The organism is Chitinibacter tainanensis DSM 15459 (assembly GCF_000429785.1).
GTDB classification, from domain to species: Bacteria; Pseudomonadota; Gammaproteobacteria; order Burkholderiales; family Chitinibacteraceae; genus Chitinibacter; species Chitinibacter tainanensis.
Genome location: NZ_AUCN01000009.1, coordinates 570815 through 686157, shown reverse-complemented (window position 1 = coordinate 686157; position 115343 = coordinate 570815). Strand labels below are relative to the sequence as shown.

The window sequence follows — 115343 nt, the reverse complement described above, 5'->3', positions numbered from 1 at the left end:
CACCCTGGAAGCCCAAGGCTTTAACACCCCAACCCCAATTCAGGCGGCCGCCATTCCTGAAATCATGGCCGGCCACGACATCATGGCTTCAGCGCAAACCGGTACCGGTAAAACTGCTGCTTTCTTGTTGCCTGCCCTGCATAAACTGACCAAAGAGCCAAAACACAATGGCCGCGGCCCGCGTATTTTGGTGCTGACGCCAACCCGCGAATTGGCCGAGCAGGTGTCTAAAGTGGCGACCGAATTCTGCCGCAAGATTCCGCGCTGCAAAGTGGTGACCGTCGTGGGTGGCGTACCCTATCCAGTGCAAAACAAAATGCTGGCGCAGCCGTATGAAGTGCTGGTGGCGACCCCAGGCCGTTTGACCGACCTGATGCGCAATGGCCGCATTGATTTCCGCCGCATGGAACTCTTGGTGCTGGACGAAGCCGACCGCATGCTGGACATGGGCTTTATTGATGAAGTGGAATCGATTGTTGAGCAACTACCCAAAGAGCGCCAAACCGCCCTCTTCTCGGCCACGCTGAGCGAATCGGTACAAAGCTTTGCCGAGCCAATGCTGCGCTCGCCAAAACTGGTGGAAATGGCGCCACAAGAGGTATCTAAGCCACAAATCGAACAGCGTGTGCACTATGCCGATGGCTATGAGCACAAACAAAAGCTGGTTGCCGCACTGCTGCGTGACAACGACGGCCAGCAAACCATTATCTTTACCGCCACTAAATTGTCGGCCGATGAACTGGCTGAATGGCTGAAGCTGGAAGGCTTTAAAGCTGCCGCCATGCACGGCGACCTGGCTCAGCGCGATCGTCGCCGTACTCTGGATCGTCTGCGTCGCGGCGATATCGACACACTGGTGGCCACCGACGTGGCAGCCCGCGGGATCGACGTGGCCGGCATTAGCTTGGTTATCAACTTTGATCTGCCACGCTTTGCGGAAGACTACATCCACCGGATCGGTCGTACCGGCCGGGCGGGTCGCTCTGGCGTGGCGGTATCACTGGTCACGAAAAGCGACTTCTCGCTGCTGACTAAAATTCGCCGTCAATTCCAAATCGAATTTGGCGTACAAGAAATCGAAGGCTTGGAAGCACGCTTCCAGCCAGGCCGTGGCCACCAAGGTGGCGATCGTCGTGGCGCGGGCGGCCCAGGCCGTGGCCGTGGTCGCGATGGCGGCTACAACAAGAGCTTTGGTGGCTACAAAGGCCAGCGCCAACGCGAAGACGGCCAACGTCACACCGAAGGTCATCGCAGCGAAGCGTCACGCGGCAGCTACGGCGAGCGCGAACGTCAACCACGCGGTGAAGGCTTTGGCGGCCAACGCGAGCGTCAATTTGATAATCGCGAATCACGCGGCGGCTACGGCAATCGCACCCCTCGCGGCGGCGAATTCGCCGGTGACCGTGCGCCACGTGGCGATTTCGATCGCGCTCCACGCGGTGATTTCGGTGGCGAGCGAGCTCCACGCGGCAACTATGGTGGTGATCGCGGCGATCGTGGTGGTCGTGATTTCGACCGCGCACCGCGCGGCGATTTTGGCAGCGAACGTGCGCCACGCAGTAACTTTGATCGCGCTCCGCGCGGTGACTTTGGCGGCGAGCGCGCCCCACGTGGCAACTACGGTGGCCAGCGTGAGCAACGTGAAGGCGGTCAGCGCGAAGTACGCGCTCCACGTGGCGATTTTGGCGGCAAGCCAGATGGCAAACGTGGCGGCGGTCGCTTTAGCTAAGCATCGCGCCTTACCCAATAAAAAAGCAGCCTGCGGGCTGCTTTTTTATTGCCCGGCAGGGCTGCGCTTTGGGCTTGCTCAGTTGCGTGGCGATCGCTGAGCCCAACAGAATCGAACCAGCGCTTAATCGCCCGCAATCTCCAGCGGCGGCAGACCGTGTCGCGCGCGGGCGCGATTACAGGCCGCGCTATACACCCCGATTTCGGCCAGCGCGCCAAACTCGCGACAGGGCGATGGACGCTCGAGATAGATGCCACAGTACACCCGCTCACCGACCTTGCCCACCAGCGCCAAGCACCGCGGCTGCGCATAATCGGTGCCGCGCATACGGGCGGTGTAGGCCGTTTCGTCATCCGCCAAGCTATCGGGCACCGTGCCGCCTTCGCTACTAAGCTCCGAGCGATCAAATGACACCCGGAACGCCGCACAGCAGGCGCCACAGCTCAAGCACACATTTTCCATATTCAGCCACCCGATCCAGCGATTACAATCAGGGCCGCATTCAATCCAATTCCCCGCCTGGGGTCAAGTTTTACCATGCTGATTCGCCCACTCACCGCTGCCGATTTGCCGGCAGTTGCCGCCATTCAAGCCAGCTGCTACCCACCGGAACTCTTAGAGCAAGCCGAATGCTTTGCCGCCAAAATTGCCTTTTCGCCAGCCAGCCACTGGCTGGCCGAGCGCGATGGCGAAGCGCTAGGGTATTTGTTTTGCCACCCCTGGCAAGGCTGGCATCCACCCGATCTCGACAGCCGACAGCTTTGCTGGCCACAGCCACATGCCGCTGCGGACTGCTTTTATCTGCACGATCTGGCCGTCGCGCCCAGCGCGCGCGGGCTTGGGGTGGCCGAGCAATTGATTGATACGGCACTAAGCTGGGCGCGGGCGCAGCAACTGCCACGGGCGATGCTGATCGCGGTGGGGCGCGCACCGGCATTCTGGCTAAGGCATGGCTTTGTGGCCGAGCGCAACGGCGCTGATCTGCGCAAATACGGCGCCGCCGAGTTAATGAGCCGCACACTTTAGCCAGCCACATGGGTATTGCCAGCTAATTCAGATAATAAAAGGTCTACAAATAGATACCCAACAGGGTATAAAGCTGCCACAGCGCCATCGCCACAATCAACCCGCCGCACAGTGGCCGCACCCAGGGTTTTTGCAGGCCTTGCTGTAGCTGGCGGGCAAACAAGCCCATCAATAACAGATTGGGCAAAGTTCCCAGCCCAAAGGCCAGCATCACCCCCGCCCCGTGGCTCGCACTGCCGCTCGCCAGCGCCGATAAAGAGGCGGTGTACACCAGCCCGCAGGGTATCCAGCCCCATAAGAGACCAATTAGCGGCGTGTGCCACACCGAGCGCACCGGCAACAAGCGCCGCATCAGCGGCTGCACCCGCCGCCACAGCGGCTGCCCCAAGGCTTCGACGCGAGTGAGCCAACGATTAACACCGGCGATATACAGCCCCAGCAAGAGCAGCAGTAGATTAGCGAGGACAAACAGCGAGAGTTTGAGCGCCTGCAATTGCAAAAGCAGCGCAAAGCTTGCCAAACCACCCAGCAAGGCGCCGATCAGTGCATAGCCGGCCAGTCGGCCCAGATTAAAGCCCAGCAAATACGGCCAACGCGCCGTGGCCGGCAATTGCAAACTAAAGGCCGTGACGATGCCGCTGCACATGCCCACACAATGCCCGCCACCGAGCAAACCAGCCAAAAACAAGGCCAGCAAATCTACTTCCAGCACGCTATCCCGCCCACCGTTAAATCAGGCGAGAATACCGCGCTTGCGTCACCGTTGTCCGCAAATATCGATCAAACACCATGGCAATCGAACGGATCAGCAGCCGGCCTTTGCCGGTTACAAACAGACCATCGGCCTCAATCTGCAGCAAACCGTCTTCGACCAGCGGCGCGAGCAATTGCAGCTCGTCAGCAAAATACTCGGCAAAATCGATCATATAGCTGACTTCAATCGCCTGAAAGTACAGTTCAAATTGGCACATCAGCGCCTGAATCACCGCCCGGCGAATCACATCATCGCGATTCATCGTCAGGCCGCGCTGCACCGGCAACTGCTGCACATCCACCGCCTGATAGTACTCTTCCAGCGTTTTTACATTTTGGTAGTACTGGCCGCCCACCTTGCCAATCGACGACACGCCAAAGGCCAGCAAATCACAGTCGGCATGGGTAGAGTAACCCTGAAAATTGCGCTGTAGGCGCCCACGGCGCTGCGCCACGGCCAGGTCATCATTCGGCAAGGCAAAGTGATCCATGCCGATCAGCACATAACCCGCCGCCAAGAGATCGCGAATGGCGTTTTGCAGCATATCCAGCTTATCGCTAGCGGAGGGCAATTCGGCCTCATTAATCCGCCGCTGCGGCATAAAGCGCTCGGGCAAGTGGGCATAGTTGTAGAGTGCGATGCGATCCGGGCGCAAAGTCAGCACTTGCGTAATCGTTTCAGCGACGCTGGCCACGGTTTGCTTGGGTAGGCCATAAATCAGATCGACACTCACCGATTTAAAACCATGCATGCGGGCGGCTTCAATCACAGTGCGGGTTTCTTCTTGCGATTGCACCCGATTCACGGCTTCTTGCACTGCGGGGTTGAAATCTTGAATACCCACACTCATCCGGTTAAAACCCAGCTTCGCCAAGGTACGGATCATCGATTCGCCCACTTTGCGCGGATCAATCTCGATGGAGTATTCGCCAGTCGGCAAGAGCTCAAAATGGCTACGCACCATCCCCAGCAAGCGCTCAAGCTGCGCTTCATTTAAAAAGGTGGGCGTACCGCCGCCTAAATGCAGCTGACTGACCCGCGAGCGCTGCGGCAAGGCCTGCGCATACTGGGCCAGCTCGCGCCCGAGATAATCCAGATACACATCCGCTTTGCTGGTGTCTTTCGTAATAATCTTGTTACAGCCGCAGTAATAACATACGGTATTGCAGAAAGGGATGTGAAAATACAACGATAGCGGATTGGCTAGCGCGCCGGGTAAGCGTTGTTGTAATATCTGCTCCAGCTGAGGGCTGGTCATGGCTTGCGTAAAGCGATCCGCAGTCGGGTAAGACGTATAGCGCGGCCCTTTGCCGTCGTAACGCACGATCAGCTCGCGATCAAATTCGATTTGGCCGCTCGGGTGCGGATGCTGGCTTGTTACAAATGTCATCGTGACTCTACTCCGATTCTACCCCTGCAGAATAAGAGCTGGCCTAATCCTCTGGTTTGATTAAAATCAATTCATCGTGACGGCGCATGCGGTAATTAGCACGCGCTAGCGGTACAATGTTTCCCTGTTTTTGTTTTCTGGTGAGAAGTTGATGATTTCCCCCATCCAAGTACGCGACATGACCCCACGCCATCTGCGCAATTCATGTGTTAACTGCAGTTTGCGTGAGCTGTGTCTGCCCATCGGCCTCTCCCAGGATGAAATGTCTGAACTGGATAAACTGATTACCCAGGCCCGCCCGATCAAACGTGGCGAGGCGCTGTACCGTGCCGGTGAACCATTCCGCTCGCTGTATGCGGTGCGTCTGGGCTTCTTCAAAGCCAGCGTGATTTCTGAAGACGGCCGCGAGCAAGTCACCGGCTTTCACATGTCGGGCGAATTGCTGGGCATGGACGCCATCAGCACCGATGTACACACTTGCGACGCCATCGCCCTGGAAGACAGCGAAGTGTGCGAGCTGCCCTTTAGCGACATCGAAGACCTCTCACGCGATGTGCCACTACTGCAACGCCATCTACACAAAGTCATGAGCCGCGAAATCGTGCGCGATCATGGCGTGATGCTATTGTTGGGCAATATGAAGGCCGAAGAGCGCCTCGCCGCATTCCTGCTGAATCTGTCACAGCGTTTCGCCGTGCGCGGCTATTCATCCAGCAGCTTCCATCTGCGTATGACGCGGGAAGAAATCGGTAGCTATCTGGGCCTGAAACTGGAAACCGTAAGCCGTACACTCTCCAAATTCCAGGACCAAGGTTTGATTAAAGTGCAAAACCGCTTAATCGAGCTAGAAAACATCGACAGCCTGAAAAAACTTTTGAACACCTGTCACGACGAATAAAGCACCCACCGGGGGTATCATGCGCCAAGCCCATTTGATTGCCCCCTCTAGCCTTATACCCCTGATAGCCAGCCGGTTGCACTGGCAAGCCCCGCGCCAAACAGCCTACTGCCTGCACCCGCTCAGCCAACAGCTGCCTAGCATCGCTAGTGATGAAGCAATTTTGCTGTTTCATCCTGGCTCTCCTTATTTGCAGCAACACTATCCTGAGCATCCGCTGTGCGAGGTCATCATTCTACCCAGCCCTCTGGCCGGCCTGCACGGCTTTATGCTGGCGGCCAGCGGCGAGCATGCCGCGCTTGAGCAATCTGCCGAAATACTGGATCTGCTCGCCCCCGTGGCCAATGGCTGGCTGCACCTCGGCCCGCGCGGCTGCGGCGGGTTTATTCAGCAAATCTGGCAGACGCTATTGCCGTCCTCGCAAAGCGCCGAACAGCAAGACTGGCAAGCCATCCTCAGCACTTTGCAACAGCCCAATCCGTTTCAGCAGCAAGGACCACTACTAACAGCACTGAGCCATCAGCTCTTGCAACAACAGCTACAGCTCTCTACCCTGCGCGGCCTCGCCCATCGCTTTTTGCAGGATTTTCCACCTGCAGCATTTCAGGCACACCACCCACAGCTTGAGCAGGCCTTTGCGCCATTAATTAGCAACGAATACAGCCCCACTCACCAGCTGGCGCAACTACTCAGCCAGCAATAAGGCGAGCAGTCTCGCTCACGCACCTAAAGGCGTAAGCAAATAAAAAAGCCACCCGAAGGTGGCTTTTTTGATTACTCAACTACTTATTTGCTTTTGATGGTGTAGAGCGGGGTTTGACCTGCAACCACTGCGCCGCTAGCCAGATTGGCCAATGGGGCAAATTGATCAGCATTGGTCAATACCACCGGGCTGATCACCGATTTAGCATTGTTGCGCAAGTATTCCAGATCCAGCTCCAGCACCGGCTGGCCGGCTTTCACTTGGCTACCTTGCTCAACCAGACGGGTAAAACCTTGCCCGCCCAGCTTCACGGTTTCAATCCCGATGTGCACGATCAGCTCAACACCGGCATCATTGATCAGTGCGAAAGCATGGTTGGTGTTGAAGATCTTCACCAATTGGCCATCACACGGCGCAACAACTTGATTACCGGTAGGCAGAATCGCCACACCTTCACCTACAGCTCGGGTCGCAAATGCCGCATCGGGCACATCTTCCAGAGCCACCACCTCACCCGTTACCGGGGACAGCAGTACGATTTCGCCGGGGTTAGAGGCTACAACCGCCACAGCCGCAGGCTGTGGCGCAGCCTCTGTTACTTTTTTCCGGCCAGAACACCACGCAGCGCGTCAGCGATCAGTTCGGCTTTAGGCCCAACGATGATTTGTACGCTTTGTTTGTTCAGCTTGATTACACCACTAGCACCAAGACGTTTGGCAGCAGCCTCATTCACCAGATCAGCATCATTTACCGACAGACGCAGACGGGTAATGCATGAGTCAACGTTGGTCACGTTAGCAGCACCACCAACTACATCAGCGTAGCCTTGAGCCAGTGACAGGGTGTCGCTAGCAGCTGGGGCAGCTACTGGAGCGGCAGCAGCAACGGCTTCTTCATCTTCACGACCTGGCGTTTTCAGGTTCAGAGCTGCGATCACAGCGCGGAATACAAAGTAGTAAATCGCGAAGAACACCACACCTTGAACAATCAGCATGATCATGTTCTGGGCCAGCGGGTTGCGGCTGGACAGAACAAAGTCAACCAGACCGGCCGAGAAGCCAAAGCCTGCAATCCACTGCATTTGCGCAGCGATAAATACAGACACACCAGTCAGGAAGGCGTGAACCACATACAGCAGTGGTGCCACGAACATGAAGGAGAATTCCAGCGGCTCGGTTACACCAGTGAAGAATGAAGTTACCGCAGCAGCCAGCATGATTGAACCTACGCGAGCGCGGTTTTCAGGCTTAGCAGCTTGGTAGATCGCCAATGCAGCACCTGGCAGACCAAACATCATGATTGGGAAGAAACCAGCTTGGTACATACCGGTAACACCTTGAACAGCCTTACCTTCGGCCAGTGATTTCGCACCACCCAAGAAGTTAGGTATGTCGTTGATGCCGGCTACGTCAAACCAGAACACAGAGTTCAGGGCGTGATGCAGACCTACTGGGATCAGCAAGCGGTTGAAGAAGGCATAGATACCAGCACCAACAGCTTTCAGGCCAACGATCGATTCACCGAAGTGCACCAGACCACCGTAGATGTGTGGCCATACTGCCATCAGGATGAACGATACAACGATCATCACGACAGAAGTCACGATTGGCACCAGACGGCGGCCGGAGAAGAACGCCAGTGCTTTGTGCAACTCAACACCGCTGAAACGGTTATAGAGTTCTGCAGCAATCACACCGCACAAGATACCAACAAACTGGTTGTTGATTTTCTTGAACGCGGCTGGCACTTGATCCAGAGGGATACCCTGAATTTGCGATACCACGTTAGGTTTGAGCAGGGTGGTTACCACAAGGAAACCCACCAGACCCGCCAGCGCAGCAGCGCCATCTTTGTCTTTCGACATACCGTATGCCACACCAACCGCAAACAGGATTGGCATCTGGTCAATGATGGCGGCACCAGCTTGAATCAAGAAAGCTGCCAGTGCATTACTTGCACCCCAACCATCCGGATCAATCCAGTAACCAATACCCATCAAAATCGCAGCGGCTGGCAATACAGCTACCGGCACCATCAGTGACCGGCCGATTTTTTGCAAATAGCCCAAAATATTCATGCTTATTTCACCTTTTAAGTAGTACTTCGACCCTATTAGATTGAAGAACCAGCTAGAGCTGATAACACTACAACTTCATCCCCAGAACATCGTTTGCTGCGCAGACGAGAGGTTCAAAATGGCCACTTGATTATCTGCCCGCCGTCACAATCTGTGCAATGTTTCCATTGCAAGCTGTGCAAGAAAGCAAAAATCTTCAAACAACCATTTGAAAGCTCGCACGAAACAACGAAGATCCGTGCGGCAAAGATTGTCATTGTGTGAGGCGCATCATGTTGAGATTGCTCAATGATTACAACCAATGAGTCTGCTTCTTAATACTTTGCAAGATTTCTTTACATTAGCCAGCCGATACACCACCGGGGTATCGCCATCGCAAGCAAAATGGTGAAAAGTCGGCAATCGATTGGTTACACCGCCGCACAGCTTCGGTTAGAATAGTTTTTTTATCTGTCACTGGTTTATCCACACATGCTTACAGGTAGCCTTGTTGCACTCGTCACGCCGATGGACGTGAACGGTGAAATCGATTTCCCCACCCTGCGTAAACTCGTTGACTGGCATATTGAACAAGGCACCAATGGCATCGTCGCCGTTGGCACCACAGGTGAATCCCCCACACTGGATGTGCATGAGCACATCGCAGTAGTAAAAGCAGTGGTCGAACAAGCGGCCGGCCGCGTGCCGGTCATTGCCGGCACGGGCGCCAACTCCACCCGCGAAGCCATTCACCTTTCGAATGAAGCGCTGCGCGTCGGTGCTAACTACGGCCTTAGCGTCGTACCGTATTACAACAAACCCACGCAAGCCGGCCTTCATCAGCACTTCAAAAGCATTGCCGAAAATACGGCACTACCCACGCTGCTGTATAACGTACCCGGCCGCACTGGCTGCGATCTGAGCAACGATACTGCACTGCAGTTGGCTGAATTGCCCAATATCGTGGGCATCAAAGATGCCACAGGCAATATGGAGCGAGCCGCCGAGCTAGCTAAGCGCGCCCCGGCTGACTTTGGCCTTTACAGCGGTGACGACGCCACCACCCTGCCCTTCATTTTGCTGGGTGGCCATGGCACGATTTCGGTAACTGCAAACGTAGCCCCCAAAGCCATGAGTGAAATGTGCGCTGCGGCGGCACAAGGCAACATCGCTCGTGCACGCGAATTGAATGACCCGCTGCAAGGACTGCATCGGCATCTGTTTATTGAAGCCAACCCCATCCCGGTAAAATGGGCGCTGGAAACCATGGGCAAAATCCCTGCTGGCCTGCGCCTGCCGCTAACTCGCTTGAGTGAGAGCGCCCAAAGCACGCTCAAACAAGCCATGCAAGCGGCTCAGATTATCTAATTTTGTTGGTAGACCCGCCTTTCGGAATCTCGATTCATGCAAATCAAAACTCTTTCCAAACTGCTGCTCTCTACCGCACTGCTGACAACACTCAGCGCCTGCGCAACAGGAGATCTTCTTTCTAGCAAAGTAGACTATCGCAAAGGAAGCGATAATTTGAATAGAAATCAGCTGGAAATACCACCTAACCTTACTTCCCCTTCGTCAAGTACTTATTCGACCTGGAGCGACCACTTTCAACGTCCAAGTCCAACCGATAAATCACTATCCATATTGCCTGACAATATTAACGCGCGCTTAAAGAATATAGATGGTGTTCGCTATATTGAGATTAACTCATCACCAGAATCCGTTTGGCACAAAATTTATGAGTTCTGGATTTCGAATGGATTCCAAATCCAGGTTGAAAAGCCAGAAATAGGCATCATGGAAACAGATTGGCTAGAGAATAATGCTACGTTACCAGCCAATTTTCTTGGTGGAATTTTTAAAAACCTTACAGAGCAACTCCTATCTACCGGTTCAAAAGACAGGTTTAGAACAAGAATCGAGAAATCTGAGACTCCGAACGTAGTAAACGTATACATCACGCATCAAGGGGTCCAACAACAACTAAAAGCAGGCGAACTTGGAATGGGAGATTCATGGAGGGGAACGATATGGACCCAAACCCCAGCAAATACTGAGCTCGAAATTGAAATGATGACTCAGCTGGTTCAAGCTTTAGGCACTCCCGCCGAAACGGCAAAAACGCAAGCTGAGGAAGCTTTAATTTCCAGCAAACCTAAAGCCAATCTCAACGGCAATGAGTTGGTGCTGGATGATCAAGCTGATCGAGCTTGGCGTCGCGCAGGCTTAGCCTTTGACCGCATTGGTTACAACGTACTGGATCGCAATCGCAGCACTGGCGTGTACTCAGTGCAGCGCGCGGCCACAGACATTGGCAAAGAAAGCGAAACCAGCTACTTCAGCTCGTTAGCCTTCTGGAAAAAAGCAGACGCGGACAACAGCAAAAACACCAGTCAGGTTTTTGATGTTCAACTCAAGCCCGCTGGCGACAAGACCGTACTAACCATCACCAGCAAAGATCCAATCGATCCGGCGGTGCAGAAAAAAATGCTGAACGATCTGCTCAATCAATTGAAATAGCAGGGCATACCTCCGCAAGCAAATCAGAACAAGGCCTTTCGACTTATACGCCAACCAAAGAAACGCCAGCGACACTGCTGGCGTTTTTTATTCCTACAGCAAACAAACCACTGATCTAGCACCAAGCTATCTCATTGGCGCACCTCACTCGATAGGCAAAAAAAAGCCAGTCCGTAGACTGGCATTTTGTGAGGCTTGAGCCTTAGTTGCTTTCCACCTTGCTCATCCGACGGCGATCATGCTCTTGCAGATAGCGCTTACGAATACGGATGTTTTGCGGGGTGATTTCCACCAATTCATCATCATCGATAAACTCAACTGCGGATTCCAGCGTCAGTTTCACTGGCGTGGTCAGACGAACCGCTTCGTCAGTACCTGAAGCGCGCACGTTAGTCAGTTTTTTACCCTTGATCGGGTTTACCACCAGATCGTTGTCACGGCTGTGAATACCGATGATCATGCCTTCGTACAGTTTCTCGCCCGGGCTCACAAACATCCGGCCGCGATCTTCCAAGTTCCACAGCGCATAGGCAACCGCCTCGCCATGCTCTTGCGAAATCAGCACGCCGTTGTGACGACCTGGCATATCAGCCTTGGCTGGTGCATAGTCATCAAAAACGTGACTCATCAAGCCAGTACCGCGAGTCATGGTCATGAAGTCACCTTGGAAACCGATCAGACCACGCGCTGGAATATGGTATTCCACGCGCGTACGGCCTTGACCATCACTTTCCATATTGGTCAGCTCACCACGGCGACGACCCAGCTCTTCCATCACCGCACCCTGGTGGCCATCTTCAACGTCGATGGTCAGGTTTTCATACGGCTCGCAACGCTCGCCATTGATTTCTTTGTACACCACGCGTGGTTTACCAACGGCCAGCTCATAGCCTTCACGACGCATGTTTTCCAGCAGAATAGTCAGGTGCAGTTCGCCACGACCAGAAACGCGAAACACGTCGGTGTCATCGGTGTCTTCAACCCGCAGCGCCACGTTGGTCAGCAGCTCTTTGGTCAGACGATCACGAATCTGACGGCTGGTCACGAATTTACCTTCAGTACCGGCCAATGGCGAGGTGTTCACCATAAAGTCCATGGTCAGCGTTGGCTCATCCACGGTTAGCATCGGCAGACCCATCGGTTGCTCTTTATCACAGATGGTGACGCCGATACCGATGTCTTCCAGACCAGAGATAATAATAATGTCACCAGCTTCAGCTTCAGGCACTTCAACGCGCTCCAGGCCTTTGAAGCCAAGCACCTGGTTGATACGGCCTGCAGCTACTTGGTCGTCGTGGTTCATCACCACCACCTGCTGACCAGGCTTGATGCGGCCATTCAGCACGCGACCAACGCCAAGGCGACCGGTATAGGTTGAGTAATCCAGCGCGGCGATTTGCAGCTGCAATGGCGCATTGGCATCGCCCGGTGGGGTTGGCACGTGTGAGAGGATAGTCTCAAACAGTGGACGCATATCGGCTGATTCAGCATCCAGCGACAGCTTGGCAAAGCCGTTCAGACCTGAAGCGTAAACAATTGGGAAGTCCAGCTGCTCGTCAGTGGCGCCCAGCTTGTCAAACAGATCGAAAGTTTGATCCACCACCCAATCAGGACGTGCGCCCGGACGGTCGATTTTGTTGATCACCACGATCGGGCGCAGGCCTTGGGCCAGCGCTTTTTTGGTCACAAAACGGGTTTGTGGCATCGGGCCTTCAACGGCATCTACCAGCAGCACCACGCCATCCACCATGCCCAATACGCGCTCAACTTCGCCACCGAAGTCCGCGTGCCCTGGGGTATCCACGATGTTGATGTGAGTGCCTTCGTAATTAATAGCGGTATTTTTCGCCAGAATGGTAATGCCGCGCTCTTTTTCGAGATCGTTGCTATCCATTACGCGTTCAGCAACTTGCTGATTTTCGCGGAAAGTACCGGCTTGTTGTAGAAGCTGGTCTACCAGCGTGGTTTTGCCGTGGTCAACGTGGGCAATAATGGCGACATTTCGAAGTGCGCGGGTCATGGGTCTCAAATTCAGGATTTGCGAAAACGGCGGATTGTATCATGGCTTAATGACAATCACCGTACTTTGGCAAGTACCGACTGGCGGTTAATAAGTACAAAGGCTGTACATCAAGACGAAATGAGGGGAGCGAAGCCCCGGAATGGGTCAAGCGCAAGATCCTGCAGACACCTGCCGCACGGGTATGTCGCCCAAAACCTTATGGGGAAATAGCTTTCAGCACATACCCAGACAGGTATCTAGCTACATTCAGCTGATCGAGCTTTCCAAGCCGAGCGCAAACCCACTACAAACAAAAACATGCCCACCAGCGCTGGCGGCAACCATGGCAAAGGATTGCGCCAAGCACCGCGATCCAGCATGGCCAGCGTAGGCTCGGTCGGGTCGTAAATCACAGTCGGTTGCTCGGCCACCCCACCGCGAGCGCGCAGTAAATTCCAATCGGCAAATTGATACCGCCGCCCATTATGAATGAAGGAAACATGAACACGATAGCGTTCAGCCTGCGTTTGATCGGGCGGCAGCCGCTCATAACGGAGCAACTGCCCCTGCACAAGCTCGCCACGCAATACCAAAGGATAGCGTTCGGCGCCCAGCTCGTAACTTAAACCTAGCAATGCCAAGCCCACCACCAGCTGCAAACACCAAACCCAGCGTATCCATGCCTGACCTACGCGCTGCGCTGATTGTTCCAGCGCTGAAGGATCGATCTGCATACTGCCTCCCTTGCTGCCTGACTAGCTTTTGCCAAGCAGACAAGCTGACGAATTGACGCACCGCTACGTGTGGCCTAGGCAATCACAAACACTTCGCCCGAGCGAGCATCCATGGGTATACCTGGCAAACCCAAGGCAGATGAAAGCTGCAGCAACATACCCGCAGTAGCGCCCCAGATCAATCTATCCTGCCAGCTTAAAAATAGCGCCTCACCCTGCTGCGTACCGCGCTGCACCCGCCGGCGGGCATAGCGTGCTGGATCAAGTGCAATCGCAAGGGGAATCTCAAATACATCGGCCACTTCATTGTGATCGGGTTGCGCCTGATACGCCGGATCAATCCCCGCCAGTACTGGCGTTACGCAATAGCCGCTAATGGTGTGATAGTGGCCCAATTGGCACCAGGGGGAGATATGCTGCGGATCAATACCCACTTCTTCAACAGTTTCGCGTAGCGCGGTGGCGATGCGGTCGTCATCTTGTGCTTCTACCCCGCCACCGGGAAAGCTAATCTGGCCAGCATGCGCGGCTAAATGGGCGGCCCGTTGCGTAAGCAACAAGCTTAATTCCTCACGCAGCACCACTCCCACTAACACCGCCGCTGGCCGCTGCCCTTGTCGCGCCCCATCACCCGCCGCTGGCCACGTCACCCCTTGCAGGCGCTGCACAGCCCAAGCTTGAAAAGCCGCAGCCTCAGCGGGCCACATCATCCATCACCTTAGGGAGTTTCAACTCACGCCAATGCGCAAATAGCCGCAGGGCTAGGCCAGCCGCGAAGAGAAGCCATACCCAGCCCGCCGCAGTAAAGCCAGCCGATTGGGAAAAGTAAAACGCCAGTGCCACCAGTATCGACACCGTGCCATAAAAATCTTCATGCAGAATAAATGGCACATCATTCACCAGCATATCGCGCACCAAACCACCGCCCACCGCAGTGACAAAGGCCAATACACAGACGCCAAACAGATTCACGCCCATCGACATCGCCACCTGCGCCCCCGCAATACTAAAGGCCACCAGCCCGATCGAATCGGCCACGATAAAGATCTTATTCAGTAGCCCCACATTCAGCCGATGCAGGCGCACCAGCCAAGCCAGACCCAGCGTGAGAAAGATCGTCAGGAATGGGCCATTATCCAGAAACACCCGCGGCAATTGCGCCACCAGCACATCACGAATCATGCCGCCGCCAATCGCGGTGAGCAGCGCCAGGATCACCACCCCAAGCAAATCAAACTGCTTTTTTGCGCCAATCAAATAGCCAGAAATCGTGAACGACGCGGTACCAATCAAAAACAACCAAGTAAATTCAGGCAACTGCAAAATACACCTTTCCACACGGCCGACGGCCAAAACAACTTATTTATGATTAAACGCTGAGCAGTTTAGCTTTGACCGCCGCACACAAGGTTTGCAGCACATCAAACGCCGGCGCGATGTCGCTTAGCTCGCTGCGCTTGGCCTGCATTTCGATGTCTTTACTTTGCTGAGCAATCCGCGTCGCCCCTAGCTGGCCAGCCGCGCCTTTGAGCTTGTGGGCAAAGCTAATAATTTGCCCGGCATCTTGGGCCGGAATAGCCTGCTGCAAGCCCTGCAAACACTCATCCAGCGTAGGGTAAAACAAGGCCAGCAATTCTTCGCGCATATCCATACCCACCGCTTGCTCTAGGGATTGGAACATGGTCTCGATATCACGCAGCTCGTGGTCAACTTCATTTAACAAGGCAGTACTCATGATGTTCTCCGCACAGTCATGGCTGGTGGGTGATTTAATTTCATTATTCTGACAGCCAGATGATCATCTTAGCTGGCTTTGCCGCACTGCGCCAAGACGGGGAAAACCACACTAGTGAGCAGGGGCGCCCGTCTGCCCACGCACTCGGCCTGCTGCGGTATAATCGATCTATTTTTCGCAACAATTCTGGCCTGCCATGACTCGTAAAATCCTTGTCACTTCCGCTCTGCCTTACGCCAATGGGGCGATTCACATCGGCCATCTGGTGGAATATATCCAGACCGACATCTGGGTACGCTTTCAAAAATCTCGCGGCCACACCTGCCACTATGTCTGTGCAGATGACACCCATGGCACGCCTATCATGTTGCGCGCAGAGAAAGAAGGCATCAGCCCAGAAGCGCTGATTGCGCGGGTGCATGGCGAACATTCACGGGACTTTGCCGGCTTTCACGTTGGTTTTGACAACTACTACAGCACCAATAGCGAAGAAAACCGCCACTTTGCCGGCACGATTTATCGCCAACTGAAAGACAATGGCAAGATCGTTAGCCGCACGATCAATCAGCTGTACGACCCAGTCAAAAACATGTTCCTGCCTGATCGCTTCGTAAAAGGCGAGTGTCCGAAGTGTCATGCTAAAGATCAATACGGCGACAACTGTGAGGTCTGTGGCGCAACCTACAGCCCTACCGAGCTGATCAACCCATTCTCAGCCGTCTCTGGCGCGACGCCCGAGCTACGCGAATCAGAGCACTACTTCTTCAAATTGGGCGATTGCGAATCCTTCCTCAAAGGCTGGACCACCACCCCGGGCAAACTGCAGGCCGAAGCCGCTAACAAAATGCAGGAATGGTTTGAATCTGGCCTGTCGGACTGGGATATCTCGCGCGACGCGCCGTATTTCGGCTTTGAAATCCCTGATGCGCCAGGCAAATATTTCTATGTATGGCTTGATGCGCCGGTGGGCTATATGGCTAGCCACAAAAACCTGTGCGATCGCCTCGGGCTGGATTTTGATGAGTACTGGAAAAAAGACTCAAGCACCGAGCTGTACCACTTCATCGGTAAAGACATTCTGTATTTCCACGCTTTATTCTGGCCGGCGATGCTGGAGTTTTCCGGCTACCGCACGCCGACAGCGATCAACACCCACGGCTTTTTGACCGTGGATGGCGCCAAGATGAGTAAATCGCGCGGCACCTTTATTACCGCCGAATCGTACCTCAACCACCTGAACCCAGAATGGCTGCGCTACTACTTCGCGGCGAAGCTCTCAAACACCTTTGAAGACATCGATCTGAACTTTGAAGATTTCACCGCGCGAGTGAATAGCGATTTGATCGGTAAATATGTCAACATCGCCAGCCGGGCCGCCGGCTTTATCAGCAAGCGTTTTGCCGGCCAACTGGCTAGCCAATTGGGCCAGGTTGAGCTCTTAAGCCGCTTACAAGCGGCTAGCGAATCGATTGCCCAGCATTTCGAGGCGCGCGAATATAGCCGCGCGATTCGCGAAATCATGGCGCTCACCGATGAAGTGAACCAGTTTGTCGATCAGCACAAACCTTGGGAAATGGCCAAACAGGAAGGCCGCGAGCAAGATCTGCAGCAGGTATGCAGCATTTTGATTAATGCCTTCCGCATCCTGACCATTTACCTGAAACCGGTATTGCCAAAACTGGCTAGCGATGTTGAAGCCTTCCTGAATGTGGCGCCGCTGCAATGGCAAGACGCTCAAACGTTGCTCACCAGCCACACCATCAATACCTACAACCATCTGATGACGCGGATTGACCCAAAACAGATCGAAGCCATGATCGAAGAAAACAAACAAGCCCTGCCCGCGCCAGCCGAAGCCCCAGCTGCGGCGCCAAGCTATGAGATCCCGGCCATCAGTGAAACCATCAGCATTGATGATTTCATGAAAGTGGATCTGCGCATTGCTCGCATTGCCAATGCCCAACACGTGGAAGGCGCAGAAAAACTGCTGCAGCTGACGCTCGATCTGGGTAATGAAACCCGCAATGTCTTTGCCGGCATCAAATCGGCCTACAAACCGGAAGATCTGATCGGCAAACACACGGTGATGGTGGCCAATCTGGCCCCGCGCAAGATGAAATTCGGCCTGTCTGAAGGCATGGTGCTGGCCGCCGGCGGCGATGGTGGCCTGTATATCCTCGAGCCTCACGATGGCGCCAAACCAGGTATGCGCGTGAAATAAGCACATGCCCTGAACAAAAACGGCAAGGTCTCACCCTTGCCGTTTTTTTATGCCTACAATGCAATACAAATTCGCGGTAGGAATCACCATGAGCCACGCCATTCATTGCTTTGTTAGCGGCCACGTGCAGGGCGTTGGCTTTCGCTGGGCCACCTGCGTTGAGGCTGAACGTCTGCACCTCACTGGCTGGGTCCGCAATCGGCATGATGGCCGCGTTGAAGTCTGGGCCGAGGGCGACCCACATGATCTAGATGAACTCGCCGAATGGCTAGAAACCGGCCCGGAAGACGCACGGGTTGATGACGTTAAGCGCCACCGGGTAAAAGCCAAAGGCTATTCTGCCTTTCACGAAATGATGACAGCCTAGGTATTGTCTGCAAAGCCAATTCTATCAAGCGATACAGTCAGATACCCCAGCCAGCCAATCACGCAAACTGCGCCCGCATCCACGCCAAATAAGCCTCACACTCGGCCGTACCAGCCGGCGGCGCCCAAGTCGCCAGCTCTGCTGGTGCCACCGGCACATAGGGCCCGGCTTTAGCCTCAAAGAAAACACAGGGCGTTAAGGCCACCACTGCATGAAATGTGCCCGCCTCGATATTAATGCCGAAATGCTCACCTCCGGCGCGCAAATGATGCTTGGCTACCACCTGCCCATCCGGCGCAAAAATCAGTACGCCCAGCTCCCCAGCCAGCATTAGCATAGATTCAGCCTTGGCAGGGTTCAGATGCCGGTGGGGCTGCACATAGGTGCCCGGCTGCAACGCATTGGCCAGCCGATGACAGGCCGCATCATCCCCGGCATGAAAATTCCGGTTTTTGCGTAAGCGCGGGCTAGCCGCAGCCTCTGCGAGCAAATCGGTCAGCAAGGTTTGATCAAGTAAGCTGTAGTGCGGCATCTATCGGCTCTGGGCAGGTGAAATGCCGCAATTAAACCACGATGCGCCCACGCTTTCAGCGGTGGCGACAAGCACGCCTTGGCGCAGCTATAATCGCAGCCTTGAATATTGCTACCGATTGCTGATCATGACGCTGCCAGATCCACGCCTATATCCCCGAGTTAACCCGCAAAATCCGGTTATTCGCCAACTGATGTCGCTGCTCACCGAGCGTGAAGCTAGCCAAGTGGCGAGCAAACGCCAGGGGCTGCGCCAGCTGATCGCCGAATTGCTGGCCGCGCGTGATCACTATGGCTTGAATGGCGCGATTACTCAGGTGCCATCGCAAGAGGCGTGGTTTGAATTGTGGCAATGCATCCGCGATGAGGTCGAGCAATCCACCGCACCGCGTTACGCGATTCCGTTTGCGATTCCGGTGGTGCTGGTGGCCGGCTTAAAAGGCGAAACCACCTTGCCAAGCGAAATCGATGGCGACAAAGCCTTGGCCATTTTGCGCGAGCATGGCGTTGTCGCCGCGGATGCCGATGTGTGGCTTTCGGGCGCTTTGCTGGATGCCAGCCTTTTGGCCGCCATCAACCCGGCGCAAGTGGCCGAATGGAAAACCAATCTAAGCAGCGCCCGCGATTTTCCATTGGATTCGGCCGGCGCACCGATTGTGGTGAAAGACGAAATCGTTGCGCTGCGCTATCTGGTGGGCGTCGCGATGCAAAGCCAGGATGCCGCCCCAGCGATTAAGCTCGGTGGCAGTGTTGGCGCGTGGGGCATGCCATTTGCCCAATTGATTGGCGACGCACTCAAAGCCGATGGCGTGACGCTATTCCCCATTCCGCGCACGCCACTGAGCTGGCTGGCGGCACAAGATGCCGGCCGGGTCACCCAGCTGGAAACACGCCTGCAAGTAATGACCAGCAACGCGCTGCGCTCCATTCGCAGCAAAGGCCGCACGCCGGTAGTGACGGTGGCCGCGCACGAAAACGCCGAAATCCGGATTACATTCAGTAGCCAAGAAGACCCCGAGCGCTGGGAAGGTTATGTCTGGCCGCTAGCGGCCAATGACCAGGTCGCCTACATCGAGCAATATGTGACTGAACTGATGCGCGAATGCCGTGTTGAGCAAGTCAAAATCATCGGCAATGTTCAGCCCGTGCTCGACACCGATGGTCTGCCACTGTTCATTACCGCCCATAATCTGGGCTCGGCCATCGCCAGCATTCAATAATTGTCAGTGATTACCGTGGGCGGCTTGCCTTGTGCTGTCGCCCTGTTCCGCCCCGCCAAGGAGCCTGCGCATGAGCTACTACCAACATCACGTGTTTTTCTGTCAAAACCAGCGCGAGCCGGGCGAGCGCCAAAGCTGTAATAGCTGTGGCGCCAGCGAGCTGGCCGCCTACGCCAAAGACCGGGTCAAAAGTCTGGGCCTGAGTGGCGCGGGCAAAGTGCGCATCAATAAAGCCGGCTGTCTGGATCGCTGCGAAGAAGGCCCGGTCATGGTGATCTACCCGGAGGAAACCTGGTACACCTATCTGGATAAATCCGACATCGACGAAATCATCGAGCAGCATCTGGTGCAAGGCCAAGTGGTTGAGCGCCTGAAGATTTAAGCCATACCCACACCCAGTATTAACAGCAAAGCATTTATATTCATGACCCAGAGCAGTATACCCCGCAAGGCCGCCACATTTGAACTAATCCAAATTGCCGGCCCGGTCGGCACACTGGAATGCCTGAAGCTCGAATCCGCGTGGTCCAGCACCGTGGGCATCGCCTTGGTAGCCCACCCCAACCCGCTGGAAGGCGGCACTTTTAATAATAAAGTGGTGCATACGCTGGCCAAGACTTTGGCGCGCTTGGGTTATGTGGTGTATTGCCCGAATCTGCGCGGCGTTGGTCACTCGGCCGGCACGCACAGCCGGGGCGAGCATGAGCCCGACGACATGGCCGCAGTGCTGGCACACGCCCGCGCCGAAAACCCTGGCGTCACACGCCTCACGCTGGCCGGCTTCTCATTTGGCACCCTGGTGCAATCGCGCTTACGCCAACTGCTGGCCGAGCATGAAGTCGAAGGCATGATTCTGATCGGCCCCGCCGTGAGCCGCTATGAATTCCCAACCGTACCCAAAGGCACTTTGGTCATTCACGGCGAAGAAGACGAAGTCATCAGCTTGGCCGCGGTGCTGGATTGGGCGCGGCCACAGCAATTGCCCGTGCTGGTCGTACCTGGCGTCGGACATTTCTTTCATGGCCGGCTCACCCAATTGGCCGAGCTGGTTGATAAAAACTGGCGTTTTTAAGCGATGGAAACCCCACTCTATGCGGATTCGTGGCTCACTCTGGGCTGGTTTTGCTTAGCGTGGGGCTGTGTGGTGGCGCTGCGGCGCGAAGCCTGGCGCGCCATCCCGCAAGGCCAGCTCACCGGCTGGCTCGCGGCCTGCGTGCTGATTTTGCTCAGTTGGCAGCTAAAAGCCGAAATCCAGTCCGGCATTGCTTTTCATATCTTGGGCAGCGCCGCACTAATGCTGATTGCCGGCCCTTGGCGTGCCCTGCTGGGTATGGCCGTACTCTTCAGTCTGCAAGGGCTGTATGGGCATATACCCCTCGAGCGGATTGGCATTATCTGGACGCTGAAGGCACTTATTCCCATTAGCCTCACCGCGCTCTTGTTGCACTGGACGCAACTTAAATTACCGCTCAATTACTTTGTCTACATTTTTATCAATTGCTTTGCCGCCGCGGCGCTGAGCATGTGGGCCTTTGGCATCAGCCATACCTTGGTGCTGGCCACCTCTGGCAGTTATGCCGCAAGTTTCCTCCTCGAAGAAATCCTGCCGTATTACTTTTTAATGGGCTGGCCTGAGGGTTTTATCACTGGGCTGAATCTCACGCTCTTGGTAGTGTGGCAACCGCAGCTGATTAGCACCTTTGATGACAGAAAATATCTGCAAAAGCGGGATTAACTGCTAGATTTGAAGTAATTTTCCCGCTTGTCGATGTCATGCGCCGAATCCGCACCCACCTCAATCTGATTTTTGTGGTCATCCTGACGATGGCGCTCTCAATTTCCGGCGCCATTTCCTATTTGCGCACCGAGCAGCGCCTGGAAGAAGAGCTAAAAAGCTACGAACAACGCATGCGCCTGCGCATGGAAACCGTAGTGCCAGGCGTGCTGTGGAATTTCGATGATATTCAGCTTGCCCGGGTGCTGGATGCCGAGATGAGCTACGAAGCCATCACGACGCTGGAAGTCTATAACGGCGACTCTTTTCTCGATGGTCGCCAGCGCGGCCCTGATGGGCAAATCAATAAACTCGATCATGCCGTGCTCGAGAAAAATAGCCCAAGCTTTGCGCTTAATTTCAGCGGCGCCGAAAGCCAGAAAGTGCTGGGCCATGTGCGCTTTGAATCCAATCGTAAATTAATTCAGCAACAACTGCGCGAGCAGGTATTAGAAAAAATCATTGAGATTATTATTCTCGATTTGCTGGTGGTATTAGCCCTTTCGCGCTCGCTGCAGCAAATTGTGATTCGCCCACTGGCCTTGCTGCGGGATCGGATCAACCAGATCGCCGAGCGCGATATCAACTACAACAATATCGATCTGCCGCGTAATCCCTACCAGGAAATCGACGAAGTATCGATTGGCTACAACCGTATTGCCCATCGCTTGCAAGATGATGTGGCCAATCTCTCGCGCACCGAAGCCCAAATGCGCCAAGCCAAGGAAGAAGCTGAGCTGGCCTTGCGGCAACTGCAAGAGGCACAAAAAAGCCTGGTGCAATCCGAGAAAATGGCGTCGCTGGGTAGTTTGGTGGCCGGCATTGCGCATGAAATCAATACCCCGGTCGGCGTGATTCTGACCAGCGCCTCGGTCTTGCGCGATGAATCGGTGAAATTTCGCCAGATGATCGAAGACGGCCAAGTGAAAAAATCAGACGTACTCAGCTACGGCGAAACCGCCGAACAATCCTCTAGCCTGATTCTGAGCAATGCCACCCGCGCCGCCGACCTAATCCAAAGTTTTAAACGCGTGGCGGTTGATCAGACTTCCGAAGTTAAACGCGATTTTGAGCTCAAAGCCTATTTGAACGAGATTTTGCTAAGTCTGCGCCCACTGACTAAACATGCGGCAGTGCAAATTGTGATTGATTGCCCCGATGAAATCAAAATCGATAGCTACCCCGGCGCGTTCTCGCAGATTTTGACCAATTTGCTGCAAAATGCGCTGCTGCATGCTTTTGGCCCGAATAACGAAACCGGCCGGCAAAATACAATTACGATTGCCGCGCATGAAGAAGCCGGCGAAACCGTGCTGAATTTCAGCGATAACGGCCAAGGGATCGCCGCCAATATCATTGATAAAGTATTCGACCCCTTCTTCACCACTAAACGCGCCAACGGCGGTAGCGGCCTGGGCCTTAATATCGTCTTTAACCTGGTGACCCAAACCTTGGGCGGCACGATCAAAGTCTTTTCGGATTTAGGCCTAGGAACGCGCTTTGAAATGCGCATTCCGACCCATGGCCATAAATAATCCCGCCCATCGGGCATGGTCAGGCTAGGAATTCTTGGGTATCCTTGCCGCCTTTCGCACCGCTTTTTTGATTCAGGCCCGCCATGACTGCTATTGCCGCCCAACCCTTTGCCCTCTTGGCGTATTGCCGCGCGGGTTTTGAACCCGATTGCGCTGAAGAGCTACAGGATGTGGCCAGCTGCGACGGGCAGATTGAAAAAGGGGCCGGCTGGGTACTTTTTACCCCCAAGAAAGCCAATCCTCGGGCGCTCAATAGCCTCATCCAGGCCAAGCTGATTTTTGCCCGCCAGAGCGTGCTGGTGCACGCGCGGCTCGAGCTTGGCAGCCGCGATCGGCTAACCCCCATCGTGGCGGCGCTCAATGAACTGCAACAAGAGTTCTGCGATATCTGGCTGGAATACCCTGATACCAACGAAGGTAAATCGCTCTCCAGCTTCTGCCGCAAATTTGGCGATTATGTGCTCAAAGCCACCAGCGAGCATGGCTGGATCGACAATCTGGGCGAGCAACGTCTACATTTATTCTTCCCGCAACAAAACGAAGTCTTTATCGCCAGCCGCCCGGCTAAAGAGATGGATTGGTTGTGCGGTATTCCGCGCCTGCGCATGCCGGTAGATGCCCCAAGCCGCTCAACGCTGAAATTGCACGAAGCGATTTTGATGCTGGTGGATGAGCCCGAACGCAAATTCCGCGAAGGCATGACCGGTGTCGATTTGGGTGCGGCCCCCGGGGGCTGGACCTATCAGCTGGTAATGCGCGGCCTGAAAGTATTTGCCGTGGATAATGGCCCGATGAAAGGCAGTATGGAGCGCCATCATCAGGTCAAGCACATTCGCGATGATGGTTTTAAATTCCGCCCGAAAAATCCGGTGGAATGGCTGGTGTGCGATATGGTGGAGCAGCCTATTCGCGTGGCCGAGCTCATTGCCAAATGGTTAGCCAGCGGCATGGCCCGGCGCACCATTTTCAACTTGAAGCTGCCAATGAAAAAACGCTATCTCGAAGTAAGTAAATGCTTGGCCCTGATTGAAGCCAAGCTGGAACAGGCCGGCATGCAATGTCACTGGCGCGCCAAGCAGCTTTATCACGATCGGGAAGAAATCACCGTTTACTTGACGACAGCCCGCGATTAACCAAAAATCACGCCACCCTTTCAACTTACTGAATTGAGAAAAGCCATGTTTAAAGAGTTTCGTGAATTTGCCATGCGTGGCAATGTAATTGATCTGGCAGTCGGCGTGGTAATCGGCGCAGCCTTTGGCAAGATCGTTGATTCGCTGGTAAAAGACATTATCATGCCGCCAATTGGTTATCTGGTTGGCAAAGTCGATTTCAGCAATATGTTTGTGACTTTGGTGAACGGCAGCAAAGTGGCTGGCCCATACGAAACATTGAAAGCCGCGCAAGATGCTGGCGCGGTGACGCTTAATTTTGGTCTGTTTATCAATAGCCTGATCAGCTTTGTAATTGTGGCGTTTGCAATTTTCCTGGTAGTGAAAGCCATGAATAAACTGCGCCGCGAAACTCCACCAGCGCCACCGGCGCCAGAAGTAACGCCTGAAGACATCGTGCTGCTGCGCGAGATTCGGGATGCGCTGAAAAACAAATAAGCCGTAGCGAGCCATTAACCGCGGCCATACAAATAAAAAACCCGCTAAACGCGGGTTTTTTATTTGTGGCCAGCTTAGATACCCAGCTGGGTATCTATCGCTATTAGCGCTCCAGACACATTGCTACGCCCATACCCCCACCGATACACAGGGTGGCCAGGCCTTTTTTGGCATCACGCCGTACCATTTCATGCACCAGAGTGACCAACACGCGGCAGCCTGAGGCGCCAATCGGATGGCCCAGTGCGATCGCGCCACCGTTGACATTCACTTTGTCCAGATCCCATTGCAGTTCGCGTGCCACGCCCAGTGCTTGTGCAGCAAAGGCTTCGTTGGCTTCGATCAGATCCAGATCAGCGATGCTCCAGCCGGCTTTAGCCAAGGCTTTTTGCGTGGCCGATACGGGGCCCATGCCCATAATGCTTGGGTCCAGACCGGTGCTAGCGGCCGCTTTAATGCTGGCCAGCACGGGCAGATTCAGCTCAGCCGCTTTAGCACGGCTCATCAGCAAGACGGCAGCGGCACCATCATTAATGCCCGAGGCATTACCGGCCGTTACCGTGCCTTCTTTATCAAAGGCGGCGCGCAATTTGGCCAGCGATTCAGCCGTGGTGCCAGGTTTTACAAATTCATCGCTCGCAAATACGACCGGGTCGCCTTTCTTTTGCGGGATGACTACGGGCACGATTTCCGCGGCAAATTTGCCGGCAGCTTGCGCAGCCGCAGCTTTTTGCTGCGAGGCCAAGGCCAGCGCATCTTGCTCTTCACGGCTGATGCCATATTTTTTGGCGATATTTTCCGCGGTGACGCCCATGTGATAGCCCTGATACACGTCAGTCAGGCCATCGTACACCATGCTATCGACGAGGCTGGCGTTGCCCATGCGGAAACCATCGCGGCTGCCATTGAGCAGATGCGGGCTGGCCGACATATTTTCTTGGCCGCCAGCAATCACGATCTCGGCATCGCCCGCCAAAATCGCTTGCACACCCAGCGCCACGGCTTTCAGCCCCGAGCCGCAAACCTGATTGATGGTCAAGCCTGGTACCGCATCTGGCAAGCCAGCTTTGCGCACAGCTTGGCGGGCCGGATTTTGGCCCAGACCGGCGGTCAGCACATTACCCAGAATAACTTCTGACACCTGCTCACCTGTCACGCCAGTTTTTTCCAGCAAGGCACGGATAACAGTCGCGCCCAATTCTGGCGCTGACACTTTGGCCAAAGAGCCGGCAAAATTGCCCAGCGCTGTCCGAGCGGCCGCAACGATAACAACTTCGGTCATGGTATCTTCCTTCATCTTTGTTTGGATCTAAATTATGCCGTAAGCATTGAGTTGCAAAAAAGGCAAGACACCACGTCTTGCCTTGAATTTCAATTAGGCCAAGCGCGCTTTAACATAACGCCCCGGCGCAGCCTCGATGGCCTTGTATTTGGTATTACCGGCTTTCTTGGGTGCGGCTTGCTGCGCACCGGAGTGCGGCACCAGCCATTGCGTCCAATCTTGCCACCAGCTGCCCGGACGTGATTCAGCGCTGTTAAACCAGTCATTAGCGCTGAGCGCCACATTATCGTTCACCCAATAATTGCGCTTATTCGTTGAAACCGGATTAATCGCCCCGGCAATATGCCCCGAAGCCCCTAACACAAAGCGCAAGGGGCCTTTGAATAGCTTGGTGGTGGCAAAAGCCGATTTCCAAGGCACGATATGGTCTTCGCGGGCAGCAAAAATATACGTGGGTACATTAATCGTACTCAAATCGATTGGCACACCGCACAGGCTAAATGAATTGGGCTTGATCAGGTTGTTTTCCAGATACATATTGCGCAGGAAGAAGGTATGCATCGGCAAAGCCAGATTGGCCGAATCGCTATTCCAGTACAACAGATCAAATGGTGGTGGCGTTTTCCCTTTCAGGTAGTTATTCACCACATAATTCCAGATCAGATCATTGGCACGCAGAGCCGAGAAAGTGCGGGCTAATTCTTTGCCATCCACCACACCACTCGCCTGGCTTTCACGCTGGCGAACCAAATTCCAGTCGATGAAATGTTTAATCTCGCCCGGGTCGGTGTGATCCAGCATGACGGTCATCAGGGTAATCGATTCAAACCAATCCAAACCACGCGCTTTCATCACCGGAATCGCCGTCGAAACCAATTCGCCGCCAATGCAGAATGACAGCACATTGATTTTCTCGGCTTTGCTAATTTCACGCACGACTTCGGTCGCTTTGATAACGCCGCTGTCGATGTAATCATCCCATTGCAGGTGACCCTGATCGGCTTCGATCGATTTCCAGGAAACCAAGAAAGTCGTAAAGCCCTGGCTCACGATGTAGCCCATCATCGAATTCGCTGGCTGCAAATCCATAATGTAGTATTTGTTTACACACGGCGGAACAACTAGCACTGGACGGCTATACACCTGGGGGGTACTTGGGCTGTATTGAATCAGCTGGAATAAGTCATTTTCAAAAATCACTTCACCTGGGGTAACCGCCAGATTTTTACCCACTTCAAATTGCGCCTCGTCGGTCATGGTGATGGCGCCTTTTTGCATATCGGCCATCAATTGCTTCATGCCCTCTTGCAAACTTTCACCCTTGGTATCCAGCGCCAACTTCATGACTTCGGGATTAGTAAAGGCAAAATTGCTCGGGCTAATCGCATCGATATATTGGCGGGTGAAAAAAGACATTTTTTCCCGCGTGGCTTCGTCAAATTGCGGCGAATTGACCTGATCGAGCAGCCAGCGCGCGGTCAGCAAATAGTTTTGGCGAATGTAGTCAAAAATCGGGCTATCCCATTCTGGCGCGGTAAAGCGGCGGTCGGTTTTATCCATTTCAACCACTTTGCCAGCAGGCTTAGCACCAATCAGCCCCAGCCATAAATCCATTTGCTGCTGATAAAATTGACTTTGGCTTTGTAGCCACTCCGGCTGCGAGTGTTGCATTTTATGCAACACTTCGTGCATCACGTTCATCGGCTGGTTAGGCTCGGCAACCGGAAAAAACTTACCCCATTGCTCAGTCCACTGACGGTTTACTTCGGTAACTTGCTCAAAAAAAGCTTGCAGCGCCTCTTGATTCAACACAATTTGCTCCGAAAGATTAGGGTAATCGCTGACATTGTGACCATAGCCATTTTGCAGTGCAACACCCAAATTGGCTAACGTGGCGCGCAAGCCTCAAGAATTTTAATGTCATAGTTTAGAAAAAAGGCACTACTATTTGATTAGCAATGACTTTTTACGCTGCTTTCGTTAAAATCAGCGTCAACTAACATAGCAACACTTGCTTTACCCCCGAGGGCCCATTTCCATGCCTACCCTACTCCGAGCCCTGTGCGTCATCGTTTCCAGCGCCATTCTGGCTGCCACTCCTGCCTTCGCGGCGAGTAAATCTGTTGAAAAAACAACTGCTAGCAGCAAAAAGGCCACTTCCAGCGCCAGCAAAAAGAAAACTGCTAGTAGCAAAAAAGCCACTACTAAATCGGCGAAGCGCAGTAATCGTTCCGATGTAAAACGCGAGGCCATCGCCCGCGCCCGCCGCGATGTGCAAGTCACCCGCGTGAATGCCAATCCGGTCAATCTGTACAGCCCTGGCGTTCAATCGCAGGCGGCGGTGGTGGTAAACCAACAAACCGGCGAAGTGATGTACGAGCGCAACGCCGATCAGGTGGTGCCGATTGCTTCGATCACCAAACTGATGACGGCCATGGTGGTGCTGGATGCACGCCTACCCCTGAATGAACTGATCAGCATTACCCAAGACGATGTCGATACGCTGAAAAACACCGGCTCACGCTTAGCGGTGGGCACCACCCTCACCCGCGGTGAAATGCTGCTTTTGGCGCTGATGTCTTCTGAAAACCGCGCCGCGTCTTCCTTGAGCCATGCTTATCCGGGCGGTCGTGAAGCTTTCGTGCGCAAGATGAATGAGAAAGCCCAGCAATTGGGCATGACGCGTAGCCAGTTTTACGATCCCACCGGGCTCACGCCACGCAATGTTGCTACTTCACGCGATCTGGCACTGATGGTGAAAGCAGCCATGCGCTACCCAGAAATCCATCAGTTTTCGACTTCCAGCGAATACACCTTTGTGTCGAACTTAACCGGCCACAGCATGGCGTATCGCAATACCAACCCGCTGGTGAAAGACCCGGATTGGGAAATCGGCGTATCAAAAACTGGCTTTATCAATGAAGCGGGCCGCTGCATTGTGATGCAAGCCAAAATCAATAATATGCCGGTGGTAATGGTGTTGATGGATTCAGCCGGCAAGCAAACTCGGATCGGTGATGTACAGCGCGTACGCCGCTGGATCGAAGAAACTCGCCAAGCTGGTAATTTGCGCGCGGGTTAACCGTATTGATTGCACAGCAAAAAGCCCAAGTTAACACTTGGGCTTTTTTATTAGCGGTGCAGAGCTACTGCCGGCACGCGGACTATTTGCTGAAGACGATAGTTGCGCAACTAAGTAGTACGTTTGAGGTTAATCATCCGCCTTAGGTTTGAGCGGACAGCTATTCAGCCCCAGCAAGGGGTATACCGGGCAAAAGCGCATCAAGCCAGTCGCCAAGGGCATTACCCCCAACCAACCCCAAACCCCGATCACACCCAGCGCGGCTAAAATAACCAAGCCAGCGCCAACGCCGATCCGCAACACGCGGTCAATACCACCCACATTGACTTGCATACCGCCTCCTCACCGCGCCTGCGGCTTACAAAAATTGCTGCAGCCAGGCTTTAAACTGACCGGCCGACAAAGCACCCGACATGCGCTCCAGCTCCATACCGTTTTCCAGCACCACCAGCGTTGGGATACTGCGCACGCGGAATTGATTGCCCAATTCTGGCTGTGCCTCGGTGTCGACCTTAACAAACAGCATCTTGCCGGCCAGATCTTTAGCGGCGGCCGCGAAAGTCGGACCAAACATCTGGCAAGGCCCGCACCAAGGCGCCCAGAAATCAATCACCACTGGCAGCGTGCTGTGTTTGATCAGGTCGGCCAGATTATCACTGGTAGCCACCAGCGGCGCACCGCTCAGCAGCGGCTGGTGGCAGGCACCGCAGTTAGGCGCGTCTTTCAGGCGCTCGGCATCCAGCCGATTGGTGGCATGGCAATGGGGGCAGCTTAAATGCAAGCTCATGGTGGTCTCCTTTTATCCCAGTGTATTGAGTGGGAGTTTTAAATACTGGCGCCCGTCGGCTTCGGCCGGTGGCAATTCACCGGCCCGGATATTGACCTGAATTGAAGGCATGATCAACACCGGCATGGCCAGGCCCGCATCACGCGCGTCCCGCATGGCCACAAACTCGGCCGCCGGAGTATCCGCCCGCAGATGAATATTGCTGCGTTTTTGCTCAGCGATCGTGCTTTCCCAGCGTGGCGTAGTGCGCTCAGGCGGTGGGTAATCATGACAGGCAAAGGCGCGGGTTTCGTCCGGCAGCTGATACAGCCGTTGTACCGATTGATACAGCGCCAGCGCATCGCCCCCTGGGAAATCACAGCGCGCGGTACCCACATCCGGCATAAACAGCGTATCGCCCAGAAAGAGCGCATCGCCAATCAAATACGCCAAATCAGCCGGCGTATGCCCGGGCACAAATAGCGCCTGAACGGTCAAATCACCGGCCTGTAATTCATCATCGGCGCCCAGCAAGCGATCAAATTGCCGGCCATCGGTGGCAAACTCGGCCTCCATCCCAAAAATGGGTTTAAAGATTTTTTGCACCGCCGTAATACCCGCGCCAATCGCGATCTGCCCGCCCAGCTGAGTTTTGAGCCAGGCAGCCGCCGAAAGATGATCGGCATGCGCGTGGGTTTCTAAGATCCAGTCAATTTCGAGCTGCAGCTCAGCAACCCGCTTAACGATCAGACCGGCATTTTCAGTACTGGTTCGCACCGCACGCGGCTCGTAATCGAGCACCGGATCAATAATCACCCCATGGCCACCGGGCCGATCAAATACCAGATAGCTAACCGTAAATGTGGCCGGATCATAAAACGCCTCCACCGTGGGCTTGAACATGGCAAAACTCCTGTATCGATCTGACTTTACTTTACGATATATTTTTTTATATAATATGTCAACGCTAAGTATTCGAGGAGCATAGCCATGGATCCCACCCAGATGAGCCGCATGCGCGCCGCGGCCGGCGATGCGGCGCAATTACTGAAAAATCTCGGCAACGAAGACCGCCTACTGTTGTTATGCCAAATGGTCGATGGCGAAAAATGTGTTTCCGATTTTGAAGCCTTGCTCGACATTCGCCAGCCCACGCTCTCACAACAACTGGGCGTGTTACGCAATGCCGGGCTCGTGAATACCCGCCGCGATGGCAAACGGATTTTTTATTCGTTGGCCAGTGCCGAAGTGCAAAGCCTGCTGGGGCTGTTGTACCAGCTGTATTGCCCGATTGATGCACAAGTACCGGAGCCTGAACATGCAGATTGATCTCATCCACTTCACTCCCTGGGCCTCGCTGGCTGGCGGGGCCTTAATCGGCCTCTCGGCCGGCTTATTGATTTTGCTCGGCGCCCGTATCGCCGGCATTGCCGGCATCATTGGCGGACTGGTACAGGGGGCGGCCGATCGGCAGTGGCGCTACTTATTTGTGCTGGGCATTCTGCTTAGCCCGCTGGTGTGGCAATTATTTGCCCCGCTGCCAGCGCTGCAGATGGTGAGCAATCCGCTGGGGTTAGTGATCGCGGGCTTGCTGGTGGGTATCGGCACCCGCTACGCCAATGGCTGCACCAGCGGCCATGGTATTTGTGGCTTGTCACGATTTTCTGTGCGCTCACTGGCTGCGGTGCTGAGCTTTATGAGTGCCGGCTTTGCCACCGTGTTTGTGATCAAGCATGTGTTATAAGGACACCACCATGCGCTTAAATCTATTGGGTTTGCTCACCGGTCTCTTGTTTGGCCTGGGTTTATTACTGGCAGGCATGGCCAATCCGGCCAAGGTACAGGGCTTTTTGGATCTGGCTGGGCTGTGGGACCCGAGCCTTGCGCTGGTGATGGCGGGGGGGATTGGCGTGGCCTTGCCGTTTTTTCTGCTGGCTAAACGCAGCCCCACCGCCCGCCTTACCGGCGAGCCGATGCAATTACCGAGCAGCAGCGTGATCGATAAACGCTTGCTACTGGGCTCGGCGGCCTTTGGCGTGGGCTGGGGTATCGGGGGTATTTGCCCCGGGCCAGCCTTAGTATTAGTCGGCAGCGGCATACTGGATGGGGTATTGTTCGTTGCGGCCATGCTGGCCGGCATGGCGCTGTTTAGCTGGCTGGAGCGCCGCTAAGCATGCGCGCACTTCCGGGCTGGGCACGGCACTATCAGCGCCAATGGCTGGCGGGCGACGCCAGCGCCAGCCTGATTGTGGCGCTGCTACTGATTCCGCAGGGCTTGGCCTATGCGCAGCTGGCCGGCTTACCGCCGCTGGCTGGGCTGTATGCCAGCCTTGGGCCCTTGCTGCTGTATGGCCTCTTTGGCACCAGCATGACGCAGTCGGTTGGCCCGATGGCGATCACCTCCGCCATGACCGCCGCAGCACTCAGCCCCTTGGCCCCCGCCGGCAGTGCCCACTATGTGGCGCTGGCCGCCACGCTCACGTGGTTGTCGGCCCTCTTTTTACTCGGGCTGGGCGCAGCCCGGCTTGGGCAACTCACCCGGCTGCTGGCGCTGCCGGTGGTGCAGGCGTTTAGCGCCGCCACTGCTTTGCTGATCGCGCTGGGGCAGCTCGGTGTGTTACTGGGCAGCCCATGGCGCGGCGATACGCTGCCGCAACTGCTGCAGCAATTACCGCATAGCTGGCAAGGCTTGCGCGCGCTGGATATGGGCTATGGGCTTGCCAGTCTTGCCCTGCTGGCCGCGGCGCAGTTTGGCCTGCCACCACTATTGCGCCGCTGGGGCTTAGCGAGCCGTCATGCCGATTTAGCCGGCAAACTGGCCCCCATCGCGCTTTTACTGTTGCTTGCCGTACTGGCCCTGCCCTGGACGCTACCACGTTTACAGCTCAGCGCCGGCCAAAACAGCGCGTGGCTTAGCCCAGCGCTCGATTGGGCCAGCATCCAGAGCCTGTTGCTGCCGGCCTTGCTGATCAGTCTGGCGGGTTTTTTGCAAAGCATCACCATCGCGCAAACGCTGGCGGCCGAGCGCGGACAAACCATCAGCGCCAACCGCGAGCTATTAGCCCTCGGTAGCTGTAATCTGGCGGCCGCGAGCCTAGGTGGCCTACCGGTGAGTGGCGGGTTTTCACGCACCATGGTCAACACCCAAGCCGGCGCACATACACCCCTAGCGGGTATCTTCACGGCCGGCTTGCTAGGGCTAGCACTGTGGGCATTACTCCCCTATTTTGCCCATCTGCCGCTGGCCTTGCTGGGTGCCACGATTATTCTGGCGACGAGCCGCATGCTGAGCTGGCATACGGGCTGGCAGGCCTGGCGCTATGATCGGCGCGATGGCATCGCGTGGCTGCTGACCTATCTGGGCGTACTCTGGGTGGGGCCAATGCAGGGGATTGCGCTGGGGGTGCTGGTCACGCTGCTGCTTTACCTCTGGCGCAGCCAGCGCCCGCATGTGGCGATTGTTGGTCGCCTGCCGGGCAGCGAGCATTTTCGCAATGTCGATCGCTTTGCGGTGGAAACCCACCCCGAGCAATTACTGGTGCGGATTGATGAAAATCTGTACTTTGCCAATGTGGCTACGGTGCTGGAGCAATTAGAAAATGCACTACAGCGCCAGAGCAGCTGCCGGCAGCTGCTGCTGATTTTTTCGGCTGTAAATTCAGTGGACTATACCGCTGTGCAAGCGCTGCAAAACTGGCTACCCAGCTTGCGACAGCGCGGCATTGAGCTGTATCTGGCCGAGTTAAAAGGCCCAGTGCGCGATACGCTGGCCCATGCCGATCTGCTCACTGCGCTGGCCGCGCCGCCTTTTATTTCAACGCATGCGGCGGTGTGTGCGCTACACAGCTCAGCGCAAGAGGAAGATTTCGCGATCTAAGCCTGGGTATCTACCAGAAAGCCTTAAATAGAAAGGCTTAGCTAGCGATACCCCCGCCAGAGCGTGTAACCTTGGCTTACTTGCGGAACACAATCAAGTGCTCGACTTCCAGCTCAATACCAATCAGCTCGCCCAGCGCATGATTATGGTGGCTAGGTACCAGGCTTAACACCTGTTGGCCTGAGGGCAGCGCCAGCGTGTATAAAAACTGCGCCCCTCGGAAAGCCTTGGCCACCACTTTGGCTTGTAGTGGGCTGCGATCGTTGTGCTGGATATCATCGGGGCGAATCAGGATTTCCAGCTCCGCACCAATGCCGCACTCCACTGGCGCAGTGCGGCAGAGCTCGCCCAGCTCAAATTCAATACATTGCGGCCCAGTCAGGCGCGCCGGCAACAGCACGCCTTCGCCGATAAAGTTGGCCACGAAGCGATCGACAGGCTGATGGTACAGATCATACGGCGTCCCCCACTGGCGGATGCGGCCTTCGCTCATCACGCCAATCTGATCCGCCATGGCAAAGGCTTCGCGCTGATCGTGCGTCACCAAAATCGCCGTGGTGCCGGTGGCTTTCAAAATCTGCCGCACTTCCTGCCCCAGCCGCTCACGCAGCTCGACATCCAGATTGGAAAACGGCTCGTCCAGCAGCAAGAGCCGTGGTTGCGGCGCCAGCGCCCGAGCCAGCGCCACCCGCTGCTGCTGGCCGCCCGACAGCTCATGGATATAGCGGCCACCTAGTTCACCGAGGCCCACCAAATCCAGCATCTCGGCCACCCGGCGCGCTTGCTCAGGCTTAGTGAGCGAGCGCAGGCCAAAGCCCACGTTTTGTGCCACGGTCAGGTGTGGAAACAGTGCGTAATCCTGAAACACCATGCCGATGCCCCGCTGCTGCGGTGGCAGCTGCACGCCTGGCACGCTCAAGAGCTGGGTCTGCAGATGAATCTCGCCCGCCTGCAGCGCTTCAAAACCGGCAATACTGCGCAGCACCGTGGTTTTGCCGCAACCCGAGGCGCCGAGCAAACAGGCAATTTCACCAGCTTCCAAAGCAAACGACAGGCCATCCACCACCCGACGTGCGCCGGCAAATTCGATAGCAATTTGGTTAACGATAAGTAATGGCATCGCTTATTCCGCTTTTCGTACCAGCAGGATGACCGGGAGCAGCCCAGTCAACACAATCATCAAACTGGGCAGTGCAGCATTGGCCCACATGCCTTCCGAAGTCATTTCAAACACGCGCACCGCCAAGGTTTCCCAGCCAAAAGGGCGGGTCATTAGCGTGATGGGCATTTCTTTCATTACATCCACAAAGCACATCAACACCGCGGTGAGCGCCCCGCCACGCAGCATCGGCAAATGCAGCCGCCAGGTGAGCTGGCGATTGGATAAACCGAGCGAGCGAGCCGCATCTTCCTGATTGCGGCTTACCCGCTGCATCGCGCTCTCCAGCGGCTGAAAAGCCACAGCCATAAAACGCGCGCCCAGCGCCAGCAGCATCACCGCCACCGAGCCTTTGAGTATTTGAAATCCCTCATAACCCAAGGCATGGGCATAAGGCAGCAGCAGATTATCCAGCCAAGCGATCGGTACAAACACGCCCACCGCCAACACCGTGCCCGGCACGGCATAGCCTAATGTCGCCAACTGCACGGTCAAGCGTGTGGCGCGGCTCGCATAATGGCGCTGCAGCAGCACCAACACCAGCGCCAGCACACTCACCACCAGCGCCGCCGCCAAGGAAATCAACATCGAGCGCAGCGTAAAACCCCAGTACCGCGCATCCAGATCGGTGGCGAGTACGCTGTAGGCCCAGACCAAGAGTTGCAAGAGCGGAATCACAAACGCCATTGCCAGGACTGCGAGGCAAAATAGTGTGGCCGCCGGGCGCGCCCAACCGGTGAGCACAATACGCTCGGCCGCCACAATACGCCCATGATAGGCTCGCGCGCCGCGTGCACGTTGCTCCACCAACACCAGCACCAACACAAATAACACCAAGAGTGACGCTAGCTGCGAAGCCGCAGTAAGGTTAAACAAGGAAAACCAGGATTTGTAAATCGCGGTCGTGAAGGTATCAAAATTAAATACCGACACCGTGCCGAAATCGGCCAGGGTTTCCATTAGCGCCAGCGTGAGCCCGCCAATCAGCCATGGCCGCGCCATCGGTAGCGCCACTTTCCAAAACCCTGCCGGGCGGGAATAGCCCAGCATTTGCGCAGCTTCAAGCGCGCGCTTGCCTTGAGTAAGAAAGGCATTGCGCGCCAGCAGGTACACATAAGGATAAAACGCCAGCGTCAGCACCAGCACTACACCACCAGTGGAGCGAATGCGCGGAAACCAGCTGCTGTCACCGGTTAGCTCGCGCAATAGCGTCTGCACTGGCCCGGTGAAATCCAGCAAGCCCACCTGTACAAAGGCCAACACATAAGCAGGCATCGCCAGCGGCAACATCAGCGCCCAACTGAGCCAGCGGCGGCCGGGAAACTCGCATACGGCCGTGAGCCAGGCCAGCGGCACGCCCAGCAGCAACACCCCAAAGCCCACGCCAAATAGCAAGATCGCGGTATTGCGCAGCACATCAGGCAACACATATTGGCCCAGATGGGCCCAGATTTCTGGTTGCGGATGCAGAAAAGACGCCAACACCACCAATAGTGGAATCAAGGTGAGCAAAGCAATCGGCAAGGCCAGCACGGCGCCGCGCCAGGAGTGTTTGGACATAAGCGTGATCAGAGATGAAAAAACGAAGGGCAGACCCGACTTTCGCCGGCTGCCCCTGTGGCATTCAATGGGCGCACCTCGGTGCACCACACTGATTCTAGCTTATTTGTAGCCTGCGCGATCCATCAGCTGCACGGCTTTGCCTTGCAGCTCGCCCGCTTTGGCCATATTGATCAGGTTTTGCTTGAATGGGCCCCAGCTGCTTACGATCACATCGGCTTTGATTTTCGGGTTAGCCGGAAATTCCAGATCTTTGTCGGCATACAGGTTTTGCGCTTTATCCGACGACAACCACTCGATCAATTTAAGCGCGCCCGCTTCGTTTTTGGCAAAGCGGGTAATACCCGCACCCGAGATATTCACGTGCACGCCGTTGGTTTTCTGGTTCGCCCAGAAGAGTTTAGCTGGATACGCTTCGCGTTTATCCGCCGGCAATTTATCCAGAATCCGGCCCAGATAGTAAGTATTAACAATACCCACCGCGCATTGGCCTGCGGCCACCGCTTCGATCAGCTTGGTGTCATCCGCAAAGACATCCGTTGCCAGATTCGCCACCCAGCCACGCACCACTTGTTCGGTTTTGGCTTCGCCATGCTGGGCGATCATCATGCCCACCAACGATTGGTTGTAGACCTTTTTGCTGGTACGCAGGCACAACTTGCCTTTGAATTTTGGATCGGCCAGATCTTCGTAGGTCGAGAGTTGCTCGGCTTTGATCAGGCTTGGGTTGTAAACCATGGTGCGTGCACGCACCGAAAGGCCTGTCCACTGGCCGCGCGGATCACGCAAATGCGCAGGAATATTCTCGTTCACGACCTTGGAATTAAAGGTTTTCAGCAAGCCCATATTGCTGGCCTGCCACAGATTGCCGGCATCCACGGTGATCAGCATGTCGGCTGGGGTGTTGCTGCCTTCGGCTTGCAGGCGGGCCAGCAATGGGCCTTCCTTGTCGGTCAGCACTTTGACTTCTACGCCGGTTTCTTTGGTGTAGGCATCAAACAGCGGCTTGATCAGCTGTTCATTGCGCGATGAGTAGACAGTCACAGTTTCCGCGTGGGCCCAACCGGCCAACAGCGACATTGCTAAGACAGACAAGGTGAGACGTTTCATTGCGTGAGTCCTTAACAAGAAGTATTCGCATTATACAATTAAAGCAGAATCATTCTCAAATACATAAAAGAGTTTTGCCGCTCCGCCCCCGGCGGTACAATCAGCGACCCCTTATTGAGAGTGAACGCATGCTTTGGTTCCGTAACCTGCAAATTTATCGTCTGGCCACCGAACACGCGCTGCAAGCAGACAGCATTCAGCAAGAACTAGCCAAGCGCCCTTTTGTTCCCTGCGCCAGCATGGACATGGAATCGCATGGCTGGGTGCCACCGGCACGCCACGAGCCTGAAAACTACGCCCTCGCGCGGCAAGATGCCGTGCTGGTCGCGCTAAAAAGCGAAGAAAAAGTTCTGCCCGCAGCCGTAATCAAAGACGAGCTGGATTATCGTGTGCAGCAAATCGAAGCCAGTGAAAACCGCAAAGTCGGCCGCAAAGAGCAGCGCGAACTGAAAGACCGCATTGTGGAAGAGCTGACCCCACGCGCCTTTACCCGCTCGCGCGTGCAACGGGCCTTGATAGATCTAGAGCAAGGGCTGGTTTTGGTGGATGCTGCGAGTGCCGCTAAAGCCGAGTTTTTACTGAGCACCCTGCGCGAAACCTTGGGTAGCCTGCCCACGCGGCTGATTGATACCGAAATCAGCCCCGCCGCCGCCATGACCGATTGGCTAACCACCACGCCACCCGATGCCCTGAGCCTAGGCCAAGATGCTGAGCTTAAAGCCCCGGGGGACGAAGGCTCGATTGCCCGCTTTAAACGGCAAGTGATGGATTGCCCCGAAGTGCGCCAGCATCTGGACACCGGCAAAATCGCCACCCGCTTGAGCCTGGCTTTTGGCGAACGGCTGACCTTCACCCTGACCGAAGCGCTGGAAATCAAATCGCTGGCGATGCTGGATGTGCTGAAAGACGAGCTCAAAGACATGGATGCCGAAACGCAAGACGCGCTGTTTGAATCGCAATTTGCGCTGCTGGTGGGTGAGCTGCGTGGCTTTATCCCTGAGCTCTTGGCAGCCCTAGGTGGCGAGCGCGAATAAACCAGGGGTATAGCCCTAGAAGCAGCATAAGAAAAAGCCCTGCTACATATACCCATACAGGTATTGGCAGGGCTTTTTATTTAGCGCAGGGCCACTTGCAAACTAGTCTGGCGCAGATTGCCACTGAGCAGCGAACGCGCTGCATCTACCTCTTTACGGCAATAGTCTTCATTGATCGGGCCCAAATCCTTGCGCGGCTTAAGTAAAGGTTCAAGCTGCGAATTCACCTTGCGCCGCAGCTGCAAATCATAGTGACCTGTGGCCATCTCGGCTTTGACTGCTTGCACTTGTTCGGTGCAGCTATTGGCGCCAGCCACGGCGGGACTAAGCATGGCCGCCAGTAAGCCAAAAGCAAATAGGGTTTTCATCGTGAGACTCCATATGCGAAAAACATACGGCCACGATAGAAACACGCCTGCTCGCTGAGCAAGATCACCGCTAAACGGTCACACCACGCTAGCAGGCCTTACGTAAGCCAGCCTAACACCAGTTGCCGTTGGCATAAAACCTGCTCGGTCACTCACCGAGTCCTGCTAAACCCTAGCTATACCGCGCTGCAACAAAGGTACGCGGTTTGCGGCGTTGTGCGTGCAAGCCATTAACCCTGCAGACCATTTATGACGAAACCCGTCAGCTTTGGCGCGTGCGGCAAATTTCACCGCTCGTCAGCCTGCCATCAGTCGGGAAAGCTGACGCACCGTTTAAAACGCCCAAGCCAGCTCAAACCCCTGCCGAATGGCGCGCTTGGCGTCCAGCTCGCCGGCCTTTTCTGCCCCGCCAATCAAGTGCACGCGCAAGCCGGCTGCATGCAGCACAGAATACAGGTCATTCACCGATTCTTGCCCGGCACACACCACCACTTGCTGGCAGGGGATCAGCTGGCGCTCGCCCTTCACTTCAATGTGCAGGCCCGCATCATCAATCTGCAGATAACGCACATTACCCAGCAAATGCACCCCATGCCGCTGCAGATTCAGCCGGTGAATCCAGCCGGTGGTCTTGCCCGGCCCTGCACCGGGTTTGCCAGCTTTGCGCTGCAAGAGCCAGATTTCGCGCTGGGCCGGCGCCGCCGCAGGCGGCACCAAGCCACCCGCAGCCTGTAAACTGGCATCAATGCCCCAGGCCTGCAAATAATCTGTTGCCGAACCGTGCAGCAGCAAATCAGCGACATCCACGCCAATCCCGCCCGCGCCAATAATCGCGACCCGCGCGGCGGGTGCGACTTTGCCGGCCAGCAAATCGGCGTAACTCACCACCATCGGATGCTCAGCGCCCGGCAAATCCAGCGCGCGTGGGTGTACACCGGTGGCGAGCACCACCTCATCAAAGCCAGCCAGCTCGGCCGCGGACTGAATGCGGGTATTGAGGCGAATGTCTACGCTATTCAGCGCCAACTGCTGCTGGTAATAGCGCAGAGTTTCGGCAAATTCATACTTGGCCGGCACACGCTGCGCCAAGGCAAACTGCCCGCCTAAATGATCACTGGCCTCGAATAAAGTCACGGCATGCCCGCGCTGCGCGGCGGTCAACGCGCACGACAGCCCCGCCGGGCCCGCGCCAATCACCGCCACTCGCCGCTGCTGGGCTGCACGCTGGGCGGGAAACTCAATCTCGCGACAGGCGCGCGGATTAACCAAACAGGATGCTGGCTGACCTTCAAATACATGATCAAGGCAAGCCTGATTACAGGCTATGCAGGTATTGATCTCTAAGGCACGCCCAGTCTGGGCTTTGAGCACATACTCCCCATCCGCCAACAAGGGGCGCGCCAGCGACACCAAATCTGCGTCGCCAGTGGCAAGGATTTGCTCGGCAATTTCCGGGGTATTAATGCGATTCACGGCAATCAGCGGCACCCGCAGATGCGGCTTGATGGCGCGCGACACCCAGCTAAACCCGCCACGCGGCACCACCGCGGCAATGGTGGGTACCCGCGCTTCATGCCAGCCGATCCCTGTATTCAAGATCGTAACGCCTGCGTCTTCCAGTGCTTGCGCCAGCGTAATCGCCTCTTCCAGTGTGCCGCCGTCTTCCACCAGATCCAGCAGCGAAATGCGGAAAATAATAATGAATTCAGCCCCGACCGCCGCGCGCACCGCGCGTACAATCTCAAGCGCCAGCCGCTGCCGATTGGCGAGGCTGCCACCCCAATCGTCGCTACGCTGATTGGTACGCCGCACCAGAAACTGATTGATCAAATAGCCTTCACTGCCCATGATCTCCACCCCGTCATAGCCCGCTTGCTGGGCCAGCTGCGCGGCGCGGGCGAAATCGGCGATGGTTTGCGTAATTTCGTCCTCGCTGAGTGCATGCGGGGTAAACGGGGTAATCGGCGAGCAGATGGCTGAAGCGCTGACCGATTCGCTGTGATAGGCATAGCGGCCAGTATGCAAGAGCTGCAAAGCAATCTTGCCGCCAGCGGCGTGGACGGCAGCAGTAACAGGCGTATGGCGCGGTAGCTGCGCCACCTCAGTGAGCATGGCCGCGCCTTCGTACCCACAGCCAGCGCGATTAGGAGACACCCCGCCCGTCACGATCAGCCCTACTCCGGCCGCAGCGCGCTCACCATAAAAGGCCGCCAGTCGTTCAGGCGCATCGGGCCATTCTTCCAGCCCGGTATGCATCGACCCCATCACGGTGCGGTTACGCAGCTGGGTGAAGCCCAAATCAAGTGGGGCGAATAAATGCGGATACGGCGTGGCCGCGGGCGACGATGGCGACGAAAAGCTAGTCATGCGAGCCTCACTTTCAAACGATCGTTTAAGTAATACGCTGCAATCTGCCGCATTTTGCGCCATCCGGCAAGACGGTAAGACCCGCAAGATGGCCAATGTGCTTGAAATGAGTGTAGTTAGCCTGACATGACTACGCCGAAGTTGTGGCGGATTAGCTGCACCTGTCACGGTGAGCGCTTAGTCCAGACGCTGACGTTTACTCCAGATATTTACGCCCGCCATAGCCAGTTACCCCCAATAGTAGGCGCACCAGGGCAAATGCGCCCCACACCAAGGTGCGCAAGCCGAATCCGGCGCGCTGAATATGTTGCGGCAAAATCGCCTGTGCATCGCGCACCAGATGCCGCTGGATGTCATGCCGGAGGGTTTGTGCAAAGTGCGCATCGTGGATAAACACATTGGCTTCGCGCGCCAGCATCAGACTAAACGGGTCAATATTGCTTGAGCCCACCGTGGCCCACTCGCCATCAATGACCGCCACCTTGGCATGCATAAAACCGGCCTTGTAGTGGTAAATCTCAACCCCCGCAGCCACCAGCGGGCGGTAAAACGCCCAGCTGGCATACTGCAGCAGCGCATGATCACGCTCATCTTGCAGCAGCAAAATTACCGCCACCTCCCGTCGCGCCGCCTGCAACAGCGCTTGGCGAATCCGCCGGCCAGGCAAAAAATAGGCATTGGCAATCACGATTTCCTGCCGCGCGGCTTCGATGCGGTGCAGATAGGCTTGCTCGATGGCATTACGATTGCGGGTATTGTCACGCGTAACAAACTGAATGGGCGTTGCGCCCACATACTCAACCGGGGTATCTAGCGTCAGGCGATTGGCCCATTTGCGTTTGAGTTGCGCCCACGCACTGTGCTGCCACTCATGTTGCAAGGCTGCGCGCACATCGTTTACCACCGGGCCAATCAGCTGCACGGCGTAATCGTAGCGCGGCGCCAGATGAGGCTCATCAAAGTCGCTAATGATGTTAATGCCCCCCACCAGCGCAATGCGGCCATCAAAGCAGGATAATTTGCGATGCATACGTCGCAAACGGGCGCGATTAAGCGCAAAGCGCTTCACCTCCGGGCGGAAAAATAGCAGCTGCACGCCAGCAGTTTTGAGTTCGGCCCGCCAATGGGCGGGTAAATCCCGCGCGCCAAACCCATCCAGCAAGACCCGCACGAGTACGCCACGCTGTGCGGCGGCGCATAAAGCTTCCAGCACGCTGCGGCCAATTTCGTCGCTGGCAAAGATATAGCTTTCCAGCAGCACCTCACGCTCGGCGGCGGCAATCTGCCGCAGCAACAGCGGAAAAAACTCACCGCCATTGCGTAATAATTTGACCTGATTATTCTCGCGTAGCGGTGGGCGTTTCATGGCGTTAGCCCCTGCAAAATGGTGTATAGCGGCGCATGATCAGACAGCTGCCGCCACGGCGCACCGGACAATACCTCGGCCCGCTGCACCTGAAAGCCGCGCAGATAAATCCGATCCAGCGTCAGCAAAGGCCAGCGCACCGGAAAACTGCGCGCCGGCGCGCCATGCAGTGCCTCAAAGGCTTCATGTACGCCCAGCTCAGCCGCCAGCATGCTGCTGAGCTCGCCGCGCCAGTCGTTAAAGTCTCCGGCCAGCAGCAAAGGTTCATTCGCGGGGATCGCGCTACGGGCGTAGCCCGCCAATAGTTGCACTTGCTTGCGTCGGTCGGTGGCGCGCAAATTCAGATGCACACACAGCGCATGCAAAGGGGTATCCCAGTGCGGAATGCTGAGCTGACAATGCAGCACACCGCGCTGCTCAAAACGATGCAGGGTGAGGCTGACATTTTCAGCCGCCGCAATCGGAAAACGCGATAACAGCGCATTGCCATGATGGCCTAAGCGGTAATGGGCATTTCCCCCATAGGCGCTATGCAGGCTATCGCCGGCAAGGTATTCGTGCTGGGCATTTTGCCAGGTGGCAAAGCGCTGTGAATGCCTTACATGCTGGCCCTGCACTTCCTGCAAAAACACCAGATCTGGCGCCAGCTGATTCAGTGCATGGCGCACATCATGCAGTACCAGCCGGGCATTGAGCGGTGAAAAGCCTTTATGGATGTTGTAACTGGCCACGACGAGCTGACGCGGAGCGCTGGGCGCGGCTGTGGCCAGCATCTTAGGCGCCTACCCGGCTCGGTAATTCACGCAGCGCTTCGGCATTGGAAGGCGAAAATACCATCTCGGCCGCTTGTTCCCAGCCCACCCAGCGAAAGCGCCGATGCTCGCCCGGCGCCATGGCCACGTCGCAGATGGCGGGTAGCTCAACACTGAATACATGCTCGGTATTGTGCGTTACGCCCGGGGCGTAACGATGGCGCCAAACTTCGAAAATCTCGAAATCATGCTGTTGTTGCCAATCCACAATCTGGCTTGGGTCAACACGAATACCGGTTTCTTCCCACAATTCGCGGCAGGCCGTATCGCGCAAGGCTTCGTCGCCTTCGCGACTACCGGTGACCGATTGCCAGGCATCGGGAAAATCATTGCGTTCGAGCAAGAGCACCTGCAAGTCAGGCGTATGGATGATCAACAGGATGGATACCGGCTGTTTATAAGGCATGGGGCTTTTATTCGGCAGATCAGGAGCTGGCATTATACAATCGCTACTTAATCCCTCTAGCCTTTCTTGCCTATGTTTGACGTTGCCGCCTTCAAGCAGCAATTCCCCCTGTTGGGCCACTACCCGGAATTGATCTACCTCGATAACGCCGCCACCACGCAAAAGCCCCGCTGCGTGCTGGATGCCGAGCGTGCGTATTACGAAACCAGCAATGCCAATGTGCATCGCGGCGCGCATCGTTTGGCGGTGGCCGCCACCGAGGCTTACGAGGGCGCACGCGATACTGTGGCGCGATTTTTAAATGCCGCCAGCAGCGACGAAATTATTTTCACCCGTGGCGCCACCGAGGCGCTGAATTTACTCGCCAACACGGTCGGCATGTTGCTCTCGCCCGGCGATGAAATCATTGTCAGCACCTTGGAACATCATGCCAATCTGGTGCCCTGGCAAATGCTGGCCGAGCGCCGTCAGCTGAGCATCTTGCCACTGGGCATCACCGCCAGCGGCGAGATTGATCTGGCGGAGCTGGCCACATTTCTGGCTCGCCCACGCGCCCGGCTACTGGCGATCAGCCATGCCTCCAACGCGATTGGCAGTATTCAGGATATTCAAGCCATCTGTGACATGTCACGCCAGCATAATTGCCTGACTGCGGTCGATGGCGCGCAGGCGGTCGCCCATTTGCCGGTCGATGTGCAGGCTTTGGGCTGCGATATGTATGTGTTTTCCGGGCATAAAGTGTATGCCCCCACGGGTATTGGCGTGGCATATATCCACAATAAGCTTTTGCAGCGCATACCCCCGTGGCAAGGCGGTGGTGAGATGATTGAGACGGTTGCATTTAGCGGTACCCGCTATGCCACACCACCGGGGCATCTGGAAGCCGGCACCCCACCAATCGCCCAGGCGGTAGGGCTGGCCGCGGCGCTAACGTGGCTCGCGCAGCAAGATCGCGCCGCCTTGCTGGCGCATGAAACCGCCCTGCATCAACAGCTGGAAGATGGCTTGCGCGCAATACCCGGGGTGGTGATCCATGGGCAGGCGGCGCATAAACTGAGCCTGTCGGCGCTGACCTTTGGCCACGTTCACCCTTATGACGTCGCACAGTTTTTAGATGCGCAGCAGATTGCGGTGCGGGTCGGCCATCATTGCGCCCAGCCTTTGCAACAGGCCTTGGGCATTACTAGTAGCCTGCGGATCTCGCTGGCCGCCTACAACACTGCCGACGACGTGGCTCGCTGCTTGGCGGTGTTGGCCGACACTTTAGACATGCTTAATTAAGGCGCCATGATGATCCCTACTGAGCTATTGGCCCACCCATTTGGCCAAACCATCACCCTGACGCAGCTGGCCGCGACCCTCGATGCGGCTGCCAGCTGGGAAGCGAAAAACCGCCTTTTGGTGCAACTATCGCGCCAACTCCCCGATTGGCCGGCGGAATATAAAACTGCCGACTGCAAGGTGAGCGGCTGCGAAAGTCAGGTTTGGCTACGCCAAGACCGCAGCGCCGACGGGCACTGGCAAGTTGCCGCCGATAGTGATTCACGCATCGTCAAAGGCCTGCTGGCACTGGTGCTCACGGCCTATCACCACCAGCCCACCAATGCCGTACAAACCTTTGATTTTGAAGGCTGGCTGCAAGCACGGGGCATGCAGCGCTTTCTGACGGCGAGCCGTGGCAATGGGCTGCGCGCGATTGTGCAAACCATCGAAAAGCAACGCCAGTAAGTTTTTTCCAGCATGGGCATTTAATTTCGGCCAGCGGACTGCTAAATTGAAGACAATCTGTTGGAAGGCACACCCATGCTACGTGAATTGCCGAATGTTGAATCTGAGCAACTGCTGCGCAATCTGGTGATTCCGCCGCGGCCCGCCATTCTGGATGCCCTGCAGGCGGCCCAGCAGAGTAGCGACCCAGATTTTGTCGAGATCGGCCGCCTGATCAACCACGACCTCACCCTATCGCTGGCCATGCTCAAGGCCGTGAATTCTCCGTTTTACCAGCTCAGCCAGAAAATCACCTCAGTCGATCAAGCCTTGCAGTTGTTAGGTTTGCGCAATATCTGCACGATTTTGGAAGGCCTAGTTCTCAAACAAACTCTCGATCCCAAGCAAAGTGAACGCATGGCCCTGTTTTGGGATCAGGCCACGCAAACTGCGATGATCGCCAGCCAGCTAGCCAGCCGGGTGCATGGCATTCAGGCCGAAGAGGCCTACACCTTTGGCTTATTTCGTGGTTGCGGCAAAGCCGTAATGGCGGCGCGCTATTCAAATTATGTGCGCACCCTACAGCGCGGCGAGCGTATGAGCCGGGCCGAGTTTATTGCGCACGAAGATAAAATCTACCAAACCAATCACAATGTGGTCGGCTATCTACTTAGCCGCGCTTGGTATCTGCCCGAAGACATGCAACTGGCGATTTTGAATCATCATGATTTCGAAGTCTTTGCGCATCGCCATAGCCCGCAGTGGCATCACATCTGTACCCTGATCGCGCTGACCGGCTTGGCCGAGCATATTCTCAAAATGAATATCGAACAGTTCGAGCATGTCGAGTGGCGCACCATCGAGCCTGTGCTGCTCGATCACCTTGCGCTTAAGCTGGAAGAATACGAAGACATCGTAGACGAAGTCTCTATCCTATTACATACCCACGTATAGCCTGCAAAGGCTCATCACGCTTAAGCTACAGCCTGATACCCCAGCACCCGCCCTTCGCCGGCTATTTCGCAGTACAATAGCGCGCCATGACCGACACGACTTCCTGCTTTCACTGCGGCGAGCCTTGCCCCAGCCCAAGCCCTTTCCAGATTCGCTATCGCGAACAGCAGCATCCAGCTTGCTGTGCCGGCTGTCAGGCTGTGGCCGAAACCATTATCAGCAGTGGGCTGGAAAGTTACTACAGTCAGCGCACCGAAGCCGCCAGCCGCAACGAGCCCTTGCCGGCCGAAATCCGCGCGCAACTGCGCTTGTATGATGATGATCAGCTGCAGCAGGATTTCGTTGAACAGCTGGGCAGCGATGAGCGCGAAGCCGCATTAATTTTGGAAGGCATCAGCTGCGCCGCCTGTATTTGGCTGAATGAACAACACTTAGCCCGCTTGCCCGGTGTGTTATCGGTATCGATCAACTACAGCACGCACCGTGCGCGGGTCCGCTGGAACAACACCCAAGTTCAGCTCTCGAGTATCCTTGAGCACATCACAGCGATTGGCTACCACGCCCACCCCTACAACCATCAGCGAGCCGATCAGCAGTGGCAACAAGAGCGCAAAAGCGCGCTGCTGCGTCTGTGGGTGGCCGGCTTGTCGATGATGCAGGTGATGATGTTTGTAGTGCCGATCTACACCTCCGCCGCAGGTGAGATTGACGCCCAGTGGCTGCATTTATTGCATTGGGGTAGTCTGCTGCTGACTTTACCGGTGGTGCTGTATTCCTGCTGGCCGTTTTATCAGAACAGCTGGCGAGAACTGCGACATGGCCGTGCGGGCATGGATTTACCGGTCAGCATTGGCGTGCTGGTGGCTTTTTTTGCCAGCCTGTATGCGCTAATCACCGGCCACGGCGATATTTACTTCGATTCGGTGTCGATGTTTGTGTTTTTGCTGCTGGGTGGGCGTTATCTGGAATTCAAAGCCCGCCGCAAAGCCGGCGCTGCGGCGGAAATGCTGGTCAAGCTCGTCCCTGCTTTCGCGCATCGGCTCACCGCCACAGGTCAGCTTGAAGAGGTAGCGGTATACCAATTGCAAGCGGGTGAGCAGATTGTGGTGAAAGCTGGGGAAACGATCCCGGTGGATGGCATGGTGCTTCACGGCGAGAGCGAATGCAATGAAGCCATGCTCAGCGGCGAAAGCCGACCAGTGGCTAAAACGGCTGGCGCCAATGTCATTGCCGGCAGCCAAAATCTACATTCGGCCCTCACCGTGGCCGTCAGCCAAGTAGGTAGCCAAACGCGCCTAGGGCATATGGTGCGCCTGCTCGATCAGGCTACCCAGCAAAAGCCCCGCCTAGCCCAGCTAGCCGACCGGATTGCCGGGTATTTTATTGTGATCTTGCTGCTGATCGCGGCCGGCTGCTATCTGTATTGGCATATTCACGACCCGCAACATGCCCTACCCTATACAGTGGCAGTGCTGGTGATTTCCTGCCCCTGCGCTTTATCGCTCGCCACGCCGGCCGCGCTCACCGCTGCCACCGGGCACCTGGCCCAGCTGGGCTTATTGACTACCCGCGGCAATAGCCTTGAACAGCTCGCCAGTATCACCGACATTGTGTTCGACAAAACGGGCACGCTCACCCATGGCACACCACGGCTAATCCACACCCAAGTGCGCCACGGCTGCGAGACCGCAGCACTGGCAATTGCTGCAGCACTAGAAAGCCATTCCGAGCATCCGATTGCCAGCGCTTTTGCTTTGCCCGCGCAAGAGCCAGCCTTGCCGGTGCATGAATTTCACAACCATCCAGGCGGAGGCTTAAGTGGACAAGTGCAAGGCCAGCATTACTGGATCGGCTCGCCCCGCTTTATTGCCGCACAAACTGGCCTGTCGACCGCAGATTTAAGCGACTCAGCCACGACGCAGATTGTACTGGCCACCCCCAATACCATCGTGGCGGTGTTTGAGCTGGCCGACCAACTGCGAGACACTTCAGCCCAGACGATCAAGGCGCTGCAAACTGCGGGTTATCGCGTGCATTTATTATCTGGCGATGCACCTGCCATCGTGCAGCAAGTGGCGCAGCAACTGGGTATTGCGCAGCAGCAAGGCGGCGCGCAGCCGGCGGATAAACTGCGCTACATCCAAGCATTACAAGCTAAGGAGCACCGAGTCTTGATGCTGGGTGATGGTGTGAATGATGCGCCGGTGTTAGCGCTGGCCAATGTATCAGTCGCCATGGGTGCCGGCGTCGACATTGCCCAAGCGGCCGGGGATATGGTGCTGTTAAATAATGAGCTCGCCATTTTGCCACCCGCACTGCAATTGGCACGCAAAACCCGGCAGATCATTCGCCAAAATCTAGCCTGGGCTCTGCTTTACAATTTAGCCGCACTGCCTTTGGCGGTGGCCGGCTACGTGACGCCATGGCTAGCCAGTCTTGGCATGGCGCTCAGCTCACTCCTGGTGGTGAGCAATGCCCTGCGCCTGGTGCGGCCAAACTCTGCGAAAAAAATCGAGTAAATTCAAATGGAAAGCTTGTATTTGCTAATTCCACTCTCGCTATTAATTGCACTCGGAATTGGCGTGATTTTCTGGTGGTTTATTAAAAGCGGGCAATCTGATGATCTGGAAGGCCCAGGTTGGCGCATCGTGCAGGACGACGATCAGATCCACCCGAGCGCGCCGCAAAGCCAAGCTGGCGGCGAAAAAAACCCTGACTGACCTGAAACAACAAGGTAAAATAAACATTGATTGTCGATGGGTGCGCTTGATGTAAATCAAGTGGCGCGGCGCAGGCGCTGCGTATAGTCCAGTAGGCACTTTTTGTACCTCATCTGGAAGCGCTCTCTTCCAGGTGGAATAAGCCTTATCAACGTTTACCCAAACAGAGATGAGGTTTAGCTTTTAATTTTCAAGCCTTTATTTTAATTTTAATTCCAAGCAGTTGGAGATCAATCGGAGCGCTGTAATGGAAAACCAAGCCACATACAATTACACAGTGGTGCGGCAATTTGCCATCATGACGGTCGTCTGGGGCATTGTCGGCATGCTGGTCGGGGTGATTTGTGCGGCCCAGATGTTCTGGCCGGAACTGAACATCGGACCTTATCTACACTTCGGTCGCCTGCGTCCACTTCACACCAATGCAGTGATTTTTGCATTTGGTGGTTGTGCACTGTTCGCAACCTCATACTATGTCGTACAGCGCACCTGTAATGTCCGACTGATCAGCGATAAGCTGGCGGCCTTCACCTTCTGGGGTTGGCAACTGGTAATCGTGCTGGCCGCTATCACTTTGCCACTGGGCTACACCAGCGGTAAAGAATACGCCGAGCTGGAATGGCCGATCGATATTCTGATCACTGTGGTTTGGGTCGCTTATGCCATCGTATTCTTTGGCACGATCGCCATCCGCAAGATCAAGCACATCTACGTTGCCAACTGGTTCTATGGCGCCTTCATCTTGGCTGTAGCCTTGCTGCACCTGGTAAACAGTGCCGCGATGCCAGTAACCGCCATGAAGTCATACTCAGCCTACTCTGGCGCCGTTGATGCCATGGTGCAATGGTGGTATGGCCATAATGCCGTAGGCTTCTTCCTGACTGCCGCCTTCCTCGGCATGATGTACTACTTCGTACCAAAACAAGCGGGTCGTCCGGTTTACTCATACCGCTTGTCTGTCGTGCACTTCTGGGCGCTGATCTTCACTTATATGTGGGCCGGTCCGCACCACCTGCACTACACCGCACTGCCTGATTGGACTCAATCTCTGGGCATGGTGTTCTCGCTGATTCTGCTGGCACCAAGCTGGGGCGGCATGATCAACGGCATCATGACGCTGTCTGGCGCATGGCACAAACTGCGCACCGACCCGATCCTGAAGTTCATGGTGACTGCGCTGTCGTTCTACGGCATGTCTACCTTTGAAGGCCCGATGATGGCCATCAAATCAGTGAATGCGCTGAGCCACTACACCGACTGGACTGTAGGTCACGTACACTCTGGCGCTCTGGGCTGGGTTGCGATGATTTCGATTGGTTCGATCTACTATCTGATCCCACGCCTGTTTGGGCGTGAGCAAATGTGGTCGGTAAAACTGATCGAGACCCACTTCTGGATGGCAACTTTGGGTGTTGTACTCTACATCGCTTCAATGTGGATTTCGGGTGTGACTCAAGGCCTGATGTGGCGCGCCATCAATAGCGACGGCACGCTGACTTACGCCTTCATCGATGCGGTTAAAGCGTCTTACCCATACTACTTCATCCGTTTCCTGGGTGGCCTGCTGTACCTGTCTGGCATGATCTTGATGCTGTACAACGTACTGCGCACCGTGTTTGAAGGCAAAGCGGTTGACGCAAAAATTCCAGCCGTGTCTGCACACGCCTGATTGGGTAAGGAACAATAACGATGAATAAAATCCAAAAACTGATCGAGGAAAACGTAGCTGCCTTGATCATCCTGACCTTCATCACCATCAGTATCGCGATGCTGGTCGAGATCTTGCCGCTGATGTTCAGTAAATCAGTAACCCAGCCGATTGCCGGTGTTAAACCTTATAGTGCACTGCGCCTTGAAGGTCGTGACATCTACATCCGTGAAGGTTGCTACAACTGTCACTCACAAATGATCCGCCCTTTCCGCTCTGAAACTGAGCGTTACGGCCATTATTCGGTTGCGGGTGAATCTGTCTACGACCATCCATTCCAATGGGGTTCAAAACGCACAGGCCCTGATCTGGCCCGTGTGGGTGGTCGTTACTCAGATGAATGGCATCGCGTGCACTTGATGAACCCACGTGATGTCGTACCTGAATCGAACATGCCTGCCTTCCCATGGCTCGCGGCCAATACCATTGATTCGACTGTTACGCCGAAGAAAATGGAAGCGCTGCGCAAGCTGGGCGTACCTTATACCGATGCTGACATCGCCAATGCCAGCAAAGAGGTTGAAGGTAAAACCGAAATGGAAGCGGTAATCGCCTATCTGCAAGGCCTGGGTCTTGCACTGAAAAATAAAAGGTAAGCACGATGGATCTGCAGAACGACGTGCGCATTCTCGTGACCGTGCTGGGGTTTATTCTGTTTGTTGCTATTTGCCTCTGGGCTTACAGCAAAAATAGCAAGCAGCACTTTGATAATGCCGCTCAACAACCGTTCCTCGACGATGATCTGCCATCGTCGGGCAAGCAGTCCTCATCGGCTAACGGAGAATAAAGAATGACAGACTTTACAAGCGGATTCTGGGGCTATTTCATTGCAACCGTAGCCATTCTGGGGGTGGTTTTCTGTGCCTACCTCCTGCTGAGCCAAATGAAGGTGAAGCTTCAGAAAGGTGAAAAAGCCCAAGTAACCGGCCACAAATGGGATGGTGATTTGGAAGAGTACAACAACCCCCTGCCAGGCTGGTGGGTCGGTATGTTCGTGCTGACGCTGGTCTTTGCCGTGGGCTACTTCTGGCTCTACCCAGGCCTGGTGGTGATGGGTAACGCCAAAGGCTGGTCGCAAGAAGGACAGCATAAGGAAGAAGTTGCCAAAGCGGATGCCAAGTACCAAGCGCTGTATGACAAGTACGCCAAGCTGGACATCCCTGCGGTGGCGCAGGACAAAGAAGCCAATGCCATGGGTAAACGCCTGTTTATGACTTACTGCGTGCAGTGTCATGGTGCAGACGCTCGCGGCGCTAAAGGCTTCCCAAACCTGACTGACGGCGATTGGCTGTATGGCGGCAAACCGGAGAATATTCTGGAAACGCTGAACAAAGGTCGTCATGGCCAGATGCCAGCGTTTGGTGCGGCTTTTGGTGAAGAGAAAGTGCGCGATGCCGCGAACTACGTTCTGAAAATCTCTGGCAGCCCGGCTTTCAACGATGTGCGTGCTGAGCGCGGCGCAGAAACTTTCAAACAAGTGTGCGCGGCTTGTCATGGCGCCGATGGTAAAGGCAACCAGAGCATCGGTGCACCTAACCTGACCGACAAAACTTGGTTATACGGTGGCTCAGAAGCCACGATTGTTGAGACCATCACCAATGGTCGCGATAACGTGATGCCAGCGTGGAAAGAATTCCTAGGCGACGGCAAAGTACATTTGCTGGCAGCCTATGTTTACAGCCTGCGCGATAGCAATAAGTAATTAAACTGCAGCAATACCAGAACGGGCAGGCATCACCTGCCCGTTTTTTCTCACCGGCGAATTGCCATACTCGTCACCCACTGACGAGCTCAAGGCAGGGAGCGTTCACATGAGCCAAAAGCTAAAAGATATTCCAGTCAATGTCGTTAATGTAAAGGACGATGGCGAAGTTGAAGAAGTCATGTTGTATGCCGCGCATAAAAAAATCTATCCGCGCTGGATCAATGGCTTCTGGAATAAATGGCGGATTTTCTTCGTTATCGCTACACAGTTATTCTTCTACTGTGTACCTTGGCTACAAATCAATGAACGGCAAGCGCTGTTATTCGACTTAGTTCAACGCAAATTCTACATCTTCGGCTTTGTGTTTCTGCCGCAAGATTTTATCTACCTCACCGCCCTACTACTGCTATCGGCGTTCGGCCTCTTCGCCTGGACCACGATCGGCGGCCGACTCTGGTGTGGTTATGCCTGTCCGCAAACGGTATACACCGAAATTTTCCTCTGGATTGAAAAGTGGGTTGAGGGTGATCGCGCGCAGCGCATTAAACTCGATAATGCCCCGCTCAGCGCCCGCAAAATCCGCCTCAAAGCCAGCAAACATGGCCTGTGGCTGCTGCTGGCGGCGTGGACAGGTTTCACTTTCGTCGGTTACTTCACGCCAATTCGCGAGCTATGGACTGAATTCAGCACGCTGAGCATGAGCAGTACCGAGCTATTCTGGGTGGGGCTGTATGGCTTTGCCACCTACGGCAATGCCGGCTGGATGCGAGAACAAGTGTGCAAATACATGTGCCCGTATGCACGCTTTCAAAGCGCCATGTTTGATGCCGACACGCTGATTATCAGCTACGACCAGGAACGCGGCGAACAGCGTGGCACACGGAAAAAAGGCTCCGATTACAAAGCGCAAGGTTTAGGCGACTGTATCGATTGCTCGATCTGTGTACAGGTTTGCCCCGTTGGGATTGATATTCGCAACGGTTTGCAATATGAGTGCATTGGCTGTGCCGCCTGTATTGATGCCTGTGATGAAGTAATGGATAAAATGAATTATCCGCGTGGCTTGATTCGCTACACCACCGAAAACGCACTTGAGCACAAATACCCAGAAAATGAGATCATCTCGCGCCTGAAACGCCCACGGGTGATCGTTTATGCGGTAATTTTGAGTGTGATTATGAGCATTACCGTCTACTCACTGGCAACGCGGCAACCAATCAAAGTCAATATCGAGCGTGATCGTGTGGCTTTGGTGCGCGAGGTGGAAGACGGCTGGTTGGAAAACACCTATCGGGTGCAGATTCAAAATGCCAGCGAAAAAGCCCATACCTACCAGATCAGCGCTAGCGGGCTAGAGGGCATTAAAGTGCTTGCCGAGCAGCACAATCGCTATACATTGGAACCAACCGGCACCACTGAAGTCTCTGTACGAATACAAGTTGCACCACAGCACGCTAAAGCGGGCAGCCATCCAATTCAACTGATTATTCAGTCGATCGATGAGCCCGCGATTAAAACCACGGAAAAGGCCACCTTCATCGGACGAGATTAATGGAAGAAGACGTAAAACCTTGGTACAACTACGGCCATGTCTGGCTACTGATTCTGTTTCCAGTCCTGGCTATTCTGGGCGGCATATTGATGATTTATCTCGTCAATACCAATCAAGATAGCCTGGTCAGTGACAGCTATTACAAAGAAGGCCAGCAAATCAACCAAAAGCTCGCGCTTGACCAACAAGCCGGGCAACTGGGGCTGGGCGCGCAGGTCTTGCTCAGTGACAATCTACAGCAAGTGCGGGTGATCATGAATCAAGCGGTGGCCGGTGATCTGGTGTTACAAGTCAGCCACCCGACCCGCACCGGGCTAGATCAGCAGATCACACTCAAGCCTCAAGGCGGCAATCTATTTGCCGGCAGCCTCCCGCGGGCCTTACTGGCAGAGCGCTGGGTGTTTGAACTATCTGATCAGCAAAAACACTGGCGACTTGAAAAACAGTGGCAGGTATTACCCGGTGAGCCTTTAGAATTAAAGGCCAGCAAGTAATACCCCCTTAGATAAAATCCAACGCCCCGTTCATACGGGGCTTTTTTATGATTAAGCAATCGGGGCACGACATCATTCTGCAACACCAACTTCATGCCAAACACATAAACCTTTCATCTTCGCCCCTTACATTGCTCGGCTGGCATTTCGCCATCACAAGAATGAGAAACAGGGATGAAACACACTACACCACACTGCAAAACGCTAGTGGCAGCAATTGCTTTAGCTATGGCAGGCCCGAGCTTAGCTGCCAGTTCAGTAGTCATTAGCCAGATTTATGGCGGCGGTGGCAATAATGGCGCCACTTATCGTAATGATTTTATCGAGCTTCTGAACACCAGCAACCAGCCGGTCGAATTAAACAACTGGTCAGTACAATACGCCTCGGCAACAGGTGGTAGCTGGCAGGTCACCCCATTAAGTGGCACGCTCGCAGCCGGGCAATATTTGCTAATCTCGCAAGCAACAGGCCAGGGTGGCAGCCAAGCATTACCGACACCAGACTTCAGCGGCAATATCGCGATGAGTGCCAGCGCAGGGAAAGTGGCCTTGGTGCGCAATCAAATCGCACTCGCCTGTGGCAGCAACTGCGCTGGCGCGGCTGAGGTTGCTGATTTTGTTGGCTTTGGTAGCGCGAACGCTAGTGAAGATAAACCGGCACCCGCTCCTTCCAATAGCCAATCGATTAGCCGCAAACTCAATGGCTGCCAAGACAGCCAAAGTAATAGCTCCGATTTTGCCGTGGGTAGCGTCAATCCGCGCAACAGCGCCAGCCAATCGGTCACTTGCAGCAACAATCCAACTGACCCCAGCAAACCCACTGATCCCAGCGAGCCAAGCCAGCCACCTTCGGCAATCCGGATTCACGACATCCAAGGGCAGCGACATCTTTCGAGCTTGAATGGGCAAAGCGTTAGCCGCATTCCTGGGGTAGTCACCCAAGTGACAGCAGGCGGTTTCTTCATGCAAGACACTCTGCCAGATAATAATCCGCTCACATCGGAAGGCATTTATGTTTTCACCAAAACCGCCCCCACGGTCGCGATTGGCGATGCCGTTGAAGTGAGCGGCAAGGTTAAAGAATACCGCCCAGGCGGTGTAGACAGCGCCCAACTCACTGTCACCGAGCTAGAAAGCAGCATGGCGCAGATTAAGATCACGGCCCAAAAACAAGCACTGCCAGCGCCGATCGAGATCACGGGCAAAATTCCCGCGCGCTACTGGCAAGGTGCGGCCGTCGATGTAGAAACTAGCCCGCAACTCGATCTTAAAAATGCGCTCGATTTCCTAGAGTCACTCGAAGGCATGCGAGTTAGCGTCACCGGCGCCCAAGTCGTTGGCCCTACTCAAAGCTACGCTGCCCACGATACGGCAATCGTTGCGAACTATCGCCAGCAAACCACACTACCCAATCAACGAGGCGGCATTACCATCACGGAAGATGAGCGAAACTCGGGCCGTCTGATTCTGGTGAGTGGCAACGCGGTGGTGCCTGCAGCCAATGTTGGCGATAGCTTCCAGTATGCAGTCGGCGTGCTGGACTATAACTTTGCGAATTTCCGCCTCATTGCCAGCGATCTGGCCCCGCTTAGCCGTGGCAATTTGCAGGCTGAAATCACACGTGCAGCCGCTGCCGATGAGCTGACACTGGCTTCATTCAATGTGGAAAACCTCGACCCGAAAGACGATCCGGCCAAAATCAATCGCCTAGCGAGCCAGATTGTCACCAATCTACGCAGCCCGGATGTGGTTGGCCTGATGGAAGTGCAAGATGGTAACGGCGCCACCGATACTGAATTGGTAAGTGCAGCCGCCACCATGGAGGTGTTGCTGAATGCTATTCGCCAAGCTGGTGGACCAAATTACAGCTATCGGCAAATTGATCCCGACCGCAATCAGGATGGCGGCGAGCCAGGCGGCAATATCCGCCAAGTGCTGATGTTTAATCCAGCGCGAGTGAGTTTCATCGATCGCCCAGGTGCGACGGCCAATACCGCAGTTAACAGCGTGACTTGTGCAGAGATTGCCTGCCTGACCCACAGCCCGGGTCGCATCCAGCCGGCCAGCAACGCCTTCAATAACAGCCGCAAGCCTTTGGTGGGCGAGTTTATGTTCAACGGGCATAAACTGTTTGTGATCGCCAATCACTTCAACTCTAAAGGTGGTGATCAGCCGGTAGCAGGCCGCTTCCAGCCACCGACCTTGAGCAGCGAGGTGCAGCGCAATCAGCAAGCGCAAATCGTGGCCGATTTTGTTCGTGACCTAAAAACCCTTAATCCAAATGCCAAGGTCGCCGTCATGGGTGATTTGAACGACTATCAGTTCTCAGCGCCGCTGGCCAAACTTAAGGCGGCCGGCATGGTGGATATGGTAGAGCAATTGCCGGAAAGCGAACGCTATAGCTATGTGTTTGAAGGTAATAGCCAAGTGCTCGATCATATCCTGCTGTCTGACAATCTCGCGCGGTTCGCTGAATATGATGTCGTGCATACCAATGCCGAATTTGCCGATCAAGTGAGCGACCACGATCCTGAAGTAGCTCGCATTCGACTTCCGCAAAGCATCCAAGACGTCACGGCACAATTTAGCCTCAGCAAATCTGGCCTCGTGCTCGATCTGAAAACCAAACAATACCGCAGCCAAGTGATCACCCGGGCGGTGACGGCTGCTGCTGGCAATTATCGCTTGGTGGTTAAAGGTTTGCCTGCCGGGGTATCTCTCGCAAATGCAACAGCACCAAGCGCTAGCGGCCCATACATCAGCTTTACTGCTGGAAACACCGTACAACTACAGTTCAGCAACCCAAGCAAACAAGCTTTTGGCTACGAGCTAGCCGTTGAACAAGCGGTATTTAATTACTGATTCAGAGAGAAAGATCATGCGTTTAACTATTCACCAGTTCGCCAGTGCCATGGCGCTCATTTTGGCCACACAGGCGGCCCAAGCCCAACTTTTTTCGGTAAAAATTGATACCCAAGCCTTGCAAGGCATGGATGGCATTTTATCGTTTCAACTCGGTGGCGATGCCAATCGTCCTAGCGTTTTAGCCACCATCAGCCGCTTTACCGGTGCTCAACTGGGCGATGTGCTGGATCAAAGTCAGCAGCAAGGCCAGCTTAGCCAGCAATTGCAACTCAACAGCCAAGGTGCCCAAGCCTTAGCTAGCTGGACCCAATCCATCATCTATGGTCATCAATTGCACTTTGTGCTCGACTTCGCCGGCGACTGGCTGAATCAGCCTAGCACAGACGGCATGAGCTTTAGCTTGCAGCTACTCGATAAAGACTTCAATCTGCTCAAAACCAATCAGGCCGGATTAGCCGCGCTGCAGTTCAATGCCTTGCCCGGCCAGCTGCAACAAGACCTTGCCACGGGTGTGCAAGTCGCCCCAGTGCCCGAGCCAGAAAGCTATGCATTGCTGGGACTGGGGCTCGCCGCACTGTACGCCCGCAGCCGTCGCCGCCAACGATAAACCCGTTGGTTTAATAAAAAACCGCCCCACGGGGCGGTTTTTTGTTGCCGGATTGCAAACCGTTCAGGCACGTACATCCACATTCTGCCCCAGATGGGCTGGGTTCACCGTGGCTGGCGCCGGTAATGCCGCCAGCAGGCTGAGTGTGGTGTTGGCTTGCAGATCCATGGCTTTTTTAAGCACCATTAACGGTGCCACATCACTAGGCGCCGCATTACTAGCGGCATTAACCAAGCCTGCGTCCATAGGACCTCCCGTACATTGACTTCACCCGCCCAAGGCGGCGGAATCGGCGCAGTAAAACAGCGCTGATGTTACACTATCGGCATGAAAGCGCCTCCCTTTATCCATTTACGCCTCCATTCCGAATTTTCTGTGACCGACGGTATCGTCCGCCTGGACGACGCGGTTAAACGCGCCAAGACCGAGCAAATGCCGGCCTTAGGCGTTTCGGATTTAATGAACTTGTTTGGCATGGTCAAGCATTACAAAGCTTGTCGCAATGCCGGCCTGAAACCGATTGTTGGCGTTGATGCCTGGGTCGAAAATGAAGACGACCGAGATAAGCCTTACCGCATTTTACTAATTTGTAAAAACCGTGCCGGCTATGGCCGCCTTTGTGAGCTTCTCACCGAAGCCTACAAGCACAATCAATACCGTGGCCGTGCCGAGCTGAAAAAGGCCTGGCTGGCCGCCGGTGATAACAGTAGCCTGATTTGCCTCTCAGGGGCGGAGCTCGGCGAAGTTGGGCAATACATCCTTGCCAATAACGATGCAGCGGCGCTAGCGGCGGCGCAATGGTGGCAGGCGCAGTTCGCCGGTAACTACTATTTGGAAATTCAGCGCACTGGCAATCCGAGTAGCGAAAATAGTCTGCAAGGGCATCTCGATTTAGCCGCCCAACTGGATTTACCGGTGGTGGCCACCCATCCGATTCAATTTATGGATCGGGATGACTTTAAAGCCCACGAAGCACGCACCTGCATTGCCGAAGGCTATGTCATGGCCGACAAGCGCCGACCCAAACGCTTTACCGAAGAGCAATATTTCAAATCGGTCAGCGAAATGCAAACCCTGTTTGCGGATCTACCCGAAGCTTTAGCCAATACCACGGTGATTGCGCAGAGCTGCAATCTGAATGTCGTACTGGGCAAAAACTACCTGCCGCTCTTCCCGACACCCGATGGCATGACGCTGGATGATTTTCTGGTGTATGAGGCCAAACGCGGTTTGGAAATGCGCCTTGCGCAGCTATACCCCGATGAGGCTAAACGCGAAGCCGAGCGCCCACGCTATTACGAACGGCTGAAGTTTGAAACCGACACCATTATTCAGATGGGGTTTCCGGGTTACTTCCTGATCGTGGCGGACTTCATTGCCTGGGGTAAGGTCAACGGCTGCCCGGTTGGTCCGGGCCGTGGCTCAGGTGCAGGCTCGCTAGTGGCCTATAGCCTCGGTATTACCGACATCGACCCAACCGCCTACGCCCTGCTGTTCGAGCGTTTCCTGAACCCTGAGCGGGTATCGATGCCCGACTTCGATATCGACTTTTGTCAGGAAAACCGCTGGCGTGTGATTGAATACGTGCGGGAAAAATACGGCGCCGAAGCGGTCAGCCAGATTGCCACTTTCGGTACGATGGCAGCCAAAGCCGTGGTGCGCGATGTGGGCCGGGTGCTGGATTTGCCGTATATGTTTTGCGATGGTGTCTCAAAACTCATCCCCGCCGCCCCGGGCAAGCAATATAGCCTTGATGATGCCGTGGAGATGGTGCCTGAGCTTGCCGAGCGGATCGAGCGCGAGGAAGAACTCAAAGAGCTGTGGGAGCTGGCGAAAAAACTTGAGGGCCTCACCCGTAATATCGGCATGCACGCGGGTGGCGTGTTGATTGCCCCTGGGCAAATTACCGATTTCTGCCCGGTGTATCAGGCTGCGGGCGAAGACGCCTCTCCCGTGTCGATGCTGGATAAAGACGACGTTGAGCAAGTGGGTTTGGTGAAGTTTGACTTCTTGGGCCTGCGCAACTTAACGATTATCGAGTTAGCGCTGCAATACATCAAAGAGCAAACCGGCGAATACCTCGATTTAATGAGCTTGGGCTTTGAAGATCAGGCCGCCTATCAGGTGTTCCGCGATGCCAATACCACCGGCGTATTCCAGGTCGAGTCGGACGGGATGAAACGCCTGCTGGAAAAGCTCGCCCCTGACCGTTTCGAGGACATTATTGCGGTATTGGCACTTTATCGTCCGGGCCCACTGGGCTCGGGGATGGTGGACACCTTTATCAACCGGAAAAAAGGCATCGAGCAACCCGACTATTTCCACCCGGATCTTGAGAAATGCCTTGAGCCGACCTACGGCGTGATCGTGTATCAAGAGCAGGTGATGCAGATTTCACAGATTATTGGTGGCTATACCCTCGGTGGCGCCGATATGCTACGTCGCGCGATGGGTAAGAAAAAGCCGGAAGAAATGGCCAAGCACCGGGCGACCATTGCCGAAGGTGCCGCCAAGAAAGGCTACGATCCGGCACTGGCTGAGCAGCTGTTCGATCTGATGACTAAGTTTGCCGAGTATGGTTTTAATAAATCGCACACGGCCGCCTATGCAGTGGTGTCGTACCACACTGCTTGGCTAAAAGCCCATCACACCGCCGCCTTTATGGCCGCCACGATGTCATCCGAGCTGGATAACACCGATCAGCTGAAAGTTTTTTACGATGACTGCCTCGAAAAAAACAGACTCGAACTCCTACCGCCGGATGTCAATCAAAGCTTCTATCGCTTCGTGCCGGTCGGCAAACGGCAAATTCGTTACGCGCTGGGCGCCATCAAAGGGGTGGGCGAGAGCGCCGTGAATATGATCGTGGCCGAGCGCGTGAAAAACGGCCCGTTCACCGATCTGTACGATCTGTGCCGCCGCACCGATAAAAAAGAGGTGAATAAACGGGTACTCGAAGCGCTAATCCGTGGTGGCGCTTTTGATGCCATCGACGACCATCGCGCCCGCTTGATGGCCAATGTGGAACAAGCCATGGCCGTGGCAGATGCCGAAGCGGCCAACGCCAATCAGATTAGCTTGTTCGATATGCTCGAGCCAGCGGCGGCGCCGCAAATCGAAATGATTGAAGCGCCGCGCTGGGATGATAAGGTCAAGCTCGCCGAAGAAAAAACCGCGATTGGGTTTTATCTGTCGGGCCATCCGTTTGACGCCCACGCCAAGGCCATCAAAGGCCTGATCAAAACCCGGCTCGATCGGCTGCAAAACCAGCGCGAACCGCAATTTATTGCCGGGATTGTGGCTGGGATGCGCGTCAAAAATGGTGAACGCGGCCGCATGGGCTTTGTGCAGCTGGATGACGGCAATGGCAAAGTTGAAGTGGCGCTGTTTTCTGAGGTATTTGAAGCCAATCGCACCAAGGTCAAAGATGATGCTTTGATCGTGGTGGAAGCCAAAGTGTCGGAAGACCGCTTCTCCGGCGGGCAACGGATCGTGGCCGAGCGGGTATTCGATATCGCCGAAACCCGCAGCCATTTTGCCCGCGTATTGCGACTCAACCTGGGCACGCAGGCTGATGAAGCCCGGCTACGGCAAGTACTGTCAGCGCATTGCGCCGATGAAGGCTGCGCGGTCGAGGTGGATTATCAAAACAGTTCGGCGCGTTGTACCGTGCGGCTGGGGCAGCACTGGCGCGCGGTGCTGCGCGATGAATTGCTGCTCGAACTCAAAGAATGGCTGGGGCCGCAGGCGGTGGAAGTGAAGTTCTAGCCCTGAGCAAGCTCTTCTCGGCAAATTCAAGCAAAGACTTGCCCAATTAAAACCCCCGCTTTGGCGGGGGTTTTGTAATTTAAACATACCCTAGGCAGTATGCAGTGATGGCGCAAGCTGTGCGGGCTTTCCAAAGAAATACCCCTGCGCAAAATCCACCCCAATGGCGGCCAGCTCTTGCAGGATAGCCTCGTTTTCCACAAATTCGGCGATCGTTTTACAGCCCAAGCTGTGGGCAATGTCGTTCACGGCAATCACCATTTGCCGGCTGACTTTATCATGCGCAATATCCGTCACCAGTGAGCCATCAATCTTCAGGTAATCCACCGGTAGCGATTTCAGATAATTAAACGAAGAGAAGCCGCTGCCGAAATCATCAAGTGCAAATTTGCAACCACGAGTGCGCAAGGTTTCGATAAAGATCGACGACTCTTTGAGATTGGCAATCGCTGCCGTCTCGGTAATCTCAAAACAGATCAGATACGGCGGCACCTGTGCCTGATCCAATTGCGCCAGAATAAAGGCCAGCGTTTGCTTGGTGAGCGATTTGCCCGAAAGATTAATCGCAATATGCGGCAAATCTTCATTGCGACTTTGGCAATCGGCTAGATAGCGGATGCTGTTTTCTACCACCCAACGATCCACCTGCGCCATCATGTCATAACGCTCGGCGGCCGGAATAAATGCCCCAGGCGCAATCACCCGCCCCTGCTGATCAATCATCCGCAACAATACTTCCAGATGATGTGCTGATTGATCGAGCTGATTCATCGGCATGATGGCCTGATAGTAAAGCAGGAAGCGATTTTGCTCGAAGGCCTCTTTGAGGGTAGCCAAGAGCTGGATTTCATTGTGCCGCTCTTGCAGGCTACCATCTTCGTGGCTATACCAACTGAGCTGATTTCGTCCGGCATCTTTCGCGGCAAAACAGGCCACATCGGCCTGGCTCATAGCCTCTTGCGGGCTGGCGCATTCTTCATCCAACTGCACCAAGCCAATACTTACCGTGACGCCATGCGGGCGATCCTGCCAGACAAAGCGAAACTGCATCAGCGCATGCAGAATGCGCTCGGCCAACAGTTCAGCCTCTTCGCGCGTTGCCGAATTTAAAAGTACGCCAAATTCATCGCCACCCAAACGCCCCAGTAACGAGCGCCCCGGCAGCATCAAGCCCTGCAATAGCGCGGTGACATTTTTCAGCAGCTCATCTCCAGCCAGATGGCCGCAGGTGTCGTTAACTACTTTGAATTGATCCAGATCCAGCAGCATCAAGTATTGCTGGGTTTGCCCCTTCAGCGCCGCCTCATGCGCACGCGCCAATGCCGATTCAAACCCGCGCCGATTGGTTAGGCCTGTCAGGTAATCATGCTCGGCCTGATAGGCTAGTTTCTCGGTTAGGGCTTGCGATTCGGTCACATCGTGCAACACCAGTACCAGCCCAACCACCTGACCGTCTTGATCGGAAATTGGCGCTACGGCGTATTCCACATGCAACTGATGACCATCGCGATTAAGTAGCGTCGCTTTCAGGCCATTTTGCGGCTTGAGCTTGTCGCGCGCCGCTAGGAGCACGCGATACAAATCGTCGGGAGTAAGGTCGCCCCCTAAACAGAGAATATCGGCAACATAACGTTCACGGGCATCATGGCTGGACCAGCCGCATAGTGATTCTGCAGCAGGGTTAATCAGCTTTATTCTAAATTCGCTATCGGTGGTGATGATGGCGTCAGTGATTGAAATCAGCGTTACTTCGGCCAACTCTTTCTCAACATACAGCGCCCGCTGCGCCAATTCGCGCTCTTCGTGCCCATCACGGATATTTCGCCGCATTTCGTTGATCGCATCCACCAAGGTTTGCATCTCATCGGGCTTGGTGTGATTTCGTTGAATGCGCAGCGGTTCGGAGAGCTGCTGATAATTAAAATGCCGAGTGTAATCCGCAATTTGGCTCAGATGGCGCGCGATGAGCTGATGGTAGAGAAACAAAAAGAAAATCGCGGCAGTGGTCATCCCGAGCCCTTGCAGCAGTAGCAGGCGGATAAACTGACTGTAGAGACGCGATTCAAGCTCAGTAAGGGTGCTGCTAAGCTGCAGTTCCCCAAGTACCACTTCACGATTATTCAGTGGGTGCTGGTAAACCACCGGGAATTTAGCGGTAACGAGATTATATTGCCCGTAAACATCGCCGGCACTGTATTGCTGACCGTCACTTTCCACCAACAAGGCGTGTTTAACCACGCGCGTTTGTAGCAAAGAATTGAGTTGGCCGCGAATCGCCTCTGTATTCACCAACCATAAGTTACTGGCGAGCTGAGGCGTGGCACTTTGCCCCAGCGTCTGCAAGTCTGACTGGGTTTGCGCAAGGCTGCGATCATACTCCTGCTTCAATAGAAACAGTGTCATCGCTACCGTCACCACCAGCCCCGAGGCGAACACCGCAATAATCAGGTGCCAGGCTAAACGGTTTGCGGTGTAAAAACGGCCGATGCGGTGGAAAAATTGAGAAAACACCTAAGTGGACACCTGATTAATTCATTTGAAACATCGTGCTGGATTCAGAATAAACGCAGCCTTGTAAGGAAACAAGTCTGATCGTCAGCGCAACCGCGATTAAGCGACATCTCACCAACATTGCAAGTCTTTACAATACCAAGCGACAGCAAACCCGAGCGCAGAGAAAGTTATGCACTGTACAGCCAGCAATCGCGACCAATCGGTAATTGTACCGCAGCAGCGAGAAAAAAGTGTTGTAAATCAATGGTGCACATTCTATATACCCCTTGCGGGTATCAGGTATAGCCACTAAGATACCCCTATGGGTACTTCCTCGCACACATCAGCCAGCAATCATTCCCTGCAGATACCTATCGAGGGGATGACTTGTGCTGCCTGTGCGCAGCGTTTGGAAAAACAACTCAATCGGCTGGACGGCGTCGCCGCGCAAGTGAATTTCGCAACCGAGACCGCTAGCATCAGCACCAATCCCGCGCAATGGCCTGCCGTGCTGGCACAAATCAGCGCCAGTGGCTTTCAGGCCCGCATGCAGACAATTCAGTTCAAGATCGGCGGCATGAGCTGCGCAGCCTGCGCGACGCGGCTGGAAAAAGTGCTGAATAAAAAGCTACTTTTGAGCGCCACTGTCAATTTCGCGAGCGAAACCGCCACCCTCACTGCGCCGCATGGGTTGTATAGCATTAACCAGCTGCAAAACTGGATTAGTGCAGCAGGGTTTACTGCCAACACGGAAGAAACCGAACCTGCGCGAAGCCGCACCTCAGTTCGCGCCCCACTGCCACTGATCTTGGCTTTGCTCTGTGCGCTGCCGTTCTGGCTGGATATGCTGCTGATGCTCGCCGGTCTGCATACGCTGGCCTTGCCAGCTTGGTCACAGCTGATTTTAGCAACATTGGTTCAAACCATCGCCGGTTGGCGTTTTTATCGTGGTGCCTGGCTGGCGTTACGTGGCGGCGCTGCGAATATGGATGTGCTGGTGGCACTCGGCACCACGGCAGCTTGGGGGCTGAGTGTTTGGCATCTTTTTGCGCAAAATCCAGCCTTGTATTTTGAAGCTAGCGTCACGGTAATTGCGCTGGTCTGGCTGGGCAAATGGCTGGAAGAGCGGGCCAAGCGCCAAACCGGGGCCGCCATCCGTGCTTTGCTCACGCTACAACCGACTACCGCCCGCGTACTACGCGCTGAACAATGGCAAGAGTTACCGATCGCCACATTGCAGCTCAACGATATCGTGCAAGTGCGGGCCGGTGAAACCATCCCGATTGATGGCGAACTGCTGCTTGGCGGGCTCAGCGTGGAAGAAGCCATGCTCACTGGCGAAGCGCAGCTGCAAGACAAAACCATTGGCGACAGCGTGTATGCCGGCACGCGCAATCAGCTCGGTAGCGCGCAAATCCGTGTCACCGCGCTCGGGGCCGACACACAGCTCAATCAGATTATCCAACTGGTGCAAGCCGCCCAAGGCAGCAAAGCGCCGATTCAGCAGCTGGCTGATCGCATCTCGGCTTGGTTTGTGCCGGCAATTTTGCTGATTGCTGCGCTCACTTTGCTTGGCAATCTATATTTCCTGCACGCAGCCGACGCCGCCATCTTGCGCGCGGTCGCCGTACTGGTGATTGCCTGCCCTTGCGCGCTTGGCTTAGCGACGCCCGCTGCGGTGATGGTCGGGCTGGGGCTGGGGGCGCAGCGCGGTATTCTTTTTCGCAACGCCGGCGCTCTCGAAACCGCCAGCCAGCTCAATACCCTGTTGGTGGATAAAACCGGCACCTTGACCACCGGTGAGCCCAGCCTGCAAGAGCTGATCGTACTGGATAACAACTACAGCACCACCGAACTCCAGCGTCTGGCCGCCAGCCTGGAGCAACACAGCCAGCACCCGCTGGCGCGTGCCATTTTGGCGGATCTGCCCGCCACAGCGCTGTGGCCAGCGAGCGACTTGCAGCAGGAAGCTGGCGCGGGTTTAAGCGGCACAGTGAATGGGCAGCAGATTCAAGTGGGCAAGCCCGAGTGGGCGTTTGCTGGCCAGCATACAGATACATACCAGACGTATCTTTCCAGCGGCTATACGCTAGTGGGCATTGCGATCAATACCCACCCTGCGGGCCTGATTTTGTTGCAAGACACTTTACGCGCCAGCACCCCCGAAGCTGTGCAGACGCTGCGCGAGCATGGGGTGGACTTGGAAATCTGGAGTGGCGATCAACCCGCCGCAGTGGCGGCCATCGCGCAGCAGCTCAATATCACGGCCGCGCATGGGCATAGTACTCCAGCCGACAAACACGCCGCCGTCACCCGCCTGCAAGCCAGCGGGCTGCGCGTGGGTATGGTCGGCGATGGAATTAATGATGCGCCCGCCCTCGCCGCTGCCGACGTCAGCTTTGCCATGCAGGCCGGGGCCAGCGTGGCATTGGAAACCGCCGATATCACGCTGATGCACAATGATTTACGTCAGATCAGTAGCGCCATCGTGCTCTCGCAAGTCACCTTGCGCAAGATCCGGCAAAACCTGTTTTTTGCTTTTATTTACAACATTCTGGGCATTCCGCTGGCGGCCTTAGGTTGGCTCAACCCGATGCTGGCCGGCGCAGCAATGGCGCTGTCATCTCTATCGGTGATTGGCAACGCCTTGCTGCTGAAACGAATGCGCTGGTAAGGAATCAAGATGAGTACGCACAGCAGTATTGAAATCAACATTGCGGGCATGAGTTGCGGCGGCTGTAGCGCAGCGGTCACGCGTGCATTGGAAGCCGTTGCGGGGGTGATTTCGACCACCGTGACCTTAAACCCCGGCAAGGCACACATCGTGTTCGATGCCACGCAAACCAGCCGCGCGGCGCTGGAAACCACCATAGAGGAAGCTGGATATGACATCATCCCTGAAGCAAGAGCGTGAAAACAAAGATCAACTGATCAAACGCCTGAACCGCATTGTCGGTCAGGTGTCTGGCATTACCCGCATGATCGAAGAAGATCGCACCAGCAGCGAAGTGCTGAATCAAGTGGCTGCCGCACGCTCTGCGCTGGATGCCCTGGCTTTGATTCTGCTTGAGCAACAAACTCAAGACTGCATCGCCCAAGCGCTGAAAGCCGGCAAGGCCGACGCTGCAGTGGCGGATCTCTTGCAAGTAATTAAGAAAGTACGTGGCTAAGCCTTGATGCCGCATCCAGCAAAAAACCACGCCGCGGCGTGGTTTTTTCTGGCTATGACTAGCGCCAAAACAACAGGTATATTGCACTAAGCCAATATTAATAATATCTAGAGCAACATACCCAGACAGGTATTGCAGCAGGGATTACAGCGGCTGCAGATTCAGTTTCTTAAACAGCGCCTTATCACCTTCCACATCCGGGTTACCGGTGGTCAGCAGTTTATCGCCGTAGAAAATCGAATTCGCTCCCGCCAAGAAACACAGCGCCTGCATTTGCTCAGGCATTTGCTGACGGCCGGCCGAGAGGCGAACATAGGTTCTTGGCATGATAATCCGCGCCACGGCAATCGTGCGCACGAACTCGGTCCAATCTACTTTTTCCGAGCCATCAAGCGGCGTGCCATCAATCTGCACCAGATTATTGATCGGCACCGAATCCGGTTGCGGATCAAGATTGGCCAGCTGGGTGAGCAGCCCCACCCGATCCAGCCGCGTTTCACCCAAGCCTACAATCCCGCCGGTGCAGACATTCAGCCCGGCCTGGCGCGCTTTACCAAGGGTATCGAGCCGATCGGCGTAGCTATGGGTGCTGACGATATCGCTGTATTTTTCTTCCGAGGTATCGAGATTGTGGTTGTAGTAATCCAGCCCCGCGTCTTTAAGCTGCTCGGCCTGCCCTTCTTTGAGCATACCGAAAGTGGCACAGGTTTCTAGCCCCAGCGCCTTTACACCGGCGATCATTTTCTTTACTTCATCCAGATCGCGGTTTTTCGGGCCGCGCCATGCCGCGCCCATACAGAAGCGTGAGGCGCCGTTTTCTTTGGCCACCGCCGCTACGGCAATAACTTCGTCGGCGTCCATCAGTTTTTGCGCTTCCAGACCGGTGTCATAGCGCTTGGATTGCGAGCAATAGCCACAGTCTTCCGAACAGCCGCCGGTTTTAACCGACAAGAGCGTCGAGAGCTGCACTTTATTGGCATCAAAATTGGCGCGATGCACTTGCTGCGCTTGAAACAGCAAATCATTAAACGGCAGGGCAAACAGCTCGGCCACCGCTTCCCGGCTCCACAAAGCTTGTTCTGGATGCGGGGTATGGCGCTTGAATTCGATGGTTTGACATTGGCTCATGCGGTGGCAATTCCTGTTTGGTTCTAAGCTTGAAGCTGGATTGTCCGAATGAGCGCCGGCATTGTCAAATTTATTCACGCATTTTTTGAACAACTTTATCCCGCAACAATGTTTGCTCTGCCGCAGCCTGCATCTGGGGCCCGCGCACGCCTGTTGCCCAGCTTGCCAGGCGCAGCTGACGCGCTGGGAGCAAACCCGCAGCTGCCCGCGCTGCGCCCGCCCTGCGACGGCGGGCGAATTATGCGGCCAGTGCCAGCGCCATCCGCCCGCCTTTACGCGCAGCTATGCCTTGTATCTCTATACCTCACCGCTAAAAGAGTTGATTCAGGCCGCGAAATTTGCCGGGCAGTGGCAACATCTGCGGAGCCTACTGCCACTCAGCATCCCCGCGTGGCAGCATGAGCTAAGCGGCATGGAAGCCCTTATCCCGCTACCGCTACACCCGCAGCGTTTGCGCGAACGCGGCTTTAATCAGGCTATGGAGCTGGCCCTCGGGCTGGCCAGCCAGCTGCACCTCCCCATTCACGCACACGCTCTCAGCCGCCAGCGCGACACCGAACATCAAGCCCGTTTGAGCGCCCGCGCACGCTGGAAAAACGTCCGCCGTGCTTTTACGACACATGGTGATCTCACCGGGCAACGCGTGCTGCTCATTGATGATGTGATGACCAGCGGCGCCAGCCTGCATGAGGCCAGCCGTACGCTGCTGGCTGCGGGGGCCAGCGAGGTGTGGACCTTGGTGCTGGCGCGCACACCTGAGGGCTTATCGCGCAAGCCATAAAACTCAATCACGCATGCCTAATCAAAACTCAGCGTGTATTTCACATCCACCGAGCTTTCATCCACGCCAACCCGTGAAACGATCGACCAATTGCGCGAGAGCTGCAGGGTAAAATTCACCGCATCGCTCAGGCCATTAAAGCTTTTTTCCAGCCCGACTTTCAGATTGCGGGTAAGGCGCTTGCTCACCGTTACAATCTGCGTGGTCGTGCCATCGCTTTCTTCTTTGGATTTGTAACCCACTTCATCAATCCCAAAGTTCCCCAGCAGGTCATCGGTGAGCGAAGAGCCAGCGCCGCCATTGCTGGCCATGGCGTTCAGCAATTGCAAGACCAGCGCGCCATCGGATTTCTCCATACTTTCAGTACCATGCCCGAACAGCAGCCAGGCGATTTTTTCCGCATCGGGTACATTGGGCTCGGAATACAGCGATACGCGCGGCGAATTGGCCGTGCCGCGCACTTCCACCCCGGCTTCTACGGCCTGATCACGGCGAATGGCTAAGATATCCAAAGTTGGGTTATCCAAAGGCCCATTAAAGGACAGAATACCGCGCTCAATCGCCAGCTTTTGCCCGTAGGCTTTGTACTCACCACCTTCGGTGTTAATGGTACCGACGGCTTTGAGGGTTTGTTTGGCGTCGGCCCGCACCCTGATCTTACCTTGCAGGCGGGAATCGAGCCCGGCGCCACGGAACATAAACTGCTCGCCCAGATCGAAGTCCACCAGCAGCGAAAACGGCGTCACTTCGGCGCGCTGGCGCTCGGCTTTGCGCCCTTTGATCACCACATCCGCGCCCAATTTTGGCGCATCCCCCGCCATTTGCGGCAGGCCTACATCGGCTTCATCGGCACGGAACTGGCCGGTAATATCCATGATGTTGTCTTTGAAATTGAGCGCGCCATTGCCGGATAAAACCAAGAACAAATCACTTCGGCTCATGGCCGTAAAGCGACTCGCAGTCAGCTTAAGCCCGCCATTGGCTTTACCACCCCGAAAATCCACTGCGCCGCTACCGGTGAGGCTGCCTTTGCCGCCCTTAAAATTAAAGGCGTTCACTTTTACCTGCTGGCCCACGAGGCCTAATTCAATCACCCCATCACTGAGTTTGGCGCCGCTGGCCGGGTCGTCAAAAGCCAGGCCATCTGCCCGCGCTACTCCGTCGAGCACCGGCAGAGTCAGCGTACCTCTACGATGCACATCCAGCCGCGCCTTACCCTGCAGCTTGGCCCCAGCAAGGAAGGGGTTAAACACACTCAGATCAGGTAGCTGGCCATTCAAGCGCACATCCAAAGGCGCGTGCTGGGCTAGGCGGCCGGCTTCCAGATCCAGCTGGGCCTGCGTGCTGGCGCTGATGCTGCCAAAGCGCTGGGTCTGGATTTGCAGCTGGCCATTCAGGCGATTCATCTGCAGATTGCCATTCAGTTGCAGATTTTGCAGCGTCAGCGGCAGGCGCTGGCCATTTTCTTCCAGCCAGGCCAAATCACCGGCTTGCCGGGCCAGATTGAATTGCCCATTTATGACCCCGCTGTAGTGCAGCTGCCATTGGCCAGCCAAAATGAGATCCGTGCGCGGGTTATTGAGCCTGGCCAGCTGCAACCATTCGGCCAACACCCCTTTTTGCAGCTGCCCACTGCTCTCCAATGCGCCGTTTTGCCATTGGGTTTGCTGCAGGCTAAGCAGACTTTGCCCCACTTGCAGATTCGCGGCCCCCAGATTCACCCGCTGCGCGCTTAGCTGCAAACTCGGGCTATTGCCTAGCTTAAAAGGTAAGCCGAATTGCCCACTAAGGCGATCGAGAACGCCCTGCCATTGCTGATTTTGCAGCCCGCCATGAGCGGCCAGCTGCAGATTGATGGCTTGCGCGCCTTGTTGGCCGCTGGCACTGAGATTGAGCTGATGCTGCTGCAGCATACCTTGCAGCGTCAGCGCCGCCTGCTGAATGCGCGTTTCGCCCATCTGCAAACCGCTTAGATTCAGCTGCCCATTTACGGGAGTATTGTTTTGCACACTGGTACTCAGTTGCAGCCGCGCTTGCTCTAGCTGCAGCCCTGCTACTTGCACGCCTTGCGCCTGCAAATTAGCCTCTAACTGCGGCTGGGCAAAGCGCCCGCGCAGCTGGCCTTGCCCGCTGGCTTTGCCGGCGAGGCCAAAGCCAACTTGCGCCAGATTGGGTAGCTCCAGCCGCCAATCAAGTTCATCTCCCGCCGCGCCCAATGCGCCTTGGGCGCTAAGGCGATTACTGCCGAGGCTGAGCCAGAAATCACTTTGCGTGAGGCGCTCGGGCGTGAGTTTAAGCACGCCGTTGCCCGCCAAAGCCTGGCCATTAAACACACTCTCGGCTAATTGATATTGCAAATCCAGCTGGGGTTTAGGCTGCAAAGCGCCTTTTAATTTAGCCTGCAGGCCAATACGCCCCGCGGGTATACCTTGCAGCCATTCGGCGGGATTCCAGCTGCGGGCTGCGAGCTCCAGTTGAAAATCATTCGGGGCATTGAGGTTGAATTCGCCTTTGGCCGCCAGCTGGCTGGTGCCGTGGCGCACTTCAGCCTGCCGGATCGCCAGCCGCCGCTGGGTTTCGGGCTTGATCCAGCCTAAATCAAGCTGCAGCGCCACTTGGCGGCTACTGTCTTCAATCTGCCCCTGCACACCGGGGCTGAGCCATGGCCCCAGCAATTTGAGCTGCCCTTGTAGCGCAGTTTTGGGTTGGGTGCTCCACAGTGCCTGGGCATCCAGCTGTTTCACCTGCAGCTTGAGCGCCATTTTGCCCTGCTCAACTTCACCCTGCGCCAGGAGCTGGCCTTTGCCCGGCACATTCAGCGCCAACTCTTGCACCCGCAAGCGCTCGCCTTGCACCTGCAGTTGGGCCAGCAGACGCTCGAGCGGCAAGCGCTGCTGATCCAGCGCGCCGGGTTGGCGATTATGCACTTCAATTTTCGCCTCAACGCCAGTGGGCGTAGGCTTAAAATACGCTTGTAACAGTAAATCAGCCTGTGGTGCTGCCGGCACCCAGGCAGCCGGATTAAACCCCGCCAGCTGCACATCACCATGGCGCACCATTTGATAGGCATAGGGCGCAAAGGCATCGATTTGCACATTGCCCTGTGCACTGACTTTGGCGTGTTTGAGCTGCAACTTAAGTTGCAAATCGCGCAGCGGCCCGCTCAGCTGGCCTTGGGCGCTAAATGCCTGCTCTTCCACCACCCCGGCAAATTGCACACTACCGCCGCTATAAAACGGCGCTTTGCCTTCGATATTCAGCTTCGCGTTCACTTGGCCTTGCGGCAATTGCAACTGGCTCAAGGTCAGCCGGTGAAAGCGGCCATTACTGGACACACTGGCAGCCAGATCGCGCAGTACCACGCCATCGACATCCAGTTTGACAATCCGCAGCTGATCCAGATGAATACCCAATGGCAGGGTTAAATCAGTGGGCGGTGGCGACGGTGGTGCTTGCGGCGGTTTGGGGGCGGTCTGAATCGTGAGCTGCCCGAGCGATACCCTGGGTAGGCTTAGGTCGCGCACGAGCAATAGATATGGCTCCCAGGCCAATACCCCGTAATCCAGCTCCAGTTTTAAATCGGCCGTCTTCACTTTGAGCTGTTTGATGGTGATTTCTGACCAGAATGAGCCTTCGATACTCTGCACCTGCGCCACATCGCTGTGGTTGATCAGATCCACTAGCCAGTAACGGCCACGCGCCGAATCCACCCAGCTTAAGGCCAGCACTGCCAGCAAGCTTAAGAGCCCGAAGGACAGCAGCGTGCTCCACACTAGCGCCCGCAATACGCGGCGCACTAAGCCATAGCGAGGCTTAGGCGCAGGCTGCGGCGGTGTTGCTGCATCGGCCCCTGATGGCTCAGGATGATTTAACTGCGGCTCAGGCGTGCTCAAAACACCAACCCCATGGCAAAGTGAAAGCGGATTTGCTGGAGGTCAACGCCATACGCCAAATCAAAACCAATTTGCCCAACCGGGCTATTCCAGCGCCCACCGACGCCGACCCCGGTCACCGTCTCAAGGTTATGCCAGGCCTCGCCGGCCCCGCCATGATCGACAAACAGCGCGGCTTTCCAGTTTTTGACAATCGGGTACTGATATTCGACCGAGGCCGTGGCCAGGACCCGGCCGCCAATCACCGAGCCATTACTTTTCACCCCCAGCGATTGATAGTCATAGCCGCGGACACTGCCCGAGCCGCCGGCGCGAAATAGCCAATCCGAGGTAATGCCTTCGGGCGATTTGGTAAAAGTCTCGCCCAGCGCGCCTTGCAAAATCACTTGCCCATCCTGGCCTATCCGGTGGTAATACGCCCCGCGGCCGTACAGCCGTAAAAAGGTCGCATCACTGAGTAAATACGCCGACGCACCGCCAATCTCGAGCTGAGCCAGATAACCATTGCGCGGGTTGCGGCGGTTATCCAGTTTGCGTTGCGTCCAGATGTGATTGAGGGTCAGGGTTTGCGGGCGCTCTTCGCTGCCATCGTTAAAGCGGCGATTTTCAATCTGATATTGCAGATCAAAAGTGCGCTCGATTTCATCGCCCTTTTTCAGCCGGGAAACGCCGGTTTTATACAGTTGGGAATCCAGCCCCTGTAAATCCTGATGCAGATAGCTCAGCCACACCCGATGTTCCCAATCACTGCGGCTTTGCGGCAAGGTGACCGATTGCTCAAACGCTTGCTCGCGCTGCTCTAGCCGAATGCGGCTATCGGCTACCCAGCCGCGATTGAATAAATTCAAATAGCGGTAGGCCAGCTCCGATTTCAGCAAGGTATTGGTGCTGTAACCCACACTGCCATTCACTCGATGCAGCGGTACTTCTTGCACATCAATGCGAATCGGCGCGGTATAGGGCTCTTCACCGCTGAGCTCGACATCGACCAAGGCGGTGGCAAATTGCGGCAGATTTTGTAGCTCGGTTTGTAGCTCCAGCAGCTCGCTGCGGCTATAGGGGGTACCTGCCGGGATCTTCACCCGATCGTGGATCAAAAATTCAGGATAACGCGACAGGCCATGGATGGTGTATGGGCCAAAAACATAGGCCGGACCACTATCGAGCACCAATTGATAGCTGGCCTCAGCGGTGACAGGGTCGATGCTGGCTTCACTGCTCAGCAGGCTGGCGGCGGGGAAATCGCGATTTTGCAAAATCTGCAGGCTGCGCTTTTTGTATTCATCCCAGCTGCTTTGGCTGAAGGGCTGGTTTTCCAGATTTTGCCCACGGCGGCCAAGGCGCTCGTTCACGCGGGCCAGCTTTTCCGGATCATGGTTAATCTCACCCTGTAGATCAACAGAGGTATGCTTCACCAGCGTTTGCGGGCCGGGCGTTACTCGCAGATACACTACCGGGGTATTTTGCTCTTGGCGTAATTCGCTCTCGATGGTCGGGGCAAAGTAGCCGGCAGTGGCTAGCAATTCGGTCGCGGCAGCCGGCAAGCCACTGACTTCACGCGCCAGCAGCTCGGGAGTCAGGCGGTTTTTCTTTTGCCACTGAAATAAATTCAGATATTGCAGTAAATCACTGACTTCACCGGGGGCTTCCAGCTGGATTTTGTAGTGCAATGAGCTTTCCTGCGCACACACCGGGGCGCACAGTAACACGGCAGTCCAGGGAACGATCCAGCGCAAATCAGCCACTCCTTTGCAAAAGGGCAACTCTACCAAAATCCCCGCCCGGCGGCAGCCAACACGGAAAAAATGGGCAAAAAAAACCCGATTCGTGCGGGGGCACGGAATCGGGCACAGGAGGATGGAGTCGATTGCGCAACCTAAGTCACGCGGGTACTACTTACTGCTACAACACACACACTACAAAACACTCGGCCAAAGCGGCGAGTCGGGCTCTTAGCGAGGCAGGGTCAGCTGCCAACCGTAAGATTTAACCAGCAGTTGCTGGAAAGACTCGACAGCTTTGGAAAATTTAATCAGCGAACGCATGATACTTCTCCTTGTCTAGTGGCCCTTCACCGCGAAGAACCGCTTGCTCATTCGATGAGTGAACTTTATCAAAACTACGAAATTAGCGCAAGCATTTTTGTAGCTTTACTACGTACAGATTTGTAACAACAACCAACAAAAACTACAAACAACCCCACTCAGCCACTGTTTTTTCAGCACTATTTTGTAATAATGACAAATAAGTGAAAATTCACAACGTAGCTAAACTACGTAAAAACCCTGATTAGCGCGCTAACAATTTCTGCTTCAGGCTCTCTTGCACGGGTTTATTGCCCAACCAGATCGTGAGTAAATCGCGTGCAAACTCATCCCCGGCAATCATCCCCAGTAATTTGCCGCGAAACTGCACCCGTACGCCTTCGCCTGGCAGCAGATCAAGCTGAATCACATCCCCGATTTTGGCTTCTTTGGCCGAGAGCAGTAGTTTTTCTAGCTCAGCAATCCGCGCCGCATGGGCGGTGTATTGCACGGCGCTCAGATTGTCTTTCAGCCCCTCGCTCAGCGCCTCGACCAAGGTTTTACCATCCACATCGCGCAGCATATTCAGCTGCAAGCGCCGCGGCTGGCGCAAGGCCAACACCGCCGCGGGGTCGTTGAGTTTGGCCGGGGTATAGAGCGCCGCCACATACACCTCGAACATCAGTTTTTTACGCACCCCGGCGCCATTGAGCTGCAGACTTTTGCCCGCCAGCTCCACCTGATCGGGCAAGATAATCCCGGCCACTTCAGCCGCCCACAGTGGCTGCATTGCGCAAGCCAGCAAGACCGTTAAAATTTGTTTTTTCATGGCTTTACTCCAGCGACAAAAAAGCCCACCAAGGCGGGCTCAGATTGATGACAAACCCCACTCGCGAAGCGAGGCTCCCCTCAAGGAGGGGACGGGAGGGGTGGGTATAGAACATCAAGGCTGCAGATTCAAAGCCTTCGCCCTTAGGCTCGGCTTTGCCGAGACTTGAAAAGTATTGCCCTTCCACTTGGTCAGCAGCCTGAGCCCGCCAAGGCGGGCTAGAAAAATTAGACCTGATTACAGCACCTGCAAAATACCCGCAGCCCCCATGCCTGTGCCGATACACATCGTCACCATGCCATAGCTGCCGGCTTTACCCTGACGGCGCAGGCCGTGGATCAGGGTGGCGGCACGAATGGCGCCGGTGGCGCCCAGCGGGTGACCGAGCGCGATCGCGCCGCCGTTGGGATTCACCTTGCTCATATCCAGCCCCAGATCGCGGCTCACCGCCAGCGCCTGAGCAGCAAATGCTTCATTCAGCTCAATCCATTCCAGTTGATCTTGCTGCAGACCAGCAAGTTTCAAGGCGGCCGGAATGGCTTCTTTCGGGCCAATCCCCATGATTTCTGGTGGTACACCTTTGACGGCAAAGGTCACGTAGCGGGCCAGCGGGGTCAGGTTGTATTCCTTCAGGATTTTCTCTGACACCACAATCAGCGCAGCCGCCCCATCCGACATTTGCGAGCTATTACCAGCGGTAACCGAGCCATTTTTTTGCGGGCTGGCAAATACTGGTTTGAGTTTGCCCAACCCTTCGAGGCTAGTATCCGCGCGAGGGCCTTCGTCGGCGCTCAGTACCTTGGTAAAGGTTTCGACTTCACCGGTGGCCAGATTGGGCACCCGATAGGTGACTTCCAGCGGCGCGATTTCATCGGCAAACGCCCCGTTGGCGGTGGCCGCTAAAGCACGGGTATGTGAAGCCAGGGCAAAGGCATCTTGGTCTTCACGGCTAATCCCCCACTGGGTGGCCACTTTTTCCGCGGTCAGACCCATGCCGTAGGCGATAGCTACATTTTCATCCCGCTCGTAAATCGAGCTACCGAGTGAGAGCTTATTACCGCCCATCGGCACCATCGACATCGATTCGGTACCCGCGGCGATCATGACATCGGCTTCACCGAGGCGGATTTTGTCGGCCGCCAGCGCCAGCGCATTAATCCCGCTGGAGCAAAAGCGATTGATGGTAATGCCGCCAACGGTATTGGGCAGGCCCGCCAGCAAGGCGCCAATCCGCGCCACATTCATGCCCTGCTCACCTTCGGGCATGGCGCAACCGACCACCACATCTTCCACTCGCGCCGGATCTAGCGCCGGCACTTTGGCCATCGCGGCGCGAATCACATGGGCCAGCAAATCGTCGGGCCGAACATTTTTAAGCATGCCGCGTGGCGCTTTGCCCACCGGGCTGCGCACGGCGGCGACCACATAAGCTTCCTGAATTTGTTTGCTCATTACGAGCTCCTCAAATAAATACGTCTAAGCCAGCTTGGGTTGGGGACTACGTGGCGGCACTACCAAACGCGTTTTCGCTTGCTAGGGCTGCAGGATATTTCCCAACCCCAGCAAAAGCCGCGCGTGTAGGCCGCCAGCCCCACCTTAATTGCGCAGTGGTTTGTTAAATTCGATCATGTGCATGATGCGTTCCTGGGTTTTGCCCTTTTTCAAGAGCCCCATAAAGCGCTCACGCTCCAGCTTAAGAATCCAGTCTTCATTCACCAAGGTACCGGCTTCAACATCGCCACCGGTCACCACTTCGGCGATTTGCATGCCGATATGGAAATCGTATTTGGAAATGAAACCACCCTCGAGCATATTGACCAGCTGCCCGCGAATGGTTGCCGCGCCTGAGCGGCCCGCCACCGGGAAGGCTTTCGGTGGCAGTGGCGCGCGATAGCCCGAGGCCGCCAAAGCCCGCACCTGCGCTTGAGCGACATACAGCAACTCGTTGGCATTCATCACCACAATATCGGACTCGCGCAAATAGCCGATTTGCTGGCCTTCTTCGGCGCTGGTGCCGACTTTGGCGGTTGCCATCGCCAGATAAAAATCTTTCAGCGTTTCCAGGATATTGCCATTGCGCGCCAGCTTGGCCGCACGCTGGGCGAATTCTTTGCACCCGCCACCGGCTGGCAGCAGGCCGACCCCAACCTCAACGAGCCCGATATAGGTTTCCACATGTGCCACGACACGGGCGCAATGCATGAGGAACTCGCAGCCACCGCCAAACGCATACCCTTGCGCTGCGCCAACCACCGGCACTTTGGCGTATTTGATGGCCTGCGAAGTAGCCTGAAACTCGGCCACCATGTGCTCAATAGCCGCAAAATCACCGGTCATAAAGGCCGGCCCCATACTGAGCAAATCGGCGCCCACCGAGAATGGCGCCTCAGGGTGCCAGATCACCAAACCTGGGTGGTATTGCTCGGCAAGCTTGATCGCTTCTTGCACTCCAGCCAATACCCCCGCCCCAATACAATGGGCTTTGGTTTTAAAGCTGAGCACTGGCACATCTTGCCCACCTGTTGCGGTGGGTGGCAACCACATCCGTACGCTGTCATTTTCATACAGGGTTTGGCCATAATCTGGCGCCGCCTCGCCCAGCAAACGTGGCGGGTAAAGCTGGCGCTGATACACCGGCAGATTCGAGCGCGCCTGCAAAGTATTCTCCGCCGCACTGTAGGAGCCACCCGCAGCATGGACACCCTCGCGCTGCATGACCCAAGCCGGTAGCGGCGTAGCCGACAGCGTTTTCCCCGCGCTAATGTCAGCGGCAATGGCCGCCGCAACAGCTTGCCAGCCAGCCGCTTGCCACATTTCAAATGGGCCTTGCTGCCAGCCAAAACCCCAGCGGATCGCAAAATCCACATCGCGCGCATTGTCGGCAATATCTGCCAATTGCACGGCGATGTAATGCCACACATCACGCAAGCAGGCCCACAAGAATTGGGCCTCAGGTAGCTCGGAGGCGCGCAGCGCTGCAAGCCGCGCAGCCGGGTCTTCGATTTTCAGCAGTGCCTTCACGGCATCGCTGGCTTTTTGCCCGGCAGGGATGTACTCACCCGCGCTTGGGTCGAGCATCAGCAGCTCTTTGCCATTCTTTTTGTAAATACCTGCCTTGGTTTTTTGCCCCAGCCCGCCATTGGCGATCAGGCCTTGCAGCCAATCTGGCGTTTTAAACAGGCCATGCCAAGGATCATTGCCCAAAGTGTCGGTCATGGTTTTGACCACATGGGCAAAGGTATCAAGACCCACCACATCGGCGGTCCGGAAAGTGGCTGATTTGGGCCGTCCTAGCCGTGGTCCAGTCAGATCATCGACCACATCAAAGCGAATGCCGAAGGCTTGCGCATGATGAATGGTGGCCAGCATTGAAAAGACACCGATGCGGTTGGCGATAAAGTTCGGCGTGTCTTTGGCACGCACCACGCCTTTACCTAGGCGCATCGTCAGGAAAGATTCAAGGGCATCCAGGGTATCGGCCTGCGAGCCTTGTGTCGCAATGAGTTCCACCAGATACATATAGCGGGGTGGATTAAAGAAGTGAATCCCGCAAAAGCGTGGGCGCACTTCAGCCGGCACACTGGCGGCCAGGCTTTCAATCGACAGGCCCGAAGTATTGGTGGCCAAGATCGCATGTGGCGCCAGATGCGGTGCAATCTTGGCATACAGATCGGCTTTCCAATCCAGCCGCTCGGCAATCGCTTCGATGACCAGATCACACTCTGCCAGCCGTGCCAGATCACTGCCGTAATTTGCGGCTTCAATCGCATCTACCCGCCCTGCCGACATTAAGGGAGCCGGCTTGAGTTTTTTCAGATTATCCAGCGCTTTGAGCACGATCCCGTTCGGATCGCCCTGCGGGGCCGGCAAATCAAACAAAATGGTGGGAATGGAGGCGTTGGCCAGATGGGCCGCGATTTGCGCCCCCATCACACCCGCGCCCAGAACCGCAACCCGGCGAATGGGCGCCGCGCCTTTGGGTGACAAAACAGCAGTCATTGTTGGAACCTCTATTGGGTGCAGAGCGCACCCGCAGCGAAAGCATCAGGTGGCTGCTGCTGCAGCCACCACCTGCCGGATTTTCCCGGCTACGCAAAGAGCAATGGGCTTAGAAACGATGGTTGTATTGCACACCCAGCGTCACTGAGCTGATGTCGTAATTACCGCGTACCGTCGCCCCGTTTTGGTCTTTCTGGGCGATGGTTGAGTTTTTCAGATCAACATAAATCGCGGTGAGATCCACCGATTGGGTTGGAGTGAAGGCATAGTTAGCCCCCAGCGCCACCCAGACCCGATCGCTATCGGGAATACTAGCGATGCGGTTTTGATCATTTTCTGGCGCGTTGTCATAGGCCAAACCGCCGCGCAAAGTCCATTTCTCGGTCGGTTTGTAGCTTACGCCCACCGAGTAACGGCTGGTGTCATTCCAGTTGGTTGGGGTTACCGAATCAGCGGCACCATCAAGCTTGATGCGGATTTCATCAAAGCGTGAATGACGGGTCCAGGTGTAGTCAGCCATTACCGCCCATTGTTCATTGATTTGATGGAAGGCATTCAGCGAAAACGACTCAGGTGTTTCGACTTCCAGCGTGGCGGCTTTATTTTTCAGCTGGGCGTTCAGGCCTGCCTGAATCTGCCCACCGGCGGCGGCACCCAGAGCACTGCTGGCAAAATTCTGCGGCACCGTGAATTTGGCATCCCCTTCCAGCTTGTGTTTGATCGCCGAGCGATAGGCCACACCCACGCGAGTTGCGTCTGACAATTTAAACGTAGCGCCCAGATTGAAGCCGTAGCCGATATCGTCACCGGTGACTTCCGAGCTGCCGTCATATTGCGTTTTGCTGGCCAGCGCCCGCATCAGCGCACTACACGTTGCGGCAGGCACCGATTTACACGCGGTTGAGGCGGCCGAGAGACCCAGATCGAGCTGTTTAGCGAGCTTACCTTCGATGTACTGCACGCTCACGCCAGCCCCGATGGTCACCATATCGTTAAATTTATAGGCCACGCTCGGGTTCAGATTGAACGTCATCAGCGAGCTTTCGGTGGTGTTGTAGCGGCCCACCCAATCTTTGCTGTAATCGGTGTGCGAACCAAACGGCACAAACATCCCGACCCCGACCGTCCAGCGATCATCAATCTGATGCGTCAGATACATATGCGGTACTGGCGTGGCAACACCAAAGCTGCCGCCATTGCTGCCCGTCACCGCCATCCCCGCTGCATTGGTGGAATTGGTGTTAGTGAAATTACCATCCGGAATGATGTAGTTGAGCACCCCAGATACTTGCGTGCCTTCAACTTGCGACATGCCGGCCGGGTTATAAAACAACACGGAAGCATCGGTCAGGCCGGCGGCACCGGCATTGGCAAAGCCCTGGTTGGATGCGCTTTGCGTGCCAAAGTTGTAGCCCGAAGCCAGCGCTTGGCCAGCCAGCAGCGCTGAGCCGACGCCAATCAGTTGCAGTGAGCGGCAAATCGTTTTCATGTTGTTTCTCCAGTGTGTGGTACGCACATTCCCGCCAGTTGTACTGGCAGAGTTTCTATTTATTCAAAACATCCACGCGAAGATTGCAATTGGATGACGCTGCTAATATAGGCAACGCGGCTCAAACAATCGTTCGCTTGATCGCATCTGGGTCTGCGTGTTGTAGATGCGCATCAAAATCATCAACCATGATCACCTCGCGTTTCAGCCGGCGGGCACGGCTGACTTGCGCAAACTCGGCCTCGGTAATCAGCCCTTTGCTGAGGGCTTCTTGCAAACGCTCGCTACTGTTCAGGGTTTTAAGCTGCCCTTCGCGGCCGGCCCGGCGCAATTTGCTCTCGATGCCTTCGGTTTCAATCACGGCTTGCAAGGCGTATTCCAGTACCCCGACTGAATCAGCCTCATCGGCTGGGCGATACATGTATTGCACCAGACGATCACGAGCAGTCGATGGCTCCATCAGGCTACGGGCAATACGCGTGCCTACCCGATCGGCCGGCGCTTTCATGCTCATGCCCAGCGGGAACACCACGCGGCGAGCCAGCCATGCAACCAAGCGATTGGGGTGATTGGCCAAGAAGCCGTTCATTGCCTCTTGGCAGTCATACAGCGCCATTTCCACCGCCCAGCGTACAAACGGACGATCTTCTTTCGGCTCACCGTCATCATGGAATTTCTTCAGCGCTGCGGTAGCGATATACAGGTTGGACAGCATATCGCCCAAGCGCGCCGAGAGCTTTTCTTTGAATTTCAGGCTACCACCTAAGGTGCCCATACCGAGGTCAGCCAGGAAGGCAAAGGCACTGGAAAGCCGGACAATATCGCGGTAATTTTGGGCGGTCGGGCCATCTTTGGGCGCAGACACCAGCCGCGCTCCGGTCAAGCCCATCCAGCAGGCACGCACGGCATTCGAGATTGCAAAGCCAATATGCCCGATCACAGCGGCATCAAATGCGGCTAGATCTTTATTCATCGCCGCGCGCAGCTCTTTGAGTACAAAGGGATGGCAGCGAATCGCGCCCTGACCAAAGATGATCATGCTGCGCGTCAGGATATTCGCGCCTTCGACGGTGATCGCGACCGGCACAGCCTGATAGCCCAAGGCCAAGTAGTTGCGTGGACCAATACACACCGCTTTGCCGGCATGCACATCCATCGCATCATTGATGGTTTTGCGCATGCGTTCGGTATTGTGATATTTCAAAATCCCGGAGAGCACCGAAGGTTTTTCACCTAAATCCAATGCCGTCAGAGCTAGACGTTGCGCAGCATCCATTTGATAGGTGTAGCCACCAATCCGCCCGAGGGCTTCATCTACCCCTTCAAAGCGACCGATCGATAAACCAAATTGGCTACGGATGCGGGCATAAGCACCAGTGGTGTATGCGGCAAGCTTGCCCGAAGCCACCGACATGGCCGGCAGCGAGATACAGCGCCCAACTGACAAACACTCCACCAGCATGCGCCAGCCTTGGCCAATATAAGATTGTCCTCCGATAACCCAATCCATCGGGATAAAGACGTCCTTCCCCCAGTTCGGGCCATTCTGGAAAGTGCTAGTGCCCGGATAATGACGACGGCCAATGTTCACGCCTTGGTGATTGGTGGGAATCAGTGCGCAGGTAATACCCACATCGTCCTTGGTGCCGACCAGATGATCGGGGTCGTACAATTTGAACGCCAACCCAAGAATGGTGGCCACCGGCCCCAGCGTGATATAGCGTTTTTCCCAGGTCAGGCGAATACCCAGTACATTTTCATGCTGCTCGCCAGTACGTGGATCGGTATAGCTACCACGGCACACCACACCATAATCAGGAATCCCGCCAGCATCCGAGCCAGCTTCTGGGCTGGTAAGGGCAAAGCATGGAATTTCCTCACCCTTGGCTAGCCGCGGCAGATAGTAGTTTTTCTGCGCCTCGGTGCCATAGTGTTGCAGCAGTTCGCCTGGCCCCAGTGAATTGGGCACCATCACGGTCACGGCCGCGCTGCCTGAACGGGTGGCGATCTTGGTCACCACTCGTGCATGAGCGTAATTGGAAAACTCTTTGCCGCCATATTGCTTCTTGATAATCATGCCCAAGAAGCCCTGCTCTTTAATGAACTGCCACACCGCGGGCGGAAGATCTTTTTGCTCTTGGGTGATTTCCCAATCATTGAGCATGCGGCACAAATCTTCGGTCGGGCCGTTCAGAAAGGCTTCTTCTTCCGCAGAGAGCTTCGGGGCTGGGTAGCTATGCAGCTCTTTAAAGTCGGGCTTGCCGCTAAAGAGCTCACGATCCCACCACACCGTGCCAGCATCAATGGCCTCTTGCTCGGTTTGCGACATCGGCGGCGTAATCTTGCGGAACACGCCAAACAGCGGCCCCGTCAACAGCAAGCGGCGCAATGGCGCCACATTCAGCAGTACGGCCAAAGCCAGCAGACTATACAACCAGCCTGCAGCGGCATGGCCTGTAAAGACGGCATAGCCCGTTCCCAATATCACGAGGAGCGAGCTTAACCACAAGGGGGCCTGGCAATAGGCCAGCACACCCAACAACAGCACGACAGTCAACACACACACTAACACCGACATGATGCGCTCCTTGGCTTACAAATGGCTGGGGCCAGTCAGGCCCGCAGTAATAAACGGCAACAGCATATCCGCCACCAGCTGCGGATCACGCGAATTCACCATGGGCTGCGCCATAAACAGACGCAACACATGATTACCGGCAAACGCGTTAAACATCGCACTGGTCACAAAATGAAAACGCCAGGCCACTTCTGCGCTACTGAGATGCGGCAGCGCCCCTTCCAGCGCCAGCTGGTAGCGGCGCGTTAGATCGCCATAGCGTTGTGGCATTTTTTCTTTCAACACCGAATTCGGCTCCACATAGCTGCGGGCCAGCAGGCGCACAAACACCAAGCCGCCATGCTCTGGATTGCGCCCCATTTCTAGCGCCGCCGACAGAAAACTACTGGCGATCGCCATCGGATCTTTGATCGCTGGCGTTTTTTCTAGCTCGGTGAGCTTGCCCAGCGACAGACGCACAAAAGGCTCGGCACGACGCTCGAACACCGCCTGAAACAGCCCATCTTTGGAACCAAAGTAATAATTTACCGCGGCGATATTGACCTCGGCCGCTGCGGTGATCTGTCGCATCGACGTACCAGCAAAACCGTGTTCAATGAACAAAAGCTCGGCCGCATTTAAAATACGGGTCGCGGTATCCAGCGTTTTGCTGCTTTCCATCTTGGGACTCCGGTTTCCTGTAGTTGATCTAAATCAATTTCAAACGAGTGTTTGAAAATTAAAACTCGCCAGCACGCTTGTCAAGTAGCAAACCCTGAAATAGGGGTAATTGCTTAAGCCACCGTCACAGAGTTGCCACACTTATGATGGACGACCACTACAGCTAAAATCGCCGCCACCAATACCCCCCGCTTGTATTGATCTATAGCCCTTATCAAACAAGCATTTCAAGGCAATACAGGTATATAGCTTGCAACACGCGAGCAAGCAGTCTGCTGCAAAGCAGCAATTACAGTAGCCACAATCACCTCGTCTGCCACGCGCCAAGGCCGAAACCAGTACAGCATTAGGCTGGCAGCTACCTGTGTACTCTCCATCCAATTTTTGCAGCGCAAAAACGGCCAGAGAGGTAATTGAAAAAAAACTGTTACAGCCCACGACACCGTGGCGCAAAAATGCCACCCTGCGCGCGCCAAGCCGGCCAGCCGCCTGTGCTAAACTCGCGCCATCTGAATTACGGCCGCCACCATGTACGAATTTCTGATTGGCCTGCGCTACACCCGCACCAAACGCCGCAACGGCTTTATTTCCTTTATTTCATTGGTTTCAATGATCGGTATCGCGCTAGGCGTCGCAGCACTGATTATTGTGCTGTCGGTGATGAATGGTTTTCAGGAAGAAGTCCGCAATCGCATTTTGGGGATGGCCTCGCATATCACGATTAGTAGCGGTGGCAGCGCTTTGGTCGATTGGCAAAATGCCGCTCAAGTCGCGCAACAACACCCGCAAGTGATCGGCACCGCGCCGTATGTGCTGGGCCAGGGCTTATTCACCAATGGCTCGCAAGTCAAAGGAGTGTTGGTACGGGGCATAGACCCCGCCCAAGAAGGCCGGGTGAGTGAAGTGACGCAAAAAATGGTCGCCGGCAGCGCCGACAGCCTGCGCGCCGGTGAGTACTCGGTAATCTTGGGCTGGAATCTGGCGCAAGAGTTAGGCGTGACCTTGGGTGACAAAGTGACGCTGATTACCCCGCAAGGCCAGGTTACCCCGGCTGGGCTGATCCCACGCCTACGCCAGTTTACGATTACCGGCGTGTTTAAAGCCGATTACTATCCCTATGACGCCAATCTGGCGCTTATCCACCTACAAGATGCGCAGCGCCTCTATCGCACCGGCGATGGCGTAACCGGCGTGCGGGTGAAACTGGATGATTTATTTGCCGCCCGCCGCGTGGCGCAAGCCCTGAGCCAGCAGCTGCCCACGCTGATGGTGGCGGACTGGAGCCAAGAAAACCCCACCTATTTTCGCGCGGTGGAAATCGAAAAACGCATGATGTTTATCATCTTGACGCTGATTGTGGCCGTGGCAGCCTTTAATCTCGTCTCAACGCTGGTGATGGTGGTGACTGATAAACAAGCTGATATTGCCATCTTGCGCACCTTGGGCGCAGCGCCCGGCTCGATTATGAAGATCTTTCTGGTGCAGGGCGCAATGTCGGGCTTTATCGGCACGTTCACTGGTGTGGTGAGTGGCGTGCTGGTCGCGCTAAATATTGGCACCATCGTTCCCTTCATCGAGCGCATGCTCGGCGTGCGCTTTCTTTCGGCCGATGTGTATTTGATTACCGAATTACCGAGCAAAGTCATTCCTGGCGATGTCATCAGCATTGGCGTGATTTCGCTGCTGCTGTCTTTGCTGGCCACGCTGTATCCAAGCTGGCGAGCATCGCGGGTGAATCCGGTGGAGGCCTTGCGTTATGAATAAGCACCCCCAAAGCAACCCCGAGTGGGTATTACAGGCCAGCAGCCTCAGCAAAAGCTATCGCAGTGGCAAATTGAAGACGCCGGTGCTGCATAACATTGATTTTCGCCTCGCCCGTGGCGAAGTCGTGGCACTGGTTGGCGCCTCGGGTTCAGGCAAATCCACCTTGCTGCATTGCCTGGGCACGCTTGATCAGCCGGATAGCGGTCAGGTATTGCTGAATGGACAAGATCCATTTGTGCTGGGCGAGGCGGCTCGCGGGCAGTTACGTAATCAGGCGCTGGGCTTTGTGTATCAGTTTCATCACTTGCTGCCTGAATTTACCGCGCTAGAAAATGTGGCCATGCCGCTCATGATTCGCCGCCTGCCGCGCCGCGAAGCGCAAGCCGCCGCGCAGCAAATGCTGGAAGGCGTGGGCCTGGGCCACCGGCTGCATCACCAACCTGGTGAGCTATCAGGGGGCGAACGCCAACGTGCCGCGATGGCACGGGCCCTGGTTACCCAGCCGGCTTGCGTGCTGGCGGATGAGCCCACCGGCAATCTGGATCGCCAAAACGCCGGCGCGATTTTTGATTTGATGCTGGAATTAGCCCGCGACACCGGTACCGGCTTTGTGATCGTTACGCATGATCAAGAGCTGGCCAGCCGCTGTCAGCGCGCGGTGAAAATGCAGGATGGGCGTTTAGTCGATTAAGGCACACACCAAGGTATATACTTGAAGATCCTAGAAATAAAAGACCTCAAGGATATACCCCAACCCTATTCTCGTTGCCGGCGCATCTCATAGAGGCAAATGGCGGTGGCATGACCCACGTTGAGCGACTCAATCCCGGCCTGCATCGGAATCAAAATCTTATGTGTTGCCAAGCCCGCCAAGCCCGCACTTAAGCCCGCGCCCTCCGAACCCATCATCAGTAGCACCGAGCCGCGATAATCATTGCTGTACAAATCCCGCGCGCTAGGGTCTAGCAACGTCGCCACTTTGCTGCCGTCAAACGCGGCAACTAGCGCCGGTAAATCGGCCTGTGTTACGCAAGGCAAGACCGCCTGCGCCCCCATCCCGGCGCGCAAGACCTTGGGCGACCAAATATCCGCACATTGCGCGGATAGCCACACCTGCTCTACGCCGGCGGCATAGGCCGTGCGCAAGATCGCCCCGACATTGCCCGGGTCTTGCACCCCATCCAGCGCCAAGACAAAACCACTCGCCAACGCGGCAGGGGTTGTCGGGATGGCGGTCAAAGCCAAAATCCCGGTCGCGCTGGGTAAGTCGCTTAATTTGGCAAACAGTGCATCGGGCACCAGCAGGATGCGACAAGTAGCCCGCTGCGCGAGCTGTACAATCTCGGCAGATGCCTGGGCCGACTGACTCAGTACCAGCAAAGACAATGCATGCCCCGCGTCGAGCCAAGCCGCTACTAGATGCGTACCATCCAGCACCATTAAGCCGGTTTGACTACGTTCGCGCCGCGATTGGATGAGTTTGCCCAATTGTTTGAGCTGGCCATTTTGGGCCGAGGTGATCAGTTCCATGCAGAATTAGGCGGTATGACGACGGCGGGCATTATGCGCCAAAGCCCGGCTGGTGAGGGTACTAATTTGTTTAAAGTGCTGATATTGAAAGTCGCTCACCGGCTGATTGCCACCAGCATCGGCATACAGCAGCCCAACGGGCTTATCGCTCACGAAAATCGACATCGCCACAAACTGATCAGCCCCTAGCTGCTCGCTAAACTGGATAGGCAGCAGCGGCACATACTGCGCCAAGTTGCCGCTGTTGAGCCAGATTGAAGCGGGCTTTTGTAGCAACCGGGTAAACAGATGTTGTTCCTGCAAGGGGATCACCAGCTGACGCAGACCTTCGGTATGCTCGCCCTGCACATAGCGCATGCGCAGATTATTTTCCGCCGCCACAAACAAAGCAAAAGCGATCCGCCGCAAACCCAGCCCTTCGGCCAAGGCGCGGATCGCCAGCGACATCACTTGATTGGTCGGTGCGCCTTGCAAACCAGCCAGATGCAGCGCCTGCATGCGTTCTACTAGGATATCTTTACCCTGCTCTGCACTTGCCGGTGCAGCCGCCTGTGCAGCTTGCGGCCATTCACCCGGCTGCATCACCAGCCAACGGGCTGAAGAATAAAACGGGGCATTGGCCGGCAACCGCCGGGTTTGTCGCACGATACATTTGCACAAGGTGTTCCAAACTTCGCCGATTTCCTGCCCCAATACCGTAGCCATTGTCGCGAGCTGGGACTGGATATCCGGATCCCACCAGCCGCTCTCGAGCTTTTCGAGCACCGGAATCATGGCTTTGAACAAAACATAGCGTGGCGTAGGTGCGGTCATTTCGCCTACAAGCTCAATCACCACCGGCGGAAATTGCCAATGTTGTAACAATGCCGGAATATCGACCGCTTGCTGGCTGTGCTGCGGATCGAGCACTTTGGCCATTAAAGGCAAAATAGCGCGCAAAGTGAGTAATAGCGCAGCGGCCTGTACTTCATGCACTTTGGCGTCATAGCGCTGATCTGCCAGATCGCGGGCGACTCTGCGCAGCAATTGGGCATGAAACACCCATTTTTGCAGTAAGGCATATTCTTGCTGGCCATCCGGCAGCAAGACACTTTCGAGTGTAGCGTGGCGGCTAAAACGCTCCAGAAATGGCTCAACCCCAACCAGCAAGATAGCACTCTCAACCGAAGCGACATCGGCAGTTAAGCCCCCCTTCACCCGATCATTCACCAGACGTAATAACTGCGCAGTAAACAGCGGATCTTGCAAGACCACATCGGCGAGCTCCGCAGGCTTGACCCGATCAGCACGCTTGGCCATCCCGGCAATCTGATTGCGCGAGGCTTGCATAATGGGCAGTGGCTTGGCAAACCAAGCACTGGTAGCAGCGGCTACAGTTGCCATATCAATAATGATCCATCTTTCCAGTCGTTAAGCGGGATAGTGCGGCTTGGTTCGGCATGCGCCGTGCTAAATGAATTACTGAGCAAACAGCTACCCGGCTGCATTTGCGCTTGTGCTTGTTGCCAGACGTCATCCATCACCGCCGGTGAAAGATAGGCGTACACATAATCATAGTCAGAAAGGTCGAGCTGGCGATAATCCCGGCGCCACCATTTCACGCGACTGGGCAACGTGAGCTTGCCAATTAACCATAAGGGCCAGGCAATCTCGGTACCAAATAACTGTAAATCAGGGCGCTCTTTTGCCAAAAAGGCCAGCACGCGGCCATTGCCTGCGCCTATATCCAGAAAACGGCTATTGGGCGCCAGCTCTTGCGCCAAGGTCTGCAGCACCGCTTGTTCACTCAGAAACACTGGCACTCGGGTGCGCGCCGCCATTCCAAATAAAAACCAGCTCACCGCCAAAGCCAGCAAGTACATATAGGCTGGCAACTCCAGTAATTGGGCTATGAATATGAGCGGCAAAAACAGCAGGTGTATCCAGCGCCACCAAGGTTCAGCGTAATAGCGGCAGGCAAGGAAATACGCCACCACCAGGGCGAACCCGAGTGCCAATAGGCTTGGCAAATGCGCAGCCAGCAATACAAGCAAACACAAATAGGTAATCAGCTGGATGATGACGAAACGCGCCCAGCGATTAGCAAGAAGATTGCGCATGTTTATTGCGGCGCAGGAGCAGCTTCGCCAGGTGCCTCGGCCTGATCACCGGCTTGTTCACGGATATTGGTCTCCGCCTCTTTATTGAGCACCACAATGCTGATGCGCCGGTTGATCGGATTGTAAATATTGTCTTTATCCAGCGGAATGACATCCCCATAGCCGTTCACCCGCAGAATTTTCGCCGGATCTAAACCGCCAATAATCAATTCGCGGCGGGAGGCATTTGCGCGCTCAGACGAGAGTTCCCAATTGGTAAACCCCGCGGCACCACCGGCAAATTTACTGCTATCAGTATGCCCGGATAAAGAAACTGCATTAGGCACTTCATTGAGCAGCTGGGCGATTTCTTGCAAGATGCCGTGGGCAAAGGTTTCAAGCTCAGAGCTGCCCGATTTAAACATGGGGCGATTTTGCTCATCCACGATTTGAATGCGCAAACCTTCCGCCACCATATCTAGTTTGAGCTGATTTTTGTATTTGGCGAGCTCGGAGTTTTCCTTGATTTTATTATCCATCAAGGCTTCGAATTTCTGTTTCAACTCATTCAGCCGGCGCTTATCTTTAGCGGCCTCAGTCTGCGATGGGGGATCGCCTTTCTTAACTTGGCCAGCTTGCTTGGTGAGGTCATTGCCGCCACCTTGGATTACACTATCGGATGAACCTGAGCCTTCACCACCCGCATTGGCTACTTTCAAGGGATTCGCAAAGTAATCTGATACGCCTTTAAGATTACCCTTCGATACCGAGCCCAGTAGCCACATCAGCAGAAAGAAGGCCATCATTGCGGTTACAAAGTCGGCATAGGCGATCTTCCAGGCCCCGCCGTGGTGCCCGTGACCGCCTTTTTTGATTTTTTTTACAACTATGGGGCGCTGGGAATCATCGCTCATGCTTGCAACCTATTTCGCTCGTTACTTGCCTTTGGCGTTTTTAACAAACTCTTCCAGCTCTTTGAATGATGGCCGTTCGGTCGAACTTAGTGCTTTACGGCCAAACTCAACAGCCACCTGTGGTGCGTAGCCGTTCAGACTGGCGAGCAAGGTCGTTTTGATTGTGACCAGCACCTGGTGCATTTCAGCATTTTTGCCTTCAAGCACCGTCGCCAATGGGCCAACGAAACCGTAGGCCAGCCAAATCCCCATAAATGTCCCCACCAGCGCGGCACCAATCAATTTACCCAGCTCAGAAGGTGGCAGATGCAGGGAGCCCATTACGTGTACTACCCCCATTACCGCAGCTACGATACCGAATGCCGGCAAACCATCGGCCAACTTCGCCATCGCCGAGGCGGGACCTTCCGCTTCATGGTGGTGAGTATCGATTTCGACATCCATTAGATTTTCAATTTCAAACGGATTCAGATTCCCGCCGACCATTAAACGCAGGTAATCGCAGATAAACTCAGTAACATGATGATCGTGCGAGACTTTAGGGTATTTGGAAAAGATGGGGCTAGCATGGGGGTCTTCGACATCACCCTCAATCGACATCAGACCTTCTTTACGAACTTTTGCCAGCAACTCAAACATGCAGGCAAATAAATCCATGTAAAAGGCCTTGGAGTATGCAGAGCCTTTAAATACGGTGGGTAGCGCCTTTACGAAGGCTTTCATCCCTTTACCACCCTGAGCGGCAATCATCCCACCGATCGCACCACCAAAGATGATCACGATTTCAGATGGCTGCCATAGAACCCCCAAGTGGCCCCCATGCCATGCATATGCACCCAGAATACAGGTACACATGAATACATAACCGAGAATTACAAACATCCGATTTTGCCCTTGCCGAGGTTATAGTTTTACAGCATCTTCATATTAGAGTTGTGCATTGCAGTGAACAAGCCCTACACCCTTAAAACAAGACACCTTGTCGCAATACTGCACGCACAGGCGCAAATGTAGAGCGATGCGCGGGGCAGGCACCAAGCTGATTCAGTGCTGCTAGATGTGCGGCGGTGCCATAGCCTTTGTGCTTGGCAAAGCCATAACCGGGGAATTGCTGTTCAAGCGCTAACGCTTCGCTATCTTTGGCCACTTTGGCTAATACCGAGGCCGCAGAAATGGCTTGCACTTTAGCATCGCCTTGCACAATAGCTTCGGCGGGCACTGCTAGTTTAGGCACACGATTTCCGTCGATCAGCACCTTTGACGGTAAAACCCCCAAACCGGCCACTGCGCGTTGCATAGCCAGCATCGTGGCCTGCAGAATATTAAGTTCATCAATTTCAGCCACCGAGGCCTCTGCTACACACCAAGCAACGGCCTGCGCTTTGATTTGAACTGCCAATGCCTCGCGTTTTGAAGCACTTAGCTTTTTAGAATCGGTCAGACCCGAAATATGCAACCCATCCGGCAAAATAACCGCCGCAGCAAACACCGAGCCTGCTAATGGTCCACGGCCTGCTTCGTCCACACCGCAGAGCATTAACGGTTACCTAACATTTTATAAACTGCGGCAGCGGCTTTAGCGCCAGCATTACAACGCATACCCACGTGTAAATCGGTGAATGCTTGCTCAACTTGCTGTCTAAGGGACTTATCCAAAAGGTAATTACTCATCGATTGAGCTAGATTCTCTACCGTGGCTTCATCCTGTAAAAACTCTGGAATGACAAATCGCTTCGTAACGATATTGGGCAAGCTGACATAGGGCAGTAGGTACTTCCGCTTCACCAGCTTGTAAGTTAAATTGGAAAGCCGATATGCCACAACGGTTGGCTTTTTCGCCAACATCGCTTCAAGCGCGGCGGTACCAGACGCCAATAAAACTGCATCAGCAGCCACCATCGCTTCATGTGAGTGGCCAAACATAAGACGCCAATTCAGCTCTTGTGCCCCTTTTCGCCACATCGTCTGCTCAAAAATCAACCGAGTTTCACGGCTAACAAATGGCACCAAAAACGTAATCTTGGGAAAGCGTTCTGCCAAAACAAGCGCGGTATCGATAAACAACTCTGCCAGCGCGGCAACTTCGCGCTGCCGACTACCCGGTAAAATAGCCACGACTTCACCAACGGTAGGCAAATTCAGTACTTCTCTAACATTTGGCACGTTGATCTGCACAGCCATTTGGTCAGCCAAAGGATGGCCAACATAAGTGGAGGCAATACCTGCTTTGTCGTAAATCTCTTTTTCAAAGGGCAATAACAATAAGATATGATCAATTGCTGCCTTGATTTTTTTAATACGTTCAGGGCGCCATGCCCAGATCGAAGGGCTGACATAATGCATTGTTTTAATGCCACGGGCTTTTAAGCGCCGCGCCAAGCCGATATTAAAATCAGGCGCATCAATCCCGATAAATAAATCGGGCCGAGCATGAAGACAGGATTTAACGAGGCGCTTGCGTAAGCGCAGCAATTCAGGCAAATGCTTCAAAACCTCGACAATGCCACCTACCGATAGAGTTTCTAGCGGCTCAATTGTACGAGCGCCGTAGGATTGCATCTTCGGCCCCGCCACCCCCCAAAATTCAGCATTTGGGTAAAGCAGTTTAATTTCATCAATTAAAGATGCGCCAAGGGTATCGCCTGATGCCTCGCCAGCAACAATTGCAATTTTGGGCCACGCACCAGGGCTGAATTGAAACTCTGACATAGATTAACGAACAATACCGCGTTTTGAACGCGCAAAAAAGTCAATGAAGTCTTTGAGAGCAGGTTCGCTCTCAGCCAACAGGGTGATTTGCGAGACGGCCTCATCATAAGCCAAACCACTGCGATACAAGAGCTTATAAGCGGCCTTGACCGCTTTCATGCCTGCTTCGGTGAAACCACGACGCTTCATACCCTCTAGATTGAAGGCTCGTGCGACGGCACGATTACCCTCGCACATCACAAATGGGGGTAAATCCTGCACAATAATCGAACCGCCACCGGCCATAGCATGGGCACCAATCGTGCAGAATTGATGAACCGCAGTGAGTCCACCCAGAATAACGTGATTACCTAGATGCACATGACCAGCCAATGTTGCACCATTGGCAAGAATCACGTGATCGCCAACCACACAATCATGGGCGATGTGGGCATAGGCCATCACCCAATTATGACTGCCAACGGTAGTCACTCCTGAATCCTGAGCCGTCCCAGTCGAAACAGTGACACTTTGAAAGAAGGTGTTCTTATCGCCGATCACCAGCTGGGTGGGTTCACCAGCATATTTTTTGTCTTGCGGTTCACAACCGATCGCGGCAAATGAATAAAACCGATTGCCTTCACCAATTGTTGTGTGTCCCGCAATATTGCAATGCGAATCAATAATCGTATTGGCGCCAATTTTTACATTGGGACCAATCGTCGTGAAGGGGCCAACCCGAACACTTGGATCGATTTGTGCCGCGGGGTCAACCAAGGCCAGTGGATGAATCAAGCTGTTATTCTGCATACCCACTCATTAAACTTCGCGTTGTGCGCACATCAAGTCCGCTTCACAAGCTAGCTCGTCACCCACATAGGCCTTCGCTGTGTACTTCCAAATACCACGCATTGATTTGGTAATCTCAGCAGTCAGGATCAACTGATCGCCAGGCACTACTTGGCGTTTGAATCGTGCATTGTCAATGCCAGCATAAAACAGAATAGTATTCGCCGAAGGCGGCGGCTGAATCGTTTTGAAAGTCAAGACGCCAGCGGCCTGAGCCAAGGCTTCCAAAATCAGCACACCAGGCATTACCGGGTAACCTGGAAAATGCCCCTGAAAAAATGGCTCATTAATCGTCACATTTTTGATTGCCTTAACCGACTTGCCTGGCTCCAATTCCAGCACCCGATCCACTAATAGAAATGGATAACGATGAGGCAAATGCTGCATAATTTCATTGATTTCAATTGGAGTCACTTTGTTCTTCCTGTCCCTGTTTTGCAACCTGTTTCTCAAGCTGCTTTAAGCGTTTTGCAATTCCATCTAACTTACGTAGATGCACCATATTTTTTAGCCAATCAGCATGCGGCACGATGGGTACACCTGAAGCATACACTCCAGATTCATTAATGCTCGATGGCACACCGCTCCCCCCAAGAAGAGTAACGCCATCCGCAATTTTGAGATGCCCAGCAATCAGAGCGCCACCACCAATCATACAATTACGGCCGATCTCAGCGGAGCCCGCGATAGCAGCACAAGCAGCAATCGCAGTGTTTCGCCCAATCTTGACATTGTGTGCGACCTGAATTTGGTTATCTAAACGCACACCGGATTCAATCACCGTATCATCAAGTGCACCGCGATCAATCGTTGTGTTAGCACCAATTTCGACATTGTCCCCAATAATTACTCTACCTATCTGGGGAATACGCTCCCAATGATCACCAGCCCAAGCATTACCGAAGCCATCTGCACCAATTACTGCACCGGAGTGCACTACACAGTCATCTCCAATTTGGGTTTCAGGATAAATAACTACTTTGGGATAGATAATCGTATTTAAGCCAATAGTCGAGCCAGCTCCGATGAAAGAACCGGCCTTTATCTGCACTGCATTCCCAAGAACAACCCCGGACTCAATGACTACATTTGGGCCAATTTCAATCTCATAGGGTAACGCAACATTATTGGCGATGACCGCAGAGGGGTGCACTCGATTTTGACATACAGGCAATGGATTAAAGTAAGCCGAGACACGAGCAAAAGCCAAAAGCGGATTATTGCAAACGATATAGCTTAGATCTGAAGGTAATTCATCACATTTTTTAACAATAACAGCCCGAGCATTTGAGTCTAGCAATTCTCGAGCCTTTTTAAGATCACCTAAGAAGGTCAAATGCAACTCTGTAGCACTATTTAAAGAGGCGACACCAGCAACTTCGCGATCAAGACCGACTAAAACCCCACCCACTATCTTAGCTAAAGCAGACAACCTAATGCCAGTACTCATCATTTATCAACCAATTGTTTCAGCACTTTATCCGTAATATCTAGCCGTGGGTTTCGGTAGACCGCATCTTGAAAAATAGCATCAAACTTTTCTGCCTCTGCGATTGATTTAATTGCAGAATTTACTCTCTCTTGCAAACCAGATAATTCTTCATTGCGCCGAGCATTCAAATCTTCATTAATTTCACGCTGCATTCGCTGAAAATCTTGATTTAACTTTAAAAGCTCACGCTCTTTTACGCGCCGATCATTTTCAGACAATGCACCCTTATCTAGCAACTGCTGCAAAGATTTACCCAGCAAAGATATCTTTTGTAATTCAATCCGGCGGGGCTCAAATTCTTTTTCAATTTTCTTAGCTGCCCGAACAGCTGGTGCTGCTTCCCTGAGTATCCGCTGTGTATCCACAAAGCCAATTTTTGTATCCGCGATAGCCAAACAGCTCAACCACAACAGGAAGAATGCCAATAACATACGTAGTTTCACAGCAAAAACTCCTAGAACACCTGACCCAGTTGAAATTGAATGCTCTGCGTCTTATCACTTGCCTTTGAATTAAAAGGCTTTGCCCAAACCAATTTCATTGGCCCAACAGGTGAAATCCAAGTAAAACCAACCCCAGCAGAATACCGCAAATCCGTCAAGTTGAATAAATGTGCATCACCCCACACATTACCGACATCAAAAAAGGCACTGATGCGCATGGACTTGTCGTCTTTCATCCCTGGCAAAGGTGAGTAGAGCTCAAAGTTATTAACAAATCGAGACGTTCCACCAAATGCATCGCCATTTTCATCCTTAGGGCCTAATGATGATGACTTATAACCACGCACAGAGTTCACACCACCTGCATAGTAGTTTTTATAAAAAGGTAACTCATCACCAGCATATCCATCTGCGTAGCCCATCTCAACGTTCCACATCAACGTCACAGTAAAATCACGCCCCATAGAATAAAAATACTGACTTTGGGCATTAGCCTTGTAAAAAGTAATATCAGACAGTGGCGTAGCTACTTCTACTGTACCACGCCGATACCAACCGTAAGTTGGGAAAACCATGGAATTTCTAGAGTCTGCGGACCAATTTGCACTTATAGAATAGGTATCTGATACCGTACCATATCTTTTAATATGATCTAGGACATACTTCGGAGAATTTGAATTCGTAGAAATTTTCAGATTTTCATAATCCAGACCAAGTCCTATTGAATTATAGTCTGAGGTTGGCATGCCAAAACTAAGGTTAACCCCTTTCGCATTGGTTGAGTAATCCCCTAAATCCAGTTCATCTGGGGTTGTTTTACGCTGATAAATACTCCAACCAAAACTCACACCATCAGTCGTAGCATAAGGGTTTCGCATTGAGGCAGAATAAGTTTTCTGAGATGAACTGGTATTCAGTTCAGCCGAGAAACGTTTCCCTGTACCTAAGAAATTATTCTGTGAAACTGACACCTGCAACAACATACCATCGGATTGACCATAACCAACACCAAAATTGAAGTTACCTGTTTTTTGCTCAACTACGTTAACATTCATGTCAACTTGATCCACCGCATCAGCCACGATCGGGGTCTCAACATTAACCTCTGAAAAATAACCCAGTTGCTGTAGACGCTCTTTTGAGCGCTTAATCCTCGACTGATCGTATTCAGCCGCTTCCATTTGGCGCAACTCACGGCGAATAACTTCATCACGGGTAATATTATTACCATCAATATTAATTCTCCGGATACTAACCTTTTTACCAGCGTCGACCATGAAGTTAATCTGCACTGTTTTTCTGTCTTCATTTAATTCAGGTATGGGATTGATATTAGCAAATGCATACCCCTGATTAGCCAGCGTATTTGATATCTCTGCAGCTATCTTATTAATGGTTTCGCGTGAATAAATCTCACCTACACTCAGACTATCAAGTGCACCTTTGAGCGATTCTTGAAATTCGGGAGCGGCAGCAATCAAAGTTACCCCAGAAATCTTATACTGAGCACCCTCTCGAATATTCACAGTCAGAAACACATCCATCTTGTCTTCTGACAAAGAGACATTAGTTGATTCGATATTAAATTTCAGATAGCCATTGTTAAGATACAAGGACTTAATGGCTTCCAGATCTGCACCGAATTTTTGCTTGGAGTATTGGTCGGTTTTGGTATACCACGTCATCCAACCCCCCAAGGTCAGCGACATCGCATTTTGCAGTTCGCTGTCGGTATATACGGTGTTGCCAACAAAGTTGATCCCTTTAATGCGGGCGACATCGCCTTCTTTGATGTCGATCTGAATACCAACTCGATTACGGTCCAACTTAGTTACCGTCGGCACAAGCTCCACGGTATAGCGCCCGCGTGCATAGTATTGCTGCTTTAATTCATTGATGGCATTAGTCAGTACTTCTTGCTGAAAAATCTTACCCTCAGCCAGATTTTGTGATTTGAAGGCGGTTTTAACCTGATCTTTTTCGATCAGTTTGGCGCCGTTGATATTGATCTGTGAAATTGTAGGCCGTTCATCCACGGTCACTACCAGCACATCTTGCTCAGCCTCAATCCGGACGTCGTCAAAAAAACCGGTCGCAAACAGGCTGCGAATGGCTTCGCTGGCTTTCGCATCATCAAAGCGCTCGCCCACTTTAACGCCTAAGTAATTGAATACCGTACCGGCATCAGTACGCTGCAGACCTTCTACGCGGATATCTCGCACAGTGAAGGCATCAAATGCCCATGCATTCAGCGACACAGTAGTGAGTGCCGCGGTAAGCAGCATATACATCGGTTTCAATTTCATGTTTATCGTCTATGCAAGCAGATCAATGAAGCAACAACCGAGTGACATCATTAAACAATGCCACGGCCATAAGGGTGAGTAACAAGGCAAGACCAATGCGCTGGAGCCATTCCGTGAGCGCGGCAGACACAGTCTTACCCGTTAGTAATTCGTAGCTATGATACAGCAAATGCCCACCGTCCAGTATTGGCACGGGCAGCAGATTCAATACACCAAGGCTTATGCTGATCAGCGCCAAAAACTGCAAATAGGCCAGCCAACCTAGCTGCGCACTTTGGCCAGCGTATTCGGCAATTCCAAGTGGGCCGCTGATTTGCTTTGGCGAAAGCGCGCCTACCAGCATTTTGCCGAACATTTGCACCGTCATCAGTGACATTTGCCAGGTTTTTTCAGCCCCCACCCACAGCACCGCTGGCATTGCGTATTGCTCCTGCACCAGTTGCTGCTGATTAAAGGCTGCATCTGCCCGTGGCGAGATCCCTAGTCTTGGCTGCGACGAGCCATCGGCTTGGGTTGCCATGACCGGCGTCACTTGAAATTGCAATTGCTGATCTTGGCGGTCAACGCGCAGGTTCAAAGGGCGTCCAGCGCTGGATTTCACTGCCGATTGCACGGCAGACCAATCTGTAACCAGATGGCCATTAATCTGCACAATACGATCACCTGCTTGCAAGCCTGCCAGTGCCGCGGCACTCCCAGCCTGCACTTCTTCAATCACCGGCAAGAGTGCGAAGGGGCTCAAACCTAAGCGCAGCAATAGTTGCTGATCGAACTCTTCGCGGGGCAGTTTGCTGAGCGGCAAGTCGATCATCCGCTCGCCACCTGCTCGTGATTGCACTTTAAGCGCAACCGATTCATTCCCCGCCTCGGCAAAGAGTGCAATTTGTAATTGCTCCCATGTGGCCACCGGCTGGTCGGCAACCGTCAGCACCTTATCGCCGCTGACTAAGCCAGCCTGCGCGGCAATACTGGCAGGTGTCACCATGGCAACTCGCGCCTGCATGGTCGGTACACCATGCCAATAGCAGAGCGAAAAAGCCAGTACCGCAAAAATCAAATTTGCCAGCGGCCCAGCGGCCACGACAGCGATTTTTTTCCACGGCGCCTGCCGATTAAAGGCGCGCTGCCGCTGCCTGGCTTCGACTGGCGCTTCACGCTCATCCATCAGCCGGACAAAACCACCCAATGGGATTAAAGCAATCTGCCAAGTGGTTTCACCACGCTGCCACTGCCCAATTGGACGCCCAAAACCAATCGAAAAAGTTAATACCCCCACCCCGCATCGTTTGGCAACCCAATAATGACCGTACTCATGGACAAATACTAGTAGACCAATTGCCAAAACAAAGGAAAGCAGGGTAATCATACTTAGCTCCAGCGTCCAATCAGCTGCAGCGCAGTGCTACGCGCTAGTCGATCCGCCGCCAGCAAGGCTTCTAGTGATTCATCACTCACGGCGTGGCACTGTTCCACCGTGGCGGCAATCAGCTCAGGGATCTGCGTAAAGCGGATGGCACCCGCAAGGAAATACTCCACTGCCACCTCATTGGCCGCATTCAGCACGGCCGGGGTTGCGCCACCTTGCGCAATGGCAGCAAACGCATGGGCCAAGCAAGGGAAACGCTCTAGATCTGGCGCTTCAAATTCCAAACGGGCAATACTGAGTAAATCCAGTGGCTTCACGCCGGCAGCGATCCGCTCAGGATAGGCAAGGCCATAGGCAATCGGTGTGCGCATATCCGGCGTGCCCAGTTGGGCCAGCACTGAGCCATCGCGGTATTGCACCATGGAGTGAATGACGCTTTGTGGGTGAACAATCACCTCAATCTGCGCTACCGGCGCATTAAACAACCAGTGCGCCTCGATAACTTCCAAGCCTTTATTCATCAGGCTGGCGGAATCCACAGAGATTTTCCGCCCCATGGACCAATTTGGGTGTTTTACCGCTTCTGCTGGCGTAATACTAGCCAGCGTCTCCGCAGGCCGGGTGCGGAACGGCCCGCCAGAAGCCGTCAGGATAAGTTTATCGACCCCGGCAGCAGACAATGACTGCTGGTAGGGATGCTCGCGGTAGCTTTCTGGCAAAGACTGGAAAATAGCGTTGTGCTCGCTATCAATCGGCAGCAGTACCGCGCCCGAGGCGGAAGCGGCCTGCATAAACAGACGGCCAGCCAAGACCAGGGTCTCTTTATTGGCCAGCAAAATGCGCTTGCCAGCTTTGGCCGCCGCCAAGGTAGCTGGCATACCGGCCGCCCCAACGATCGCAGCCATCACTGCGTCAACTTCGGGCGCAGTAGCAATCGCAATTAAGGCATCTGCTCCGCACAACACCTCAGTGAGGCAGTGCGCCGCCTTCAGCGCCGCGGCAATGCTGGTGGCAGCAGCGGCATCCAGCACCACCAGATAACGAGGATGATGCTGTAACGCAATTTGGATGAGTTTTTCTACCTGCGTGGCGCCACTAATCGCAAACACACGATAGCGCTCTGGATGACGGGCAATAACATCAAGGGTACTTTGACCGATGCTGCCAGTTGCACCAAGAATGCAAACATTCTGCGGTCCGACGGACATAGCGTTCCTACTAAGGCAAATTTCAAATAGAACTTAATAAGTAGATAGCGGCACTAACCGGCAATATCGCCAGCAAGCTATCAATACGATCCAGCACGCCGCCGTGCCCTGGCAGTAGGCGGCTGCTATCTTTAATGCCCGCTTGGCGCTTAAAGAGTGATTCTAGCAAATCACCCATGACGCTCACCGCGGTCAACAGGAGCGCAATCAAGAGCCAGAGCGCGGCTTGCGACAATGGGGAATCAAATTCTGGCGAGCCCACCAACAAGGAAAATGGCTTAGGTAATAGCTGTACATACACAATCACCGCCAGCGTACCGCCCACTACCCCTTCCCAGCTTTTACCGGGGCTGATGGTCGGCGCCAGTTTGTGTTTGCCAAATGCCTTACCACTAAAATAGGCAAAGGTATCGGCAATCCAGGCCACCATGAACACGGCCAACAAAGTAATACCATCTGGATGCAAGACAATCATCGCCATAGCCGCTGGCACTAGCAGCGCGATACCCAGTAAGGCATTGAGGTTACCCGCCTGTTGCAATACCCATTTTTTGCGCAGCCATACGGGCACGATCAGCACCCAGAAGCCCGCAGCGGCATACAAGAGCCCCACCCGCATCATGCCTGGTAGGCCATACCATGCCAGCAAAAACACCAGCGGCACCAAGGCCGGATAGATGCGAGCCAACCAGCCCTTCATCCCAGAGAGCGACTGCCACTCCCAAGCGGCCACCGCCAACAAACCTGCGCAAAACAAATTCCAACCCTGTGGAGGCAGCCAGAACAGCGCCGCCGCCACCAATGGAAATAGTACACAGGCCGTTAAAATACGAGATTTAAGCATTGTCTTCGCTCAATTGCTCACTGATTCGCCCAAAACGGCGCTCGCGCTGCTGATACCAGGCAATCGAATCAAATAGCTCGGCGCGGCCAAATTCTGGCCAGGCCAAATCAGTAAAGAAGAGTTCGGTATAAGCTAGCTGCCAGAGCAGGAAATTACTGATCCGCTGCTCACCACCGGTGCGAATGAAGAGATCGGGATCCGGCGCATAATTCATTGCCAAATACGGGATCAGATCTTCGGGGGTATAGCTTTCCAGCTTTTCCGGGGCGTGGCGTAGCAGCGCTTTGGTTGCCTGGGTAATATCCCACTGGCCACCATAATCGGCGGCAATAGTTAGGCAAAGTCCGGTATTAGTGGCGGTTTTGCGCTCAGCATCGTCAATCATGGCCACCAGCTCAGCTGAGAATTTCTCTCGACTGCCAATGATCTTGAGGCGAATATTGTTGCGCTGCATGCGCTCGATTTCGCTATTGAGCACCTGCAAGAAGAGTCCCATCAGAAAGGAGACTTCTTCGGCTGGGCGACGCCAGTTTTCACTCGAAAACGCAAATACAGTTAGGTAACCGACTTTCAGCTCATCACAAGCCCGAATTACTTCCCGCAGCGCATCGACGCCTTTTTTGTGCCCATACACCCGGGGCATCATGCGTTTTTTGGCCCAGCGGCCATTGCCATCCATGATGATGGCAATGTGCTGGGGTAGCTTGCCCTGCCGAATATCGACAGGTTCCTGCTCGCTTGCGCGATTAAACAAAGCCACGTTTACTGCCTTTCTTAGATAGTCATCAGCTCTTTTTCTTTATCGGCCAGTTGACGATCCAGCTCGGCGATGTATTTGTCGGTCAGTTTCTGGATTTCGTCTTGTGCGCGACGCTCATCATCTTCCGACACTTCTTTATCTTTCACGGCGCGCTTGAGCTGATCATTCGCATCACGGCGGACATTACGCACGGCAACGCGTGCGTCTTCGGTTTCGCTGCGCACCACTTTGATCAGGTCTTTACGGCGCTCTTCCGTCAGCATGGGCATCGGCACGCGAATCACATCGCCCTGAGAAGCTGGGTTTAGGCCCAGATCGCTATCACGAATCGCTTTTTCGACTTTCGATACCATGGTTTTTTCATATGGCTGCACACCAATCGTCCGTGAATCGATCAAGGTGATATTGGCCACCTGATTTACCGGCACAGGGCTGCCATAGTATTCAACCTGAATGTGATCCAAGAGGCCTGTGGTAGCGCGGCCAGTACGTACTTTCGCCAAATCCGTCCGCAATTTCTCGGCGGTTTTCTGCATTTTTTCTTCGGTGGTTTTTTTCAGATCAGCAATCATGTCAACTTACCTCTACAACACGTCTTCAGTTAAGGCGGCAATAAAAAAACAGGCGGGATTATACCCGCCCGTTGCAATGAGTTCGATACAATCTTAGCAGTGTACCAGTGTACCCTCGTCTTCCCCAAGCACCACACGCTTAAGCGCGCCTTGCTTAAAGATGCTCAGCACACAAATATTCATCTTCTGATCGCGGCACAAGGCAAAGGCAGTGGCATCCATTACCTTCAGATTGCGACCAATTGCCTCATCAAACGTCACTGTGTGATAACGCACCGCATCCGGGTTTTTCTTCGGATCATCGGTATAAACGCCATCGACCTTGGTGGCTTTCAGCACGATATCTGCCCCGACTTCCATCCCGCGCAGGGCGGCGGCAGTATCGGTGGTAAAGAACGGATTACCAGTACCGGCACCAAAAATAACCACTTTACCTTCTTCGAGGTAACGAATCGCTTTACCGCGGATATAAGGCTCCGCCACTTGCTGGATAGTCAGGGCAGACTGTACGCGCGAAACAATCCCGGCGTGACGCATTGCGTCTTGCAGGGCCAGCGCGTTCATCACGGTGGCCAGCATACCCATATAATCGGCCGTGGCACGATCCATACCTGAGGCTGCAGGCGCTACGCCACGGAAAATATTCCCGCCGCCAATCACCACCGCCACCTGCACACCCAGATCAACCACTTCTTTGATTTCTTGCACGATCCGGTCGATGGTGGCACGGTTAATGCCGTAGCTATCATCCCCCATCAAAGCTTCGCCGGAGAGTTTCAACAGAATACGGTTATATTTTTTAGGCAGGCTCATATCTTGTTCCTATGTAGTGTTAACTCGGGCGTGGTCGTGCAAACGCCGCACCAAGGGCGCGGCGTTCATTTCAGTCTAGTACAGACTTACAGTTGTGCAGCAGCAGCAACTTCAGCGGCGTAATCTACCACTTTCTTCTCAATGCCTTCGCCAACTACGAAAGTTGCGAATGCATTTACAGCGGCTGAATTTGATTTCAGCAGTTGCTCGATGGTTACTTTGTCATCTTTCACGAAAGGCTGTGACAGCAGAGTCACGTCTTTCAGGAATTTCTGCACGGTACCTTCGGCGATTTTTTCCAGCATCGCTTCTGGCTTGCCAGCTTCTTTCGCGCGCTCGATCGCAACACGACGCTCAGTTTCGATAGCTTCTGCATCAACACCTGAAGCATCCAGTGCTTTTGGTTTCGCCGCAGCGATGTGCATAGCAATATCTTTGCCCAGTTGCTCGTCGCCACCGGTCAGATCAACCAGTACGCCCACTTTCGCGCCGTGGATGTAAGCAGCCAGCTGGCCTTCGGTCTGGTAGCGCACGAAACGACGCAGAGTCATGTTCTCGCCCAGTTTTGCCACAATAGCTTTGCGCAGATCTTCTACGGTTTCGCCAGAATCGGTCACCACAGCAGCCAATTCTTCTACGTTAGCTGGGTTGCCAACGACAACGGCTTTAGCACAAGCAGTCACGAACGCACCGAAGCTCTCATCTTTACCCACGAAGTCGGTTTCGCAGTTAACTTCGATGATTGCGCCCACTTTCTTGTCATCAGCGATAAATGCTTTAACCACGCCTTCAGCAGCGGTACGGCCAGCCATCTTAGACGCTTTAGCGCCTGACTTGATACGCAGCGCTTCTTCAGCTTTCTTGATGTCGCCATCGGCTTCTACCAGTGCTTTTTTGCACTCCATCATGCCCAAGCCGGTCATTTCGCGCAGTTCGCTGACCATTTTTGCAGTAATCGCAGCCATGAATTTCTCCTGAATGAGGATTTCAGTCTATTGGAATATTGTTACAAAAAAGGGGCGAAACGCCCCTTTTTGCGAGTTTAGCTTTAGCGCTAGATTACTCAGCAGCAGCTTCGCTAACTGCAGCAACCAGAGCTTGAGTCGCTTGGTTACGGCCTTCCAGCACAGCATCAGCCACTGCACGAGCGTACAGGCGAATGGCGCGAGAAGAGTCATCGTTACCAGGAATAACGTAATCGATGCCGTCTGGGCTGTTGTTGGTATCAACTACACCAATCACTGGAATACCCAGTTTTTTGGCTTCAACCACAGTACCTGCTTGATAGCCGGTATCAACTACGAAAATCGCGTCTGGCAGGCCGCCCATCTCTTTGATGCCGCCCAGTGAACGCTCCAGTTTTTCAACTTCACGTTTCATGTCCAACAGTTCTTTCTTGCCGTAGCCGGTGCCTTCAGCATTTTCCAGCACAGCTTTCATGTCGTTCATGCGTTTGATCGATTGCTTAACGGTTTTGTAGTTCGTCAGCATACCGCCCAACCAGCGGTGATCAACGTAAGGCGCGTTAGCGCGAGCAGCTTCTTCAGCGATGATTTCGCGAGCAGCGCGTTTAGTACCTACGAACAGAACGTTGCCTTTGTTTGCAGACAGTTGACGCACGAATTTCAGTGCATCTTCAAACATTGGCAGAGTTTTTTCGAGGTTGATGATGTGAATCTTGTTGCGAGCACCGAAAATGTATTTGCCCATTTTCGGGTTCCAGTAACGGGTTTGGTGGCCGAAGTGTACGCCGGCTTCCAGCATATCGCGCATGCTAACAGACATTGATTTCTCCAAAGTCTCAGGGGTTAAGGTCTTACCGTTCGCTGGAATTTGCCAAGGATTTACACCCCAACAAACACCTCTGAGCCGCGAACGGGAGATTTACTGCACAACCATTTGTACAGCTAGTCGACGATTATAGCCGCTAACCGCAGCGCCGGGCAAGCCGCTTAGCGGCAAACCACCGCGGCGCAAAGGCTATCGAGCCTCGCCTGCGTGTCTTTAATCAATTCTGCCTGCTCAAGTTGGCTGGCAATCTGCAAACGCAGCAGCAAATCTTCACGCAACCAGTCCGGTCGCGCCAAGCTGCGATCCAAGACCAAAGCCGCCTCAATCTGCGCCAGCGCCTGAGTGGCATTACTTGGCAACAAGGCCTGGGCCAGCAAGCGGTGCGCATGGCTACGCTCGGCGGTTTCGCTCGCGGGAATCGCCGCCAAAGTGGCCTCAGCCAAGCTGCGGGCGCGCATGAAATCTTGCTTGGCCAAGGCAATTTGCGTGGCCAGATTGGCCACCGCCCAGCGCCAGCTACACTGGCTTTTGCACCATTGCTCGGCCGCCATTAAATGCATGGCGGCCACGCCGGCATCGGCCTTTAGCCAGCTTTGCGCCATTTGCAGCTGGGCCTGCGCCTGCAGCGCGTGGTCAAACTGCGTTTGCACCAGCATCGGCGCCAACCAATCGCGCGCCTCAGTCGGCGCTTGATTGCGCAAGGCAATCTGCGCCAAGCCCAAGCGCGCTGCGCCCTGCCCGCTCCAGTCATCCTGCGCCTGATACAAGCTTAAGGCCTGCTGCCAAAATTCGGCCGCAGTGGGTAAATCACCCTGCCGTATCGCCTCTAACGCCTTTTGATGAGCCGTTTGTGCGGCCATACGTAGCGGGGGTAATTCAGCCACGGGCTTGCTCGCACAAGCCGCCACTAATACCGAAAAGAGCAAAGCGCCGCCCATTCGGCGCAGCAAGCGTGAGTTCATTAGCGGCTCTCCGGTGCGGGCACCACCACGGGTGCCTGTTCTATCGTACGGCTCAGTGGCCAGATTTGCTGCACAGCGCGCAGCGTTTGCTCACTGCGACGAACCAGACCATCGGTGTTGCGCACCAAGCCTGGAATTTGCGGTGCAGCCTGTTCGGTAACGCGGCGCACCTGACTCATGGTGGCGCTGGCATCTTGAGCGATAGCATTGGCAGTGGCGACCAGCGAAGCGGTTTGCGTCAGTAGCTGCGGCGTGCGCTGTGCAACTTCGCTGGCAATTTGATCCGCCCGCTGCAAGAGCTGATCGGCCGAACGCAGGGTTTGCCGTGCCTCGCCATCCAGCAAGGTATCGGTATGCACCAGAATTTGATCGAGCTTTTCCCGGGTTTGACGCACTTCCGCCGTCAGCTGCTGCACATTCTGGACGGTTTGGCGCAGATCCCCCTTGGGGTCATTGATGTAATCGAGTGTTTGCTGCACCGACTCAAAAATCGGCATGGTCCGGTTGCGTAAATCCAGCGCGATATCGGCAATGCCCAGCGCGGGCGCAAAGCTAAGCACGCCGCCTTCCTGCATCGCCGGGGTTTTGGCGCCGCCGCCACTAATTTCGATAAAGTGATCTCCAATGAGCCCATCTTGCTGCAAGATCGCAATCGAATCGGTCTTAATCCATTTCATATAGCGTTGCTCGATCAAGAGCTCGACATCGACCTTGGCTTGCTCATTCAGGGCCACTTCATCGACCACACCAATCCGAAACCCGGACAGGCGCACCTGCATACCGGGCGTGAGCCCGGCGCCGCTTTCCGCCACAAAATGCAGCCGGTCTTTGGCATTGAATAAACCCTGCCGCTCGGCCAATACCGCCAAGAGCGTAATGATCAAGATGGCGATGCCAAGCGCAAAGACGCCCACCCGCCAGCCCAGCCAGTGAAAACGGGGGTCATTGTCTTTTAAGTATTGATGATTTTTCATGCCGATTCTTCACTTACCCAGCGACAGCTAATGGGGGTATAGCCCTCTGGAGCTTCATGATTGCAGAGTACAAACACATACTCCAATGCCGTATACCGATCATACAATTGCGATAATAAGCTGCCGCGCGCGCGCGATTGCGCCAACCACGCCAGCCACGCCTCATCCAGCAAAATCGCCTGCGGATGCTGCAACAAGGCCCGCAGCAAAGCCGCCAGCCGCCGGTGCGGGGTATCGAGCTGGGCCGGTAGCTGCGCCAAAGCACGCTGCAGCGCCGCCTCATCATACTGCAGCCCGGCCAGCATCGCCTGCATCCGCCCATCCAGCTCGCCCAACGGGGCACCCGCGTGATACCAGGTGGGCAGGATAATGTTCTCCCACACCCGCAAATTGCTCACAAACACTGGCCGCGCTTCCAGCAAGGCCAAAGGCGCACGCCACAGGTTTGCATAGTGGCGGCACAGCGCATCAATCAGTGCCGGGTGTTGATCTTCTTCGGGCAGGATAAAGGCATAATGCCCCCGCGCCTCCGGCAAATTGGGAGCAAACTGCCAACAATGTGTGGCGTGCCCAGTAAATAGCCGGCTCATTTAAACACCACCCAGCATAAATCCAGCACAAATAAAGCAAACAAGCCGCGCATCACCGCGCGTGATGCTGCGCGCGGAATTTCCGTCGCATTAAGCTGCACCCGTAAACCCGCATGGCAGGCCAAAATACCGCCCGCCAGACCAAAACTCGCCGCCTTGGCCACGCACAGCGCCAGCTCGCCAAAGCGCACAATCCGTTCCAGCGCCAGCACCTGATAGCTGGCATCCCAACCCGAGATCACCAGCATCCCACCCAGCATGCTCCCCAGCGCCATACAGGCGGTGAGCAACACGGCTGAAATCATCATCCCCAGCACGCGGGGCAAGACCAGATAGCCATGAATCGGAATACCCATGCGCTCCAGCTCGCGCACTTCACCATTCACCCGCATGCTGGCCAGCTCAATGGCAATCGCCGACGCCGAACGCGCCATCACAATCAACACCGTCAGCAAGGGCGCCAGCTCGCCAAAGGTGAGCGAGCCCAAGAGGCGCAGGGCCGCATCGCGGCTTTGCCCATACTGGCCATGCAGCTGGGTAACGACAATCGCCCCCAGCGCAAAGCCAATCAAAAACATCAGCCACGCGGCCTCATTGGCGGTGAAATACACCTGTTTGGCCAACACCCGGCGCACCGGTGCCCGGCTTAATGCGCCAAAAGCGGGTAAATAATGCCGATACCACCTTTTCAAACTATCACCTCATCCCCACTTCAGTGCTATTGGGCGCACTCAGCGCCTGCCGTGCAAACTATCGGCACGATAGCAAGAAACGAATAGAACGTCACCGCGCAAAGCTTTACACTATGCGCATTTTTGCGGTCTTGCGCCCTTAGCCATCGCTAGGCTGAACGCGCTGTGCCACTATAAACCTGAAGCGATTGAACCAACACACAAGGACACCATCATGGCAACACAACACCATCGCCTGCTGATTCTTGGCTCTGGCCCGGCCGGCTATACCGCCGCCGTCTATGCGGCCCGCGCCAACCTGAAACCGGTTTTGATCACCGGGATCGCCCAGGGCGGCCAATTGATGACCACCACCGACGTGGACAACTGGCCAGCAGATGCCGATGGCGTAATGGGCCCGGAATTGATGAGCCGCTTTCAAAAGCACGCCGAGCGTTTTGGCACCGAAATGATCTTTGATCATATTCACACCACGTACCTGAGCGAAAAACCGATCCGCCTCGTGGGCGATTCGGGCGAATACACTTGCGATGCGCTGATTATCGCTACCGGCGCTTCGGCGCAATATCTGGGCCTGCCCTCCGAAGAAGCCTTTGCAGGCCGCGGCGTATCGGCTTGTGCCACTTGCGATGGTTTCTTCTATCGCGGCAAACCGGTTGCCGTGGTCGGCGGCGGTAATACCGCGGTGGAAGAAGCACTGTATCTGGCCAATATCGCCAGCCACGTGACGCTGATTCACCGTCGCGACACCTTCCGCGCCGAGAAAATCCTGATCGATCATCTGATGGAAAAAGTGGCCGAAGGCAAAATCTCGCTGGAACTGAACCAAGTCTTGGATGAAGTCCTTGGCGACGCCTCAGGGGTAACCGGCGCACGGCTGAAACAATTTGGCGGCGAAGCCACCAAAGACATCGCCGTCGATGGCGTCTTTATCGCGATTGGCCACAAGCCCAACACCGATATCTTCAAAGGCCAGCTGGAGATGGACCAAACCGGTTACATCATCACCAAAGGCGGCCGTGATGGCAATGCCACGGCCACCAGCGTAGCGGGTGTATTTGCGGCCGGCGATGTGCAAGACCACATTTATCGCCAAGCGGTGACGTCTGCCGCCAGCGGCTGCCAAGCAGCACTGGATGCGGATCGCTTCCTGGAAAGCCTGCGTTAAGAACTTGCAATACTGCCGCACGTATCGCTCGCTAAGCCTTGATAAAAAAGCCCTGGTGAGCAATACCCCTCGAAAACCCCGTTCGCTTCGGCAACGGGGTTTTTCTTTTGCGGCCGGATGTTTAGCTGCAGTGGTCTAGCGACGCACAACACTTACAGCCAAAAACAAATCCTTACGCAAAGATTGTTGCACAGAACAAAAAGCCAGCAAAAAAAGATGTTCTGTCATCGCAATGACATCCATAATTGCCATGCTAACTGAGCTGTACTCGGGGCTGTTCCAGCCATGATGTATTGGTTTTCACCTTCACCATGAGGAATCACCATGTCTCTGCCGTCTACGTTCAAAACCTCTCGCCAGCGTCGCTCGATCGAAGAAGCCCAACGTAATATGGAAATCGCCGTGATGAGCACCTATCGCAAGCAATTTGAAACCAAACGCCAAATCCGAAATGCGCTGTCCGATCTCGCCGCCGAGCGCGCCGAACGCGAACAGGATTATCTCGCCGAACGTTAACCCCGCCCCGTTTGAGTACACTCCAGCCCGCACCTGCGGGCTTTTTCATGCCTACAAATTGCCGCAACTAGCATTCTGGCTGCGCCACCGTCAGCGCCAGCCCCCCGAGCGAGGTTTCCTTGTAGCTGTTTTTCATATCCAGCCCGGTGCGATACATCGTCTCGATGACTTTATCGAGGCTCACCAAATGCCGGCCATCTTCCAGCAAGGCCAGCTGGGCAATTTTGATGGCTTTTTCCGCGGCAACGCCGTTGCGCTCCACGCAGGGCACTTGCACCTGCCCGCCGACCGGGTCGCAAGTGAGCCCCAGATGATGCTCCATGGCGATTTCAGCCGCATTTTCAACCTGCGCCAGGCTACCGCCCAACACAGCGCAATACGCGCCGGCGGCCATCGAGCAAGCCACGCCCACCTCGCCCTGACAGCCGACTTCGGCGCCGGAAATCGAGGCATTCATTTTGTACAGCAGGCCAATCGCCGCGGCAGTAAGTAAAAATTCGACAATGCCATCTTCGCTGGCGTCGGGCGCAAAATCGCGATAGTACTGCAACACGGCAGGAATAATCCCGGCCGCGCCATTGGTAGGCGCCGTGACAATCCGCCCGCCGCTGGCGTTTTCTTCGGAGACCGCCATGGCAAACAGCATCGGCCACAGCATGATGTCGGCGCGACCTTCCAACTGCAGCGCCTCCAGCCGGCGATACAGCGCCGGCGCGCGGCGTTTCACTGCAAACGGGCCGGGCAATAGCCCTTCCTGCTGGCAACCAGTGAGCACACAGCGCTGCATCACCGCTGCGATTTCCAGCAGCCCCTCACGAATTTGCAGCTCGCTACGCCACACCCGCTCATTGGCCAGCATCACCTGTGCCATGCTCAGCTGCTGTTGCTGGCAATGCGCCAAGAGTTCAAGCGCATTTTGAAACGGATACGGCACCGCCACGGTCGTATTTTGGGTGCTCGTGCTTTGCGCTGCCAACTCGGCGGCACTGAGTACAAACCCGCCGCCCACTGAGAAATAGCGCTCACGCTGTAGCACCTCACCCGCGGCATTTAGCGCCGTGAACTGCAGGCCATTGGCGTGCTCGGGCAAGAACAAATGCTTATGCAGCGCCACATCACGAGCGAACGCAAATGGCACTTCGTGGAGGCCAGCTAGCCGCAGCGCCGCGCCCTGCTGCAAGGCGGCGCGGCGTGGGGCGATCAGCGTTGGATCGATGTCTTTAGGGGTATAGCCCTCTAGGCCAAGCAGTACGGCACTTACCGAGCCATGCCCCTCCCCGGTGAGCGCCAGCGAACCATACAGCTCCACCGAAACCCGTGCGCACTGCGCCAGCAAGCCCGCCGTGTGCAGCTGCAGCGCAAACTGGCGCGCCGCCACCATTGGGCCAACGGTATGCGAGCTAGAGGGGCCGATACCGATTTTAAAGAGATCAAACACGCTGAGCATGGCGAGCCTTGAGAGAAAAGCAGTGAATGCGCTATTGATAGCCAGCGCCACCTGGTGCGGCAATACCGTCTATCCCCACTCGGGCGGCGTAAGATACGGCCGCCCCAGCGCAATTAGTGGCGGTGGCAATTACAGATAGCTGCCAACCAGATCACCGGCAATCCCCAGTAGGCCCATCACAAACACAAAGCTGGCTAGGCTGGAGCGATATACCAGCAGCCGTGGCACCCGCTTCATCAGCATCACCGGCAATAGATAGGCATAAATTGCAATAATCGGGGCCGAAAGCGCGCCAATGATTTTCAGCACCGGCGGGTTATACACCGCCAAAACCCACAGCCCGGCCATCATCACCACGGTGATCCAAGTATTGATGCGTGGCAGATTCAGCTGCGCCGCGGCGGCAGGGTTACGCCAAGTGAGTAGACGCGTCACAATGCCCACCGCCCCTTCCCGCGTGCCGACAAAATGGCCGAAGTAAGAGCTGGCAATTGCCAAAAATGCAATCACCGGGATCAGGTATTTCAGGAACGGCTCGTGTACCACCAAGGACATGGTGGTGAGGATATCGACATTATTGGCCTGGGCGCGCTGCAGCACTTCGGGCGAAGTGGCTAGCACCATCGAAAGCACAAAAAACATCACAAACACCAGCAGCACCAGCGAAGTCCATTTGATGATGCCATCAGTGCGGGCCACAGCCTCTGCCACCGGATATTGCTGGCGATAGCTAGCGGCCAGCGTTGAACATACCGGCGAGAAATTCATCGCAAACACCAGCACCGGAAACAGCAGCAAGAGATTGCGCAGCACCTCATCCAGATAGCTTTCGGCGCTAAAAAAGCTCAGATTCCACTGCGGGATCATATACAGCGATAAACCGGCCAGCAGAATGATCAGCGGAAAAGTCAGCAATGAGGTTATCCGCACCATAATGCGCTCGCCCGCCAACACTACCGACGTTAGCCCCACCAGCAACACAAAGGTGAGCAGCGGCCGCGAGAAGCCCTCAATGCCCAACTGGTGAGTGAGGAAAGATTGCACGATATTGGTCACACCGGTGGCATAACCCACACAAATGGTCACAATCGAGAGGAAATACAGCACCGACACGGCAAAACCGACATTGCGCCCCAGATCATGCTCCACGGCGCCGACAATATCGGTGGGCTGGGGGCAGGAAGCCACCACGCGCGTAATGCCGCGATGCGCGAGCCATGTCACCGGCAGAATCAGCGCGGTGAGGATCAGCAGCGGCCACGGTCCGCCCAACCCGGCGCGGATCGGCAAATATAAAATACCGGCCCCAACGGCGGTACCAAAGCAGGTCAGTACCCACTCCCAATCGCGACGGTTTAACTGCATGTGGCACCTCACGGTCTATGCGGATCGAATAAACCTGATTAGAGCGCAGCCGCGCGCGATTTTCTGCGCACAAATTACACCGCCGAACGGCATTTATACAGTCAAGCCCGCATAGACAGAGCCCGGGCAAATACCCAGACCGGTATCTAGCGCCAAGCCAAACCACACCTTGGCTGGCAAGCTATACCTCGCTTAAGTCTGCTCCTCACTTAGCTGCAGCGCCCACATGCGGGCATATTGCCCCTGCGCCGCCAGCAAGTCACGATGCGTACCACGCTCGATAATTTGCCCACCCTGCATCACTAAAATTTCATCCGCATCGGCGATGGTCGAGAGCCGGTGGGCCACAATCAGCGTGGTGCGATTGGCCGAAATGGCTTTCAGTTCGGCCTGAATGGCTTTTTCGGTTTGCGAATCCAGCGCGCTGGTGGCCTCATCAAAAATCAGGATCGGCGGGTTTTTCAAGATGGTGCGTGCGATCGCCACCCGCTGTTTTTCCCCACCGGATAGCTTCAGCCCGCGCTCGCCCACCGTGGTATCAAAACCAGCCGGCAAACCCATGATGAAATCGTAAATATGCGCCGATTTGGCCGCCTCGATCACTTCATCACGGCTAGCGCCCGGCTTGCCGTAGGCGATGTTGTAATAGATGGTGTCGTTAAACAGGACCGTATCCTGCGGCACGATGCCGATCTGCGCGCGCAGGCAGTCTTGCTGCAGCGCCGACAGCGGCACGCCGTTGATTTCAATACTGCCGCTTTGCACATCATAAAACCGGTATAACAGCCGTGACAGCGTTGATTTACCCGCGCCGCTGGCCCCAACCACCGCTACCGTATGGCCGGCCGGAATACTGAAATTAATATCGTGCAAAATCGGGCGTTCAGGATCATAAGCAAACGAAACGCCTTTAAACGCCACTTCCGCCGGTGCCAAATCCAGCACTTGGGCATTGGGCGCATCGGTGACTTCGGCATTACGGTTGAGCAGGCCAAACATTTTCTCCATGTCGGCCAGCGAATTTTTGATTTCGCGATAAACAAAACCCAGGAAATTGAGCGGCGCATACAGCTGCAGCAAAAACGCGTTCACCAGC

At 54.9% G+C, this 115343-nt stretch carries 105 protein-coding genes (2 of these 105 running past the window's edge); 43 read left to right on the top strand and 62 right to left on the bottom strand.

From position 1 onward, the window contains the following. Positions 1 to 1729 carry the 3' portion of a DEAD/DEAH box helicase gene (locus tag G482_RS0104405; RefSeq protein ID WP_051258711.1) on the top strand. The gene continues 77 nt to the left of window position 1, outside the view, so the window shows 1729 of its 1806 coding nt (coding positions 78-1806); the start codon falls outside the window, past its left edge; the stop codon is at positions 1727 to 1729. Positions 1730 to 1852: 123 nt separating this feature from the next. Here the strand turns inward: G482_RS0104405 and G482_RS0104400 are convergent, their stop codons facing one another. Beyond that, positions 1853 to 2191 carry a YkgJ family cysteine cluster protein gene (locus G482_RS0104400; RefSeq protein ID WP_028449019.1) on the bottom strand — a complete coding sequence of 113 codons (339 nt, stop codon included), beginning with the start codon at positions 2189 to 2191 and terminating at the stop codon, positions 1853 to 1855. Between the two features lie 75 nt (positions 2192 to 2266). On the opposite strand from G482_RS0104400, the gene G482_RS0104395 reads away from it, so the two are divergent. Next, the gene (locus G482_RS0104395; RefSeq protein WP_034618767.1) at positions 2267 to 2755 is read left to right on the top strand and encodes a GNAT family N-acetyltransferase; all 489 of its coding nucleotides are present in this window, start codon (positions 2267 to 2269) and stop codon (positions 2753 to 2755) included. Between the two features lie 43 nt (positions 2756 to 2798). On the opposite strand, the gene G482_RS0104390 is transcribed toward G482_RS0104395, so the two are convergent. Both G482_RS0104390 and hemN read right to left on the bottom strand, forming a co-directional pair. Continuing rightward, a complete protein-coding gene (locus G482_RS0104390) occupies positions 2799 to 3467 on the bottom strand; it encodes a sulfite exporter TauE/SafE family protein (RefSeq protein WP_028449017.1) in 669 nt (222 codons plus the stop codon). 16 nt (positions 3468 to 3483) lie between these two features. Next, a complete protein-coding gene (hemN, locus tag G482_RS0104385; protein ID WP_034618766.1) occupies positions 3484 to 4899 on the bottom strand; it encodes an oxygen-independent coproporphyrinogen III oxidase in 1416 nt (471 codons plus the stop codon). A gap of 151 nt (positions 4900 to 5050) precedes the next feature. Between hemN and fnr the strand changes: the two genes are divergently transcribed. Beyond that, positions 5051 to 5797: a fumarate/nitrate reduction transcriptional regulator Fnr gene (gene fnr / locus G482_RS0104380; RefSeq protein ID WP_081986573.1), complete on the top strand. Its 747-nt coding sequence runs from the start codon at positions 5051 to 5053 to the stop codon at positions 5795 to 5797. Between the two features lie 19 nt (positions 5798 to 5816). Then, a complete protein-coding gene (locus G482_RS0104375) occupies positions 5817 to 6500 on the top strand; it encodes a hypothetical protein (protein ID WP_034618765.1) in 684 nt (227 codons plus the stop codon). 83 nt (positions 6501 to 6583) lie between these two features. On the opposite strand, the gene G482_RS0104370 is transcribed toward G482_RS0104375, so the two are convergent. Both G482_RS0104370 and nagE read right to left on the bottom strand, forming a co-directional pair. Then, complete coding sequence (locus G482_RS0104370; RefSeq protein WP_028449013.1) at positions 6584 to 7069, bottom strand: PTS sugar transporter subunit IIA; 486 nt, start codon at positions 7067 to 7069, stop codon at positions 6584 to 6586. A gap of 26 nt (positions 7070 to 7095) precedes the next feature. Beyond that, positions 7096 to 8577 carry an N-acetylglucosamine-specific PTS transporter subunit IIBC gene (gene nagE, locus G482_RS0104365; protein WP_028449012.1) on the bottom strand — a complete coding sequence of 494 codons (1482 nt, stop codon included), beginning with the start codon at positions 8575 to 8577 and terminating at the stop codon, positions 7096 to 7098. A 471-nt stretch (positions 8578 to 9048) separates the two neighbouring features. Here nagE and dapA point away from each other — a divergent pair, with 471 nt between their 5' ends. Both dapA and bamC read left to right on the top strand, forming a co-directional pair. Further along, positions 9049 to 9924, top strand: a complete 876-nt coding sequence (gene dapA / locus G482_RS0104360) for a 4-hydroxy-tetrahydrodipicolinate synthase (protein ID WP_028449011.1) — start codon at positions 9049 to 9051, stop codon at positions 9922 to 9924. A 36-nt stretch (positions 9925 to 9960) separates the two neighbouring features. Beyond that, positions 9961 to 11073 (top strand): NlpB/DapX family lipoprotein, encoded by a 1113-nt coding sequence (gene bamC, locus G482_RS20000; protein WP_084414451.1) that lies wholly within the window; start codon positions 9961 to 9963, stop codon positions 11071 to 11073. 202 nt (positions 11074 to 11275) lie between these two features. Here the strand turns inward: bamC and typA are convergent, their stop codons facing one another. The 5 genes from typA to G482_RS0104330 all read right to left on the bottom strand — a co-directional run bounded on the left by typA (position 11276) and on the right by G482_RS0104330 (position 15544). Beyond that, complete coding sequence (typA, locus tag G482_RS0104350) at positions 11276 to 13093, bottom strand: translational GTPase TypA (protein WP_028449009.1); 1818 nt, start codon at positions 13091 to 13093, stop codon at positions 11276 to 11278. Positions 13094 to 13332: 239 nt separating this feature from the next. Further along, the gene (locus G482_RS0104345; protein ID WP_028449008.1) at positions 13333 to 13809 is read right to left on the bottom strand and encodes a DUF3592 domain-containing protein; all 477 of its coding nucleotides are present in this window, start codon (positions 13807 to 13809) and stop codon (positions 13333 to 13335) included. A 74-nt stretch (positions 13810 to 13883) separates the two neighbouring features. Further along, entirely contained in the window at positions 13884 to 14519 is a 636-nt protein-coding gene (locus G482_RS17250) for a CoA pyrophosphatase (protein WP_084414450.1), read from the bottom strand. Beyond that, on the bottom strand, positions 14503 to 15126 hold the full coding sequence (locus tag G482_RS0104335; RefSeq protein WP_034618910.1) for a trimeric intracellular cation channel family protein: 624 nt from the start codon (positions 15124 to 15126) through the stop codon (positions 14503 to 14505). The genes G482_RS17250 and G482_RS0104335 overlap by 17 nt, the downstream gene beginning before the upstream one ends. A 52-nt stretch (positions 15127 to 15178) precedes the next feature. Beyond that, positions 15179 to 15544 (bottom strand): Hpt domain-containing protein, encoded by a 366-nt coding sequence (locus G482_RS0104330; RefSeq protein WP_028449006.1) that lies wholly within the window; start codon positions 15542 to 15544, stop codon positions 15179 to 15181. 196 nt (positions 15545 to 15740) lie between these two features. Here G482_RS0104330 and metG point away from each other — a divergent pair, with 196 nt between their 5' ends. Then, positions 15741 to 17765, top strand: a complete 2025-nt coding sequence (gene metG, locus G482_RS0104320; RefSeq protein ID WP_028449005.1) for a methionine--tRNA ligase — start codon at positions 15741 to 15743, stop codon at positions 17763 to 17765. A gap of 88 nt (positions 17766 to 17853) precedes the next feature. Next, a complete protein-coding gene (locus G482_RS0104315) occupies positions 17854 to 18132 on the top strand; it encodes an acylphosphatase (protein ID WP_028449004.1) in 279 nt (92 codons plus the stop codon). A gap of 58 nt (positions 18133 to 18190) precedes the next feature. On the opposite strand, the gene G482_RS0104310 is transcribed toward G482_RS0104315, so the two are convergent. After that, a complete protein-coding gene (locus G482_RS0104310; RefSeq protein ID WP_028449003.1) occupies positions 18191 to 18664 on the bottom strand; it encodes a WbuC family cupin fold metalloprotein in 474 nt (157 codons plus the stop codon). A 127-nt stretch (positions 18665 to 18791) separates the two neighbouring features. Between G482_RS0104310 and G482_RS0104305 the strand changes: the two genes are divergently transcribed. The 7 genes from G482_RS0104305 (at position 18792) to mscL (ending at position 24802) form a co-directional block, all read left to right on the top strand. Beyond that, positions 18792 to 19883: a hypothetical protein gene (locus G482_RS0104305; protein WP_034618907.1), complete on the top strand. Its 1092-nt coding sequence runs from the start codon at positions 18792 to 18794 to the stop codon at positions 19881 to 19883. A gap of 70 nt (positions 19884 to 19953) precedes the next feature. Further along, a complete protein-coding gene (locus G482_RS0104300) occupies positions 19954 to 20265 on the top strand; it encodes a (2Fe-2S) ferredoxin domain-containing protein (protein ID WP_028449001.1) in 312 nt (103 codons plus the stop codon). A gap of 42 nt (positions 20266 to 20307) precedes the next feature. Next, positions 20308 to 20955, top strand: a complete 648-nt coding sequence (locus tag G482_RS0104295) for an alpha/beta hydrolase (protein ID WP_051258708.1) — start codon at positions 20308 to 20310, stop codon at positions 20953 to 20955. Between the two features lie 3 nt (positions 20956 to 20958). Next, positions 20959 to 21618, top strand: a complete 660-nt coding sequence (locus tag G482_RS17245; RefSeq protein ID WP_051258707.1) for an energy-coupling factor ABC transporter permease — start codon at positions 20959 to 20961, stop codon at positions 21616 to 21618. 38 nt (positions 21619 to 21656) lie between these two features. Next, positions 21657 to 23192, top strand: coding sequence for a sensor histidine kinase (locus tag G482_RS0104285; protein ID WP_028448999.1), 1536 nt, complete (start codon positions 21657 to 21659; stop codon positions 23190 to 23192). 83 nt (positions 23193 to 23275) lie between these two features. Beyond that, positions 23276 to 24325 carry a 23S rRNA (cytidine(2498)-2'-O)-methyltransferase RlmM gene (rlmM, locus tag G482_RS0104280; protein ID WP_034618753.1) on the top strand — a complete coding sequence of 350 codons (1050 nt, stop codon included), beginning with the start codon at positions 23276 to 23278 and terminating at the stop codon, positions 24323 to 24325. Between the two features lie 45 nt (positions 24326 to 24370). Continuing rightward, positions 24371 to 24802 (top strand): large conductance mechanosensitive channel protein MscL, encoded by a 432-nt coding sequence (mscL, locus tag G482_RS0104275; RefSeq protein WP_028448997.1) that lies wholly within the window; start codon positions 24371 to 24373, stop codon positions 24800 to 24802. 103 nt (positions 24803 to 24905) lie between these two features. Here mscL and G482_RS0104270 read toward each other — a convergent pair whose 3' ends face one another. Both G482_RS0104270 and G482_RS0104265 read right to left on the bottom strand, forming a co-directional pair. Beyond that, on the bottom strand, positions 24906 to 26084 hold the full coding sequence (locus tag G482_RS0104270; protein WP_028448996.1) for an acetyl-CoA C-acetyltransferase: 1179 nt from the start codon (positions 26082 to 26084) through the stop codon (positions 24906 to 24908). Between the two features lie 93 nt (positions 26085 to 26177). Continuing rightward, positions 26178 to 27986: a PHA/PHB synthase family protein gene (locus tag G482_RS0104265; protein WP_245575240.1), complete on the bottom strand. Its 1809-nt coding sequence runs from the start codon at positions 27984 to 27986 to the stop codon at positions 26178 to 26180. Between the two features lie 136 nt (positions 27987 to 28122). Between G482_RS0104265 and pbpG the strand changes: the two genes are divergently transcribed. Next, on the top strand, positions 28123 to 29166 hold the full coding sequence (gene pbpG / locus G482_RS17240) for a D-alanyl-D-alanine endopeptidase (RefSeq protein ID WP_034618752.1): 1044 nt from the start codon (positions 28123 to 28125) through the stop codon (positions 29164 to 29166). Positions 29167 to 29295: 129 nt separating this feature from the next. On the opposite strand, the gene G482_RS0104255 is transcribed toward pbpG, so the two are convergent. From G482_RS0104255 to G482_RS0104245, 3 genes are read right to left on the bottom strand one after another with little or no spacing between them, the layout of a single operon-like run. After that, positions 29296 to 29499 carry a YgaP family membrane protein gene (locus G482_RS0104255; RefSeq protein WP_028448994.1) on the bottom strand — a complete coding sequence of 68 codons (204 nt, stop codon included), beginning with the start codon at positions 29497 to 29499 and terminating at the stop codon, positions 29296 to 29298. Between the two features lie 25 nt (positions 29500 to 29524). Further along, positions 29525 to 29953, bottom strand: coding sequence for a thioredoxin TrxC (gene trxC / locus G482_RS0104250; RefSeq protein WP_034618735.1), 429 nt, complete (start codon positions 29951 to 29953; stop codon positions 29525 to 29527). A 12-nt stretch (positions 29954 to 29965) separates the two neighbouring features. Next, on the bottom strand, positions 29966 to 30835 hold the full coding sequence (locus G482_RS0104245; protein ID WP_028448992.1) for an MBL fold metallo-hydrolase: 870 nt from the start codon (positions 30833 to 30835) through the stop codon (positions 29966 to 29968). A gap of 87 nt (positions 30836 to 30922) precedes the next feature. Here G482_RS0104245 and G482_RS0104240 point away from each other — a divergent pair, with 87 nt between their 5' ends. From G482_RS0104240 to G482_RS17235, 4 genes are read left to right on the top strand one after another with little or no spacing between them, the layout of a single operon-like run. Beyond that, the gene (locus G482_RS0104240; protein WP_028448991.1) at positions 30923 to 31261 is read left to right on the top strand and encodes an ArsR/SmtB family transcription factor; all 339 of its coding nucleotides are present in this window, start codon (positions 30923 to 30925) and stop codon (positions 31259 to 31261) included. Next, a complete protein-coding gene (locus G482_RS0104235; protein WP_028448990.1) occupies positions 31251 to 31676 on the top strand; it encodes a YeeE/YedE family protein in 426 nt (141 codons plus the stop codon). The genes G482_RS0104240 and G482_RS0104235 overlap by 11 nt, the downstream gene beginning before the upstream one ends. Before the next feature lie 10 nt (positions 31677 to 31686). Further along, positions 31687 to 32103, top strand: a complete 417-nt coding sequence (locus G482_RS0104230) for a DUF6691 family protein (protein ID WP_028448989.1) — start codon at positions 31687 to 31689, stop codon at positions 32101 to 32103. A 2-nt stretch (positions 32104 to 32105) separates the two neighbouring features. After that, positions 32106 to 33809 carry a SulP family inorganic anion transporter gene (locus G482_RS17235; protein ID WP_051258706.1) on the top strand — a complete coding sequence of 568 codons (1704 nt, stop codon included), beginning with the start codon at positions 32106 to 32108 and terminating at the stop codon, positions 33807 to 33809. A gap of 76 nt (positions 33810 to 33885) precedes the next feature. Here G482_RS17235 and G482_RS0104220 read toward each other — a convergent pair whose 3' ends face one another. The 3 genes from G482_RS0104220 to G482_RS0104210 all read right to left on the bottom strand — a co-directional run bounded on the left by G482_RS0104220 (position 33886) and on the right by G482_RS0104210 (position 37638). Next, positions 33886 to 34929, bottom strand: coding sequence for an ABC transporter ATP-binding protein (locus tag G482_RS0104220; RefSeq protein ID WP_028448988.1), 1044 nt, complete (start codon positions 34927 to 34929; stop codon positions 33886 to 33888). A gap of 3 nt (positions 34930 to 34932) precedes the next feature. Continuing rightward, positions 34933 to 36528 (bottom strand): ABC transporter permease, encoded by a 1596-nt coding sequence (locus G482_RS0104215; RefSeq protein WP_028448987.1) that lies wholly within the window; start codon positions 36526 to 36528, stop codon positions 34933 to 34935. A gap of 102 nt (positions 36529 to 36630) precedes the next feature. Further along, positions 36631 to 37638, bottom strand: coding sequence for an extracellular solute-binding protein (locus tag G482_RS0104210; protein WP_028448986.1), 1008 nt, complete (start codon positions 37636 to 37638; stop codon positions 36631 to 36633). A 128-nt stretch (positions 37639 to 37766) separates the two neighbouring features. Here G482_RS0104210 and G482_RS0104205 point away from each other — a divergent pair, with 128 nt between their 5' ends. Further along, complete coding sequence (locus G482_RS0104205) at positions 37767 to 38672, top strand: recombination-associated protein RdgC (RefSeq protein ID WP_028448985.1); 906 nt, start codon at positions 37767 to 37769, stop codon at positions 38670 to 38672. A gap of 80 nt (positions 38673 to 38752) precedes the next feature. On the opposite strand, the gene G482_RS0104200 is transcribed toward G482_RS0104205, so the two are convergent. The 5 genes from G482_RS0104200 to nudB form a co-directional block, all read right to left on the bottom strand. Continuing rightward, on the bottom strand, positions 38753 to 39040 hold the full coding sequence (locus tag G482_RS0104200; protein WP_028448984.1) for a hypothetical protein: 288 nt from the start codon (positions 39038 to 39040) through the stop codon (positions 38753 to 38755). Positions 39041 to 39373: 333 nt separating this feature from the next. Further along, a complete protein-coding gene (locus G482_RS17230) occupies positions 39374 to 41407 on the bottom strand; it encodes an NADPH-dependent 2,4-dienoyl-CoA reductase (protein WP_051258705.1) in 2034 nt (677 codons plus the stop codon). Positions 41408 to 41603: 196 nt separating this feature from the next. Next, entirely contained in the window at positions 41604 to 42773 is a 1170-nt protein-coding gene (clsB, locus tag G482_RS0104190) for a cardiolipin synthase ClsB (protein ID WP_028448983.1), read from the bottom strand. After that, entirely contained in the window at positions 42770 to 43546 is a 777-nt protein-coding gene (locus G482_RS0104185) for an endonuclease/exonuclease/phosphatase family protein (RefSeq protein ID WP_051258704.1), read from the bottom strand. The genes clsB and G482_RS0104185 overlap by 4 nt, the downstream gene beginning before the upstream one ends. Position 43547: 1 nt before the next feature. Continuing rightward, a complete protein-coding gene (gene nudB / locus G482_RS0104180; RefSeq protein WP_028448981.1) occupies positions 43548 to 43991 on the bottom strand; it encodes a dihydroneopterin triphosphate diphosphatase in 444 nt (147 codons plus the stop codon). Between the two features lie 72 nt (positions 43992 to 44063). On the opposite strand from nudB, the gene G482_RS0104175 reads away from it, so the two are divergent. The 13 genes from G482_RS0104175 (at position 44064) to G482_RS0104115 (ending at position 58303) form a co-directional block, all read left to right on the top strand. Beyond that, entirely contained in the window at positions 44064 to 45272 is a 1209-nt protein-coding gene (locus tag G482_RS0104175) for an aminotransferase class V-fold PLP-dependent enzyme (protein WP_034618726.1), read from the top strand. A gap of 6 nt (positions 45273 to 45278) precedes the next feature. Beyond that, positions 45279 to 45719 (top strand): SufE family protein, encoded by a 441-nt coding sequence (locus G482_RS0104170; protein ID WP_051258703.1) that lies wholly within the window; start codon positions 45279 to 45281, stop codon positions 45717 to 45719. Positions 45720 to 45794: 75 nt separating this feature from the next. Then, positions 45795 to 46652 (top strand): HDOD domain-containing protein, encoded by an 858-nt coding sequence (locus G482_RS0104165; protein ID WP_028448978.1) that lies wholly within the window; start codon positions 45795 to 45797, stop codon positions 46650 to 46652. Between the two features lie 86 nt (positions 46653 to 46738). Then, on the top strand, positions 46739 to 49171 hold the full coding sequence (locus tag G482_RS0104160) for a heavy metal translocating P-type ATPase (protein WP_028448977.1): 2433 nt from the start codon (positions 46739 to 46741) through the stop codon (positions 49169 to 49171). Between the two features lie 6 nt (positions 49172 to 49177). Next, positions 49178 to 49372, top strand: coding sequence for a cbb3-type cytochrome oxidase assembly protein CcoS (gene ccoS / locus G482_RS0104155; RefSeq protein ID WP_028448976.1), 195 nt, complete (start codon positions 49178 to 49180; stop codon positions 49370 to 49372). 247 nt (positions 49373 to 49619) lie between these two features. Further along, positions 49620 to 51041: a cytochrome-c oxidase, cbb3-type subunit I gene (gene ccoN, locus G482_RS0104150; RefSeq protein WP_028448975.1), complete on the top strand. Its 1422-nt coding sequence runs from the start codon at positions 49620 to 49622 to the stop codon at positions 51039 to 51041. Between the two features lie 20 nt (positions 51042 to 51061). Continuing rightward, entirely contained in the window at positions 51062 to 51676 is a 615-nt protein-coding gene (gene ccoO, locus G482_RS0104145) for a cytochrome-c oxidase, cbb3-type subunit II (RefSeq protein WP_028448974.1), read from the top strand. A 5-nt stretch (positions 51677 to 51681) separates the two neighbouring features. After that, positions 51682 to 51867 (top strand): CcoQ/FixQ family Cbb3-type cytochrome c oxidase assembly chaperone, encoded by a 186-nt coding sequence (locus G482_RS0104140; RefSeq protein WP_028448973.1) that lies wholly within the window; start codon positions 51682 to 51684, stop codon positions 51865 to 51867. Positions 51868 to 51870: 3 nt separating this feature from the next. Further along, entirely contained in the window at positions 51871 to 52782 is a 912-nt protein-coding gene (gene ccoP, locus G482_RS0104135) for a cytochrome-c oxidase, cbb3-type subunit III (protein WP_028448972.1), read from the top strand. 109 nt (positions 52783 to 52891) lie between these two features. Next, on the top strand, positions 52892 to 54337 hold the full coding sequence (gene ccoG / locus G482_RS0104130; RefSeq protein ID WP_028448971.1) for a cytochrome c oxidase accessory protein CcoG: 1446 nt from the start codon (positions 52892 to 52894) through the stop codon (positions 54335 to 54337). Then, positions 54337 to 54831: a FixH family protein gene (locus G482_RS0104125; protein WP_028448970.1), complete on the top strand. Its 495-nt coding sequence runs from the start codon at positions 54337 to 54339 to the stop codon at positions 54829 to 54831. Before ccoG ends, G482_RS0104125 begins: the two co-directional genes overlap by 1 nt. A 174-nt stretch (positions 54832 to 55005) precedes the next feature. Further along, on the top strand, positions 55006 to 57693 hold the full coding sequence (locus G482_RS17225; RefSeq protein WP_084414449.1) for a DUF8508 domain-containing protein: 2688 nt from the start codon (positions 55006 to 55008) through the stop codon (positions 57691 to 57693). Positions 57694 to 57709: 16 nt separating this feature from the next. Next, positions 57710 to 58303: an NF038129 family PEP-CTERM protein gene (locus G482_RS0104115; protein WP_028448969.1), complete on the top strand. Its 594-nt coding sequence runs from the start codon at positions 57710 to 57712 to the stop codon at positions 58301 to 58303. A 63-nt stretch (positions 58304 to 58366) separates the two neighbouring features. On the opposite strand, the gene G482_RS0104110 is transcribed toward G482_RS0104115, so the two are convergent. Then, positions 58367 to 58549 carry a YjfB family protein gene (locus tag G482_RS0104110; protein WP_028448968.1) on the bottom strand — a complete coding sequence of 61 codons (183 nt, stop codon included), beginning with the start codon at positions 58547 to 58549 and terminating at the stop codon, positions 58367 to 58369. Positions 58550 to 58630: 81 nt separating this feature from the next. Here G482_RS0104110 and dnaE point away from each other — a divergent pair, with 81 nt between their 5' ends. Then, entirely contained in the window at positions 58631 to 62071 is a 3441-nt protein-coding gene (dnaE, locus tag G482_RS0104105; RefSeq protein ID WP_028448967.1) for a DNA polymerase III subunit alpha, read from the top strand. A gap of 90 nt (positions 62072 to 62161) precedes the next feature. On the opposite strand, the gene G482_RS17220 is transcribed toward dnaE, so the two are convergent. Continuing rightward, positions 62162 to 64582: an EAL domain-containing protein gene (locus tag G482_RS17220; protein WP_084414448.1), complete on the bottom strand. Its 2421-nt coding sequence runs from the start codon at positions 64580 to 64582 to the stop codon at positions 62162 to 62164. A 304-nt stretch (positions 64583 to 64886) separates the two neighbouring features. Here G482_RS17220 and G482_RS0104095 point away from each other — a divergent pair, with 304 nt between their 5' ends. The 3 genes from G482_RS0104095 to G482_RS0104085 are packed head-to-tail and all read left to right on the top strand — an operon-like array spanning position 64887 to position 67734. Further along, positions 64887 to 67238: a heavy metal translocating P-type ATPase gene (locus G482_RS0104095; RefSeq protein ID WP_034618722.1), complete on the top strand. Its 2352-nt coding sequence runs from the start codon at positions 64887 to 64889 to the stop codon at positions 67236 to 67238. 9 nt (positions 67239 to 67247) lie between these two features. Then, complete coding sequence (locus G482_RS0104090; RefSeq protein WP_028448965.1) at positions 67248 to 67478, top strand: heavy-metal-associated domain-containing protein; 231 nt, start codon at positions 67248 to 67250, stop codon at positions 67476 to 67478. After that, a complete protein-coding gene (locus tag G482_RS0104085) occupies positions 67450 to 67734 on the top strand; it encodes a metal-sensitive transcriptional regulator (RefSeq protein ID WP_028448964.1) in 285 nt (94 codons plus the stop codon). Before G482_RS0104090 ends, G482_RS0104085 begins: the two co-directional genes overlap by 29 nt. A 144-nt stretch (positions 67735 to 67878) precedes the next feature. Here the strand turns inward: G482_RS0104085 and bioB are convergent, their stop codons facing one another. After that, positions 67879 to 68862, bottom strand: a complete 984-nt coding sequence (bioB, locus tag G482_RS0104080; protein WP_028448963.1) for a biotin synthase BioB — start codon at positions 68860 to 68862, stop codon at positions 67879 to 67881. A 61-nt stretch (positions 68863 to 68923) separates the two neighbouring features. Between bioB and G482_RS0104075 the strand changes: the two genes are divergently transcribed. Next, positions 68924 to 69643 carry a ComF family protein gene (locus G482_RS0104075; RefSeq protein ID WP_051258700.1) on the top strand — a complete coding sequence of 240 codons (720 nt, stop codon included), beginning with the start codon at positions 68924 to 68926 and terminating at the stop codon, positions 69641 to 69643. Between the two features lie 17 nt (positions 69644 to 69660). Here G482_RS0104075 and G482_RS0104070 read toward each other — a convergent pair whose 3' ends face one another. The 8 genes from G482_RS0104070 to G482_RS20805 form a co-directional block, all read right to left on the bottom strand. Beyond that, positions 69661 to 73536 (bottom strand): translocation/assembly module TamB domain-containing protein, encoded by a 3876-nt coding sequence (locus G482_RS0104070; RefSeq protein WP_028448961.1) that lies wholly within the window; start codon positions 73534 to 73536, stop codon positions 69661 to 69663. Then, on the bottom strand, positions 73533 to 75272 hold the full coding sequence (locus G482_RS0104065; protein ID WP_169721049.1) for an autotransporter assembly complex protein TamA: 1740 nt from the start codon (positions 75270 to 75272) through the stop codon (positions 73533 to 73535). The genes G482_RS0104070 and G482_RS0104065 overlap by 4 nt, the downstream gene beginning before the upstream one ends. A gap of 553 nt (positions 75273 to 75825) precedes the next feature. Then, entirely contained in the window at positions 75826 to 76389 is a 564-nt protein-coding gene (locus G482_RS0104055) for a chalcone isomerase family protein (RefSeq protein WP_028448959.1), read from the bottom strand. A gap of 237 nt (positions 76390 to 76626) precedes the next feature. Next, the gene (locus tag G482_RS0104045; protein WP_028448958.1) at positions 76627 to 77841 is read right to left on the bottom strand and encodes an acetyl-CoA C-acyltransferase; all 1215 of its coding nucleotides are present in this window, start codon (positions 77839 to 77841) and stop codon (positions 76627 to 76629) included. A 144-nt stretch (positions 77842 to 77985) separates the two neighbouring features. Next, complete coding sequence (locus tag G482_RS0104040) at positions 77986 to 80388, bottom strand: 3-hydroxyacyl-CoA dehydrogenase/enoyl-CoA hydratase family protein (RefSeq protein ID WP_051258699.1); 2403 nt, start codon at positions 80386 to 80388, stop codon at positions 77986 to 77988. A 109-nt stretch (positions 80389 to 80497) separates the two neighbouring features. Further along, on the bottom strand, positions 80498 to 81877 hold the full coding sequence (locus G482_RS0104035) for an OmpP1/FadL family transporter (RefSeq protein ID WP_028448956.1): 1380 nt from the start codon (positions 81875 to 81877) through the stop codon (positions 80498 to 80500). A gap of 121 nt (positions 81878 to 81998) precedes the next feature. Beyond that, positions 81999 to 84455: an acyl-CoA dehydrogenase gene (locus G482_RS0104030; RefSeq protein ID WP_028448955.1), complete on the bottom strand. Its 2457-nt coding sequence runs from the start codon at positions 84453 to 84455 to the stop codon at positions 81999 to 82001. Positions 84456 to 84470: 15 nt separating this feature from the next. Beyond that, entirely contained in the window at positions 84471 to 85115 is a 645-nt protein-coding gene (locus tag G482_RS20805; protein ID WP_028448954.1) for a TetR/AcrR family transcriptional regulator, read from the bottom strand. A gap of 528 nt (positions 85116 to 85643) precedes the next feature. On the opposite strand from G482_RS20805, the gene G482_RS0104020 reads away from it, so the two are divergent. Next, entirely contained in the window at positions 85644 to 86879 is a 1236-nt protein-coding gene (locus tag G482_RS0104020) for a lipoprotein-releasing ABC transporter permease subunit (RefSeq protein ID WP_034618720.1), read from the top strand. After that, positions 86872 to 87570, top strand: a complete 699-nt coding sequence (gene lolD / locus G482_RS0104015; protein WP_028448952.1) for a lipoprotein-releasing ABC transporter ATP-binding protein LolD — start codon at positions 86872 to 86874, stop codon at positions 87568 to 87570. Before G482_RS0104020 ends, lolD begins: the two co-directional genes overlap by 8 nt. Before the next feature lie 65 nt (positions 87571 to 87635). Here the strand turns inward: lolD and G482_RS0104010 are convergent, their stop codons facing one another. From G482_RS0104010 to G482_RS17200, 24 genes are all read right to left on the bottom strand, one after another. Continuing rightward, positions 87636 to 88409, bottom strand: a complete 774-nt coding sequence (locus G482_RS0104010) for a TrmH family RNA methyltransferase (RefSeq protein WP_028448951.1) — start codon at positions 88407 to 88409, stop codon at positions 87636 to 87638. Between the two features lie 6 nt (positions 88410 to 88415). Further along, positions 88416 to 89792 carry an HDOD domain-containing protein gene (locus G482_RS0104005; RefSeq protein ID WP_028448950.1) on the bottom strand — a complete coding sequence of 459 codons (1377 nt, stop codon included), beginning with the start codon at positions 89790 to 89792 and terminating at the stop codon, positions 88416 to 88418. Next, positions 89780 to 90508, bottom strand: coding sequence for a class I SAM-dependent methyltransferase (locus G482_RS17215; RefSeq protein ID WP_051258698.1), 729 nt, complete (start codon positions 90506 to 90508; stop codon positions 89780 to 89782). Before G482_RS17215 ends, G482_RS0104005 begins: the two co-directional genes overlap by 13 nt. A gap of 2 nt (positions 90509 to 90510) precedes the next feature. Continuing rightward, a complete protein-coding gene (gene motB, locus G482_RS17210) occupies positions 90511 to 91401 on the bottom strand; it encodes a flagellar motor protein MotB (protein ID WP_051258697.1) in 891 nt (296 codons plus the stop codon). Positions 91402 to 91422: 21 nt separating this feature from the next. Beyond that, positions 91423 to 92283: a flagellar motor stator protein MotA gene (gene motA / locus G482_RS0103990; protein WP_028448949.1), complete on the bottom strand. Its 861-nt coding sequence runs from the start codon at positions 92281 to 92283 to the stop codon at positions 91423 to 91425. A gap of 82 nt (positions 92284 to 92365) precedes the next feature. Beyond that, entirely contained in the window at positions 92366 to 92938 is a 573-nt protein-coding gene (gene rnhB / locus G482_RS0103985; RefSeq protein ID WP_034618716.1) for a ribonuclease HII, read from the bottom strand. Then, complete coding sequence (gene lpxB, locus G482_RS0103980; RefSeq protein WP_034618713.1) at positions 92938 to 94110, bottom strand: lipid-A-disaccharide synthase; 1173 nt, start codon at positions 94108 to 94110, stop codon at positions 92938 to 92940. Before lpxB ends, rnhB begins: the two co-directional genes overlap by 1 nt. Positions 94111 to 94113: 3 nt before the next feature. Then, entirely contained in the window at positions 94114 to 94899 is a 786-nt protein-coding gene (lpxA, locus tag G482_RS0103975; protein ID WP_028448946.1) for an acyl-ACP--UDP-N-acetylglucosamine O-acyltransferase, read from the bottom strand. 9 nt (positions 94900 to 94908) lie between these two features. Continuing rightward, on the bottom strand, positions 94909 to 95352 hold the full coding sequence (fabZ, locus tag G482_RS0103970; RefSeq protein ID WP_255350775.1) for a 3-hydroxyacyl-ACP dehydratase FabZ: 444 nt from the start codon (positions 95350 to 95352) through the stop codon (positions 94909 to 94911). Further along, a complete protein-coding gene (gene lpxD, locus G482_RS17205) occupies positions 95339 to 96391 on the bottom strand; it encodes a UDP-3-O-(3-hydroxymyristoyl)glucosamine N-acyltransferase (protein ID WP_034618705.1) in 1053 nt (350 codons plus the stop codon). Before lpxD ends, fabZ begins: the two co-directional genes overlap by 14 nt. Beyond that, positions 96388 to 96873: an OmpH/Skp family outer membrane protein gene (locus tag G482_RS0103960; protein ID WP_245575238.1), complete on the bottom strand. Its 486-nt coding sequence runs from the start codon at positions 96871 to 96873 to the stop codon at positions 96388 to 96390. Before G482_RS0103960 ends, lpxD begins: the two co-directional genes overlap by 4 nt. Positions 96874 to 96884: 11 nt before the next feature. Next, positions 96885 to 99179 (bottom strand): outer membrane protein assembly factor BamA, encoded by a 2295-nt coding sequence (gene bamA, locus G482_RS0103955; protein WP_028448943.1) that lies wholly within the window; start codon positions 99177 to 99179, stop codon positions 96885 to 96887. A 22-nt stretch (positions 99180 to 99201) separates the two neighbouring features. Further along, entirely contained in the window at positions 99202 to 100545 is a 1344-nt protein-coding gene (gene rseP, locus G482_RS0103950; protein ID WP_028448942.1) for an RIP metalloprotease RseP, read from the bottom strand. Positions 100546 to 100547: 2 nt separating this feature from the next. Beyond that, positions 100548 to 101753, bottom strand: a complete 1206-nt coding sequence (ispC, locus tag G482_RS0103945; protein WP_028448941.1) for a 1-deoxy-D-xylulose-5-phosphate reductoisomerase — start codon at positions 101751 to 101753, stop codon at positions 100548 to 100550. Between the two features lie 22 nt (positions 101754 to 101775). Next, entirely contained in the window at positions 101776 to 102597 is an 822-nt protein-coding gene (locus G482_RS0103940; protein WP_028448940.1) for a phosphatidate cytidylyltransferase, read from the bottom strand. Then, entirely contained in the window at positions 102590 to 103276 is a 687-nt protein-coding gene (gene uppS / locus G482_RS0103935; RefSeq protein ID WP_211227566.1) for a polyprenyl diphosphate synthase, read from the bottom strand. Before uppS ends, G482_RS0103940 begins: the two co-directional genes overlap by 8 nt. Positions 103277 to 103371: 95 nt before the next feature. Further along, positions 103372 to 103929 carry a ribosome recycling factor gene (gene frr, locus G482_RS0103930; protein ID WP_028448938.1) on the bottom strand — a complete coding sequence of 186 codons (558 nt, stop codon included), beginning with the start codon at positions 103927 to 103929 and terminating at the stop codon, positions 103372 to 103374. A 93-nt stretch (positions 103930 to 104022) separates the two neighbouring features. Further along, complete coding sequence (gene pyrH / locus G482_RS0103925) at positions 104023 to 104742, bottom strand: UMP kinase (RefSeq protein WP_034618698.1); 720 nt, start codon at positions 104740 to 104742, stop codon at positions 104023 to 104025. 86 nt (positions 104743 to 104828) lie between these two features. After that, on the bottom strand, positions 104829 to 105707 hold the full coding sequence (gene tsf / locus G482_RS0103920) for a translation elongation factor Ts (protein ID WP_028448936.1): 879 nt from the start codon (positions 105705 to 105707) through the stop codon (positions 104829 to 104831). Positions 105708 to 105801: 94 nt separating this feature from the next. Continuing rightward, positions 105802 to 106527, bottom strand: coding sequence for a 30S ribosomal protein S2 (rpsB, locus tag G482_RS0103915; protein ID WP_028448935.1), 726 nt, complete (start codon positions 106525 to 106527; stop codon positions 105802 to 105804). Positions 106528 to 106694: 167 nt separating this feature from the next. Further along, positions 106695 to 107495, bottom strand: a complete 801-nt coding sequence (locus tag G482_RS0103910; RefSeq protein WP_034618697.1) for a hypothetical protein — start codon at positions 107493 to 107495, stop codon at positions 106695 to 106697. Beyond that, on the bottom strand, positions 107495 to 108469 hold the full coding sequence (locus G482_RS0103905) for an MlaD family protein (RefSeq protein ID WP_028448933.1): 975 nt from the start codon (positions 108467 to 108469) through the stop codon (positions 107495 to 107497). Before G482_RS0103905 ends, G482_RS0103910 begins: the two co-directional genes overlap by 1 nt. After that, positions 108466 to 109059: a hypothetical protein gene (locus G482_RS0103900; protein ID WP_028448932.1), complete on the bottom strand. Its 594-nt coding sequence runs from the start codon at positions 109057 to 109059 to the stop codon at positions 108466 to 108468. The genes G482_RS0103905 and G482_RS0103900 overlap by 4 nt, the downstream gene beginning before the upstream one ends. Beyond that, positions 109056 to 109751: an ABC transporter permease gene (locus G482_RS17200; protein ID WP_156905340.1), complete on the bottom strand. Its 696-nt coding sequence runs from the start codon at positions 109749 to 109751 to the stop codon at positions 109056 to 109058. Before G482_RS17200 ends, G482_RS0103900 begins: the two co-directional genes overlap by 4 nt. A 214-nt stretch (positions 109752 to 109965) precedes the next feature. Between G482_RS17200 and trxB the strand changes: the two genes are divergently transcribed. Beyond that, the gene (gene trxB, locus G482_RS0103890) at positions 109966 to 110919 is read left to right on the top strand and encodes a thioredoxin-disulfide reductase (protein ID WP_028448931.1); all 954 of its coding nucleotides are present in this window, start codon (positions 109966 to 109968) and stop codon (positions 110917 to 110919) included. 324 nt (positions 110920 to 111243) lie between these two features. After that, positions 111244 to 111435: a hypothetical protein gene (locus G482_RS0103885; protein ID WP_028448930.1), complete on the top strand. Its 192-nt coding sequence runs from the start codon at positions 111244 to 111246 to the stop codon at positions 111433 to 111435. 67 nt (positions 111436 to 111502) lie between these two features. On the opposite strand, the gene G482_RS0103880 is transcribed toward G482_RS0103885, so the two are convergent. The 3 genes from G482_RS0103880 to G482_RS0103870 all read right to left on the bottom strand — a co-directional run. Further along, positions 111503 to 112882 carry an L-serine ammonia-lyase gene (locus G482_RS0103880; RefSeq protein ID WP_028448929.1) on the bottom strand — a complete coding sequence of 460 codons (1380 nt, stop codon included), beginning with the start codon at positions 112880 to 112882 and terminating at the stop codon, positions 111503 to 111505. A gap of 129 nt (positions 112883 to 113011) precedes the next feature. Next, complete coding sequence (locus tag G482_RS17195) at positions 113012 to 114247, bottom strand: amino acid permease (RefSeq protein ID WP_034618695.1); 1236 nt, start codon at positions 114245 to 114247, stop codon at positions 113012 to 113014. 192 nt (positions 114248 to 114439) lie between these two features. Next, on the bottom strand, positions 114440 to 115343 hold the 3' portion of the coding sequence (locus G482_RS0103870; protein ID WP_028448928.1) for an ABCB family ABC transporter ATP-binding protein/permease. Its footprint extends 902 nt past the window's final position; the window shows 904 of its 1806 coding nt (coding positions 903-1806); its start codon lies beyond the right edge, outside the window — the gene reads right to left on this strand; its stop codon occupies positions 114440 to 114442.

Bases quoted from the DNA above. Each gene is read 5' to 3' on its own strand.
- rlmM (WP_034618753.1), top strand. From the start codon at position 23,276: ATGACTGCTATTGCCGCCCAACCCTTTGCCCTCTTGGCGTATTGCCGC.
- dnaE (WP_028448967.1), top strand. From the start codon at position 58,631: ATGAAAGCGCCTCCCTTTATCCATTTACGCCTCCATTCCGAATTTTCT.
- lpxA (WP_028448946.1), bottom strand. From the start codon at position 94,899: ATGCAGAATAACAGCTTGATTCATCCACTGGCCTTGGTTGACCCCGCG.
- G482_RS0104230 (WP_028448989.1), top strand. From the start codon at position 31,687: ATGCGCTTAAATCTATTGGGTTTGCTCACCGGTCTCTTGTTTGGCCTG.
- hemN (WP_034618766.1), bottom strand. From the start codon at position 4,899: ATGACATTTGTAACAAGCCAGCATCCGCACCCGAGCGGCCAAATCGAA.
- G482_RS0104245 (WP_028448992.1), bottom strand. From the start codon at position 30,835: ATGTTCAAGCCCACGGTGGAGGCGTTTTATGATCCGGCCACATTTACG.
- G482_RS0103880 (WP_028448929.1), bottom strand. From the start codon at position 112,882: ATGCTCAGCGTGTTTGATCTCTTTAAAATCGGTATCGGCCCCTCTAGC.
- G482_RS0104210 (WP_028448986.1), bottom strand. From the start codon at position 37,638: ATGAAACGTCTCACCTTGTCTGTCTTAGCAATGTCGCTGTTGGCCGGT.
- ispC (WP_028448941.1), bottom strand. From the start codon at position 101,753: ATGTCCGTCGGACCGCAGAATGTTTGCATTCTTGGTGCAACTGGCAGC.
- G482_RS0104110 (WP_028448968.1), bottom strand. From the start codon at position 58,549: ATGGACGCAGGCTTGGTTAATGCCGCTAGTAATGCGGCGCCTAGTGAT.
- motB (WP_051258697.1), bottom strand. From the start codon at position 91,401: ATGAGCGATGATTCCCAGCGCCCCATAGTTGTAAAAAAAATCAAAAAA.
- G482_RS0104020 (WP_034618720.1), top strand. From the start codon at position 85,644: ATGTACGAATTTCTGATTGGCCTGCGCTACACCCGCACCAAACGCCGC.
- G482_RS17235 (WP_051258706.1), top strand. From the start codon at position 32,106: ATGCGCGCACTTCCGGGCTGGGCACGGCACTATCAGCGCCAATGGCTG.
- G482_RS0104140 (WP_028448973.1), top strand. From the start codon at position 51,682: ATGGATCTGCAGAACGACGTGCGCATTCTCGTGACCGTGCTGGGGTTT.
- G482_RS0104270 (WP_028448996.1), bottom strand. From the start codon at position 26,084: ATGACCGAAGTTGTTATCGTTGCGGCCGCTCGGACAGCGCTGGGCAAT.
- clsB (WP_028448983.1), bottom strand. From the start codon at position 42,773: ATGAAACGCCCACCGCTACGCGAGAATAATCAGGTCAAATTATTACGC.
- lolD (WP_028448952.1), top strand. From the start codon at position 86,872: ATGAATAAGCACCCCCAAAGCAACCCCGAGTGGGTATTACAGGCCAGC.
- dapA (WP_028449011.1), top strand. From the start codon at position 9,049: ATGCTTACAGGTAGCCTTGTTGCACTCGTCACGCCGATGGACGTGAAC.
- G482_RS0104235 (WP_028448990.1), top strand. From the start codon at position 31,251: ATGCAGATTGATCTCATCCACTTCACTCCCTGGGCCTCGCTGGCTGGC.
- pyrH (WP_034618698.1), bottom strand. From the start codon at position 104,742: ATGAGCCTGCCTAAAAAATATAACCGTATTCTGTTGAAACTCTCCGGC.
- rpsB (WP_028448935.1), bottom strand. From the start codon at position 106,527: ATGTCTGTTAGCATGCGCGATATGCTGGAAGCCGGCGTACACTTCGGC.
- G482_RS0104255 (WP_028448994.1), bottom strand. From the start codon at position 29,499: ATGCAAGTCAATGTGGGTGGTATTGACCGCGTGTTGCGGATCGGCGTT.
- G482_RS0104125 (WP_028448970.1), top strand. From the start codon at position 54,337: ATGGAAGAAGACGTAAAACCTTGGTACAACTACGGCCATGTCTGGCTA.
- rnhB (WP_034618716.1), bottom strand. From the start codon at position 92,938: ATGCTCTGCGGTGTGGACGAAGCAGGCCGTGGACCATTAGCAGGCTCG.
- G482_RS0104315 (WP_028449004.1), top strand. From the start codon at position 17,854: ATGAGCCACGCCATTCATTGCTTTGTTAGCGGCCACGTGCAGGGCGTT.
- G482_RS0104295 (WP_051258708.1), top strand. From the start codon at position 20,308: ATGACCCAGAGCAGTATACCCCGCAAGGCCGCCACATTTGAACTAATC.
- G482_RS0104185 (WP_051258704.1), bottom strand. From the start codon at position 43,546: ATGCTGGCCACAGCCGCGCCCAGCGCTCCGCGTCAGCTCGTCGTGGCC.
- G482_RS0104285 (WP_028448999.1), top strand. From the start codon at position 21,657: ATGCGCCGAATCCGCACCCACCTCAATCTGATTTTTGTGGTCATCCTG.
- bamA (WP_028448943.1), bottom strand. From the start codon at position 99,179: ATGAAATTGAAACCGATGTATATGCTGCTTACCGCGGCACTCACTACT.
- G482_RS0103910 (WP_034618697.1), bottom strand. From the start codon at position 107,495: ATGAACTCACGCTTGCTGCGCCGAATGGGCGGCGCTTTGCTCTTTTCG.
- metG (WP_028449005.1), top strand. From the start codon at position 15,741: ATGACTCGTAAAATCCTTGTCACTTCCGCTCTGCCTTACGCCAATGGG.
- G482_RS0104305 (WP_034618907.1), top strand. From the start codon at position 18,792: ATGACGCTGCCAGATCCACGCCTATATCCCCGAGTTAACCCGCAAAAT.
- bamC (WP_084414451.1), top strand. From the start codon at position 9,961: ATGCAAATCAAAACTCTTTCCAAACTGCTGCTCTCTACCGCACTGCTG.
- tsf (WP_028448936.1), bottom strand. From the start codon at position 105,707: ATGGCTGCGATTACTGCAAAAATGGTCAGCGAACTGCGCGAAATGACC.
- G482_RS0104005 (WP_028448950.1), bottom strand. From the start codon at position 89,792: ATGGCAACTGTAGCCGCTGCTACCAGTGCTTGGTTTGCCAAGCCACTG.
- G482_RS0104095 (WP_034618722.1), top strand. From the start codon at position 64,887: ATGGGTACTTCCTCGCACACATCAGCCAGCAATCATTCCCTGCAGATA.
- lpxD (WP_034618705.1), bottom strand. From the start codon at position 96,391: ATGATGAGTACTGGCATTAGGTTGTCTGCTTTAGCTAAGATAGTGGGT.
- trxC (WP_034618735.1), bottom strand. From the start codon at position 29,953: ATGAGCTTGCATTTAAGCTGCCCCCATTGCCATGCCACCAATCGGCTG.
- G482_RS0103940 (WP_028448940.1), bottom strand. From the start codon at position 102,597: ATGCTTAAATCTCGTATTTTAACGGCCTGTGTACTATTTCCATTGGTG.
- G482_RS0104215 (WP_028448987.1), bottom strand. From the start codon at position 36,528: ATGTCCAAACACTCCTGGCGCGGCGCCGTGCTGGCCTTGCCGATTGCT.
- G482_RS0104030 (WP_028448955.1), bottom strand. From the start codon at position 84,455: ATGTCGGTGTTAGTGTGTGTGTTGACTGTCGTGCTGTTGTTGGGTGTG.
- G482_RS0104055 (WP_028448959.1), bottom strand. From the start codon at position 76,389: ATGAAAAAACAAATTTTAACGGTCTTGCTGGCTTGCGCAATGCAGCCA.
- G482_RS0104395 (WP_034618767.1), top strand. From the start codon at position 2,267: ATGCTGATTCGCCCACTCACCGCTGCCGATTTGCCGGCAGTTGCCGCC.
- G482_RS0104375 (WP_034618765.1), top strand. From the start codon at position 5,817: ATGCGCCAAGCCCATTTGATTGCCCCCTCTAGCCTTATACCCCTGATA.
- G482_RS0104045 (WP_028448958.1), bottom strand. From the start codon at position 77,841: ATGAGCAAACAAATTCAGGAAGCTTATGTGGTCGCCGCCGTGCGCAGC.
- G482_RS0104345 (WP_028449008.1), bottom strand. From the start codon at position 13,809: ATGCAGATCGATCCTTCAGCGCTGGAACAATCAGCGCAGCGCGTAGGT.
- mscL (WP_028448997.1), top strand. From the start codon at position 24,371: ATGTTTAAAGAGTTTCGTGAATTTGCCATGCGTGGCAATGTAATTGAT.
- G482_RS0104300 (WP_028449001.1), top strand. From the start codon at position 19,954: ATGAGCTACTACCAACATCACGTGTTTTTCTGTCAAAACCAGCGCGAG.
- G482_RS0104330 (WP_028449006.1), bottom strand. From the start codon at position 15,544: ATGAGTACTGCCTTGTTAAATGAAGTTGACCACGAGCTGCGTGATATC.
- G482_RS17250 (WP_084414450.1), bottom strand. From the start codon at position 14,519: ATGATGTGGCCCGCTGAGGCTGCGGCTTTTCAAGCTTGGGCTGTGCAG.
- G482_RS0104400 (WP_028449019.1), bottom strand. From the start codon at position 2,191: ATGGAAAATGTGTGCTTGAGCTGTGGCGCCTGCTGTGCGGCGTTCCGG.
- G482_RS0104310 (WP_028449003.1), bottom strand. From the start codon at position 18,664: ATGCCGCACTACAGCTTACTTGATCAAACCTTGCTGACCGATTTGCTC.
- G482_RS0104010 (WP_028448951.1), bottom strand. From the start codon at position 88,409: ATGGAACTGATCACCTCGGCCCAAAATGGCCAGCTCAAACAATTGGGC.
- frr (WP_028448938.1), bottom strand. From the start codon at position 103,929: ATGATTGCTGATCTGAAAAAAACCACCGAAGAAAAAATGCAGAAAACC.
- G482_RS0104115 (WP_028448969.1), top strand. From the start codon at position 57,710: ATGCGTTTAACTATTCACCAGTTCGCCAGTGCCATGGCGCTCATTTTG.
- G482_RS0104205 (WP_028448985.1), top strand. From the start codon at position 37,767: ATGCTTTGGTTCCGTAACCTGCAAATTTATCGTCTGGCCACCGAACAC.
- G482_RS0104220 (WP_028448988.1), bottom strand. From the start codon at position 34,929: ATGCCATTACTTATCGTTAACCAAATTGCTATCGAATTTGCCGGCGCA.
- nagE (WP_028449012.1), bottom strand. From the start codon at position 8,577: ATGAATATTTTGGGCTATTTGCAAAAAATCGGCCGGTCACTGATGGTG.
- ccoP (WP_028448972.1), top strand. From the start codon at position 51,871: ATGACAGACTTTACAAGCGGATTCTGGGGCTATTTCATTGCAACCGTA.
- G482_RS0104170 (WP_051258703.1), top strand. From the start codon at position 45,279: ATGATGATCCCTACTGAGCTATTGGCCCACCCATTTGGCCAAACCATC.
- ccoO (WP_028448974.1), top strand. From the start codon at position 51,062: ATGAATAAAATCCAAAAACTGATCGAGGAAAACGTAGCTGCCTTGATC.
- ccoS (WP_028448976.1), top strand. From the start codon at position 49,178: ATGGAAAGCTTGTATTTGCTAATTCCACTCTCGCTATTAATTGCACTC.
- ccoN (WP_028448975.1), top strand. From the start codon at position 49,620: ATGGAAAACCAAGCCACATACAATTACACAGTGGTGCGGCAATTTGCC.
- G482_RS0103885 (WP_028448930.1), top strand. From the start codon at position 111,244: ATGTCTCTGCCGTCTACGTTCAAAACCTCTCGCCAGCGTCGCTCGATC.
- G482_RS0103905 (WP_028448933.1), bottom strand. From the start codon at position 108,469: ATGAAAAATCATCAATACTTAAAAGACAATGACCCCCGTTTTCACTGG.
- uppS (WP_211227566.1), bottom strand. From the start codon at position 103,276: ATGGATGGCAATGGCCGCTGGGCCAAAAAACGCATGATGCCCCGGGTG.
- G482_RS0104035 (WP_028448956.1), bottom strand. From the start codon at position 81,877: ATGAAAACGATTTGCCGCTCACTGCAACTGATTGGCGTCGGCTCAGCG.
- G482_RS0104165 (WP_028448978.1), top strand. From the start codon at position 45,795: ATGCTACGTGAATTGCCGAATGTTGAATCTGAGCAACTGCTGCGCAAT.
- G482_RS0104085 (WP_028448964.1), top strand. From the start codon at position 67,450: ATGACATCATCCCTGAAGCAAGAGCGTGAAAACAAAGATCAACTGATC.
- G482_RS0104175 (WP_034618726.1), top strand. From the start codon at position 44,064: ATGTTTGACGTTGCCGCCTTCAAGCAGCAATTCCCCCTGTTGGGCCAC.
- G482_RS0103900 (WP_028448932.1), bottom strand. From the start codon at position 109,059: ATGAGCCGGCTATTTACTGGGCACGCCACACATTGTTGGCAGTTTGCT.
- G482_RS17195 (WP_034618695.1), bottom strand. From the start codon at position 114,247: ATGCAGTTAAACCGTCGCGATTGGGAGTGGGTACTGACCTGCTTTGGT.
- G482_RS17245 (WP_051258707.1), top strand. From the start codon at position 20,959: ATGGAAACCCCACTCTATGCGGATTCGTGGCTCACTCTGGGCTGGTTT.
- rseP (WP_028448942.1), bottom strand. From the start codon at position 100,545: ATGATTACCCTGCTTTCCTTTGTTTTGGCAATTGGTCTACTAGTATTT.
- G482_RS17215 (WP_051258698.1), bottom strand. From the start codon at position 90,508: ATGCGCAATCTTCTTGCTAATCGCTGGGCGCGTTTCGTCATCATCCAG.
- bioB (WP_028448963.1), bottom strand. From the start codon at position 68,862: ATGAGCCAATGTCAAACCATCGAATTCAAGCGCCATACCCCGCATCCA.
- G482_RS17230 (WP_051258705.1), bottom strand. From the start codon at position 41,407: ATGACTAGCTTTTCGTCGCCATCGTCGCCCGCGGCCACGCCGTATCCG.
- typA (WP_028449009.1), bottom strand. From the start codon at position 13,093: ATGACCCGCGCACTTCGAAATGTCGCCATTATTGCCCACGTTGACCAC.
- G482_RS20805 (WP_028448954.1), bottom strand. From the start codon at position 85,115: ATGGAAAGCAGCAAAACGCTGGATACCGCGACCCGTATTTTAAATGCG.
- G482_RS17225 (WP_084414449.1), top strand. From the start codon at position 55,006: ATGAAACACACTACACCACACTGCAAAACGCTAGTGGCAGCAATTGCT.
- ccoG (WP_028448971.1), top strand. From the start codon at position 52,892: ATGAGCCAAAAGCTAAAAGATATTCCAGTCAATGTCGTTAATGTAAAG.
- G482_RS0104090 (WP_028448965.1), top strand. From the start codon at position 67,248: ATGAGTACGCACAGCAGTATTGAAATCAACATTGCGGGCATGAGTTGC.
- nudB (WP_028448981.1), bottom strand. From the start codon at position 43,991: ATGCCTTATAAACAGCCGGTATCCATCCTGTTGATCATCCATACGCCT.
- G482_RS0104200 (WP_028448984.1), bottom strand. From the start codon at position 39,040: ATGAAAACCCTATTTGCTTTTGGCTTACTGGCGGCCATGCTTAGTCCC.
- G482_RS0104040 (WP_051258699.1), bottom strand. From the start codon at position 80,388: ATGACTGCTGTTTTGTCACCCAAAGGCGCGGCGCCCATTCGCCGGGTT.
- trxB (WP_028448931.1), top strand. From the start codon at position 109,966: ATGGCAACACAACACCATCGCCTGCTGATTCTTGGCTCTGGCCCGGCC.
- fnr (WP_081986573.1), top strand. From the start codon at position 5,051: ATGATTTCCCCCATCCAAGTACGCGACATGACCCCACGCCATCTGCGC.
- pbpG (WP_034618752.1), top strand. From the start codon at position 28,123: ATGCCTACCCTACTCCGAGCCCTGTGCGTCATCGTTTCCAGCGCCATT.
- lpxB (WP_034618713.1), bottom strand. From the start codon at position 94,110: ATGTCAGAGTTTCAATTCAGCCCTGGTGCGTGGCCCAAAATTGCAATT.
- motA (WP_028448949.1), bottom strand. From the start codon at position 92,283: ATGTTTGTAATTCTCGGTTATGTATTCATGTGTACCTGTATTCTGGGT.
- G482_RS0104240 (WP_028448991.1), top strand. From the start codon at position 30,923: ATGGATCCCACCCAGATGAGCCGCATGCGCGCCGCGGCCGGCGATGCG.
- G482_RS0104160 (WP_028448977.1), top strand. From the start codon at position 46,739: ATGACCGACACGACTTCCTGCTTTCACTGCGGCGAGCCTTGCCCCAGC.